This window comes from Bifidobacterium sp. LH_424, assembly GCF_056356895.1.
Genome location: NZ_JBKEVC010000001.1, coordinates 403700 through 519042, shown reverse-complemented (window position 1 = coordinate 519042; position 115343 = coordinate 403700). Strand labels below are relative to the sequence as shown.

97 protein-coding genes, 4 tRNA genes and 1 pseudogene (2 of these 102 running past the window's edge) are annotated in these 115343 nt (G+C 65.9%); 37 read left to right on the top strand and 65 right to left on the bottom strand.

Annotated elements, in window-relative coordinates:
- From AC1AYP_RS02055 to AC1AYP_RS02005, 11 genes are all read right to left on the bottom strand, one after another.
- Positions 1-973, bottom strand: partial view of a hypothetical protein gene (locus AC1AYP_RS02055; protein ID WP_476546621.1) — the 5' portion only. 527 nt of this gene lie to the left of the window's left edge; only the first 973 of its 1500 coding nucleotides appear in the window; the start codon lies at positions 971-973; its stop codon lies beyond the left edge, outside the window.
- Complete coding sequence (locus AC1AYP_RS02050; protein ID WP_476501786.1) at positions 966-2114, bottom strand: hypothetical protein; 1149 nt, start codon at positions 2112-2114, stop codon at positions 966-968. Before AC1AYP_RS02050 ends, AC1AYP_RS02055 begins: the two co-directional genes overlap by 8 nt.
- A 538-nt stretch (positions 2115-2652) precedes the next feature.
- Positions 2653-3222: a helix-turn-helix transcriptional regulator gene (locus AC1AYP_RS02045; protein WP_476546620.1), complete on the bottom strand. Its 570-nt coding sequence runs from the start codon at positions 3220-3222 to the stop codon at positions 2653-2655.
- Between the two features lie 137 nt (positions 3223-3359).
- Positions 3360-4403, bottom strand: a complete 1044-nt coding sequence (locus tag AC1AYP_RS02040) for a zinc-dependent alcohol dehydrogenase family protein (protein ID WP_476546619.1) — start codon at positions 4401-4403, stop codon at positions 3360-3362.
- Positions 4404-4546: 143 nt separating this feature from the next.
- Positions 4547-5230, bottom strand: coding sequence for an HAD family hydrolase (locus tag AC1AYP_RS02035; protein WP_476546618.1), 684 nt, complete (start codon positions 5228-5230; stop codon positions 4547-4549).
- A 15-nt stretch (positions 5231-5245) separates the two neighbouring features.
- Positions 5246-5548 carry a hypothetical protein gene (locus tag AC1AYP_RS02030; protein ID WP_476531994.1) on the bottom strand — a complete coding sequence of 101 codons (303 nt, stop codon included), beginning with the start codon at positions 5546-5548 and terminating at the stop codon, positions 5246-5248.
- Positions 5549-5610: 62 nt separating this feature from the next.
- Entirely contained in the window at positions 5611-6096 is a 486-nt protein-coding gene (gene dtd, locus AC1AYP_RS02025) for a D-aminoacyl-tRNA deacylase (protein WP_476546617.1), read from the bottom strand.
- A gap of 166 nt (positions 6097-6262) precedes the next feature.
- Positions 6263-7117 carry a transporter substrate-binding domain-containing protein gene (locus tag AC1AYP_RS02020; protein ID WP_476501792.1) on the bottom strand — a complete coding sequence of 285 codons (855 nt, stop codon included), beginning with the start codon at positions 7115-7117 and terminating at the stop codon, positions 6263-6265.
- 61 nt (positions 7118-7178) lie between these two features.
- Positions 7179-7964 carry an amino acid ABC transporter ATP-binding protein gene (locus AC1AYP_RS02015; RefSeq protein WP_476531990.1) on the bottom strand — a complete coding sequence of 262 codons (786 nt, stop codon included), beginning with the start codon at positions 7962-7964 and terminating at the stop codon, positions 7179-7181.
- Entirely contained in the window at positions 7957-8682 is a 726-nt protein-coding gene (locus AC1AYP_RS02010) for an amino acid ABC transporter permease (protein WP_476531988.1), read from the bottom strand. Before AC1AYP_RS02010 ends, AC1AYP_RS02015 begins: the two co-directional genes overlap by 8 nt.
- Positions 8669-9331 (bottom strand): amino acid ABC transporter permease, encoded by a 663-nt coding sequence (locus AC1AYP_RS02005; protein WP_476546616.1) that lies wholly within the window; start codon positions 9329-9331, stop codon positions 8669-8671. The genes AC1AYP_RS02010 and AC1AYP_RS02005 overlap by 14 nt, the downstream gene beginning before the upstream one ends.
- Positions 9332-9783: 452 nt before the next feature.
- On the opposite strand from AC1AYP_RS02005, the gene ychF reads away from it, so the two are divergent.
- Positions 9784-10884 carry a redox-regulated ATPase YchF gene (gene ychF, locus AC1AYP_RS02000; RefSeq protein ID WP_476546615.1) on the top strand — a complete coding sequence of 367 codons (1101 nt, stop codon included), beginning with the start codon at positions 9784-9786 and terminating at the stop codon, positions 10882-10884.
- 363 nt (positions 10885-11247) lie between these two features.
- Positions 11248-11994 carry an N-acyl homoserine lactonase family protein gene (locus tag AC1AYP_RS01995; RefSeq protein ID WP_240811886.1) on the top strand — a complete coding sequence of 249 codons (747 nt, stop codon included), beginning with the start codon at positions 11248-11250 and terminating at the stop codon, positions 11992-11994.
- Positions 11995-12005: 11 nt separating this feature from the next.
- Here AC1AYP_RS01995 and AC1AYP_RS01990 read toward each other — a convergent pair whose 3' ends face one another.
- On the bottom strand, positions 12006-12662 hold the full coding sequence (locus AC1AYP_RS01990; RefSeq protein WP_476546614.1) for a hypothetical protein: 657 nt from the start codon (positions 12660-12662) through the stop codon (positions 12006-12008).
- Between the two features lie 771 nt (positions 12663-13433).
- Between AC1AYP_RS01990 and AC1AYP_RS01985 the strand changes: the two genes are divergently transcribed.
- The 3 genes from AC1AYP_RS01985 to AC1AYP_RS01975 all read left to right on the top strand — a co-directional run bounded on the left by AC1AYP_RS01985 (position 13434) and on the right by AC1AYP_RS01975 (position 17457).
- On the top strand, positions 13434-15191 hold the full coding sequence (locus AC1AYP_RS01985; protein ID WP_476546613.1) for an AAA family ATPase: 1758 nt from the start codon (positions 13434-13436) through the stop codon (positions 15189-15191).
- Positions 15188-16840, top strand: coding sequence for an LlaJI family restriction endonuclease (locus AC1AYP_RS01980; protein WP_476546612.1), 1653 nt, complete (start codon positions 15188-15190; stop codon positions 16838-16840). Before AC1AYP_RS01985 ends, AC1AYP_RS01980 begins: the two co-directional genes overlap by 4 nt.
- A gap of 389 nt (positions 16841-17229) precedes the next feature.
- Positions 17230-17457 (top strand): hypothetical protein, encoded by a 228-nt coding sequence (locus AC1AYP_RS01975; protein WP_476546611.1) that lies wholly within the window; start codon positions 17230-17232, stop codon positions 17455-17457.
- Positions 17458-17606: 149 nt separating this feature from the next.
- Here AC1AYP_RS01975 and AC1AYP_RS01970 read toward each other — a convergent pair whose 3' ends face one another.
- Together AC1AYP_RS01970 and AC1AYP_RS01965 are read right to left on the bottom strand one after the other, a co-directional pair.
- A complete protein-coding gene (locus AC1AYP_RS01970; protein WP_476501798.1) occupies positions 17607-19421 on the bottom strand; it encodes a CocE/NonD family hydrolase in 1815 nt (604 codons plus the stop codon).
- Positions 19422-19513: 92 nt separating this feature from the next.
- Positions 19514-20908 carry a DHA2 family efflux MFS transporter permease subunit gene (locus AC1AYP_RS01965; RefSeq protein WP_476546610.1) on the bottom strand — a complete coding sequence of 465 codons (1395 nt, stop codon included), beginning with the start codon at positions 20906-20908 and terminating at the stop codon, positions 19514-19516.
- Positions 20909-21122: 214 nt separating this feature from the next.
- Here AC1AYP_RS01965 and AC1AYP_RS01960 point away from each other — a divergent pair, with 214 nt between their 5' ends.
- The gene (locus AC1AYP_RS01960) at positions 21123-21734 is read left to right on the top strand and encodes a TetR/AcrR family transcriptional regulator (RefSeq protein ID WP_476546609.1); all 612 of its coding nucleotides are present in this window, start codon (positions 21123-21125) and stop codon (positions 21732-21734) included.
- A gap of 184 nt (positions 21735-21918) precedes the next feature.
- Here AC1AYP_RS01960 and AC1AYP_RS01955 read toward each other — a convergent pair whose 3' ends face one another.
- Positions 21919-22932 carry an AraC family transcriptional regulator gene (locus AC1AYP_RS01955; RefSeq protein ID WP_476546608.1) on the bottom strand — a complete coding sequence of 338 codons (1014 nt, stop codon included), beginning with the start codon at positions 22930-22932 and terminating at the stop codon, positions 21919-21921.
- A 173-nt stretch (positions 22933-23105) separates the two neighbouring features.
- Between AC1AYP_RS01955 and AC1AYP_RS01950 the strand changes: the two genes are divergently transcribed.
- From AC1AYP_RS01950 to AC1AYP_RS01930, 5 genes are all read left to right on the top strand, one after another.
- Positions 23106-24320 carry an MFS transporter gene (locus AC1AYP_RS01950; RefSeq protein WP_476546607.1) on the top strand — a complete coding sequence of 405 codons (1215 nt, stop codon included), beginning with the start codon at positions 23106-23108 and terminating at the stop codon, positions 24318-24320.
- Positions 24321-24373: 53 nt separating this feature from the next.
- Complete coding sequence (locus AC1AYP_RS01945; RefSeq protein ID WP_476501803.1) at positions 24374-25462, top strand: glycerol dehydrogenase; 1089 nt, start codon at positions 24374-24376, stop codon at positions 25460-25462.
- Between the two features lie 478 nt (positions 25463-25940).
- Positions 25941-26207 (top strand): DUF4160 domain-containing protein, encoded by a 267-nt coding sequence (locus AC1AYP_RS01940; protein ID WP_476501804.1) that lies wholly within the window; start codon positions 25941-25943, stop codon positions 26205-26207.
- A gap of 15 nt (positions 26208-26222) precedes the next feature.
- Positions 26223-26534, top strand: coding sequence for a DUF2442 domain-containing protein (locus AC1AYP_RS01935; protein ID WP_476501805.1), 312 nt, complete (start codon positions 26223-26225; stop codon positions 26532-26534).
- A gap of 595 nt (positions 26535-27129) precedes the next feature.
- The gene (locus AC1AYP_RS01930; protein WP_476546606.1) at positions 27130-28293 is read left to right on the top strand and encodes a zinc-binding dehydrogenase; all 1164 of its coding nucleotides are present in this window, start codon (positions 27130-27132) and stop codon (positions 28291-28293) included.
- Here the strand turns inward: AC1AYP_RS01930 and AC1AYP_RS01925 are convergent.
- Positions 28212-28682: a hypothetical protein gene (locus AC1AYP_RS01925; protein ID WP_476501808.1), complete on the bottom strand. Its 471-nt coding sequence runs from the start codon at positions 28680-28682 to the stop codon at positions 28212-28214. The two genes, AC1AYP_RS01930 and AC1AYP_RS01925, sit on opposite strands and share 82 nt — an antisense overlap.
- A gap of 165 nt (positions 28683-28847) precedes the next feature.
- On the opposite strand from AC1AYP_RS01925, the gene AC1AYP_RS01920 reads away from it, so the two are divergent.
- A complete protein-coding gene (locus AC1AYP_RS01920) occupies positions 28848-29237 on the top strand; it encodes a hypothetical protein (protein ID WP_034529964.1) in 390 nt (129 codons plus the stop codon).
- A 28-nt stretch (positions 29238-29265) separates the two neighbouring features.
- Here the strand turns inward: AC1AYP_RS01920 and proC are convergent, their stop codons facing one another.
- Together proC and AC1AYP_RS01910 are read right to left on the bottom strand one after the other, a co-directional pair.
- Positions 29266-30090 (bottom strand): pyrroline-5-carboxylate reductase, encoded by an 825-nt coding sequence (proC, locus tag AC1AYP_RS01915; RefSeq protein WP_476546605.1) that lies wholly within the window; start codon positions 30088-30090, stop codon positions 29266-29268.
- A gap of 73 nt (positions 30091-30163) precedes the next feature.
- Positions 30164-31660, bottom strand: coding sequence for an alpha/beta fold hydrolase (locus AC1AYP_RS01910; RefSeq protein ID WP_476546604.1), 1497 nt, complete (start codon positions 31658-31660; stop codon positions 30164-30166).
- 638 nt (positions 31661-32298) lie between these two features.
- Between AC1AYP_RS01910 and AC1AYP_RS01905 the strand changes: the two genes are divergently transcribed.
- Positions 32299-34728 (top strand): sensor histidine kinase, encoded by a 2430-nt coding sequence (locus AC1AYP_RS01905; protein ID WP_476546603.1) that lies wholly within the window; start codon positions 32299-32301, stop codon positions 34726-34728.
- A 74-nt stretch (positions 34729-34802) separates the two neighbouring features.
- Positions 34803-35579 (top strand): response regulator, encoded by a 777-nt coding sequence (locus AC1AYP_RS01900; RefSeq protein WP_476546602.1) that lies wholly within the window; start codon positions 34803-34805, stop codon positions 35577-35579.
- A 92-nt stretch (positions 35580-35671) separates the two neighbouring features.
- Here the strand turns inward: AC1AYP_RS01900 and AC1AYP_RS01895 are convergent, their stop codons facing one another.
- From AC1AYP_RS01895 to AC1AYP_RS01885, 3 genes are all read right to left on the bottom strand, one after another.
- Positions 35672-38353, bottom strand: a complete 2682-nt coding sequence (locus AC1AYP_RS01895) for an ABC transporter permease (RefSeq protein ID WP_476546601.1) — start codon at positions 38351-38353, stop codon at positions 35672-35674.
- Between the two features lie 31 nt (positions 38354-38384).
- Positions 38385-39257: an ABC transporter ATP-binding protein gene (locus AC1AYP_RS01890; RefSeq protein WP_476546600.1), complete on the bottom strand. Its 873-nt coding sequence runs from the start codon at positions 39255-39257 to the stop codon at positions 38385-38387.
- Between the two features lie 287 nt (positions 39258-39544).
- Positions 39545-40858: an O-acetylhomoserine aminocarboxypropyltransferase/cysteine synthase family protein gene (locus AC1AYP_RS01885; protein ID WP_476531953.1), complete on the bottom strand. Its 1314-nt coding sequence runs from the start codon at positions 40856-40858 to the stop codon at positions 39545-39547.
- Between the two features lie 368 nt (positions 40859-41226).
- On the opposite strand from AC1AYP_RS01885, the gene AC1AYP_RS01880 reads away from it, so the two are divergent.
- Positions 41227-42099, top strand: a complete 873-nt coding sequence (locus tag AC1AYP_RS01880; RefSeq protein ID WP_476501816.1) for a pyridoxamine kinase — start codon at positions 41227-41229, stop codon at positions 42097-42099.
- A gap of 89 nt (positions 42100-42188) precedes the next feature.
- Here AC1AYP_RS01880 and AC1AYP_RS01875 read toward each other — a convergent pair whose 3' ends face one another.
- A complete protein-coding gene (locus AC1AYP_RS01875; RefSeq protein ID WP_476546599.1) occupies positions 42189-42914 on the bottom strand; it encodes a hypothetical protein in 726 nt (241 codons plus the stop codon).
- 251 nt (positions 42915-43165) lie between these two features.
- Here AC1AYP_RS01875 and AC1AYP_RS01870 point away from each other — a divergent pair, with 251 nt between their 5' ends.
- Positions 43166-43843, top strand: coding sequence for a hypothetical protein (locus tag AC1AYP_RS01870; RefSeq protein ID WP_476546598.1), 678 nt, complete (start codon positions 43166-43168; stop codon positions 43841-43843).
- A gap of 40 nt (positions 43844-43883) precedes the next feature.
- On the opposite strand, the gene AC1AYP_RS01865 is transcribed toward AC1AYP_RS01870, so the two are convergent.
- From AC1AYP_RS01865 to AC1AYP_RS01855, 3 genes are read right to left on the bottom strand one after another with little or no spacing between them, the layout of a single operon-like run.
- A complete protein-coding gene (locus tag AC1AYP_RS01865) occupies positions 43884-44468 on the bottom strand; it encodes a hypothetical protein (protein ID WP_476546597.1) in 585 nt (194 codons plus the stop codon).
- Positions 44465-45796 carry a hypothetical protein gene (locus tag AC1AYP_RS01860; RefSeq protein WP_476546596.1) on the bottom strand — a complete coding sequence of 444 codons (1332 nt, stop codon included), beginning with the start codon at positions 45794-45796 and terminating at the stop codon, positions 44465-44467. Before AC1AYP_RS01860 ends, AC1AYP_RS01865 begins: the two co-directional genes overlap by 4 nt.
- A 5-nt stretch (positions 45797-45801) precedes the next feature.
- Positions 45802-46509: a response regulator transcription factor gene (locus AC1AYP_RS01855; RefSeq protein ID WP_476501821.1), complete on the bottom strand. Its 708-nt coding sequence runs from the start codon at positions 46507-46509 to the stop codon at positions 45802-45804.
- A 204-nt stretch (positions 46510-46713) separates the two neighbouring features.
- Here AC1AYP_RS01855 and AC1AYP_RS01850 point away from each other — a divergent pair, with 204 nt between their 5' ends.
- Positions 46714-47055, top strand: coding sequence for an MGMT family protein (locus tag AC1AYP_RS01850; RefSeq protein WP_476531946.1), 342 nt, complete (start codon positions 46714-46716; stop codon positions 47053-47055).
- Positions 47056-47120: 65 nt separating this feature from the next.
- Here AC1AYP_RS01850 and AC1AYP_RS01845 read toward each other — a convergent pair whose 3' ends face one another.
- The 3 genes from AC1AYP_RS01845 to AC1AYP_RS01835 all read right to left on the bottom strand — a co-directional run bounded on the left by AC1AYP_RS01845 (position 47121) and on the right by AC1AYP_RS01835 (position 50692).
- The gene (locus AC1AYP_RS01845; protein ID WP_476546595.1) at positions 47121-48575 is read right to left on the bottom strand and encodes a DNA-processing protein DprA; all 1455 of its coding nucleotides are present in this window, start codon (positions 48573-48575) and stop codon (positions 47121-47123) included.
- Between the two features lie 123 nt (positions 48576-48698).
- Positions 48699-50249 (bottom strand): YifB family Mg chelatase-like AAA ATPase, encoded by a 1551-nt coding sequence (locus tag AC1AYP_RS01840; RefSeq protein ID WP_476546594.1) that lies wholly within the window; start codon positions 50247-50249, stop codon positions 48699-48701.
- Positions 50249-50692 (bottom strand): YraN family protein, encoded by a 444-nt coding sequence (locus AC1AYP_RS01835; protein ID WP_476546734.1) that lies wholly within the window; start codon positions 50690-50692, stop codon positions 50249-50251. The genes AC1AYP_RS01840 and AC1AYP_RS01835 overlap by 1 nt, the downstream gene beginning before the upstream one ends.
- A 200-nt stretch (positions 50693-50892) precedes the next feature.
- Between AC1AYP_RS01835 and AC1AYP_RS01830 the strand changes: the two genes are divergently transcribed.
- From AC1AYP_RS01830 to AC1AYP_RS01815, 4 genes are all read left to right on the top strand, one after another.
- Entirely contained in the window at positions 50893-52824 is a 1932-nt protein-coding gene (locus AC1AYP_RS01830) for an FAD-binding protein (RefSeq protein ID WP_476546593.1), read from the top strand.
- A gap of 72 nt (positions 52825-52896) precedes the next feature.
- Positions 52897-53847, top strand: coding sequence for a succinate dehydrogenase/fumarate reductase iron-sulfur subunit (locus AC1AYP_RS01825; RefSeq protein ID WP_476546592.1), 951 nt, complete (start codon positions 52897-52899; stop codon positions 53845-53847).
- Positions 53848-53961: 114 nt separating this feature from the next.
- On the top strand, positions 53962-54633 hold the full coding sequence (locus AC1AYP_RS01820) for an O-methyltransferase (RefSeq protein WP_476501827.1): 672 nt from the start codon (positions 53962-53964) through the stop codon (positions 54631-54633).
- Between the two features lie 13 nt (positions 54634-54646).
- Complete coding sequence (locus tag AC1AYP_RS01815) at positions 54647-55390, top strand: hypothetical protein (RefSeq protein ID WP_476546591.1); 744 nt, start codon at positions 54647-54649, stop codon at positions 55388-55390.
- Between the two features lie 13 nt (positions 55391-55403).
- Here the strand turns inward: AC1AYP_RS01815 and AC1AYP_RS01810 are convergent, their stop codons facing one another.
- The 18 genes and pseudogenes from AC1AYP_RS01810 to AC1AYP_RS01725 form a co-directional block, all read right to left on the bottom strand.
- Positions 55404-56159, bottom strand: a complete 756-nt coding sequence (locus AC1AYP_RS01810) for an LOG family protein (RefSeq protein ID WP_476546590.1) — start codon at positions 56157-56159, stop codon at positions 55404-55406.
- Between the two features lie 49 nt (positions 56160-56208).
- Positions 56209-57501 (bottom strand): annotated as a pseudogene (locus tag AC1AYP_RS01805) (Na+/H+ antiporter NhaA); the annotation flags it as partial.
- Positions 57502-57587: 86 nt separating this feature from the next.
- Positions 57588-57661 (bottom strand) — tRNA-Arg (locus AC1AYP_RS01800).
- Positions 57662-57693: 32 nt separating this feature from the next.
- Positions 57694-57770 (bottom strand) — tRNA-Arg (locus AC1AYP_RS01795).
- Positions 57771-57816: 46 nt separating this feature from the next.
- Positions 57817-57890: transfer RNA gene (locus AC1AYP_RS01790), tRNA-Arg, on the bottom strand.
- Positions 57891-57922: 32 nt separating this feature from the next.
- A tRNA-Arg gene (locus AC1AYP_RS01785) sits at positions 57923-57999 on the bottom strand.
- A 71-nt stretch (positions 58000-58070) separates the two neighbouring features.
- Positions 58071-59438, bottom strand: coding sequence for an ATP-dependent Clp protease ATP-binding subunit ClpX (gene clpX, locus AC1AYP_RS01780; protein WP_476501830.1), 1368 nt, complete (start codon positions 59436-59438; stop codon positions 58071-58073).
- 78 nt (positions 59439-59516) lie between these two features.
- Positions 59517-60218 carry an ATP-dependent Clp protease proteolytic subunit gene (locus AC1AYP_RS01775; RefSeq protein ID WP_476501831.1) on the bottom strand — a complete coding sequence of 234 codons (702 nt, stop codon included), beginning with the start codon at positions 60216-60218 and terminating at the stop codon, positions 59517-59519.
- Between the two features lie 5 nt (positions 60219-60223).
- Positions 60224-60838, bottom strand: a complete 615-nt coding sequence (locus tag AC1AYP_RS01770; RefSeq protein ID WP_101623121.1) for an ATP-dependent Clp protease proteolytic subunit — start codon at positions 60836-60838, stop codon at positions 60224-60226.
- 165 nt (positions 60839-61003) lie between these two features.
- Positions 61004-62305 carry a chloride channel protein gene (locus tag AC1AYP_RS01765; protein ID WP_476502024.1) on the bottom strand — a complete coding sequence of 434 codons (1302 nt, stop codon included), beginning with the start codon at positions 62303-62305 and terminating at the stop codon, positions 61004-61006.
- Between the two features lie 151 nt (positions 62306-62456).
- Positions 62457-63824, bottom strand: coding sequence for a trigger factor (gene tig / locus AC1AYP_RS01760; protein ID WP_476501832.1), 1368 nt, complete (start codon positions 63822-63824; stop codon positions 62457-62459).
- Positions 63825-63875: 51 nt separating this feature from the next.
- Positions 63876-65144: an HRDC domain-containing protein gene (locus tag AC1AYP_RS01755; RefSeq protein WP_476546589.1), complete on the bottom strand. Its 1269-nt coding sequence runs from the start codon at positions 65142-65144 to the stop codon at positions 63876-63878.
- Positions 65145-65187: 43 nt separating this feature from the next.
- The gene (locus AC1AYP_RS01750; protein WP_476501834.1) at positions 65188-65838 is read right to left on the bottom strand and encodes a DUF3000 family protein; all 651 of its coding nucleotides are present in this window, start codon (positions 65836-65838) and stop codon (positions 65188-65190) included.
- Between the two features lie 63 nt (positions 65839-65901).
- Positions 65902-66780, bottom strand: a complete 879-nt coding sequence (pflA, locus tag AC1AYP_RS01745) for a pyruvate formate-lyase-activating protein (protein WP_476501835.1) — start codon at positions 66778-66780, stop codon at positions 65902-65904.
- Between the two features lie 141 nt (positions 66781-66921).
- Positions 66922-69297, bottom strand: coding sequence for a formate C-acetyltransferase (gene pflB, locus AC1AYP_RS01740; protein ID WP_476501836.1), 2376 nt, complete (start codon positions 69295-69297; stop codon positions 66922-66924).
- Between the two features lie 208 nt (positions 69298-69505).
- A complete protein-coding gene (locus AC1AYP_RS01735; protein ID WP_476501837.1) occupies positions 69506-69712 on the bottom strand; it encodes a hypothetical protein in 207 nt (68 codons plus the stop codon).
- 41 nt (positions 69713-69753) lie between these two features.
- Entirely contained in the window at positions 69754-71451 is a 1698-nt protein-coding gene (locus AC1AYP_RS01730) for an NAD+ synthase (RefSeq protein WP_476501838.1), read from the bottom strand.
- A 75-nt stretch (positions 71452-71526) separates the two neighbouring features.
- Positions 71527-72771, bottom strand: a complete 1245-nt coding sequence (locus AC1AYP_RS01725) for a M20 metallopeptidase family protein (protein ID WP_476501839.1) — start codon at positions 72769-72771, stop codon at positions 71527-71529.
- 146 nt (positions 72772-72917) lie between these two features.
- Here AC1AYP_RS01725 and AC1AYP_RS01720 point away from each other — a divergent pair, with 146 nt between their 5' ends.
- A complete protein-coding gene (locus tag AC1AYP_RS01720) occupies positions 72918-73721 on the top strand; it encodes a Cof-type HAD-IIB family hydrolase (protein WP_476501840.1) in 804 nt (267 codons plus the stop codon).
- Between the two features lie 133 nt (positions 73722-73854).
- Here the strand turns inward: AC1AYP_RS01720 and AC1AYP_RS01715 are convergent, their stop codons facing one another.
- From AC1AYP_RS01715 to AC1AYP_RS01685, 7 genes are all read right to left on the bottom strand, one after another.
- A complete protein-coding gene (locus AC1AYP_RS01715) occupies positions 73855-74394 on the bottom strand; it encodes a peptidylprolyl isomerase (RefSeq protein WP_101622857.1) in 540 nt (179 codons plus the stop codon).
- Between the two features lie 124 nt (positions 74395-74518).
- Positions 74519-75199 (bottom strand): methionine ABC transporter permease, encoded by a 681-nt coding sequence (locus AC1AYP_RS01710; RefSeq protein ID WP_476501841.1) that lies wholly within the window; start codon positions 75197-75199, stop codon positions 74519-74521.
- Between the two features lie 2 nt (positions 75200-75201).
- Positions 75202-76020, bottom strand: a complete 819-nt coding sequence (locus tag AC1AYP_RS01705) for a methionine ABC transporter ATP-binding protein (protein WP_476501842.1) — start codon at positions 76018-76020, stop codon at positions 75202-75204.
- 119 nt (positions 76021-76139) lie between these two features.
- Positions 76140-76979, bottom strand: a complete 840-nt coding sequence (locus AC1AYP_RS01700; RefSeq protein WP_476501843.1) for a MetQ/NlpA family ABC transporter substrate-binding protein — start codon at positions 76977-76979, stop codon at positions 76140-76142.
- Between the two features lie 201 nt (positions 76980-77180).
- Positions 77181-79511 (bottom strand): RelA/SpoT family protein, encoded by a 2331-nt coding sequence (locus AC1AYP_RS01695; protein WP_476546588.1) that lies wholly within the window; start codon positions 79509-79511, stop codon positions 77181-77183.
- A 77-nt stretch (positions 79512-79588) separates the two neighbouring features.
- Positions 79589-80071 (bottom strand): dUTP diphosphatase, encoded by a 483-nt coding sequence (gene dut, locus AC1AYP_RS01690; RefSeq protein ID WP_476546587.1) that lies wholly within the window; start codon positions 80069-80071, stop codon positions 79589-79591.
- Entirely contained in the window at positions 80071-80364 is a 294-nt protein-coding gene (locus tag AC1AYP_RS01685; RefSeq protein ID WP_034530006.1) for a DUF4193 domain-containing protein, read from the bottom strand. The genes dut and AC1AYP_RS01685 overlap by 1 nt, the downstream gene beginning before the upstream one ends.
- 153 nt (positions 80365-80517) lie before the next feature.
- On the opposite strand from AC1AYP_RS01685, the gene sepH reads away from it, so the two are divergent.
- On the top strand, positions 80518-81636 hold the full coding sequence (gene sepH / locus AC1AYP_RS01680) for a septation protein SepH (protein ID WP_476546586.1): 1119 nt from the start codon (positions 80518-80520) through the stop codon (positions 81634-81636).
- Between the two features lie 62 nt (positions 81637-81698).
- On the opposite strand, the gene AC1AYP_RS01675 is transcribed toward sepH, so the two are convergent.
- On the bottom strand, positions 81699-83036 hold the full coding sequence (locus AC1AYP_RS01675) for an alkaline phosphatase family protein (protein WP_476546585.1): 1338 nt from the start codon (positions 83034-83036) through the stop codon (positions 81699-81701).
- Between the two features lie 118 nt (positions 83037-83154).
- Here AC1AYP_RS01675 and AC1AYP_RS01670 point away from each other — a divergent pair, with 118 nt between their 5' ends.
- The 6 genes from AC1AYP_RS01670 (at position 83155) to AC1AYP_RS01645 (ending at position 90113) form a co-directional block, all read left to right on the top strand.
- Positions 83155-85833 (top strand): DNA gyrase/topoisomerase IV subunit A, encoded by a 2679-nt coding sequence (locus tag AC1AYP_RS01670; RefSeq protein WP_476546584.1) that lies wholly within the window; start codon positions 83155-83157, stop codon positions 85831-85833.
- Positions 85834-86154: 321 nt separating this feature from the next.
- A complete protein-coding gene (locus AC1AYP_RS01665; RefSeq protein ID WP_476531921.1) occupies positions 86155-86817 on the top strand; it encodes a hypothetical protein in 663 nt (220 codons plus the stop codon).
- Positions 86814-87143 (top strand): transcriptional regulator, encoded by a 330-nt coding sequence (locus tag AC1AYP_RS01660; protein ID WP_476531920.1) that lies wholly within the window; start codon positions 86814-86816, stop codon positions 87141-87143. The genes AC1AYP_RS01665 and AC1AYP_RS01660 overlap by 4 nt, the downstream gene beginning before the upstream one ends.
- Positions 87144-87210: 67 nt before the next feature.
- Positions 87211-88563, top strand: a complete 1353-nt coding sequence (locus AC1AYP_RS01655; RefSeq protein ID WP_476546583.1) for an ATP-binding cassette domain-containing protein — start codon at positions 87211-87213, stop codon at positions 88561-88563.
- Positions 88560-89273: a hypothetical protein gene (locus tag AC1AYP_RS01650; RefSeq protein WP_476546582.1), complete on the top strand. Its 714-nt coding sequence runs from the start codon at positions 88560-88562 to the stop codon at positions 89271-89273. The genes AC1AYP_RS01655 and AC1AYP_RS01650 overlap by 4 nt, the downstream gene beginning before the upstream one ends.
- A gap of 189 nt (positions 89274-89462) precedes the next feature.
- Complete coding sequence (locus AC1AYP_RS01645) at positions 89463-90113, top strand: response regulator transcription factor (RefSeq protein WP_476546581.1); 651 nt, start codon at positions 89463-89465, stop codon at positions 90111-90113.
- A gap of 97 nt (positions 90114-90210) precedes the next feature.
- Here the strand turns inward: AC1AYP_RS01645 and AC1AYP_RS01640 are convergent, their stop codons facing one another.
- A complete protein-coding gene (locus AC1AYP_RS01640; protein ID WP_476546580.1) occupies positions 90211-91050 on the bottom strand; it encodes an inositol monophosphatase family protein in 840 nt (279 codons plus the stop codon).
- 81 nt (positions 91051-91131) lie between these two features.
- Positions 91132-93258, bottom strand: a complete 2127-nt coding sequence (locus tag AC1AYP_RS01635) for a DUF2075 domain-containing protein (protein WP_476546579.1) — start codon at positions 93256-93258, stop codon at positions 91132-91134.
- Positions 93259-93342: 84 nt separating this feature from the next.
- On the opposite strand from AC1AYP_RS01635, the gene AC1AYP_RS01630 reads away from it, so the two are divergent.
- Positions 93343-93711, top strand: a complete 369-nt coding sequence (locus tag AC1AYP_RS01630; protein WP_476546578.1) for a nucleotide pyrophosphohydrolase — start codon at positions 93343-93345, stop codon at positions 93709-93711.
- A gap of 15 nt (positions 93712-93726) precedes the next feature.
- On the opposite strand, the gene AC1AYP_RS01625 is transcribed toward AC1AYP_RS01630, so the two are convergent.
- The gene (locus AC1AYP_RS01625) at positions 93727-94530 is read right to left on the bottom strand and encodes an ADP-ribosylglycohydrolase family protein (protein WP_476546577.1); all 804 of its coding nucleotides are present in this window, start codon (positions 94528-94530) and stop codon (positions 93727-93729) included.
- 128 nt (positions 94531-94658) lie between these two features.
- On the opposite strand from AC1AYP_RS01625, the gene AC1AYP_RS01620 reads away from it, so the two are divergent.
- From AC1AYP_RS01620 to AC1AYP_RS01605, 4 genes are all read left to right on the top strand, one after another.
- Positions 94659-94856, top strand: a complete 198-nt coding sequence (locus tag AC1AYP_RS01620; RefSeq protein WP_476546576.1) for a hypothetical protein — start codon at positions 94659-94661, stop codon at positions 94854-94856.
- A 668-nt stretch (positions 94857-95524) separates the two neighbouring features.
- Entirely contained in the window at positions 95525-95653 is a 129-nt protein-coding gene (locus AC1AYP_RS01615) for a hypothetical protein (RefSeq protein ID WP_476501861.1), read from the top strand.
- A 186-nt stretch (positions 95654-95839) separates the two neighbouring features.
- Positions 95840-96985 (top strand): 4-hydroxybutyrate dehydrogenase, encoded by a 1146-nt coding sequence (locus tag AC1AYP_RS01610; RefSeq protein WP_476546575.1) that lies wholly within the window; start codon positions 95840-95842, stop codon positions 96983-96985.
- Between the two features lie 2 nt (positions 96986-96987).
- Positions 96988-97416, top strand: a complete 429-nt coding sequence (locus tag AC1AYP_RS01605) for a hypothetical protein (RefSeq protein ID WP_476546574.1) — start codon at positions 96988-96990, stop codon at positions 97414-97416.
- 16 nt (positions 97417-97432) lie between these two features.
- Here the strand turns inward: AC1AYP_RS01605 and AC1AYP_RS01600 are convergent, their stop codons facing one another.
- The 3 genes from AC1AYP_RS01600 to AC1AYP_RS01590 form a co-directional block, all read right to left on the bottom strand.
- On the bottom strand, positions 97433-102193 hold the full coding sequence (locus tag AC1AYP_RS01600) for a DEAD/DEAH box helicase (RefSeq protein ID WP_476546573.1): 4761 nt from the start codon (positions 102191-102193) through the stop codon (positions 97433-97435).
- 74 nt (positions 102194-102267) lie between these two features.
- Positions 102268-102474 (bottom strand): helix-turn-helix domain-containing protein, encoded by a 207-nt coding sequence (locus AC1AYP_RS01595; protein ID WP_476501865.1) that lies wholly within the window; start codon positions 102472-102474, stop codon positions 102268-102270.
- Positions 102475-103053 carry a DUF2975 domain-containing protein gene (locus tag AC1AYP_RS01590; RefSeq protein WP_476546572.1) on the bottom strand — a complete coding sequence of 193 codons (579 nt, stop codon included), beginning with the start codon at positions 103051-103053 and terminating at the stop codon, positions 102475-102477.
- A 222-nt stretch (positions 103054-103275) separates the two neighbouring features.
- Here AC1AYP_RS01590 and AC1AYP_RS01585 point away from each other — a divergent pair, with 222 nt between their 5' ends.
- Positions 103276-104673 carry a DUF4153 domain-containing protein gene (locus AC1AYP_RS01585; RefSeq protein WP_476546571.1) on the top strand — a complete coding sequence of 466 codons (1398 nt, stop codon included), beginning with the start codon at positions 103276-103278 and terminating at the stop codon, positions 104671-104673.
- A gap of 3 nt (positions 104674-104676) precedes the next feature.
- Here AC1AYP_RS01585 and AC1AYP_RS01580 read toward each other — a convergent pair whose 3' ends face one another.
- From AC1AYP_RS01580 to AC1AYP_RS01560, 5 genes are all read right to left on the bottom strand, one after another.
- On the bottom strand, positions 104677-105900 hold the full coding sequence (locus tag AC1AYP_RS01580) for an MFS transporter (RefSeq protein WP_476546570.1): 1224 nt from the start codon (positions 105898-105900) through the stop codon (positions 104677-104679).
- Positions 105901-106037: 137 nt separating this feature from the next.
- Positions 106038-107012, bottom strand: a complete 975-nt coding sequence (locus tag AC1AYP_RS01575; protein WP_476546733.1) for a ribokinase — start codon at positions 107010-107012, stop codon at positions 106038-106040.
- A gap of 635 nt (positions 107013-107647) precedes the next feature.
- Positions 107648-109936, bottom strand: coding sequence for a DNA gyrase/topoisomerase IV subunit B (locus AC1AYP_RS01570; protein WP_476546569.1), 2289 nt, complete (start codon positions 109934-109936; stop codon positions 107648-107650).
- Positions 109937-109977: 41 nt separating this feature from the next.
- Positions 109978-111396, bottom strand: coding sequence for an RNA polymerase sigma factor (locus AC1AYP_RS01565; RefSeq protein ID WP_476501870.1), 1419 nt, complete (start codon positions 111394-111396; stop codon positions 109978-109980).
- 154 nt (positions 111397-111550) lie between these two features.
- Positions 111551-112255: a DUF4192 domain-containing protein gene (locus AC1AYP_RS01560; RefSeq protein WP_476531892.1), complete on the bottom strand. Its 705-nt coding sequence runs from the start codon at positions 112253-112255 to the stop codon at positions 111551-111553.
- A 185-nt stretch (positions 112256-112440) separates the two neighbouring features.
- Between AC1AYP_RS01560 and AC1AYP_RS01555 the strand changes: the two genes are divergently transcribed.
- Positions 112441-113538 carry a polyprenyl synthetase family protein gene (locus AC1AYP_RS01555; RefSeq protein ID WP_476501872.1) on the top strand — a complete coding sequence of 366 codons (1098 nt, stop codon included), beginning with the start codon at positions 112441-112443 and terminating at the stop codon, positions 113536-113538.
- Positions 113539-113633: 95 nt separating this feature from the next.
- Positions 113634-115343: the 5' portion of a protein kinase domain-containing protein gene (locus AC1AYP_RS01550; RefSeq protein ID WP_476546568.1), read on the top strand. The gene runs 789 nt beyond the window's last position; 1710 of the gene's 2499 nt are visible here — the first part of the coding sequence; its start codon is at positions 113634-113636; the stop codon falls past the right edge of the window.

Here is a 115343-nt window from a genome sequence, read left to right as displayed (position 1 = left end):
TGGTCAGGCCGTACACCGCGTAGCCGGAGACGCCTCCCTTGAGCGCGCCTTCGGCGGTCGTGAGCCCGCACGCCTTCCAGTCGTCGGCGGTGAACTGCCAGATCTCCCTGCCTTCCCTGTGACGTTCGTAGATGAACATGCCGAGGTTCACGCCGCCCTGCATGGCGGCTGCCACGCCGGCGGCCTTATGGGCCTCGCCGAGGTTCGGGCGGGCCTTGTCTTGGGCGGTCGCGCGTCGTTCGTCGGCGTCCTCCCGGATCCGCTCCTTGCGTTCCGCGGCCCTTCGGTCGAGGTTCTCGGCCTCCTGCGCGAACGTCCGGTCGATCGCGCCTTTCTGCACCTGGCCGTAGTCGAGTTTCGACGGACGCATCCACTCGTCCCACGGCACGCCGCGACGTTCGCTCTCGTCTTCGATCAGTCTGCGGATGCTCTCGACCGTGCGGTCGCTCAGCCGCTGGCCGTCGAGGAGCACCTCCTTGTCTCCGTTCATGATGGACCGATACGCCGCCACATGGTCCTTGGAGAACATCATGTCCATCTGCGGGTAGCGTGCGGCGGCCTCGATCTCATGACGCAGGTTCGCATAGAACTTCATCTGCACGGCGCGACCGTCGACCAGCAGATCGGCCGGGCCGTTGTCGTTCAGCAGGACCGTCGACTCGGTCAATCCGTCGAGTGCCCGTCGGGCGTTGGCGATGCCGGTCTCGGCGAATTCGGCGATGAACCCGTGCAACCCTCTGTCGCCGCCGCGGTTCGCGTCGATGACCTGTTCCGCCACGTCCGCCTTGGCGGCATCGATATGGCGCAGCGCCTCGGCGAGCCGGCCGTCCATGACCTTGAGTGAATCGTTCTCCTGCGCCAGGATCTCCCCCAACGACGCCGCCAGCTCGGACAGGCGCATCCGGTTCAGCCAGTCGACGTATGCCGCGATGCCCTGTCCGACGTTGAGGTCGACGATCCTGCGGTCAGTCATCGAGCTTCAGCTCCTTGTTGATGAGCTGCGCGAGGGTCAGCGTCGCGTTGACGAGCAATCCGGCCCGCATCTTCTCGTCCTTGGTGAACCGGCTGTAGTCGGTGCCGGTCACCGCCTTGTTGGCCTGTTCCACCCCGTCGATCTGGGTCCGTGTCGTATCGGCCAGGGCCTTGACCTCGGCGTTCATCCCGTCGAACCGGCGGATCATCTTCTCCACGCCTTGACGCTCGCCGACCAGCTTGTCCGCCGCTTCCTTGTTCTTCTGGCTCGCGAAGATGCCCGAACCCACCGCCGCGGCGCCGGCCACGCCGGCGATGGTCCAGCCCACGGGACCTGCAAGAGCCAGGAGGGCCGTGCCGGCGGACATGCCGCCGCCTCCCGCGGCCAACGCGCCACCGCCGAGCCAGGCCAATGCGGCGCTGTTCGCCGCCGCGCCGGACAGCGCGGAGATCGCGGTCCCGGTCGAGGCGACGCCGAACGTGGTGGCCACGCCCATCGCGGCGGTCGGGCCCATCGTCGCCACCGCCAGTCCCAGGGCGCCGAGTGTGGCGCCGGCTCCCGCACCGCCCTCGGCGGCCTTGGCCTGGTGCTCGGCCTGTCTGATCTCCTGTTCCTTGTTTTCGAAGGTCTCCACTTCGACGGCGATCTTCTTCAGGTCGACGGCGAACTCCTTCGGCGTGTTCGCCAGCTGGTTGATGTGCTGCTCGACGTATTTGACGTGCACGATCGCGAGTCTGCGCAGGTCGTACAGGGCCTTGGTGTTGTCGGACAACTTCTCCGCGGTCTTCTCGTAGCGTTCCACTGTATGGTTGTAGTCGTCCACGGCCTGCTGCCTCAGACGCGAGTTGAACAAATCGACGCTGTCGATGCCGCCTTTGACGCCTTGGGCGAGTTTCTGCGTGTCCTGGGAGGCCTTTCCGGCGGTCTCGCCGATGGCCTTCCCCGCCGCGCCGGCTGCCTTGCCGACGCCATCGCCGAGATTCGCCGCGACCTTCATCGCATCGCCGGCCGCCTTGCCGACCCCGTCGCCGACGGACTTCGCCGCCTGACCTACCTGATTCCCCGCGTCCTGTGCGATCTTCCCCGCTTTGCCGGCAAGATCGCCGATTCCTTTGCCGAGATTGCCGAATAGATTGGCCATCGTCTGGTTTCCTTTCCTCGTCGTCGTTGCCGTGTCTTCCATCCTATCGGCCGGGTCGGCCGTCCGTAGGACCGCCACGACATGTCCCGGATCTTCTCGCCGCCGATTCAGTCGACGACTGAGGGATGCCGCCCATCCGGTCGTAATGATGGATGAGCGGCGTGATCTCGTCTTCCCGGCGGAATCCACACCTCCCATAAAAAGCCATTTTAATGACATAACGCTAATTTGATTACATTTCCACATTGGATTACATTGAAAAGGGCGCACAATGGCATGTCATGCGCACGGGAAGGAAAGGCAACCATGAGCGAACGTTGGAGAACCGCCATTACGGTCGGTTTGACAGTGACGGTCGCCGGGCTCACCGCATCCGTCATCACCATGCTGTTGCTGGAGCGGAATCACCGGGCCTGACGGCACGGCACGACCCGTCGGACCGGCTCATCGCCCATCTCCAAGCGATGACGCACCGGCAGGACGGCCAGTAATCGCGAACGTACCTCGGCTTATTGAGGAAATACGAGGAGACGGCGTTTCAGCGTTTGCCGAGACCGCCGTCGGGGAACATGAGGAACGTGAGCGCGCCCGCCGCGGCGCCGCTGGCGAGCGCGCCGGTCACGACGGTGAGGATGCGCATGGCGGCGCCGGGCGTCACGTGCACGTTCTTCGCCGTGGCACGTGACGTCGTCGCGTCGTCGGATGCGATGCGCGAACGCGCCGCGTCCGGCGACGGCGCGCGTCCGGCGTTGTCTGGAATGTCGTCGTCGGACGCATCGCCGACGGTATCCGTGACTGTCGCATTGCCGTCCGTCACGTCGCCGCCGTCCGTCTCGCTTCGCAGCGGCTCGTCGACGAGCGTGGTGATGACGCGGGCGAGGTCGCGGTTGTCGTGTTCGGCGATCTCCGCGTTGAACACGGTGCGCAGGGCGAGGTATTGGAGTTTGCTCATCGGCGTTTTGCCGGTCTCGAGGTTGGAGACAGTCTGTCTGGCCACGCCGAGTTCGTCGGCGAGCTCCTGCGTGGTCCATCCGGCGACCTTGCGTATGATCGACAGGTTCTCCTGGAACTTGCCGATCCATCGGCGTTCGATTTCGGGTACCGCCATGACGTGTTCTCCTTCCGCGCTGCCACCCATCATACGCAATGGCCGCGTGCCGCCCCGGTTCGGTGGGGCGGCACGCGGCCATTCGCGTTTCGGTCGGCTCCGGCCGTGGCGTTCGGATCGGCCGGGACTTTGGCGCGTCAGAAGCGGATGAGCGACTTGATGACCTCGCGCCGGTCCATCGCCTCGTACGCCTCCTGGATGTGGTCGAGGTCGTAGACGCCGGTGAACACGCGGCCGGGGTCGATCCCGTGGTTCACGACCGCGTCGAGCAGACCCGACTCGAGGTCGTAGTGGCGCACGGGCGCAGGGCCGCCCTTGATGCCGATGTTGCCGTAGAACGTGCCTTCGGCGCTGATCTCGACGTCGTGCGGGAGACCGACGCGGCCGATGACGGCGCCGCGGCGGGCGAGGCCGATGGCCGTGTCGAACGACTGCTTGGAGCCGACGCATTCGAGCACCGCGTCCGCGCCGTAGCCGCCGGTCATCGCAAGCACCTTGTCGACGGCGGCCTGGTCGCGTTCGGCGACGACGTCGGTCGCGCCGAATTCGCGGGCGAGGGCGGCGCGGTCCTCGTGGCGGCTCATCGCGATGATGCGCGTCGCGCCGAGCATCCTCGCGGAGAGGACGCCGCACAGGCCGACGGCGCCGTCGCCCATGACGACGGCCGCGTCGCCGGGCTTGACCTCGGCGGAGACGGCGGCGTGGTAGCCGGTGGACATCACGTCGGCGATGGTCAGGAGCGAGGCGAGCGTCTCGTCGTCATAGTCCTCCGGGGAGCCGGGGACCTTGACGCACGTGCCGTCCGCTTCGGGCACGCGCACGTATTCGGCCTGGCTGGCGCCGAAGTAGCCGCCGTGCGGGCACACGGACTCGAAGCCGGCCTCGCACACCGGGCATTTGCCGCAGCTGTACGGGAACGGCAGCACGACGAAGTCGCCGGGCGCGACGGTCGTGACGGACGCGCCCACCTGTTCGACCACGCCGATCGCCTCATGGCCGATCTGGCTGTTTTCGGGATGCGGGGAGAGCCCGCGAAAATACCACAGGTCGGAGCCGCACACGCAGGCGCGCACCACGCGCACCAGGGCGTCCGTGTCCTGTTCGACGCGCGCCTTCGCCACCTCGCGCACGGCCATCTCGCCGGGCTTCACGAAGATCGCGGCCTTCATCGTCTCGCTCATGATCGTCTCCTTCATCATCGTCGTCGTTCGATTCGCGACTTCACATCGTGTCGACGGCTCCCACCGTACGCACCTGAAGCGCTTGAAGGGCAAGCCGCGACACGCCGTCGCGGGCTCCTCGCCGGATCGGCCGGATCGGCCGATCATTTCACCCGCGTGATGGCGTCCCCCTTGACCATGAACCCCTTGCGCGCCATGTCGATCATCGGCTGGTCGAACGCGCTGTCCGTGTAGAACTCGTCGATGACGGCGTCCGCGCCCAGCACCTCGCGCAGACGCTTCGGCTTGTTCGTGTTGAAGTTGAGGTACGTGACCTCGAAGGTCGCGGGGTCGATGGTGGAGGCGATAAGACGCCTGACGCCGAGTCTGCGGCACGCCTCCCCCACGGTCACGTCGAACGAGGCGGTGAGGATCACGTCATCGGGCCGCGGCTCGTACCACGGCTTGATCTTGCGCATGTTGCGGTCCCAGAACGCGCTGACCAGCGACCTCAGTCCGCCGGTCAGGTCGTCGGCGCCGACCACCGAGGCGTCGGCGGCGAGGATGTCGTCTCCGAGCCCGGCCTCCGCCGCGTCGTTCAGGGCGCTCACGCGCAACGCGTCGACGCCCTTCGACGTGGACAGGTCGTGGAGGTATTTGCGCGCCACATCGCCCACGCCACGCTCCATCTGCTCGAGCGTGGCACGCCCCAGCTTGTATTTGGCGGCGTAGCGCAGCACGGGGGCGAGATGGCGGAACACCTTCACGTCGTAGCGTGCGCTGAACAGGTAGAGGTCGAACAGGCTCTCCCCGTCGTAGATGGTCCCATCGAAATCGAAGACCCGCATGCGCTTCCCCTCACCTCACCGGCCGAGACCGGTCGTCACCTGCTGCTCGACGCGGTCGTACGCCTGGGAGAGCAGCATGTTGCCGGGCACGGTAGTCAGCAGGAACGCGAGCACGGCGGCGATGACCGACGCGATGATGCCTTTGATGAGCCTGACGACGATCTTGAACACCACGTAGGCGATGGCCGCGCCGATGGCGACGGTCAGGCACGTCCGCACCTCGGCGGGCAGGCTCCCGTACCACACGGCGATGCGGTCGAAGACGGACAGGTCGAGACCGTTGAGGTCGACGTCGGTCAGATCGATGGCTGGGAACATGGGTTTCCTTTCGAATGTCTGATGGATGGCACGAACGGACCGGGCGGTCCGGACGCGGCCGGTCATGCCTTGTGCGGCATGTCCGTCTCGGTGTCGATGACGATGGTGACCGGCCCGTCGTTGACGAGGCCGACGCGCATGTGCGCGCCGAAACGCCCCTCGCGCACCGGAACGCCGCCGGAACGCAGCGCCTCGTCGAAGCGGATCCACATGAGGTCCGCGTGTTCGGGCCTGCCGGCCTTGACGAAGCTGGGACGGTTGCCCTTGTGCACGTCCGCGTACAACGTGAACTGGGAGATGGACAGAATCTCGCCGCCGACGTCCTGGATGGAGCGGTTCATCTTGCCATGCTCGTCCTCGAAGACGCGCAGATTCAATACCTTGTGGGCGAGCCAGGCGATCTCGGCGTCGCCGTCCGCGTCGGACACGCCGACGAGGATCATGTAGCCGTGGCCGATCTGCTGCGGCTCGAACGTGGGGTCGACGGTCCCGAGCTCGTTGACCACGTCGACGCTCGCCTGGGAGACTTTCTGGATGACGATTCGCATGCCCCCGATTATGCCACGTGTTTGTTCGCCGGAACCTTGCGACGGGCTGGGAGCCGGTCGCCGTGGATGGCCTCGCGGATATGCGAAAGGCGGAAGGGCCGGTCTCGGACCGGAACCTTCCGCCTTGCTCATGCGATCTTCGACGCCGATGCGTCATGCGACCGCGTCACTTGATGATGACGTCCTCGGGCTTGATGTCGGAGGTGAAGCTCGGGGCGAGCTCGCTCTCGTACGCCTTCTCGAAGAAGCCGTCGTCGGTGAGGGTCTTGATCTCCTTGTTGGTCCAGTCGAGCAGGCTCTTGTTGCCCTTCTTCACGGCCGGCGCGATCGTGGACTCGTCGCCCAGGGTCTTGATGCCGACGGTGTAGCCCGGGTTGTCCTTGGCCCACGCGTACAGGTACGTGTTGTCGTCGGCGAGGGCGGCGACGCGGCCGTCCTTGAACGCCTGGAACTGCTGGGTCTTGGAGTCGAACTTCTGCAGGTTCACGTCCGGGTAGTTCTGGGTGAAGTAGGTCTCGGCGGTCGTGCCCTTGGTCACGGCCAGGTCCTTGCCCTTGAGGTCGTCGGCGCTGGTGATCTTCGCGCTCGTCGGGGAGACGACGCCGATGGAGACCTTCATGTACGGGCTGGCGAAGTCGACGACCTGCTTGCGCTCGTCGGTGACGGTGAAGTTGGCGAGCACGAGGTCGACCTTGTCGGACTTCAGGGAGTCGACGCGGCCGTCCGCGTTGACCTGCACCCACTCGACCTTCACGCCCAGGTCCTTGGCGACCTGGTTGCCGAGCGCCACGTCGTAGCCGGCGCGGGTGCCGTCGTTCTTCACGTAGCCGTACGGCGGCAGGTCGCCGAACGTGGCGATGCGGATCTTGCCGGCCTTCTTGATCTGCTCGACGGTCTGGCCCTGCTGGCCGGACGCGGACGAACCGCCGGCCGCCGGGTCGGGGCCGTTGCCGCACGCGGCGACGGAGATCAGCGTGGCCGCGGCGAGCACGCCGGCGGCGATCTTCTTCAGGTTGAACATGGTGGTTTTCCTCTCTCTTGGATTGGCGACAGGTTGGAAGTATCGGGGGTGTCGGCGCTCGTCACTCGTCGCCGACGGGCGACATGCTGTCGAGGAAGTTCCTCGCGCGGTCGGTCTCCGGGTTGGTGAAGAAGTCGGCACCGGACTGGCGTTCGAGGATCACGCCGTTCTCGAGGAACATGACGGTGTCCGCCACGCGGCGGGCGAACTCCATCTCGTGCGTGACGACGATCATCGTCATGTGGCGCTTGGCGAGGCGAAGCATGAGCTCGAGCACCTCGCGCACCATCTCCGGGTCAAGCGAGGCGGTGACCTCGTCGAAGAGCATGAGCTCCGGGTTCATGGCGAGCGCGCGCACGATGGCGATGCGCTGCTTCTGGCCTCCGGACAGTTCGCGCGGGTACGCGTTCTTGTATTCGGACAGCTGCACGTCCGCGAGGAGCCTGTCCATCTGCTCGTCGACCTCGGCCTTGGGGCGCTTCTGCACCTTGGTGGGGCCGAGCTCGATGTTCTTCGCGACCGTGAGGTTCGGGAACAGGTCGTAGCTCTGGAACACCATGCCGATCTCGTTGCGCAGGCGACGCCACGCCTTCTCGTTGTTGTTCGGCACGACCTCGCCCTTGAAGCGGATCTCGCCGCCCTGGATGGTCTCCAGACCGTTGAGGCAGCGGATCAGCGTGGACTTGCCGGAACCGGACGGGCCGAGCAGGACGAGCACCTGGCCGCGCTTCACGTCGAAGCTCACGTCCTTGAGCACCTCATGGTCGCCGTAGGATTTGCGCAGATGGCGCACGGACAGCAGCGGCTCCTCGCCCGTGGCGGTGGTTTCGTTGTCGGCTTCAGCCATTGTTACGCTCCTTGGCTCGCTTCTCCAGGACCTTGGCGATCATCGCCAGCGGCCAGCAGATGATGAAATACAGGAAGAAGATGAATCCGTACACCCAGAAGGCGGCGTCCGGATGGGTCATGCGGTTCGCCTCCATGATCTGCTGGCCGACGGTGATCACGTCGATGACGCTGATGAGCAGCAGCAGCGACGTGGTCATGATGACGCGGGCGGCCAGGTTGATGGTGGCGGGCACCATGAGGTTGATGGACTGCGGGATGCGCACGTACCACAGGATCTGCAGCCCGTTCATGCCGAGCGCCTTGCCCGCGTCGACCTGGTGGCCGGACACGGAGATGAGGGCGCCGCGCACGATGTCGCTGATCTCCGCCGCCACCCACAGGCCGAAGGCGACCACGGCGACGGTCACGCCGTCCACCTGCACGCCGAGTTCGCGCGGCAGGATGTAGTAGGACAGGAACAGGATGACCAGCGTGGGCACGATGCGGAAGAACTCGAGGTAGAGGCGCAGGACGGCGCGCAGGACCGGGTTGTGCAGGATGCGCAGCGCGCCGAGCACGATGCCCAGCGGGATGCCTACGATCAGCGCGAGGCCGGCGACGGTCACGGACGTGCCGAGGCCGGACAGCAGTCGCGTGAGGTTGTCCCCCGCGAAGATGACGCTCGCACCGGAGGCCGCGGTGACGTATGCGGCGCCCGCGGCGTCAGTTATCGCCAAAGGTTCCACGGCGGACCCTCCTTTCGATGAGCGTGAGGATGACGGACAGCGGAATCAGGATGATCGCGTAGGCGACGACCAGCATGAACAGGTACTCGTCGCTGCGGTAGTACATGCCGATCAGGTCGCGAGCCGTGTTGGTGAGCTCCGGCACGGCGATCACCGTGAACACGGACGTCTCCTTGACCATGAAAATCACGTTCGCGGCGACGGCGGGCACGCTGCGCGTCAGTCCCTGCGGGAGGGTGACGTGGCGGATCATCTGCAGCGGCGACAGGCCGAGGGCGCGCGCCGATTCGTTCTGCACGCGCGGGATGCCGGTGAAGCCGCCTTCGAACGCGCCGCACATGTAGGCGGATCCCAGGATGGACATGCCGACGACCGCGCAGGTCTCGGCGCTCCACTTGACGCCGATGGACGGCAGTCCGTAGTACAGGAAGAACAGCTGGATGAGCAGCGGGGTGTTGCGGAACAGCTCCTGGAACACGGTGCTGATCTGGGCGAGGACGGGCACGCGGTATTCGCGCAGCAGGGCGAGCACGAGCCCGAGCAGCGTGGCGAGCACGACGCTGACGGCGGAGAGCCTGAGCGTCAGGACGAACGCCTTCTCGAACAATGGGAGCGCCTGTTGGATGACTTCCCAGCTCACTGCCGCCCTCCTTCCCTGGTCTTGGTTTGCATGGATGTCATGGTCATGTGTGGTTCGCTGGTGTGCGATTCTCTCTTGCGGTTCGTTTCTTCTCTTGTCTCGGTTCCGCAGGGCCGATTCATTCGTTACCCATAAGAATAATGGGGAACGAACGCGCCGATTCTACCAAATATGAAACATTTTCAATCATTATCTCACAATCAAAACTGTCCCACATACTGTCGGAACAATCACGACAAGCTAGCACGACCTCAGGAAAAGCAATGTTTCCAACGAAAACCGGACGACGAACCGGACATCGCGCCCGACGACGGACATGACGCCCCCGACCGTCGTTATGAAGTCTGCTTATACCCCGCTATCGGATAGTCCGAAGTGAATCATGGACACGACGGCGCGGACGGTGTTTCAGACCTCCCGGCGTTGTCGCTTTCGCCCTTAGACTGGAGGGCATGTCTCTAACTATCGGAATCGTCGGACTGCCGAACGTCGGCAAGTCCACCATGTTCAACGCACTGACCCGCAACAACGTGCTCGCCGAGAACTACCCGTTCGCCACCATCGAGCCGAACACGGGCGTCGTGCCGCTGCCGGACGATCGCCTGCCGGTGCTCGCCAAGCTGGTGCACACGGAGAAGATCGTGCCCGCCACCGTGACGTTCGTCGACATCGCCGGCATCGTCAAGGGCGCCTCCGAAGGCGAGGGCCTCGGCAACAAGTTCCTCGCGAACATCCGCGAGGCCGACGCGATCTGCGAGGTCGTGCGCGCCTTCGAGGACGACGACATCGTCCACGTCAACGGCAAGGTGGATCCGGCCGACGACATCGACACCATCAACACCGAGCTGATCCTCGCCGACCTGCAGACCATCGAGAACGCGCTACCCAAGCTGGAGAAGGACCTCAGGGGCAAGAAGATCGAGCCCGAATACATGGAGGCCGTCAAGCAGGCCAAGACCATCCTCGAAGGCGGCGAGACGCTCGACAAGGCGGCGCGCGAGGGCCGCTTCGACAAGGACTCCGTCTACGACCTGCACCTGATGACCGCCAAACCGTTCATCTATGTGTTCAACGTGGACGACAACGAGCTCGCCAACGACGAGCTCAAGGCGAAGCTCGCCGCGTCCGTCGCCCCCGCGCCCGCCGTGTTCCTCAACGCCCAGTTCGAGGCCGATCTGACCGAGCTCGACGAGGCGGACGCCCGCGAGATGCTCGAGGACGCTGGTCTCAAGGAGTCCGGCCTCGACCAGCTGGCCCGCGTCGGCTTCGACGTGCTCGGCCTGCAGACGTTCCTGACCGCGGGCGTCAAGGAGGTGCGCGCCTGGCAGATCCACAAGGGCTTCACCGCCCCGCAGGCCGCCGGCGTGATCCACACCGACTTCGAGAAGGGCTTCATCAAGGCCGACATCGTCTCCTACGACGACTTCGTCGCCGCCGACGGCTCGATGGCCGTCATCAAGGAGGAGGGCAAGCTCCGCCAGGAAGGCCGCGACTACGTCATGCAGGACGGCGACATCGTCGAGTTCAAGTTCTCCCCAACGTCTAAGAAGTGATTGTCGGATAGTATCGGGGGCCTTGGAATTCCAGTGATTCCAAGGCCCCCGTCAAATGGGGAGTGCTGGCCGTTGCGGCGTGGTCTGTGTTGGGAACGGTGCATCGCCGGGGTCTGCGCCCGGTGTGACGGACGATTGGATCGGAGAGAAAGCCACAGGTGCCAATCGTGGACATAATCGCGTTTTGTGTAGCGCGAAACGAAGCCTCTCCATCACACGGCGTTCTGTAATGGAGCCATGACCAACAACAGTGCCAACAACTCAGCAATCTCCATTCAGGTTATGGTGGCCGGCCGTGTTCGTGTCTCACCGGATCTGCCTTTCGGCAACGGGTGCGGACTGGTCCGCGGTTCGGGCTTTTTCGTGCCCGCGTCCAAGCGCATATGGCTGCCCGTGTGCGCGTTCCTCGTCACCACGCCGCACGGCTGTATCCTGTTCGACACCGGCTGGGGTCGGGACATGAGCCCGGACGGCGTCTACGACCGTGGGGCGCAGATCCGCTCTCTCGGCTCATGGTCCCTGTACCGGGTCAACCAGGGTGTAGTGGGTACGGGGATGACCGTGCCTGAGCAGCTGGCCGCGCAGGGCCTGTCCCCGGCTGATCTCGACGTGGTGGCGATCTCCCATCTCGATTGCGACCACGCGAATGGACTGCGCGGCGTGAGGAATGCCCGGCGCATCATGGTATCCAGGGACGAGATGCGGTGCGCCACGCGGTTCCCGAACAGCCTCGTGCGCTTCAATGCCTCGTGGTGGAGGGGAATCGACCTCGACCTGTACGACTGGAACGACCATGAGGGCCCCGCCGGACGATCCTACGACCTGTTCGGCGACCGCAGCGTGCAGCTCATCAACATCCCCGGCCACACCGACGGTCAGGTGGCCATGAAGATCACGGCGCCGTCGGGTCGGTACGTACTGCTGTTCGCCGACGGCGGCTACGCCACGCGATCATGGAGGGACATGGTTACGTCGGGCATCGTCTACGACCGTCACGCGCAGCGCTCCTCGCTCGAATGGATCCGCGAGCAGAGCCTGTCGCCGCTATGCGTGCGGTCGATCGCCTGCCACGACACGGCGAATCGTCCCGAGACGATCCTGCTGAGCTGAAACGGCGCACGTCACGGCACGATCAGTGCGTCCAGTGCGCCGAACACCGTGTTGACGATTCCGTCCACTCCCTGCTCGTGTACCTTGGATGGGTCGTGCAGCCAAAACGTGGTGGCCGACACCATCGATGAGGCGACGATCTCCAGAATCAACTCGCGGTTGACGGTGGGACGGCGCGGACCTTCCGCCCGTGGCGCCTCACCGCCGTCGGTCATCCGCAGTCTGCATTGCCGCTTGATGGCGTCCTTCCATCGTTCAATGAACCGAACGTCGGGCGCCGAGACGAGCAGCGCGTGGAGCGCATCCTCGTTGGCCCGGATGTAGTCCAGCGTGGGCATGAGCGTGACGCGCGCTGCTCCGTGCGCATCCCCGCCATCGGCATCCCTGACGGTCAGTGGCTCGTTCAGCTCCTCGAGGTCCCTCACCAGTCGACGTTCCAACGTCTCGAGCACCTCGCCAACGTGGTGGTAGTGCGCATAGAACGTGCTGCGCGCCACGAACGCTTTCGCGCATAGCGTCTTGACCGATGGCAGCTCGACGCGTCCCGCCGGGCCGGATGGATCGGCGCCTTCGTTGAGCAGATCGATGAGCGCGCGCTCGATGGCAGACTCGACGTCGTCCCGCGGCTTAGACGCAACGGGCGGCGGATCGGCATGTGAGGTCTCCATGTCTCAACTCATATCCGCCATTCCGGACAGGCGACCCCATCGCCGAGGGCGCCAACACCAAGGGTGATAAGGCGTTGTTCATCCGGCGCGCATCCCGACTCGTGGGGTTTCGCGTGGTCTTACTCAGGAATACCGGTACATTGCCATCAGACTCGCTGTCACGGCGGATGACTGAGATCAATGCGTGGAAACGAGCGACTGTTGCAGAAGGGCAAGCCGGTCGAGTTCAAGTTCTCCCCAACGTCTAAGAAGTGATTGTCGGGTAGTGTCGAGGACCTTGGAATTCCCGTGATTCCAAGGTCCTCGTCCATACTGTAGGCAGTTAATTTTATGCGCGAATCGTGCCGTTGCAGCCTCGGCGCGTGTCTGATAATTCTTATGCTACACGAAGGAAGATGACACATAGTTTGAACTGAAGACTCAGGGTCTTAGAAATTCTCAAACCTGATGAAATTGCTGGTGTGACGAGGTTCTCTGGCTGTGTCGCAGAAGTACTGATTCATTCGCGGCATTGAAACGAATGGATAGATGCGCGGTGTGAGCGGACCGCCTAACAACAGCCCCGCTCGTGCGTAAAATCGGACTTACTGTGTTAACAAGAACCGGCACCTTCCCAACTGGTTCCAATATACTGTTCCGCCGTGTTTGATATACGAGCCCTGGTCTCACCGCAATCCAATGGGGACACGTCAATACGCCCTCTCAGCGGAAAACGCGATATGGTTTTCGTATTGGCCGAAGATCGGAATGGTGAGGCAAAGGGGCTGCATAATGGACGCAAAAGAGGCTATCGAACTGAGTATTCGCATATCCAAGAACGGAATCACCGCGGAGAATCAGGCGGCAAAGCGCGTGGAAAGTGTTTTGAGGAATTCGGAAACAGTGGAGAGTGAATCTTCCGGCGCTTCTGGTGACGTCGAATCGACCGCTAGGGCATGGGCCAAGGCCATCAACTTTTTCCGGGTTCCCAAGGGCAAAGTCGTTAGCAGCTGGACGTTGCGCGATGCGGCGGGGGAGCCCAACTCGGCGCGCAGCTCAAGGGCCGGTCAGCGTACGTGGTCTTATCTGAATCGACAGCTGATGGCGTTTTACATGCCGCAAATCCGGAAGCTTAGTCCGGAGGAGCTGCCGATGCTGTATACCGAGCAGATCACGGTATTCGATGATCAGAACGGATACGATGAGAAATATCCAGATAGATGGACCAATCTCGATTGCGCGGACCCTCAGACGGGCAAAGTGTACCACGTGCATCAGTTTGGCGCGGCCGAGGCCTTCTATAACGCCTATGCGCTCATGCGCGACCTCGATACCGTGGGGAGTTACCTAGACTTGTCCTTTCCTTGCGATGCGCAGGCGTACAACAAGTATCTGAACGACGATGAGATCGACAATGGCCAATCAGCCACAGTGGAAGAGGACGATGAGGTCGATGACATCAATGAGGATGACGATCGTCCTGCCAATCCGCTTGACGCGAGTCTGAATCTGATCTTCTTCGGAGCTCCCGGTACGGGCAAGAGCTACGAGATGAACAGGATGGTCACATCTGATTTTCCGAGACGAAGCGAACGCGTAACGTTCTATGCTGACTATCAGCACGCGCAATTCGTGGGAGCGTACAAACCGGTGATGTTCGGCGGACAGATTGAATACCGATTCCGCCCGGGCCCATTCACGCGCGTGTTGGTAAAAGCATTGAATAATCCCCAGAACAATTACGCGCTCGTCATCGAGGAGCTGAACCGTGCCGAAGCGGCATCGGTGTTCGGTGATCTGTTCCAGCTTCTGGATCGTTCCGATGCAGGCATGAGCGAATATCCCGTCTCCACGAGTGAGGACCTTCGCGAGTTTCTCAACGATCCCGACAACGGGAACAATGGTGGACTGTCCAGTACGGGCAAGGACAACCTCGTCTCGCAAATCGCCGAGGTAACCGGCTCGGATGTTTCCCCTGACGATATCTGCGCGCAGATCGTCATTCCCCGCAACATGTACATCTGGGCGACCATGAACTCGGCCGATCAAGGCGTGTACCCTCTGGACACGGCGTTCAAACGGCGTTGGGATTTCCGGTACGTGGGCATCGACGAGGGCGAGACGGAGATTCAGGATCCGGTGTGGAAGGAAAACCGTCGAGCCATCAACCAGCTGCTGCTGAAGGAGGGAGTGAACGAGGACAAGCAGCTCGGCCCCTTCTTCATCAAACGGTCGTTGGATTTCACCAAGAATCGGCAGGCGTTCGACGAAGCCTTTAGAAACAAGGTGCTCATGTACCTGTTCGAGGACGCAGCCAAATACCATCGCGGAATCTTCGACATCGACGCTATCAGGAAGGCACTGCCCATACAGGAACGCGACGGAGTGGATGCTCACACTCTGTCCCTCCACATGCTGTTCGCGGCATGGGATGCCATCGACTTCGGGCTGTTCCATGGTATGCAGTCGACGAACCAACCCGATGACACTGCTGCTGTGACCGGTCAGAATGAACCCGTTTCCGTCCCCGAGGAGATCTTCACGGCATGATGGGGCGTTTCTTCATTGAGGGATTGCCGTATTCGGAACGCGATCTAGCCGAAGCCTGCATCGACGGGCCGGACTGGGGATCGGAAATATCAGGGGCCGAATCCGATTCGTGGCGGCAGGACATCGGCGAGGTAACGAAGCGGCTGTTGACGATGCGTCTCGGCACACGGTCGCCATTGCTGTCGAAAGTCAAAGGCGGTCTGGCATTCAACTATGTGGGTGTGATTGCCGTGTTTCGACACGTGTTCATCGTGCTGCCCAAATACTACGTTCCATGCGGTCGACAGATTGCAGACATGTCATGGCTCATCGGAACGGTGCAGGACATCCTTGCCGCCGTGAGCAGATACCATGATTTGCGCGCCGCGGCGAAGAGTCTGGACGACATTACCTTCGCGCCGTCTTCGCCGTACACCACCGTAGTACAGAATCAGATGGGATTGTACCGATTCCTGCTACAGGACTACGCCGAGCACGGCCCCTACCATGAGGCGCGTCGCATTCGCGAACGAGACGGGGAAGGTCTCATCGACTGGCCGAGCACCATAAACCAGATTAGTCCCGTGGTCACCGGAAGCCGACCCGTCTACATGGAGCTCATCACGACGCGACGCAGATTCGATGATTCCAATTTCATCGCCCGCGTACAGGAATCCGTCGTCATGGAGATCTGCATGCTTATGGAGTCCAGCGGACTGGGTGACCTGTTTCATCTTCCATCGTTCACCATCGCCACGCAGACGTTGGCCAGTCTCGGAGGCGTCGAATATCTCGTGATGAGGCTGGAGCGTGAGCTGGCCGTACGATTCGACACCAGGTCCAAGCGACTTCTCAACGCGCTTATCGATTACCTGAGGGGACGCTCTCGAACCGTGGACGACACCGTCGTCGCGGAAGGCACGACCTCATTCAATCTGGTCTGGGAAAGCATATGCCAACAGCTATTCCACGACCGCAGCGACGAGCTACGCATGCCGAAACCCCATTGGACGTACCGGATGGATCACGACATGATCTGGGACATGACAGCATCGGACGATACGTTCGGGGTCATCGGGCAGGGGACGGTCGGCTCCGCCGAACAGAGCGACGATGAATCCGGCACCGACACGGCGGAAGGATACGGCAACGCCGACCCGCGCACCCTGATTCCCGATGTGATCAATAAGGACGATCCGACGGGATGGTACATTCTCGACGCGAAATACTACGTGCCATCGTATGGGAAGGATTTCATCGCCGGAGCGCCCGGCATCGGTGACATCATCAAGCAGTACTTCTACATGATGGCAATCGTCGGCCGCAGCTCCACGATCAAGGTGCTTGGCAATGCATTCATCGTTCCGGGGCGGCCGCACGCCGGGTCTGAAACCGATACGACACTGCCGAAGCGCCAACGGTATCTGCTGCTGCAACGCGGCGTCGTGACGCTTGACTTTGTCAACGCATTCCTGGGAAGCGGGACGTCCATGCAGAACGACACCGAGATTAAACTGTTCGAGATGGATCCTGAACAAGCGATCAGCCGCTATATCGACCCCTCCGAGGACGGCACCCACGCCGGCGTCTACCTCAAGGCCATGTTCCAGCCGATGCAGGCGGGTCAGCAGGAGTTCGTATGCGGAGGCATACCGGCTGGCATCGTATGATCATGCGACGCCCGAAGAGGCCGATTGGATTCGAAGAGCCCACTATGGTCATCGTCGTCTTGCTCAACGCGGCATGATAAGATTACACATCCGGATTAGACCGCAACGCAGATGTTGCGACCTCCACTGGAATCCTCCCAAGATGAAGTCGTCGCTGGACTTGAGCAGCCCCTCGAAGTTCTGAACTGCGCGTGATGCCGGCCATCGCCAGTCCCCATTTCCTCGTGCGTCTGAACATATCGAGGAATTGTCCGGCCGTCCGTTTGGCCGTATCAAGTCGCTTTCGTGAGGAAAGGAGCCCGTCATGTTTGAAGTGAAGTATCATATATGCCGATGAGCCCGTTCAGGAGTTGAAAATCCGGTTGGCCCATGTCACTGGCGGCCACATCATGCTGGTGACGTTCTCCACCGATGAGATGCGTCTGTGCGATTTCACCGAGATGTGCGACGATGTTCCCGCTTTCGCGCCGTTGCATGATGAGAGTACGTTCGAGGACTTCCGCATCGACTATGGGATTTTGACCTGGTGCGACAGTGGCATCGAAATCTCACCCACGTACCTGTGTGTGAGCACTCATACGAATATGCTGCCCACGGCGGAGCTGGTTTCAGCATAAATGCCAGCGATACCGTCTGGCGACGCAGTCGAATTTAATGTGAGCAAGTAGTTGTCGAATAGGGCGTAGCGTCGGGGGCCTTGGAATTCCAGTGATTCCAAGGCCCCGGCTATTTCGTCATGCGGAGCTCTTCGGATGTTGATCCGATGTCACGGTTTCACGATCGGCATGAGCAGGACGCTGTCGTAGACGCCGCCCGTATGCACGGTGTGCCTGCCCTGATTGACGGTGGGCAGCTGTGCGTCCGGCGCCTCGTCGCTGGCGCGGGCCTCGGCCACCGGACCGCAGGCATGCCCGCCGATTTCCAGCACCAGGGTCTCTCCTTCATGCAGGAGCATATCGGTCGGCCACAATCCCAGATCGACCTGCACCGGTACGAACGGGGTGACCGGCTGCGGGTTCGTGTAGGTCATGTACGGCTCGGTCGGCGTCGATCGTTTCGTGTCGAGTTCGCGGTGCGATGCGCGCAGTCGGCCGTTGGGGCCAACGTAGATCGGTCCGCCGGGCAGCTGCTTGCCCTTCGGCGTGAGGGCTATCATCATGCGCAGTTTCTTCTCCAAGCCGGGGAAGACCACGTGGTACAGCACTTTGCCCTTCGCATCCTTCTTGTACAGCTGGGCGAACAGATCCATGTCGTCGCCGGCGTCGGTGCTCATCCATAGGCGGGCATTGAGCGGCCCGTGGATTTCCATGTCCCGGGGAATCCGGTATTCGAAACGCGCGACGGCGTTCATGTCACGGCTGACGGCATCGTATTCGGCGCTGGATTCCAGTGCGGCCTGCTGCTCGTTCATGGTGCCGTCCGAGGCGTCCAGGTGCAGTTCCATCGTTTCGGTCCGTACGCAGGGGTAGTCGTCGGCCGTGGAGAACAGGTTGTGTTTGGCTCCCACGTCAAGCCGTGAATAGCGTACGCGCGGCGTCTGCTCCCAGCCGTTGTCGATGCCCTTGAGATAGTGATCGAAGAAGCGACGCAGGTCGTCGCAGTTCTCCCGGGTGTCGAGGTCGCCCCATTCGTGGGTGTCGTGGATGCGCAGCCATTTGTCCTTCGATCCGAGTCGTTTGAATCCGGAGAGTGTGCTGCGGGTGTGGATCGGATGCGTCCAGCTGGCCACCACATAGGCGGGGACGGTGACGTGTTCGAGATCGGGGATCTTGTCGGTCCAGTAGTCGTCCACGAGCGGGTGCTGTTCGAGCATGCCGGTCACATCCTCGAATCGGCTCTGCCCGTACAGGAATCCGACGATGTCGATGTCGTGGAACGTGCCGTTGGGGATGCCGCCACGGCACACCACGTCGCGGTATTCGTCGGTGAGGCCCTCCCACGGGGCGATCGCGGCCAGATGGGCCGGTTTGGCGGCTGCGGCGGCCCATTGGATCATGGCGAGCTGTGAATTGCCCATCATGCATACCTTGCCGGTGCACCAGTCCTGGCTCGCGATGTATTCGATGGTGTCATGCACGTCCCGTCCGGCCTGGGTGCCCATGAAGTACATGTCGCCGCCGGAGTGACCGATGCCCCGCTCGTCCACCACGCAGATCGCATATCCATACCTGCACCAGTATGCCGGATCTGGCGATTCGAAGCGTTGCAGACCGGATACCTGATCCTTGGGGAACCCGGTGCTGGTCACATCGTAGTTGGCGTTGAACGGGCCTCCGCGCTTGCTGTAGGGCGAATAGACGAGAATGACCGGGGTGCGGGTGTCGCCCTGCCTGCGCCATAGGTCACCGTAGATGACCGTGCCGTCGCGCAGCTCGATCGGGATGTCCTCCAGACATTCGATGTCGATCGGCAGCTTCATGGCTCCCTTGGCGTTGACGCTCCCCTCCCGGTAGAGGACGGTTCGCGTCTCCAATGGAGGAATCGGAGGTTTGGCCTGATTCAGTGGGTTCGCCGGTTTGAACAGGATGTCGCTTCCGTTGATGTCAAGTAACGGTGCGTTGCTGTTGGTGGTATCGGTCATGATGTTCCTTTCTGTGATGGGACTTGTAATGTGAGGACAGATGATGTGATTCGGTTGGCGTGTGTCCTTTTGGACAACGGGCCGGATGTTTCCTATTCGACGATGGTGTCGGTTTCGCGGTCTCGGATGAAGATCGCGATGAATGCCGCCAGCGCCAGCAGAATCGCCGCGGCGGCGATGAACGCGATTTTGTCGCCGTAGTATGCCGCTTCGAGTTCCGTGGCCGTGGGCGCGATCACGGAGGATAGCGCGGAGAACGATATGATCAGCGCGACCATGAAGGAATTGCTGATCTGGTTTGAGGTCTGGGCGGCGGCATTCGCATGACGCACGAGAGCATTGCTCAACGAATTGATGCCCCATGTGTTGCAGGGCGTGATGATCAACTGCACGCCTACCGAGCACAGGGCGTAGGCGATGGCGACGACCGGCATGCTGGTGTCCATCGGCATCGTGGCAAGCAGTGCGATGCCGGCGAGGGTGCACATACTGCCTGCCCGAGCCGGGACATGCACGCCGAACCGGTCGTACAGTTTGCCGGATACCAGTGCCATCGCCGCGCTGAGCAGAGCGCCGGGCAACACGACGAGTCCGCTCATCACGGCGGATTCGCCTCTGACGATCTGAACGAACAGGGGCAGCACGGTGCCGATGCCGAGATACACGCCCTGCGTGAGTGCGATGACGGCGACGGAACTGGAAAACCTGCGGGAACGGAATACGCGCATGTCAAGCATGGGTTGGTCAAGCCTGAACTGGCGAACGACGAACAACGCGATGAGAACGGCACCGATCACGATGAGGAAGATGATGACGGCGGTATTGTCGGCCGATGCGAACGTCGACAAGCCGTACAGTATGCACAGCAGTCCGATTGACGACAATGCCACGGACAAGGCGTCGAACGGCGTCCGAGTGGCCGTCTCCTTGGTCTCAAGCACCACCATTGCGACGCAGAGAATGATGATGCCGAGTACGCCGACGATAAGGAACAGCGCATGCCAGCCGACGGAATCGATCAACAGACCGGACACCGTCGGACCGATCGCCGGCGCGAATCCCACCAATAAGCCGATCAGACCCATGGCCGTCCCGCGTCGTTCGCGAGGGAAGATGAGTACGATCTCGGTCATCACCATGGGCAGCAGAATTCCGGTACATGCCGCCTGGCAGACGCGGCCGACGAGCAGGACTGCGAAATTCGGCCCCCACGCGGCCAGCAGGCTTCCTGCGGAGAATATGCCCATCGCGGCGACGAACAGGCGCTTGGTCGAAAAACGTCCGAGCAGGTATGCCGACAGTGGGATGATCAACGCTTCGACCAGCGAATACGCGCTCGACAGCCACTGAGCCGTGGTCGCGTCGATGCTGAAGTCCTCCATGATGGACGGCAACGCCGGAGACAGAAACGACAGGTCGAGAATGGCGAGCACCGTGCCCGTCAACAGTACGATGACCGTAATGCGTTGTTTTCGGGTCAATCCCATAGGAACAGGTTCCTTTCCGTCGAAGGTCCGGCGCTGATTTCGGCCGTACCGCTGCAATTTGACCGTGGTTGGTTATTGGTCTAATGTCTATTTAGCGACCAAAGTTGTATATCTTCAACCGACGGAAATCGTCGCAGGGAGCATATGCGACCGATGGACGAAAATGTCGCTTATCGACACCGCCCACATGGATACGAAAACGAAGGGACCGCGCATGGCGGAGGATCTACGTATTGTCAAAACCCGAAAGGCGATCCGTGAGGCCTTCCTGGCATTGCGACGCACCCAACCGCTGGAGCGGGTCAGGGTGCGCGACATCTGCGCGGAGGCCCTGATCAACAAGTCGACGTTCTATCATCACTACACCGACGTGTTCGACCTGTCGGACCAACTTGAGGACATGGTCCTTGATGAATGCTTCGAGGCGTTTCCGTACAAGGACAAGCTGCTCACCGACCCTTTGATCTTCCTTGGAAACGTGCCGGCGGCCATGAACACGAGAAAAGACGCCATAGACATACTGTTTCGCGGCAGACAGGACGTGCTGTACGACAAGATAGAACGACATCTGCGGCAGTTCTATCTGACGGAAGACACCACCGAGGAAGAGGACATCCTCCTCACCTTCGTCATCGGAGGGGCGATGTACGCCATGCGTGCGCTCGCGGCTGAAGGGCCGTACAGCAGGGAATCCGTCACCGAGGTCTCGGCCCGCATCATCGGCAGGCTCGTGCAAACGGGAGTGAGGCCCGTCTGTCGGCGGCCGACGCAAGTCTCTCCGTTCCGAACTGCAGTACCGAATATGATTGGTTTTCTGCCACAGTGAGGCGAAAAGGTCGAGTTCAAGTTCAATGTGAGCAAGTAATCGCGACAGCGATTGCCGCGTAGCGTCGAGGGCCTTGGAATTCCCGTGATTCCAAGGCCCTTATTTGTGTATTTGTATGTTGAGGTTGGCTTTGCTGCCGTTCGCTGCGAATGGCGGAGCAGTTGCCGGCCACTGCTCTGCGTCCTCATGTTGCCAGCTCTCGATCTCGCCACTGGCGTGGGGTGGCGTCCATGTGCCGTCGGAACACATAACTGAAATAGGCGGGTGACGAGAAGCCGCATGCCTGTGAAATCTCCTTGATGGACATGGTTCCCTCGGACAGCAACTCGCGGGCCTTGCCAAGGCGATAGTCGGTCAGGTAGTCGATCGGCGTCTGTCCGGCATATGTGCGGAACAGTTCGCAGCAAACGCGACGGCCGACCATACCGGCTCGCGCGATGTCGTCAAGGGTGATCTTTTGTGATGCGTTGGCGCGGATGAAGGCCATCATAAGCAGGAAAGATCTGAACTCAGGCCCCGGATTGTTTGCCGCGGCATGTGCCGATGAAGGAGTTGGATATTCCGAGGTCCTTTGGTCCACCGTCTTGGGTTCGGCGGTAATGGTTCCTTCGTTGATTCTTTCCAACGCCAGAAAGCACAAGTGCGCAGACTGGGCGACTGCCGGCAGCACCGTCAGCGCATCGCCTGTCTCCTGTTGCCTTTCGCACCGGGACAACAGTCGCTCGAGCTCGTCGATGCCGAACAGCAATGTGCGGTCCCGTTCGCAGGTTGAGTCGAGTACGACGTAATCAGGATTGTCGTCGCCCATGCGCTTCAGCATGGCGGCCGCCATCGGCGCGTACATCGCGCCTAGCAGTGAAGCATCGATTACCGCCGAGACGAATCCGGCATCGTCGCCGTCGTCGCATACCAGATAGTGCATGCGACGCGAGTTGATGAAGATGCCTTCGCCTGCATGCAACGGAATGAGCGCGCCGTTGACGAATACGCGTGGATGGCCGTTGAGAACATGGATGAATTCCAGGTCGCGATGCCAATGGCACGCCATGCGGAAGCCATAGCGACGCATGTCGTCACGTCTCGCGTACATCGGCAATCCCGGCAGATTGTAGTGCGGAGTTTCCGAAAGATCGGAGAAAATGGTCAGAGGATTGGAACTCTTCGGAAAGGTCTGATCAATCGTTCGCTTGGCAGTCATTGTTGTCACGATTTCCATAGTAATGGAAACTATAGTGATGGTTCGTCTCGTATCTCATCAAGTTTGTATCGCTATCATAACAGTAGTTTCTAGGTGAGTGATGTGAACATATCGATCATCGTGTTCACCTTATTTCGATAGTTAATCGTGTTGTCCAGGAAAGGATGCTCATAGTGGATGCCACGAGGACGCGAAGTGGATCCCGGTTCTTCACCGTGCCGGTCATCACGCTCATCGCGTTGACGTTTTTGCTGGGACTGAGCGAGTTCATCGTAGTTGGCGTCATGCAACCGATTGCCTCGGACATGCGCGTTTCGTTGGCAGCCATCGGTTCATTGGTCTCCGCCTTCGCGCTCGTATACGCGCCGATGACTCCAATCGGAGCGGCCGTATCCGCCAAATTCAATCGATTCCATGCCTTGATGGCGATGACGGGCATCTTCTTGGCCGGCAATGTCCTGTGCGCCTTTGCCCTGAATTATCCAATGCTGCTGGTGGGGCGCATCGTCATCGCCACAGTGAGCGGACCACTCGTGGCCGTGCCCATGACGTTCGCACCGGATCTGGTCGGCGCATCTGATCGGCCCCGGTTCATGTCCTGGATCTTCTCCGGCATCTCCATCGCCGCGGTCTTCGGCGTGCCGATCGGTACGTTCATCGCACAACAGTTCGGCTGGCGATGGTCATTCCATCTGATCAATCTGCTGACCGTGATGGTCATCATATCGATGCTGCGCTGCCTGCCACGCGCCTCATATACGACCGGAGCCACGCGTTTCCTACCACAATTCCGTCTCTTTACCGACGTGCGGGTCTGGTACGGCATGCTTGCGGTCGTTTTTGGGGCGGCGGCGACGTATTCCTTTTACACATATCTTTCCCCCATCTTCACCGAAGAAATCGGCGTCCCCGAGCGGTACCTGAGTCTTGCGTTGACCGCGATCGGTCTTGCGGCATTGTGGTCCAATTTGTACAGCGGCAAGTTGGCGGCTCGTGGCACCGGCTCGCAGCCGATCATCGGTCTGATCCCGCTGTACCTGTTGCAGGCTGTCTGCCTGGCCGTGCTGCCGTTCGCAAGTATGGTTCCGGCGCTCGGGGCCGTGGATCTGCTCGCACTGGCCTGTCTCATGTACCTGCAGAATTCGCCGTCGCAGGTACTGCATACCGCCATCGCTGTCGAGCGGTTCCCCTCGTCCATGACATTGGCCTCTTCGATGAACGCTATGGCATTCAACATCGGCATAACCTTGGGGTCCACCATCAGCGGACTGGCCATGACGCATCTGGGACTGCGTTGGCTCGGCCTCTTCGGCGCGGTGCTGGCACTGGGTTCGGTCGGCGTGCTGATGCTGCTCAAGCGCGCGGAATCACGCGGCGTCGCATGCTAACTTCGACTGCTGTTTCAACAACACTCAACCCAACAATGAAGTAAGGAGTAACCATGAGAACAGTGCTGTGCTCGCCCGGCAGCTACATCCAACAGGAGGGTGCTCTGGGCTCGCTCGCCTCGGAATACGTGGAACTCGGTTCAGCAGGCGCGTATCTGATCGTCGACCCGTTCATCGACCGGATGTACCACGATCGAATCACTTCGAGTTTCGATGCCTCGAACACTCCATATCATTACGAGGCGTTCGACGGTGAATGCTCGATGACCGAGGTCCACCGTCATCAGAAACTGCTGGACAAATGCGATGTGGTGCTCGGTATCGGCGGCGGCAAGTCGCTCGACACGGCCAAGGCCGTGGCGCATTTCGCCGAGCTGCCGGTCATCATCGTGCCGACGGCCGCGTCTTCGGACGCGCCATGCTCGCGGCTTTCGGTGTTGTACACCGACGAGGGACAATTCGACCGGTACCTGCCATTGCCCAAGAATCCGGACAAGGTGATCATGGACACGGACGTCATCGCCAAGGCGCCTGCCAGACTCCTGACGGCCGGTTTCGGTGACGCCTACGCCACCTATTTCGAAGCTCTTGCCTGCATCAAATCGAACGCGGTCACCATGGCCGGTGGCCATGCCACCAACGCCGCCGAAGCGATGGCGCGCCTGTGCCACGATCTGCTCATCGCCGACGGCGTGAAGGCCTTGGCGTCAGCGCGTAAGGGTCTGCGCACGCGCGCCTTGGAACAGGTGGTCGAGGCGAACACGCTGCTCAGCGGCATTGGTTTCGAGTCGAGCGGACTGGCGGCGGCGCACGCCGTGCATAACGGCCTGACCGCGCTGGAAGGCACGCATACATATCTGCACGGAGAAAAAGTAGCATACGGCACTCTCGCGCAGTTCGTACTGGAGGATCGGCCGATGACAGACTTCGAGGAGGCGTTCGGCTTCTTCCGAGCGGTCGGTTTACCAACCACCTTGGCCGACATCGGCATCGCAGATGCTACGGACGCCGACCTTCTGCGCGTGGGCAAACTGGCCTGCTCACCAGACGACACGATGGGCAACATGCCGTTCGAGGTCACTCCGTCCGACGTGGCCACCGCCCTGCGTGCAGTGGACTCGCTCGACGCCGTAGTCGGATAGTGGGACTTGTCCGTATGAACGGCCTGTTGCTGGAGAAACAGCCTGATGTCGTATAGCGACATCGTCGAGTTCAAGTTCTCCCCAGCGGCTAAGAAGTGAGTGTTCCATAGTGTCGATGGCCTTGGAATCCCAGTGATTCCAAGGCCCTCGACTGTACTGCAGATAGCTATTGTCGTATGGGGGGGGATCGCGTCGTGATGGACTCGGTGCATTGCATACCTGATTGGGGGCGGATATGACAGGTTACGTATTATGTCTGTATAGGGCTCCACTGCTCTAAGGCTTTCGCAGACTTCATCGGCGCCTCCGAAAATGGAAGAGCCTTCCGGATTGCGCGCTGTAAGGAGGCGTGGAAGGCTGCTGTTAACAATGAGTCAACCATCTGGTCCTGACCGGGGATGATGACAATGGCCTTATTGTGGGAATATACTCGAGCCAGACCCTTTCTTCATGTGAGATGTTGGATTGGAGGTGCGGTATGCCGGAGTTGAGTCGGTTCTTCGGGATCATCGTTCGCATGATGTATCAGGATGAGAGCGAGCATCACAAGCCGCACGTCCATGTGTACTACGGCGACTTTAAGGCGTCCATCGCCATCGATGGCGAACTGTTGGCTGGTTCTCTTCCCGCCAAGCAATACAAACTAGTGGTGGCATGGCTCGTGTTACATGAGGATGAGCTGTACAAGGCTTGGAACGAGGCTGTGTCCGGACGTCCGTTCGACCGTATCAAGCCGCTTTCGTGAGGAGAGGAGCCCGTCATGTTTGAAGTGAACGGCATTCTGTATGCGGATGAACCCGCTCGGGAACTGGAGGTCCGGTCGGCACGCGTCACGGATGACCATGTCATGTTGGTGACGTTCTCCACGGGTGAGACGCGTCTATGCGATTTTACTGAGATGTATGAAGATGTTCCCGTTTTCGCCCCGCTGCGGGATGAAAAGACGTTCGAGGACTTCCGAATCGATCGTGGCATCCTGACGTGGTGTGATGGAGACATCGACATCTCTCCCACATATTTGTACGAGCACTCATATGAATACGCCATTCACGGCGAACTGGTTTCGGCCTGATGCCGTATAGCGACTTCGTCGAGTTCAAGTTCTCCCCAACGTCTAAGAAGTGATTGCCGGGTAGCGCTGAGGGCCTTGGAATTCCAGCGATTCCAAGGCCCTCGTCTCATATATTGCGACCAACCGCCATCGTGTGGGGTCGCGTCGCAGGAAATTCGACGTGAGCTGGCAGACGATGGCGTGCTATGCCGCCGTCACGGCGCGTAGCTCATCCAGGAACGCGGTGGCCGCCGGGGTGAGGGGCTGCTTGTTTCTCCATGCACCGGCCGGTCTCGTATGCACCGGCGGGTCGAGTAGGCGGAATGTCAGCCCCGATTCCCATGACGTGTCGACCGGTTTGGCGTAGCCGATTACGCAGGCATAGCTTTCCTGCATGACCGTGATGAAATGACGCAACGTTTTGAGTTCTATGCGAGTCCCATGCGAGCTTCCCGGTTTTGAAAACGAAAATATATGCATTAATTCTATCTATTGAGATAGAAAAATCATATTTGTAATGCATTGCGCATGGGCATATCGTGGCGTCAGCGTCCAACGGAGACGATGAACTTGTTCGTCAACTCATTGCATCGGTTCCAATCCAAAGGAGAACATCATGACAAACAGCATGAAGGCCGCGGTATTCGCCGAACCCGGACGGATGGAGGTGCGGGAAGTCACCAGGCCGACGATCGAGAAGCCGGACGACGCGATTATCCGCGTGGTCAAGGCCTGCGTATGCGGCTCTGACCTGTGGTGGTTCCGTGGCATTTCGCAGCGCCGGCACGGTTCCCTCACTGGGCATGAGGCCATCGGCATCGTCGACGAGATCGGCGGCGACGTACGCACGCTCAGGCCCGGCGCCCTCGTGGTCGTGCCGTTCACGCATGGCTGCGGGCATTGCGCCGCCTGCCGCGCCGGGTTCGAGGCGAACTGCATGAACGCCGAACCGGGTGGCAATGCCGGCTATCAGGCCGAATACCTGCGTGCCGCCAAGGCCGACACCGCACTGGTGAAGGTTCCCGGCAACCCGAAATCGTACGATGATGCGACGCTCAATTCGCTGCTCATCCTGGCCGACGTGATGGCCACCGGCTATCATGCGGCGGTCTCGGCCGAGGTCAGGCCCGGAGATACGGCCGTGGTGTTCGGAGACGGCGCCGTGGGCCTGTCCGGCGTGCTGTCCGCCCGCATGCGTGGGGCCTCGCGCATCATCGCGATGAGCCGGCACGAGGACCGCGCGGCCATTGCCCGCCAGTTCGGCGCGACCGACATCGTGCCCGAACGGGGCGACGCCGCCGTGGCGCGCGTGATGGAGCTGACCGACAGCGACGGTGCGGACGCGGTGCTCGAATGCGTCGGCTCGGCCCAGTCCGTCGAAACCGCCGTGCGCGTGGGGCGCCCCGGCTCCACGGTCGGACGCGTGGGTGTGCCACATGACGCGCACATCGACATGGACGCCCTGTTCTGGCGCAACATCGGGCTGAAGGGCGGTCCCGCATCGGTAGCCACATATGATCGCGAGGTGCTGATGCCCGCCGTGCTGTCCGGCATAATCGAACCCGGTCGCATGTTCACCGGCGCGTTCGACCTTGATCACGTCCAAGACGCCTACGAGGCATCACGAACAACTCGCCACCACCACTATTCCCCTGTTATGAGAGCGTGGCGGCTCCTACGACACGGAGGGGCCGTCGGTCACTGCTTCTGCATTCTGATGGTGGCGGTCACGCCCTGCATCGTCATCGGGAAACTCAGTTCCTTCGACGAATCCGTGTAGGTGAACGTCTTCGTCTCGTCGCCCGATGCAAGCAACGCGGTCTGCGTCTGGTCGTGGTCGTTCGCGGAATCCCACTTCCAGTCCCCCGACTCGGTAGGCGCGGCATAGCTGCCGGCCCAGAACAGGGCGGTCGTGTCCGGCATGATGTATTCGACCTTGATCGCATCGGATGTGACCGTGGCCTGCATGTACGTGTCGTCGCTGTTCGAGTTCGTCTGTTTCCAGGTGCCGGTCAGATCGGCCGGCTTCGGTTTCGGCGCTTCCCGGGTCTTCGTCTTCGATGACGAATCCGCCTTCGCCGGCGCGTTCGCGGCCGCATCCGAGTCGCCGCATGCGGCAAGTCCGGTGAGCAGCGCGATGGCGGCGACGGCCGCGATAATCCTCTTCATGGTTCTCTCCTTTGAACATCCTCGTATCCTCGTCGACGAGGAGGCATCCCGTCATCATACGGCAACGGCGATCGGGAACATGCCGAAACATCGCCGGATCAATCGTCTTCCGATTCCCGAAGGGCGGCAGGCATCCGGCACATCACGCGACTACAGTGGCACGGTATGGCGGATACGGTACGTGTGATCTTCGAATTTCCCGATGAGGAGGCGGCACATGCGTGGCTCGACGCGCTCGCGCTGCTCGGATCGGGGACGCCGACTCCCCTGATCGACGGCGCCACCGTGACGGGCACGAAACGCAACGGCCCGCAGCTGGCCAAGTGGCTGACCGCGAATCCGGGGTGGCATCGCGTCGCCACGCCGGCGAACCGCGCGGCGGCGTTGAAGGCCGCGTACAAGATCAACCGGGGCGACCGCCGCGGTTTCGAATCGGGCGAGTTCGAGGCGCGCGCCCGGCTGGTCGACGGGGCGTGGATCGTCGAGGCGCGCCTCATCCCGAAACGGCGCAGGGCGGCGACGCCCGAAGGCATGTCGCCGCTGTTCGGGGAATAGCCGATCGACGAACGATTCGGCCGCTCCCCTACGCCATGATCGCGTCGACGCCGTCGATGACGGCGCCGCGGAACCCGTCCTTCTCCAGCTTTGCGACGCCGCGGATCGTGGTGCCGCCGGGCGAGCAGACCGCGTCCTTCATCACGCCCGGATGGTCGCCGGCGGCCATGTAAAGCGCTCCCACACCTTCGACCATCTTCGCGGCGAGCCGGTAGGCGGTGGCGCGTTGCAGACCGTAGGTGACGCCAGCGTCGCCGAGCGCCTCGATGTACATGTCGGTGAACGCGGGGGCGCAGCCGGCGACGACCATCGCGATGGTCATGTGCGCGGTGTCGACGCGTTCGATGAGGCTGATCGGCGAGAACAGCGCCTCGAACGTCGCCGTCTCATCCTCGGTCAGCGTGTTCGCGGTTTCGGTGACGAGCACGCCCTTGCCGACGGCCATCGGCGTGTTCGGAATCGTGCACTGGACGTGCACGTCCGCACCGGTCTCGCCATCGGCACCGCCGGAGAACAGGTTCCGGTACTTCTCCAAATCCCAGCCGGCGGCGATGGACACGACGATCCTGCCGGGCTTGGCGAGCTCCTTGGCGAGCGGCCCCACGACCTCCTCGATCTGGTACGGCTTGACGGCGACGACGACCACGTCAGCCGCGACGGCGACCTCGAGCGCGTTGTGCAGCGGGCGTGCGCCCAGTTCGGCCGTGGTCCGCTCCAGCTTGTCCCAGTGGGCGGCGCAGGCGACGATCTGGCCGCCGCGCACGACGCCAGCGTCGACGAGTCCCCGTGCGATGGCCTGCGCCATGTTGCCGTAGCCGATGAATCCGATGGTGATGCCGTTCAGATCGGTCATGTCTGTTCGTAGCCTTTCCCTGGGTGTCGTGCTATCCGCACGCCATCATAACGCCGCCGATGTTTCGGGGAAATCAGAACAGCTCCGCGAGGTCTCCCCTGTTCAGCGCCTCGTCCCACAGGCGGCGGAACACGACCGGACCATGCAGACCGTCATGTTCGAACTCGTTCGTCGTCCAATAGTGGCTGTTGCCGACGCGCGACAGCGTGTCGAGCTGGAGACCGGAATCGACGTACATGTCATCGAAGTAGACGGCGGTCTGGAGCGGCACCTCATTGCGGGCGAGCTGCGCCTCGTCGTAGATACGGCCGAAGCGCGTGTCCTCCATGAGCACGTCCATCGCCGCCTTGAACGGGCGCAGCGACGCCTCCTGCTCGAACATCCACGGGAACATCGCCTCGCCGGTGAACGTGAGCGGCCGCTCCCCCGCGCCGAATTCCAGTTTGGAGTCGCGTACGCGCTGCGCCGCCCAGCGGATCGGCCGCTCCAATTCGCCGTTCGCGTAGATGAACTCCTGCAACGGCCAGTAGAGCGGGCGCGACGAGGTGGCGTTCATCACCTTGGTGAGGAACTCGTCGGACAACGTCGCGCCGCCGTCTGCCGGCGTGGAGCCGTCGCCATCGGCGAACGCGTCGTCGAGAATCCAGTGGACGCGTTCGGAGCTCGGCTTCATGCCGAAATCGGAGCCGAGGCATTGCAGCCGTTCGACGGTGAGCGGGTCGCCGTTGGGCAGCAGCGGGAATCCATGCGCGGCCATGCCGGCGATCACGCCGAGTCGGCACCCGAGCCCGTCGGCCGCCAGCGTCTCCGGCACGCTGTCGGCGAGATGCGCGGTGAAGTCCCGCACGTCGTCGACGGTGGGCAGCATGTCGGCGAGCGCGGCGACGCGTTCGCGGTCCTGCGGGTAGCGTTCGTAGAATTGCCGGGTCTTACGCGCCATGCGCGGGAACGTGTGTTCGTAGACTTCGGTGGCGTCGGCGGGCACGTGCGGGATGCCGCCGGTGGTGAAGCTTGCGGTCACGCCCTGCGGGTACAGGGACAGGTACGTGAGGGTGAGGAATCCGCCGTAGCTTTGTCCCAACGTCACCCACTTGCGGCCGCCGAATTCGGTGCGGCGCAGGTGTTCGAAGTCGCGCACGATGGAGTCGGCTAGGAACTTCTTGAGGTAGTCGGCCTGTTCGCGTGCGGCGGCGGCCGCGGATCCGGCGCCGTCGCCGTCATGCGCGGCGGCGATGCGTGCCATCGTGTGCGTGTCGACGCGGTTGGAGCGGCCGGTGCCGCGCTGGTCGGGCAGGATGACGCGGAAATGCTTCGTGGCCTCTTCGATCCAGCCGTCGCTGGTCGGGTTCAGCAGGCGCGGGCCGGCGCCGCCGGGACCGCCTTGCAGGAAGACGAGCAACGGCAGGTCGTCGTGGATGTGCTCGGGCGTGGTGACGACGCGGTAGAAGAGTCTGATGCTCTCCCCGTCGAAGCCTTTGCCGGGTTCGTGGCCGGTCCAGTCGAGCGGCACGTCGATGGCATGGTCTTCGATGTGCAGTCCGGGCACGTAGTATTCGTTGAGCAGCGTCATGCGCGAGCGTCCTTTCCGATGTCCACCATGGCCGGAACGGCCCGGCGGAATTCCTCCACCCATTCCACGTGTGTGGGCGGACAATATTCTGACGTCATTCAGACGGCATTCCGGCGGCGCGCTTCCCGCTTGCGGCATCATGCGACGTCTGGCGTCCTCTGCACTGCCGGTATCGTTCGTGTATGGTTCGACACCGTTCCTGCATGGTTTCCGGTCGCTTGTGCATGGTTCGGAGCGCAACCTGCATGGTTTGCCGCCATTACTGTAGAGCCGGAGCCCCTACCTGCGCGCCTCCCTCGGGTAGACGGCCGGATTCTCCGATGCCGCTCGATGCCATATCGGCCACTTTCCGCGGCTCCGCATGATCGTCGCCCCCGTTGCAACCTATCTTTTCGGCACCACACCATGCAGGTTCGGCCGAAAAACCTACAGGTTCGTCCTCGAACCGTACACAACCATTGCCACACCATACAGGTAGTCTCCCGGACCGTGCAGGTTCGCCCCTGAACCATGCAGATCACGCCTCGACGACCATGCATCCTATGTATCCCCATCGTGCACCTCCCGCCCCGGCTCATCCTCAGGCATGATGGCAGGGGAACCATCCCCGCGATAGCCTTGGGCGTATGGGTGTTGTGATGGGACGGATCGTGGCATGGGGCCGCTCGCATGTGCTGGTCGTGGATGTGTTGCTCATGTTGGCGATGGCGGCATTCTGCCTGCTGCTGGCGAGCGACACCGATCCGGGCACCGTCCCGGCGCTGTTGTTCCCCACGACCATGCGCGCCATGCGTCTGTGGTCGATCATCATCCTCATGCCGGCGGCGATGCGGCGGTGGCGGCCCGAGATGGCCTCTTGGCTGTTCGTCGCGCTGTGCGTGGCCCATCTCGTGTTCGGCCCCGCGGTCACGTACGCCGATCTCGTTTCCCTGCTGATGCTGTATTCGGCGCTGCTGTACGGCGATCCGCGCCATACGCTGCGTTTCGTCGTCGCCGCGTTCTCGATGGGCGCGCTCGTCTCCGGCGTCTGGGCGTTTGCGTTCAATCTGGGGCCGATGTTCGATGGGGCCGATGGGCCGCCGACGAGGATGGCCATACCGGCCATGCCGACGTGCCGTTCGTCGACCAGTGGCGTATTCGGCGCACAATCGGCGAGCTGCGCCGGAAGGATCGCGATTGACGCGGGGCTCCTGTTCCTGCTCGTTTCGATATGTCTGGTCAGCGTGATCGTCATGGCGTTCTGGCAACGCGCGCGGGCGGCCACGCTCAGGGCCATTCGCGAGCGCAACGAGTCGATCGCCGCGCGCGAGGTCGATGAGACGCGCATCGCGCGGTTGGCGGAACGTGCGCGCATCGCCCGCGACATGCACGACGTGGTGGCGCATACCCTGTCGACAATCATCGTCCAGTCGGATGGGGGACGGTACGCCGGCGCGCACGATCTCGCCGTGGCGAAACGTACGATGACGACGATTCGCCGCGAGGCGGCGCACGCCCAGCGCGACATGCACCGGCTGTTCGACGTGTTCGGCGGATCGGCCGGCACCGGCTACGCGGACATCCCCGACCTGTTCGACGGCCATCCGCCGGTCGCGCGTCATGTGGACGGCGACGCGCGCCCCGATCGTCTCTCCCCCGATGCGGATACCGCCGTGTTCCGTCTCGTACAGGAATCGCTGTCCAACGTGCGCAAGCATGCGGGTGACGGCGCCCGTGTGACGATGGACGAGACCTGGGGTTCGGACGCGTTGGAAATCGTCATCCATGATGACGGTATGGGAGCGTCCTCCGCCGTCGACGGGCATGCGCCCGGATATGGTCTGGTCGGCATGCGCGAGCGCATCGTCGCGACGGGAGGCGACGTCGAAGCAGGACCGTCGCCCGTAGGCGGGTTCACGGTCGCCGCGACGGTTCCGCTGCAGCCTGACCGTCGGCCCACCCGCGTGAATTCCGACGACTCCGCGAGGCCCGACGACGCCGTGCCGGCGGCCCTGTCGAAGCTGCATGCCGATCTGGCGTCGTTGCGCTCCCGTCTGTCCGGCATCGACGTGGACGCCGATGGCGTCGTATCCGGCGGCGCGGCGGGCATGACGCGCATCGGACGGGTGGCGTGGTGGACCGAACGGCACTACCTGTTCATGGACACGCTGACCGCGGCGCTGCTGACGCTCATGTTCCATACCGCGACGTTCAACGATTCGGGGCTGTCCTCCGCCACGTTCGCCTCGCTGCCGGCGAGGCGTGCGATCGCCGTGGCGGTGACGGCGTTCCTGCTCGCGCCGTACGCGTTCCGTCGCCGGTTCCCGGAGTCGGCCGCTCTGGCGATGGCCGTCATGTCCGCCGTGGAATTGCTGTTCGCCCCCTCGACGCTCGCCGTGAACGTGTTCGCGTTGGCGTCGGTGTATTCGGCGGTGTTGTATGGGCGCGACAAGGCCTGGCGCTGGGTGTTGTGTTGCGCGGCGTTCGATTCGTGGCTGTTCGGGGCGCGGGTCGTGGCGGGACGGGACGGCTATGATTCGCTTGTTCATACGCTGCTGCGGGGCGACGGCGGCGAACCGGCGTGGGAGGTGGCGTTCGGCGGGCTGCTGGTCGGCGGCATGATGATGCTGTTGTGCCTGGCATGCATGGCGATGGCCGAGTGGCGTCGTTCGAGCGGATCCGACGTGTTGGTGCTGCGTCAGCGCGAGGAGGCGTTGCGCGCCGAGGAGGATCGGCGGAAGGTGCTTGCGGCGAATATGGAACGCGAGCGCATCGGCGCCGCCATGCGTTCCGAGGTCGCGGCGACGCTCGGCACGGTCATCGGCCGCGCCGACGAAGGATTGGCGATGCTCGATGGGACGTCCGCGCCTTCGCCGGAACGCATCGCCGCATCGTTCTCCGGCATCGGCGCGCAGGGGCGTGAGGCGTTGGCGCACATGCGCGGGCTGCTCGCCGTGCTGCGCGAGACCGGGTTCAGCGATGCGACGCACGAGCATGCCGAAACGGGTATGCTGCTCACCCCGATGGCGCCGTTGGACGACCAATTGGGCAAGCGGGCTGACGATCGCGTCCGGAATCGGCCCGATTGATTCCACTGATTCAGGGAAGAATCAGGGACCGAAACCGCCCGCCGGATTCCGGACACCGGGTAGGGTGGTTCGGTATGAGTGGGAACGACAGGATTCGAGTGGTCATCGCCGACGATCAGGAGCTGGTGAGGGCCGGGTTCGCCATGGTCATCGGCTCACAGCCGGACATGGACGTGGTCGGGCAGGCCGGCGACGGCGGCCGGGCCGTGGCATTGGCCGAACGGCTGCACCCCGATGTGGTGCTGATGGACGTGCGCATGCCCGGCATGGACGGCATCGAGGCCACACGCCGCATCATCGGCGCCGATGCCGGTACGTCGGGCGCCGACGACGCGGCCCCACGGGAACATGCGACGCACGTGGTCATCCTCACGACGTTCGACCTGGACGAATACGTGATGGCGGCGATCGACGCCGGCGCCTCCGGCTTCCTGCTGAAGGACGCGGAGCCGGAGATGCTGCTCAATTCGATCCGCACCGTGTACCGCGGCGATGCGGTCATCGCGCCGTCCGCGACGAAGCGGCTCATCGAGAGGATGTTCGCGGACGGGCATGCGTCCCGACTGGCGGACGGCTCCGCGGCGACCGGCTCCCCGACGCCCGACACCTCCGACTGCTGCGACGCCGATGCACGCCCCGTCTACACCGATCCGGAGCTGGAACTGCTCACCGACCGTGAACGCGAGGTCCTCGTCGAGGTCGCGCACGGTCTGAGCAATCAGGAAATCGCCGACAAGCTGTTCATCAGCCTGCCGACCGTGAAGACGCACGTGGCGCACATCCTCGCCAAGATCAACGCGCGCGACCGCGTGCAGGCGGTGGTGTTCGCCTATGACAACCGGCTGGTGTGAGCGGATCGGCGACGGAACAGAAAGAACGACGGACCGCCGGACGGCATGGTCCATGGCCATGGACCATGCCGTCCGGCGGTTCCGGTTTTCCGTCAGGCTTCGGCGAGCGCCTCGACGGGCGGGGTGCTCGCGGCGCGGCGCGCGGGCAGGAGACTGGCCAGGAGGGCGGCGAGCGCGGAGACGGCGAGGACGGCGCCGTTGGTCTTCCATTCGAAGGGCATGGCGACGGTGCCGTAGAGACTGAACACCATGGTTGAGCCGAGCCAGCCGAACAGGGTGCCGAGCGCCACGCCGGCCACGCCGGAGACGAGCGACAGCAGGAGCGCTTCGACGGCGAGGGACCGGCGCAGTTGGCCGCGGGTCATGCCGATGGCGCGCAAAGTGGCGGATTCGCGGGTGCGTTCGATGACGGACAGGCTGAGCGTGTTGGCCACGCCGATGAGGGCGATGAGCACGGCGACGGCGATGAGACCGACGAGCAGGGCCATCATGGCGTCGATGCTGGTGTCCCACATATCGCGTTCGGCGATGGGGCCGGCGACGTTGGCGTCGGGGATGGCTCCCAGGGCTTCGCGCACGCCGTCGATGACGCCGGCGACGCCATTGTGGTTGGCGTCGGGATTGACGGTCATGAGGAGGATGCGTCCCTGTTCGGTCAGGTCGCCGTCGGCGAAGTGGCTGGCGGTGACGAAGGCGACGGCGTCGTGGTCGGAGGAGACGCGCCGATAATCGGCCTGGACGACGGTGAGATCGAGTCCGGACGCGCCCGCGGCGCCTGCAGCGCCCGCGGCGCCGGCGGAACCGGCATCGGCGGCGAAATCGGCCGTGTGGGTTCGGCCGAAGTCGATGTCGGCGCCGCTCAAGGCGTGACGCGGCATGAGGACGTCATGGTCGTTCAGGGTGACGCCGGTCAGGTCGGCGTGCATGACCTTCGCGAGGCCGTCGAGGTCGGGGATGCCGACGATGAGGACGTCGATGCCGTGTCCCTGGTCGTCGGTGACGTGACGCAGGGCGGTCGGCGCGTCGAGGACTCGTCCGACGCCCTCGACGCGGCGCACCTGTCGGCTCTGCTCCTCGGTCATGCCGGTGCCCGTGGCGATCATGTCGACGCTGTAGCGGGTGGCGAGCGCGTCGGCCATGGTGGTCTTGGCGCTGGCGGCACCGGTGGCGATGGCGGAGACGAGGGTGACGCCGATGAGGAGGGCGGCGCCGGTGGAGGCGACCCTGCGCGGGTTCTTCTGGATGTTGGCGTGGGCGATGGCGGCGCTGGGGCCGGTCGTGGCGGCGAGGGCGCCGGCGCCGCGCATGAGGGCGGGCATCCAGCGGACGGCGGAGACGACGAGCGCGATGAACGTGAGCGCGCATCCTCCCATGGCGGCGAGCAGGACGGCGGGATAATGGTCGGTGGCGAGGGATTCGCGTCCGACGGCGGACAGGTGCGTCTGCCAGACGCCGAACGCGCATGATGCTATGCCGACGGCGAGCATGAGGATGGAGAGGACGGTGCGCGCGTGCCCGCGATGTGCGGTTTCGGTCAGTTCGATGGGACGCAGCGCCTCGAGCGGCGTGACGGCGGTGGCGGCGCGTGCGGGGCCGAGGGACGCGATGACGGTCATGACCATGCCGAAGGCGATGGGGACCGCGATGACGGGCCAGGTGACGATGAGGCGCATGGGCGCGCCGGTGGTCTTCATGACGCCGGTGGCGCACAGCAGTGCCATGAGTCCGATGCCGAGCGCGACGCCGAGCAGCGAGGCGATGAGGCCGAGGATTCCGGCTTCGCAGAGGACGGAGGCGTACAGTTGGCGGCGGTCGGCGCCGATGGTGCGCAGCAGGGCGAGGATGCGCCGGCGCTGGGCGACGAGCACCTGGAACGTGTTGGCGATGACGAGCGCGGCGACGAGCAGGGCGAGTACGCCGAAGCTCATGAGGAACGTGGTGACGACGCTGGTGCCGTTGGCGCTGAGGGATTCCACGGCGAGCCGGTCGGCTTCGTCGCGGTCCACGAGCCGGCTGTATCGGGGCAGGAGACGCCTGATGGCGGCCGTGTCCGCTTGGGAGTCGAGGTCGAGGTAGACGGATGTGGCGGCGACCTGATCGAAGTCGGTGACGCCGTTGGCATAGGCCATGAGGTCGTCGGAGAGGATGGAGGCGCCGCCGTCGTACGCGTAGGCGCCGTTGGGGTCGTCGGTCAGCCCCGTCACGCGCGCTTCGACGCCATTGGCGAGGTCCCGGCTTTCGTCGGTGTTTCCGACGTTGTTTCCGGCGGCGTTCGTACGGGGGACGACCCGCACCGTGTCGCCCACGTGCAGACCGAGTTGTCCGGCGACGCGTTCCGGCAGGGCGATCCCGTGGCCGCCGACGGGCCGCTCGCCGCGTGTGACGGTCACGGGCAGCAGGCTCGTCTCGCCCGTGTTGATGGCATGGCTGGTGGCATGGCGGGCGCCGTTGGACAGCCCGATGTCGGCGGCGGTGACGGCGCGCGCGCCTTCGACGCCTGCGACGGCGCGCATGTGGTCGAGATGGTAGTCGGCCACGGTGCGCGAATACGCCTCGTCGGTCTGCTTGTCGGTGGGATGTTCGGGCAGGTCGGTCAGGACCATCGCGTCCGCTCCGGCGTAGATGGCGGTCTGCTGGCGGATGAGGGAGTCGTTCATGGCGTTGCCGAACAGGAACGTGGAGGCGATGAACGCGGTGCCGATGAGCACGGCGACGCCTGCGGGGATGAGCATGCGGGCGGTTTTGCGCATGAGGTTCACGGTGATGCGGAACATGGGTCGTCCTTGCTTGCGTGGATCGGTTCGGTCAGTGGGCGTGACGGTAGGAGCCGGCACGGTGCGCGCCGGCGTGGGCGGCGGCATGGGTGTCCCGGGCCGCGTGGGACCGCCGCGGCGGTGCCGGCGGTTCGGTGGATGCCGACCGTTCTTCGGCGGCGAGCGCGGCCCGCCGTTCCGTCATGAGCAGCTGGTTCATGCGGTCGGCGGTGGGATGGGTTTCGTCGGCGACGATGCGACCGTCGGCGAACACGATGGCGCGGTCGGCGTATGAGGCGGCGACGGCGTCGTGCGTGACCATGACGATGGTCTGTCCGAGCTCGTCGACGGATCGCCTGAGGAATGCGAGCGTTTCGGCGCTCGACACGGAGTCGAGGTTGCCGGTGGGTTCGTCGGCGAACACGAGGGATGGTTTGGTGATGAGCGCGCGGGCGATGGCGACGCGCTGCCGCTGGCCTCCGGACAGTTCATTCGGCCGATGGTCCAGGCGTCGTCCGAGCCCCAGCGTCCCGACGAGCAGATCGAACCATGCGCGGTCCGGTTTGGCGCCGGCGAGCGTCAACGGCATGAGGATGTTCTGTTCGGCGGTGAACATCGGCAGCAGGTTGAAGCTTTGGAAGATGAATCCGATGCGGTCGCGGCGCAGCAGGGTGAGCTGCCGGTCGTTCATGCGGGTCAGATCGCGGCCTTCGAAGATGACGTGGCCGGAGGTCGCCGAGTCGAGTCCGGCGAGCGTGTGCATGAGCGTGGATTTGCCGGAGCCGGACGGCCCCATGATCGCGGTGAACCGCCCCTTCCCGAAGCTCACGTCCACGCCGCGCAGCGCGTGCACGACGTTGTCGCCTTCGCCGTAGTCCTTGGTCAGTCGAATCGCCTGGATGGCGGGGGTCGTGGTCTCGTCCATGTCGTTGCTCCCATAGTCGGGCCGGACCCGTCGTCCGGCGTATGGTCCCCACGATATGGGCGTTCCCCCGCGCGCCCCATCGTGCGCGGGAGTGATTCGCGATGGCCGGCATCATCCTCGAGGATGATGCCGAAAACGAACGGGGCGGCGGACGACGTGGAACCGTCGTCCGCCGCCCCTTGTCGGGCCGATCGCCCGGGAGCCTTCCCCTATTCCGGGATCCCGCCGTCACGCCGCCGCGTCATGACCCACGGCGACGCCCCTTCGACGTGGGGATCCCACCGGGTTCACTTGGCGAGACCGGAGGCGCGCAGCGCCTCGAAGCCGCCCTTGAGGTCGTCGAGGATGTCCTCGATGTTCTCCAGGCCGACGGACAGGCGGATGGTGCCCTGGTGGATGCCCTGGTCCTCGAGCTCCTCCACGGTCTCCTGGGAGTGCGTGGTGGAGGCCGGGTGGATGACGAGGGACTTGGAGTCGCCGACGTTGGCCAGCAGGCTGAACAGGTGCAGGTTGTCGATGAAGACGCGCGCCGCGTCCTTGCCGCCCTTGATGTCGAAGGTGAAGATGGAGCCGGCGCCGTTCGGGAAGTACTTCTTGTACAGCTCGTGGTCGCGACGGCCCTCGATGGACGGATGCGAGACGGACTCGACCTCGGGCACGGTCTGCAGGTACTCGACGACCTTGAGCGCGTTCTCGACGTGGCGTTCGACGCGCAGCGACAGGGATTCGGTGCCCTGCAGCAGCAGGAACGCGGCGAACGGGGACAGCAGCGCACCGGTGTCGCGCAGCAGGATGGCGCGGATGCGGGTGGTGAACGCGGCCGGTCCGAGGGCCTCGAAGAAGTTCAGGCCGTGGTAGGACGGGTCCGGCTCGGTGAGGGTCGGGAACTTGCCCGGGACCTCGGCCCAGTCGAACTTGCCGCCCTCGACGACGGTGCCGCCCAGTGCGGTGCCGTGGCCGTTGATGAACTTGGTCGCGGACTCGATGACCACGTCGGCGCCGTGCTCGAGCGGTCGGAACAGGAACGGGGTGGCGAAGGTGTTGTCGACGAACACCGGCAGATGGTGCTTGTGGGCGATCTCCGAGATGGCCTCGAAGTTCGGCAGGTCGGCGTTCGGGTTGCCGAAGGTCTCGAAGTAGACGAGCTTCGTGTTCTCCTGGATGGCGTCCTCGAAGTTCTGCGGGTCCTCCGGGTCGACGAAGGTGGTGGTGATGCCGTCGCGCGGCAGCGTGTGCTTGAGCAGGTTGAAGGTGCCGCCGTAGATGTTCTTGGAGGAGACGATGTGGTCGCCGGTCTGCGTGATGTTGCGCACCGCGTATTCGACGGCCGCGGCGCCGGAGGCGACGGCGATGCCGGAGGTGCCGCCCTCGAGGGCGGTGATGCGCTCGGTGAACACGGCCTCGGTGGTGTTGGTCAGTCGGGCGTAGATGTTGCCCGGGTCGGCGAGGCCGAAGCGCGCCTCGGCGTGGTCGAAGTTGTGGAAGACGTAGGAGGCGGTCGCGTAGATCGGCACGGCGCGGGCGTCGGTGGCCGGATCGGCGTTCTCCTGACCCGCGTGCAGCTGCAGCGTCTCGAAGTGGTAGTTCTTGTTCTCGGCCATGATGTGTGCTCCTTGTCGGTTGGTCTCGAGGTGTTGGTTATGACGGTACGACCCCTGCCCCGCGCGCCGCAAGCCCGACGTTATCGGGGTTGCCTATAGGGGCTTATCATCCGTTGGCATCATTGGCGTCGCCGGGGATGGGCCGGGGCGGATCCGCCGTCGGAAACCCCCGCGACACGCCGGATGGCCGCCGCGCGCCGCGTCCTCGCGCCGGAGCCGCGCACCCCGGCACGTCTCGCTATGCGGCCGTGCGCGGCGCGGGGACGTGAACCGGTTCGTGAATCGGACTACGCTCGGCGGTGATGATTGTCGCGGCGCCGCGCGCATGCGTCGGCGCCGCACGTTCCGATGATTGGAGTGAAAGACCCATGACCGACGTCACCCTCTACGACCGCGACCCCCTGTACATCCCGCGCGTGGCCGCCGTGCACGACATGTGCGGTTACGGCAAGTGCTCGCTGACCGCCGCCATCCCGATCCTGTCCGCCGCCGGATGCGACGTGTGCCCGGTGCCGACCGCGTTGTTCTCCGCGCACACGCGCTACGAGGTGTTCACCTTCCATGACACGACGGAGATCCTGCCCGGCTACCTTGACGCGTGGCGCAAGGAGAACGTGGACCTGGACGGCGTGTACTCCGGTTTCCTCGGCTCCGCCGAGCAGGTGGCGCTGATCCAGCGCCTGTACCGCGAGTACCCGAAGGCGCTGCGCCTGGTCGATCCGGTGATGGGCGACGCGGGCCAGATGTACCCGACGTACACGCCGGAGCTGTGCGAGGCGATGGGCGCGCTGGCGGACGGTGCCGACGTGCTCATGCCGAACCTGACGGAGGCGTCGATTCTCACGAAGCGCGACTATCCGGGCCAGGATCTGGATGACGCGGCCGTCACCGACCTGCTGGACGCGCTGCTGAAGCTCGGCGCGAAGAACGTGGTGCTGAAGGGCATCGACCATGGCGACGGCAGAATCGTCAACTACGTGGCGAGCGCGGAGACCGGCGCGGAGAACAAGATCGAGCTCGCGCACGAGAAGCTGCCGTACATGATCCACGGCACGGGCGACGCGTTCGCCTCCGCACTGTGCGGCGCGGTGCTGGCCGGCCGCGGTCTCGCCGAGTCGGCGAGGATCGCCGGCGAGTTCGTGCGCCATGCGATGGAGAGCACGCGCCACCAGCCGAACTTCGAGGAGCGCGGCGTGAGCTTCGAGCTGAACCTCGGCGAGCTCACCGGTCTGGTGAAGTGACGTTCCGTCCGTGACGGCGGGAGGGGCGTGGGGCGTCGCGGCTCCACGCCCCTCCTCCGTTTCATGCGCGTCCCGCGCATATCGCATCGTCACTGGTGCAATGGGTCGGTCTCGCACAGGTAGAACTGGTGCCCTTTCTGCGTGTTCTGACCGTATTTGAAATCCGGGTTCGGCTTGTCGTCGATCTGTTCGAAGTATTCGCCGAAGAACTCCTGGTACCGTCGGTTGGCCTCCATGGTCTGCTCGTCGCTGGGTTGCGCGACGGCGCTCACGGTCATCGTATCGATGTACTCGTCCTCGCCCAACGGCCCCGGCAGCAGATCGTGCTTGACGTAGCACCGGTAGCTGGCCCGGGCCAGGGCCTCGGCGTCGAGGTTGTCGGGATTGTCGCGCATCTGCTGGTAGATGGATTGCACATTCCAGAAGTCGGTCTTCTTCGCGCAGTCCTCCTGCACGTCCAGAATCTCCGGATCGGAGAGGCTGCCGCGCATCTGCCGCACCTCGGTTTCGGTGGCGACCAGACCATAAGGCGCAAGACACTGCTGTTGAGCGGTGAGGATCTCGTTCCATTCGGCGTCGGTGACCTGGCAGTCCTCCAGAATGCGTTTGGCGAGTTCCGTCTTCGCGTTCCTGTATTCCCGTTTGAACTCGTCGGCGTATGGACCGGAGAAATCCGGAGCCTTGCAGGCGACGGCGGTGGATTGTGCGGCGTCGCCGTTCGACGCGGTGCCCGACTGCGAACCGCAAGCCGCGCAGGACGCAAGCAGGGATACGGATACCAGCAGTGCAAGCGCATGACGGACATCGTGTTGCATATGCCCTTTGTCTATTCCCCGACCGACCATGATGACCTCCTCGTTCGTTTCCAGCATAGGCATGGGCGCCCGGAAACCATCGCATTGCCGTAGTCGCAGGGATTACAGCCAACAATGCGGAATCGAAGCGGCGGACGTACCGTGGAACCATCGGCAGGCGATGATGCTCTGCTTATGCGATGGCCAGGCCGGTAATGGCGCCGAGGCCATACATGACGGAGGCATCCGCTCGAACGATAAGGAGCATCACCATGAAGCGCGTACTGGCACATCGTATAACCGTATTGGCATTGACCGCCGCCATGCTATGCTTCTCCGCCGCATGCGACGGACCGTCTTCGGACACCATCGCCCAGCCGGAAGGCGAGCCCACGTTTTCGGGCCCTTGGGCCGAGGATTTCAGCCGGAGCTACGATCAGGCCCGCGAATCCGGCAATACGTTCGCGCAGGACGTGCTGCGCGACGAGCGGATCACCGAGGCGGAGGCCACGGAGACGGCGAACCGATTCCGATCATGCATGGCGGATGCCGGATTCGTATACGACTATGTGAACCCGGATGGCTCCACCCAAATGCAGGTCGGCGACATGGGCGACGACGATCAGCGGCGGCTCCATGAGCGCAGCGTCGTCTGCGGCAGACAGTCGGGCCAGGATTTCATCACACCCCTGTATAACGCGTTGGTCCAGGATCCGGACGGCGAACTGCGCAACCGTACACCGGAGGAGATACGACGTGATCTGGCGGCGTGCCTCGTGCGCAAGGGCGCGGTCGGCCCGGAGTTCACCGCGGACGACGTCCCGATCGTCGACGAGGACGGCGAGGAGTACCGTCTGCTGGGCGAACAGTTCACCAATCCCGGCGGCAGATACTACAGCGAGCGGAACTCCGAGATCTGGATCCAATGCAACGACGATCCACGCAGGTAGGCCGGCGCGATTGCGGCTGGAACGCCGACATCGCGCTCGTTCATCGCGGTTCCTTCGCCGGCTGTCCGGAGGCTTGGATGCCGGCCAACGGTTCCAGCCATCGGTAGTCGGATTCGGTGCGGCATTGGTCGATGACGGCCGATCGCCGCAGGCCGTCCATCGAACCCCGGACCGGTACGACGCTCTCGCCGATGGGTTCGCCGTCGTCGTCCGTGATCGTCTTGGCCTGCATCCCATAGACGGACAGGCACGCGTTGTAGGCCTTGCGCACTTCGGCGAGTTCGTCCGGCGTCACCACGCCGTCTTCGAGTATGCTTCGCCCGAGTTCGGTGTGCAGGTTGTTCCATGCGTCCAGCGTCTCGTACTTGTGTGGACCGGTGAATTCGGGGTGGTCGCTGCCCGTGGCCAACGTGCGGCTGGTTCCGTCGCGCGCGTCGGCCGCCACGCCGCTCCACGGCTGCGGAAGCGATGCGGCCAGCGGCACGGCTATGGCGATGCATGCGACGAGGAACGTGACGGCCGTCAGCATGCGACGATGCGGACGATCGAGGCCGGCGACGAGGCTGTGAAGCCGTGTCCGATGGGCGCGCCTGCGTGGTCGGTCGTCGCCGTGGGGCCCGGTCATGATGCACGCTCCCGGTGGCGTGCCGGACCTGGGCGCATGGGGATGCGGGCGTACAGTATCCAGTCGCCGTCTTCGGCCGTGGTGTTGAGTTCGCCTCCCATCCCCCGGATGATGCGCCGGTGCAGGGCAAGTCCGCTGCCATGCGGTCTGGGCGCGGCCGGCATGCCGTCACCGGCGCGTCGCGCGGCATCGCCGTGCGAGGCGATCGGATTGGTCTCCATGATCTCGACGGCGTTTCCGCCGAAGGTGATGACGCAGCGGTATTCGCCCGCATCCGGACTCATGTGCCGGGTGATGTTCGCCGCGATCTCGCCGATGAGGTCGGCCGCGGCCGTCAGCGACTCCGCGGAGCAATCGTCGTCCGTTTCGCCGCGCAGGTCGAACCGGCCATGGAAGCCGAGATGCGCGAGTCTGGCTTCGGCCGCCTGCGCGGCGGTCGATACGTCCTCCCGCCGGCGGGAGGCGGCGCGAGGCGTCGGAGGGAGGTCGGCGTCCGGCGAAGCGTGACGTTCCGGTGCCTCCGATGCCGCCGGAACCTGCCGCCCATCGCCATCGGAGGATGACGGCCGCTCGAGCAGATTGATCACATGGTGAATCTCGTCGAGCACGGACAGCGCCTGGTCGTTGACGAACCGCCAGTCGGCGCGTTCGCCCGCATGCGCCCCGTCATCGCCAATGCGCCGCAGCTCGCGTTGCGCGGTCAACGCGATGTAGGAGAGCCCGCCGGACGCCGAATCGTGGATGCGCGAGGCGAGCCGCGTGTTGCGCTGCAACGTGTCGAGCTCCCATTGCCGGCGTTCCAGGGCCACGGCCCGTTCGCGCATCTCGTCGCGCTGCCGGCGCCATCGGAACGACATGCCGCCCATCGCGGCGAGCGTGAACATGCCGATGTAGTTGACCATGCCGATCCATGTGGCGGACAGCGCGTTGAACGTGTTCAAGGCGACCGGCACGCATTCGGCGATGGTCACCGTGAGCAGCGCGCCGACGGCCACGGGGATGGCGCTGTCGTATCCGATGACCGCGAGCGCCAGATACGCGGCCCACAGCGGGTTCGGCCCGGACAGGTCGAGGACGAACAGCCGCGCCACCACGGTCGCGATGATGAGCCAACCCGAGATCCGCGGGAGGAACGGCGAGAGCACGATGGCGACGACGGAGATCCCGGAGAACAGGAAGTTCAACGGGTAGACCGGCGGGATCGCCGCCCATTCGATCAGCGTGGCGGCGAGGGTGAACGCGGCGATGGCGATGCGGAACCAATGCGCGCGCAGCCAATGGAACGGACGGGACGGCACGCCGCCGGGGTCCGCGTCCCTCTCCGGCACGGCGTTCATCGTTCGTCTTCCGCCGAGCCGGTCCACAGGGCGACGGCCTGGCCGCGTGTGGAGACGCCGAGCTTGTGGATGGCGCGCGTCAGGTAGGTTTTGGCGGTGGAGACGCCCACCTGCATGTCGGCGGCGATCCGGATCGTGTCGAGGCCGCGCGAGCACAGGTTCATGGCTTCGGCCTCCCGGTCCGACAGGAGGAAGCGGCGTGGCATGCGGCTTCCGGCGAGGCGAGCGTGCGCGGCGGCGGCCGTCTCGAACGTGGCGTCCGTCGCGCCGGACGGCCATGTGCCGCCGGCGGCGAGCGTGCGGATCGCCTCGACGATCGGCGTTTCGACGGCTTTGGGCACGATGCCCTGCGCGCCGGCTTCGGCGGCTTTGGACGCGTAGACGGCGAGCGAGAACGAGGTGACGGCGAGGATGGCGACGCGCGCGGTCTTCACGCGGATGGCGCGGCAGACGGCGGGACCGGACAGTTCGTCCATGCTCATGTCCGTCAGGAGCACGTTCGGCGCGGTGTCCGGGGCGAGGCATCGGGCGAGCGCGTCGCGTCCGGATGTGGTCTTCCAGATGACGCGCGCCTCGCCCATGAGTTCGGTGATCGTGCGTTCGAGGAAGGCGAGCGCGAACGGGTCGTTGTCGAGCAGTCCGATGGTGACGATGGGACGCGCGTCGTGCGCGGGTGCGGCTGTCGCCCGGTCGTCGGCGTTCATGGTGCTTCCCTCCCCGGGCTTCTTCCGGTCGCGCGTCGGTGCGCGACGTTCCGGCCCTTGTTTTCACGGTAGCACCGGACGCGCCGCGGCGACGGCATTGTCGTCGTCCGTCGGATGACGGCTGGTCGTGTTTCGTCCTGTCGCGGCCCGACCTCTGCGATGCTTCACCGGCGGCGATGCCTCACCGGCCGTAGACTGGAGGGCATGGGTTCCGTTTCGTTCAATGAGCGCGTGTACGCGGTGGTGCGCCGCATCCCGCGCGGCATGGTCGCCACGTACGGACAGGTGGCGGCGTTGGCGGGCGCGCCTCGCAACGCGCGCATGGTCGGCTATGCGCTGCATGTCAATCCGGAGCCGGGCGTGATTCCCTGCCATCGCGTCGTGTTCCGCGACGGTTCGCTCGCGCCCGGCTTCGCGTTCGGCGGCCCGGACGAGCAGCGCGCCCTGCTCGAGGAGGAGGGCGTCGTGTTCGTCCCGCCGGCGGCGAAGCCGGCGGGCGACCCGGGCTGGCGGGTCGACCTCGACCGATGCCAGTGGCGGGAGTAGACGCCGGGACAGGTCGTCCGGCACTGCCTGTGGTCTTTCAACACCTCACGCCGAGGTCATGCCCGTCACGTTCCCGCCGTTCCTCGGACCAGTCGCACCTCCCCCTGTTCGCGGCGGATGAGGCCGAGCGCCTCCAGTTCGCCCAGGTCGGCGAGCAGCCGCGGCATGCCGGCGTCCGGATCATCCTCACGAAGCCGTTCCAGCAGTGCGTCCGGTGTGACGGGCACGTGCCGTCGCCTGCATGAGCGGATGGCCGTCAGTACGGCCTGTTGCGATGCGACGAGCGCATCCTCCCGTTCCGCGGCCGTGTCGCCGTCGGCTGCGGTTTCCTCTCCCGCATCGCCCGCGGGTCCGGGCGCCCTGTCGTCGTTCCCGTCTCCGTCCGCGCCGTCGTCCCCTGCCGCTCCCGGTATCCGCCACGGTTCCTCTCCCAGCTCGGGCTTGTGCGCCGGGTGGACGAGCTCGTCGATCTCCTCGACAGAGGCGAGCAGCATGGCCTGATGGTCGGCGATGATCCGGTTGCATCCGGCGTTGTGCGGCATGGTGATAGGGCCGGGCACGGCAATCACCTCCCGGTTGAGGTCGTTCGCCCAGTTGGCGGTGCTGAGCGCACCGGAGCGCAGTCTCGCCTGCGCGACGACGACGGTGGAGGCGAGCGCCGCGATGATCCGGTTGCGCAGCAGGAACCGTCGCGCCTCGGGGATGGTGCCCGGGCAGAGTTCGCTGATGAGCGCACCGCCCTGTCCGACCATCCGTTCGAACAGCGGCAGGTTCGTGGAGGGGCCGATGTGGTTGAGCCCGCCCGCGAACACGGCGACGGTGCGCCCGACGTCGCTCGCGTCGCCGACGCCGTCCATGGCGGCGAGCGCGCCCCAATGGGCGGCCGCGTCGGTGCCGAGCGCCCCGCCGGAGACGATGAGATGGCCGGCCGCCGCGACGCGTGTCGCGGTCTCGCGCGCCACGGTGCGCCCGTAGTTGGTGGCGCCGCGCGAACCGACCACGGCGACCGGTTTCGCGCAGCTGGTGAGCGCGCGCACGTCGCCGACGCCCCACAGGCAGAGGGGCGACGCCCAGTCGCGGCGTGTGGACAGATCCTGCAGCTGGTGCGGCCAGTACGGGCTGGCCGGGCCGATGATCCATTGCGCGCCGTCCATCGTGAACCAACCGGCGAGATGCTCCCAGTCGAGGGTGGGCAGGGTGTCGAGGCGCGCATGCCATCCGGCGAGCGCCTTGTGGAACGCGCGCATGCCCTGCGGCGTGACCCTACCGCCCCATCTGGCCAGGCCGACGGCGAACACGTGGTCGAGTCCGCTCCTCGCCACCCCCGCCGCCGCGCCGGCGTTGCCGGGTCTCGACCCGATGATGAGCCTCAGCGCCTCCGTCCCGCTGCCCGCCCCTTTGATGGTGGCGTACATGATCGCGTCCGCCCCGTCGAGGCAGTAGGTGAGCGTGGCACGTGCCAGCGTCTCCCGGTCGGGCGGCGGGTAGCGCCGCGTCGTCAAGGAATATGGTGTCTCCATGGCCGTGTCCTTCCATTGATCCCATGGTTTCCATGGAATCCGTGTAATACGTGTGATTCGTCGGTTGTGTTGCGATGCCGTCCATTGCCGGCTCCTTTCCGTAGGCGCCCCGCGCGGGGACGCTCATATCAGCCGCGTGCGCAGCGCGATGCCCTGCAGGGTCTCCTCGCGGCCGGGGGACGTCCGTCCGGCCAGGTCGGCGAGCGTCCAGGCGAGGCGCAGCGCCCGGTCCGCGCCCCTCAGGCTCAGCCGTTGCGTCTCCAGCGCGCGGTTGACCGGTTCGAGCGCCTGCGGGGAGACGTGCTCGCGCATCCACGTGCCGGACGCCTGCGCGTTGCAGGTCCACCCGTGAGCCCGGTAGCGTTCGGCGGCGACGCGACGCGCCTGGACGACGCGACGCCGTATCCGCGCGCTGGTCGGCCCGGTCTCGTAGCGTTCCCCGCCGATGATGCGCGGCACGGGCGGCACCTCCACCTGGATGTCGATGCGGTCGAGGATCGGCCCGGAGAGCCTGCCGAAGTAGCGTTGCCGTTCCTTGTGCGTGCACACGCAGCGCTCCCCCGTGCCGTAGCTCATGCCGCACGGGCAGCCGTTCGCCGCCATGACGAGCTGGAACGCGGCGGGATAGTAGGCGGTGCCTTTGGAACGGGACAACGCCACGTACCCGGATTCCAACGGCTCCCTCAACGTCTGCAACGCGCGCGCCGAGAATTCGGGCGCCTCGTCCATGAACAGGACGCCGCGGTGGGCGCGCGTGATCGCCCCGGGTTCGGCCAATCCGCTGCCGCCGCCCACCAGCGCCGCCGTGGAGGACGTATGGTGCGGAGCCTCGAACGGCGGCACGTCGCTGATGCCATAGGCGTTGAGCGTGCCGCACAGGGAGCGGATGGACGCCACCTCCAACTGTTCGGCGTCGGTCAGCGGGCACATGATGCCGGGCATGCGCGAGGCGAGCATCGTCTTGCCCGAGCCGGGAGGCCCGACCATGATCATGTGGTGTCCGCCGGCTGCCGCCACCTCCAACGCCCATTTCGTCTGCTCCTGCCCGACCACGTCGGCCATGTCGCCGATCCTCGCCCACGCCGGCTCGCCGTCCTGCGACGAGCCCGTCTCCCCGGCTCCGCCGCCGACCGCGGTCTCGTCCGGCAGCCGGTAGCGCGCGGTGCCGCCCATGAGTTCGATGAGCTCGCCCACGTGACGCACGCCGAGCACGTCCACCCCGTCGATCAGATGAGCCTCCTCGAGGTTGCCGACGGGCAGGATCACCTGCCTGACGCCGCGCTCGCGCGCGTGCAGGAGGATCGGCAGCACGCCGTTGATCGGCAGCACCGTGCCGTCGAGGTTCACCTCGCCCATGACGACCGAGTCGATGAGGCATTCGTGCGGGATCGCGCCGGCGGCGCCGAGCACGGCGGCCGCGATGGCCAGATCGTGCGACGAGCCGCGTTTCGGCATGCTCGCCGGGCTCAGGTTCACGGTCACGCGCGTCTCCGGCCAATGGAATCCGGTCGCCTGGCAGGCGGATTTGACGCGTTCCCGCGCTTCGGACAGCGAGGCGTCCGGCAGTCCGATGATTGAGAAGTACGGCAGGCCCGGGCTGATGAACGCCTGCATGGTGATGATGAACGCCTTCAATCCGATCAGCCCGACCGACAGCGCGTTGCCGATCGCCATCAGAACGCCCCCGGGATATGGTGGACGAGCGGACGGCCGCCGCGCACGACCACGGTGACCACGTCGAAGCGCACGCCCGTGTGGCCGATCCGATGCCCCGGCTCGAGCAGCCACTGCACGCCCGCGCGGCGCAGGTTCGCCTGCTTCGTGTACGTGACCGCCTCCTGCGGCAGCCCATGCTTCATGTTGCGCCGCGTCTTCACCTCGACGAACACGATCCGCCGTTCCGGCGACAGGGCGACGACGTCGAGCTCGCCATAGCGGCATCGCCAGTTGCGGTCGACGACCGTCCATCCGCGTTCCGCGAGCCATGCCGCGGCGTAGTCCTCGCCGAGCGCGCCCAACGCGCGTGTGGCGAGCGTGCCGTCCTTGAGCCGTTCGGCGATCCGGCCAAGCGGCTCAGGGGCGGGAATACCGGACGTCAGGGCCTCCGGCGGCGCCATCTGCAATGCTGTGGTATCCATGCGTCCACTGTGCCCGTCCACGCGGTTCCGCGGCCGTCCCGCCGGGAATTGTGGAAAGAGCCCCCACCGCCGGGCGTGTTGTGGACGGCGTGTGGATGGCGGACGGGTTATCCACCATTCGGCAGGAGCCTTGACAAAAAAGGCCGTCTAAGTCCGCCCTTATGGAACAATGGTGTGATATGAGTCCGAAGCAGTTGGAAGAAATGTACGATGCGGTGATCGTCGGCGCGGGCGCGGCCGGCCTGTCCGCCGCGTTGGGAGCGCTCCGCTCCCCCGAGATCGCGCGGATGAGGGAGGACGGCGTCGACCCGAAGATCCTGGTGATCTCGAAGCTTCAGCCGTTGCGCTCGCACACCGGATCCGCCGAAGGCGGCATCGCCGCCTCGCTCGGCAACATCGAGGCCGACGACTGGCATTGGCACTACTACGACACCATCAAGGGCGGCGACTGGCTGGTCGACCAGGACGCGGCGCGTCTGCTCGCCGAATACGCGCCCGAGACGGTCATCAACCTGGAACGCGGCGGCGTCGCCTTCTCCCGCACCGAAGACGGCCACATCGCGCAGCGCCGCTTCGGCGGGCACACGCGCGAATTCGGCGGCGCCCCGGTCAAGCGCGCCGCCTACGCGGCCGACCGCATCGGCCACCAGATCCTGCACGCCCTGTGGCAGCAGTGCGTGGCCGCCGGCGTCACGTTCGCCGAGGAATGGTACGTGACCGACCTCGTGCTGGCCGATGACGGCGCGAAGGCGGCCGGCGTCGTCGCCCTCGACACGCATACAGGCAAGATCCACGCGGTCAAGGCGCACAACGTGCTGTTCGCGACCGGCGGCGCGGGACGCCTGTTCCACACCACGTCGAACTCATGGGACCTGACCGGCGACGGCATGGCGCTGGCGCTCGCCGCCGGCCTGCAGCTGGAGGACGTCGAGTTCGTGCAGTTCCACCCGACCGGCCTCGCGCATACGGGCATCCTCCTGTCCGAGGCGGCGCGCGCCGAAGGCGGCGTGCTTCGCAACGCGGACGGCGAGGCGTTCATGGAACGCTATGCGCCCGGCCACGCCGATCTGGCCGCGCGCGACGTGGTCTCCCGCTCCATCATGGCGGAGATCGACGCGGGCCGCGGCGTCGCCGACCCGAAGGATCCGGACGGTCCGAAGGACTGCGTCTGGCTGGACATGACGGGCATCGACCCGGAGCATATGCGCGCCGTGCTGCCGCAGGTGGTCGAGACCATCGAGAAGTACGCGGACATCGACCCGTCGAAGTCGTTCGTGCCGATCAAGCCTACCGCCCACTACACGATGGGCGGCATCCCGATCACCGTGGACGGCGAAGTGTATCGCTGGAACGCGGGCGACGCCGACGGCACGGCCGGCACGGCCGGCGCGCGCGCCGTGGTCGACGGCCTGTTCGCGGCCGGCGAATGCTCGTGCGTGTCCGTGCACGGCGCGAACCGTCTCGGCGGCAACTCGCTGCTCGACGCCTGCCTGTTCGGCACGCGCGCCGGCCGCACGCTGGCGGCGCGCATCGCCGAACATCCGGTCGACGATCCGATGGCCGCGGACGACCCGGACGTGCAGGAGACGGACGACGCGATCGCCGCCGCCGTGGACGCCGCCTCGGCCGCGCGCGAAGGCGAGCTGAAGGACCTGCTCACGCCGCGCACGGACGAAGCCGGCACCGGAGACGGCACGGACGCCGCGGGCGACGCCGACGACAACCCGTACCGGCTCATGGCCGACCTCGGCCAGGCGATGGAACGCGCCGCCGCCGTGCGCTGCGACGCCGCGGGTCTCGAAGCCGCGCTGCGCACAATCGACGGCGAGCTCGCCCCGCGCGCCGGGGCGCTCGCCGCGCACGACAAGACGGCCGCGTTCAACCAGGAAGTCACCGCCATCTGGGAGGTGCGTCATCTCATCGGACTGGCGCGCGTCGTGCTCGCCGCATCCGACGCCCGCCACGAGTCGCGTGGCTCGCTCAAGCGCAATGATTTCCCCGAACGCGACGACGAACGCTTCCTCGCCCACTCGATGACCGACGTCTCGGGCCGTGTCTCATGGCAGCCGGTGCACATCGTCGACGTGCCGCCGAAGAAACGTGAATACTGAGTCACGGCCTGTCCGGCCACGGCTTATGTCACAATGGAGAGTTGTTTTGAGACCGATTGAGGAGGCGCGCGCATGACGAATTCGAACGTGACGACGGTGACGTTGAAGGTGAACCGTTTCACGCCGCGCCCCGAACGCGAACGCGACCGTGCGCGCGGCGGCAGCCCGTTCGCGCGCACGCGCAAGAGCTCGCCGTTCGGCGGCGGGTCGGCGGCCCCGGCACGGCGTCGCCCCCGCGGCCGCCAGTGGGTGCAGGAATACACGATCCCCGCCCGCCCCGAGGACACGGTGCTCGACTGCCTGCTGGCCATCAAACGCACCGTCGACCCGACGCTCGCCTTCCGCTACTCGTGCGGCCACGGCATGTGCGGTTCGGACGCGGTGGCGATCAACGGCACGCCGAACCTGCTGTGCACGGCCACGCTCAAGGATTGGGTGAGGCCGGCGAACGGCCTGCCCGTGACGGACGACGACGGATTCCGCCGCACCGGCGACGACGCGATGGATACGGCCGTGGCGGACGGAACGGCTCTTCCCGAATCCGGCAACCTCGGCGTCATCGAACTCGGCCCGCTGCCCGGTTTCCCCGTCGAACGCGACCTCATCGCCGACATCGATCCGATGCTCGACCAGATCAGGAAGCTCAAGCCGTATCTCGAGGCGGACGGCGTGCTCGCCACCACGCATGAGGGCAAGGTGGACGTGTTCGAATACCTGCAGCACCCGGACGAGCTCGCGAAATACGAGCAGCTGAGCAACTGCATCGCCTGCGGCGTGTGCGAAGGCTCCTGCCCCGTGTTCGCCGGCGGCGACGCGTTCATCGGCCCGGCGGCGCTCATCTGGGCGAGCCGCTTCGTCAACGATTCGCGCGACACGATCACGATGGACCGTCTCGACGCAATCGACACGGCGGACGGCGTGGCCGCGTGCCAGTCGGTGCGCGCCTGCACGCGCCAATGCCCGCGCGGCATCGACGTCGGCGAGGAGATGTGGCAGATCGTCGCCAAGGTGCGCGAGCGCTGACCCCGAGCGGTACGGCCCCGTGGAAGGCGGCCGCCGGCCGGCCCGTCATGGTCCATGATGGTTCATGACGGCGATTCCACACGATGACTTCAGAGGACGATAAAGGACAGGTTCATGGATAGGACGCAGTACACGAATCTCGCGCAGGCGTGGGGGTTCGTGGAGGATCACGCGCTTTCCCGACAGACGCCGGCGATGGCCCAGATCCGGGCCGCCACCGAGAAGGCGGGCATGCCGCAGGGCTCGGCCGCCCAGTCGGAGGCCCTGTCCATGCTGGCCCATCTGACCGGCGCGAAATCCGTGATCGTGGTGGGCACCGGTTCGGTGATGGAGACGTTGGAGCTGGTGCGCGGCCTCGACGGCACGGGTCAGCTCACCGCCGTGGATTCCTCGGCGAAGGGAATCGGCGTGATCCGCAAGGCGTTCGACGTGGTGCAGGATTCCACGGCGACGAAGCTGCGCGCGGTGAACGCGCAGGCGGGCGTGTTCCTGCCGCGTCTCAACGCGGGCGACTACGACATGATCGTCGTGGCCGGCGACGCCGTCAACTACGCGGCGTCGTTCGAACAGGCGCCGCGACTGCTGCGCGCCCACGGCGTCATCGTGTTCACCGACATGCTCGCCTTCTACGACGGCATGAACTCGGGCGGCGTGCTCGACCCTGCCGATCGCAGCGAGAAGGCGACGGCGATGCGCGCCATGCTCGACACGGTCGAATCCGACGAACGCTTCCGCACCGTCCTCACCCCCACCGGCACCGGCCTGCTCATCGCCTCGAAGCTGTGACGCGGCACATCCCATGACAGACGGATACGATCATTGGCCCGTGGACTCGGCCGAACGGCTCGACGTCCGCTGGTACAGGATCCGCATGCATGGCAGGGACTGGCTGATGGATTATTCGGATCCGCGTGATCCGCGCCTGTATATGCCGGACCTGTTCCCCAATGCGGCCAACCGGCATCGCATCTGGGATTGGGAGAACCTGCCGGAGAGCATCCGGACGAGGCATGGCGAGCCGGTCGGATCGTCGCCCGCATCGATCGGTCTGTCGGCCGGTGTCGTCAGATGGCTGACGATATTGCTGCTCTTGTACCTATGGTCGGCACCGGCACGCTTCAACCTCGCGTATCTGACCGCGCTCCCGTGGATCGGCGAACACTGGTACATCGTCATCCCCGTGACCATATCGTGTTTCGTGGCCGGCATCCTGATCTTCTCGGCCTGCTGCCGAAGCGGCATCGACCCCGGCCGGCCCGCCGACATCGTCATGACGAGAATCGACGAATCGACCGGGGCGTCATCCGCGCGTCTCGCCTGTGGCCGGCTGATACGGCTTCTCGTCTTCCCCGCCGTGATGGTCCTCGTCGGCGTGTTCGGCGTTCTGGTGCATGGTCCGAACCTGTTGTCGTTCGTCCTGTTCCTCGTCCTGCCGTTGCTGACGCTCGTATCGGACCGTTTCATCGTGTTCTCGCCGCTCCTGCTCGGCTGGACGTATCGGATCGGAAGCGACCCGCGCGACGACGTCCGATTCCGCGGATAGCCGGTCGACGGCCTTATCCTCGGATTGCACCGGTGGCCACGCGCACGGCCTCGTCCGGATCGTCGGTGATCGTCACGAGCCGCGGATCGACGCCGGAGATCATGCCGTGCTCCTTGACGGGCCCCTCCAGCCAGTCGAACAGGCCCTGCCAGTAGGCCTTGCCGACCAGGACGACCGGCATGCCGTCCACCTTGTGCGTCTGCACGAGGGTCAGCACCTCGAACATCTCGTCGAGCGTGCCGAAGCCGCCCGGGCAGACGATGATGCCGGACGAGTACTTCACGAACATGAGCTTGCGCACGAAGAAGTAGCGGAAGCTCATGCCGAGGTTCACGTAGTCGTTGATGCCCTGCTCGTGCGGCAGTTCGATGCCGAGGCCCACGGATTTGCCGCCGGCCAGCGCGACGCCCTTGTTCGCCGCCTCCATGATGCCGGGGCCTCCCCCGGTGATCACGGCCACGCCGCCCTGCGCGAGCCGTTCGCCCATGTGGCGGGCCGCCTCGTAGGCGGGGTCGTCGGGACGCGTGCGAGCGGAGCCGAATATGGCGACCGCGGGCCCCAGTTCGGCCAGCGCGCCGAAGCCGTCGACGAATTCGGATTGGATGCGCAGCACGCGCCACGGGTCCATGTGCAGCCAGCCGGTGCCGTCGTCGGGCCTCAGCAGGTTGGCGGTGGTGTTGTCGTCGGGGATCATGTCCCCGCGCATGATGATCGGTCCGCGATGGTAGGTCTGTCCCAGGGGCGCGTCCGCGTCGTTGTCATTGCTCATACCGCACGATTCTAACGCGCCGGCCGCAAGGTCAGACGCGCGACGCAGCCTTGCGCGCATCGTGTTGTTCGTAGCGCTTCGACTGGTGGCTCAGCAGCACGCCTGAGATGGCGGCGGCTATGAGCGAGCCGACGAGCACGCCGAAACGCGCCTCGGCGGACAACTCCGGATTGTCGTAGGCGAGGGAGGCGATGAGGAACGCGACGGTGAAGCCGATGCCGCACGCGCAGGCGGCGGGGAACATGTCGCGCACGCGCAGCCCCTTCGCCATCTTCAGGCCGAACAGGTGGGTGGACAGCCATGCGGTGGTCATGATGCCGAGCGGCTTGCCGACGACGAGCGCGACGATCAGCGCGATGACGATCGGCGAGAGCATGAGCGCGGGCGTGAGCGATTCGAAGTGCACGCCGGTGGCGAACAGGGCGAACACGGGCAGGGCGAGCAGCGCGGAGAACGGTTGGAGCTTGCCTGCGTACCGGTCGGCGCGCGGCGTGGTCTCGCCGTGCACCTCGCGCGCGGGGGTGAGCAGGCCGACGAGCACGCCGGCGAGCGTCGGATGCACGCCCGCCTCGAACATCATCACCCAGGCGAGGACGCCGACGACGGCGACAAGCGGCCACGGCACGCGCCGCATGCGCACGAGCGCCGCCCAGACGGCCGCGCAGGCGGCGATGCCGATGAACCAGTACCACGCGTTGAGCGCGGAGAAGAACACGGCGATGAGGATGATGGCGAGCAGGTCGTCGACGGTGGCGAGCGTCATGAGGAACGCGCGGATCGCGCCGGGCAGCGCTTTGGCGAAGATGGCGAGCACGGCGAGCGAGAACGCGATGTCGGTGGCGGTGGGCACGGCCCAGCCGCGCGCCATCTCCGCGAACGGGATCTCGCTGCCCGTGGTGGTGAGCACGAGGGAACCCGCGGGGCCCGGCCCGTATTGCGCGAGCAGCGCGGTGACGGCGGTGAACAGGATGGGCGGCGTGACCATGCCGCCCACCGCGCACAGCATCGGCACGGCGGCGGCCTTCGGGTTGGCGAGCGAACCGGTGGTGAGCTCCTGTTTCAGGTCGAGGCCGACGGTGAGGAAGAAGATGGTGAGCAGCCCGTCCTGCGCCCAGTGGCCGATCGGCAGGTCGAGGTTGGTGCGCGGCACGGCGATATGCGTTTCGGCGATGATCTCGAACGCGTGGGCGGTGGCCGGCAGGTTCGCGAGGATGAGGCCGAGGAACGCGAAGGACAGCATGATGAGTCCGGAGAGGCGGTCGGATGCGGCGATGTGGCGGATGGTGCCCCACACTCCCCTGCGACCGACTCCCCTGCCGCGGGTGCTGCTGCCGTTCGTCATGCGTCCTCCCCGGATCATGGCCGTTCATGATTCGTCCGGCCGATATTGGAAAAGCCCCTGTCACATGCATGAGAGGGGCTTTATCGTGCGCCGGACAGGATTCGAACCTGCGACCTGCTGATCCGTAGTCAGCTGCTCTAATCCGCTGGGCTACCGGCGCATACCGCTTGGTTTACCTCGTGCGGTCCGAGGTGGTGCGCCGGACAGGATTCGAACCTGCGACCTGCTGATCCGTAGTCAGCTGCTCTAATCCGCTGGGCTACCGGCGCATACCGAATATTCGGTTATCAATGCCACGGAATCATCCGTGACGAGTGCGCGAGACAGGATTCGAACCTGCGACCTGCTGATCCGTAGTCAGCTGCTCTAATCCGCTGGGCTACTCGCGCATACCGCTTGGTTTACCTCGTGCGGTCCGAGGTGGTGCGCCGGACAGGATTCGAACCTGCGACCTGCTGATCCGTAGTCAGCTGCTCTAATCCGCTGGGCTACCGGCGCATGTTGTCTTGCTCAGGCAACTCGACATATATTACCCATCGTCCGCGGATTCGCAAGGTCGGCGTGTCGCGTCACGCCGCGCGCCGCCTCCGTCCTTGGGAGCGCGCCGTGACGGGGCGCAGCTCCTGCGTGTCCACGCTTTCGCTGGAACGCACCATCTTCGGCACGCCGGCACCGGTGACGGAAGCCTTGTCGACGATCACCTGCGTCACGTCGGGCATGCTCGGCAGCTGGAACATCGTGTCCTGCAGCGTGCGTTCGATGATGGACCTGAGCCCGCGCGCGCCGGTCCCCTGCCGTATCGCCGTAGCGGCGATGGCGCGCACCGCCTCGCGTGTGAACGCGAGGTCCACGCCGTCGGCGGCGAACAGCTTCATGTACTGCTTGACGAGCGCGTTGCCCGGTTTGGTGAGCACGGCGGCCAGATCGTCCTCATCGAGCTCGTCGAGCACGCTGACGACGGGGAGGCGCCCGATGAATTCGGGCAGCAGTCCGAACTCGGCGAGATCGTCGGCACCCACCTGCCTCAGCAGCTCCTCGTCCGGCACCTGATGGTCGTGCCATGCGGCGCCGAAGCCGCTTTCGCGCGCGCCGAGACGCGTCTTGATGATGTCGGCGAGGCCGACGAACGCGCCGCCGCAGATGAACAGGATGCCGCGCGTGTCGATCTGCACGGTCTCCATGTCGCGGTGTTTGCGCGTGCCTTCCGTGGGGACGGAGGCGACAGTGCCTTCGAGGATCTTCAGCAGCGCCTGCTGCACGCCCTCACCGGACACGTCGCGCGTGATGGACGTGTTCTCACCACTTTTGCGCGCGATCTTGTCGATCTCGTCGATGTAGACGATGCCGTGCTCCGCCTTGGACACATCGCCGTCCGCCGCCTGGATGAGCCGCTGCAGCACGGTCTCGACGTCGTCGCCCACGTAGCCGGCTTCGGTGAGCGTGGTCGCGTCGGTGATGACGAACGGCACGTTCATCACGTGGGCGAGCGTCTGCGCGAGATACGTCTTGCCGACGCCCGTGGGACCCAGCAGGAGGATGTTCGATTTGGCGACCTCGACGTCGGCGAGCGGGTCGCGGCGGCGACGGCCGCGCGTCCGCCCGTGCGCCTCGTCGAGTTCGCCGGCGCGTTCCGCCAGCTCCATGTTGACGCGCTTGTAGTGGTTGTACACGGCGACGGACAGGGCGCGCTTGGCGGCCTGCTGGCCGACCACGTACTTGTCGAGGTACGCGTTGATCTGCACGGGCTTGGGCAGCTGCAGCGCGTTGACCTCGGCGTCCTTGTGCCGCTCCTCGGAGATGATGCCAACGCACAGTTCGATGCACTCGTCGCAGATCGCGGCCCCCTGGCCGGTGACGAGCTTGCGCACCTGATGTTCGGTCTTGCCGCAGAACGTGCACTTCGGCACGCCGTCGTCGTAGCTCACCACACGCCCCATCGCATCTCCTTCACCCTCGTACGTCGCATAGGGGCCGCCCGGCCGAATAGACGGCAGGGCGGCCCCGGTTCGTCCGCCTCACTGGCGGTGTTCGAGCACCTCGTCGACGATGCCGTATTCCTTGGCCTCGCCGGCCGTGAGGAACGTGTCGACCTCGATGTCCTTGGCGATCTTCTCCTGGGACTGGCCGGTGTGCTTGGCGAGCGTCTTCTCCAGCCATTCGCGCATGCGCAGCATCTCACGCGCCTGGATCTCGATCTCCGTGGCCTTGCCGAAGCCCTGGTCGATGGCCGGCTGGTGGATGAGCACGCGCGCGTTCGGCAGCATGAGGCGCTTGCCCTTGGCACCGGCGGCGAGCAGGATCGCGGCGGCGGAGGCGGCCTGGCCGAGGCACACGGTCTGCACGTCCGGCTTGATGTACTGCATCGTGTCGTAGATGGCGGTCATGGCCGTCATCGAGCCACCGGGCGAGTTGATGTACATCATCACGTCGCGGTTCGGATCCTGCGATTCGAGCACGAGCAGCTGCGCCATGATGTCGTCGGCGGAGGTGTCGTCCACCTGGACGCCCATGAAGATGATGCGGTCCTCGAACAGGCGCGTGTACGGGTCCTGCCTCTTGAAGCCGTACGGGGTCTTCTCCTCGAACTGCGGCAGGATGTATCGGTTCTGCGGCGCGAACGCGGCTTCGCGGCGCGCGGCCGGCATGAAGCCGACGACGCCGGCGGGACCGGCCAGACGGTCGGCGCGTGCGGCGAACTTCGCTTCCTCGGATGCCATGCTGTTCACTCTCCCTTCGTCATCGAATCGTGCGTGGTGATGATCTTGTCCACGAAACCGTACTCCAGCGCCTCGGTGGCGGTGAACCAGTGGTCGTACTCGTTGTCGCGGTAGATCTCCTCGACCGTGTGGCCGGTCTGTTCGGCGGTCAGCTCGCTCATGGTCTTCTTCATGTCCATGATGAGCTCGGCGTTGATGCGCACGTCGGTGGTGGTGCCGCCGATGCCGCCGGACGGCTGGTGCATGAGCACGCGGGCGTGCGAGGTCAGGAAGCGCTTGCCCTTGGTGCCGGAGCTCAGCAGGAACTGGCCCATCGAGGCGCACATGCCGAGGCCGACGGTCGCCACGTCCGGCTCGATGAGCTGCATCGTGTCGTAGATGGCCATGCCGGCGGTGATGGAGCCGCCCGGCGAGTTGATGTACAGCCAGATGTCCTTCTTCGGATCCTCGGCGGCCAGCATGAGCATCTGCGCGCAGATGCGATTGGCCATGTCGTCCTTGACCTCTTCACCCATCCAGATGATGCGGTCCTTGAGGAGCCTGTTGAAGATCGGGTCGGCGAATCCGGCGGCCGGTGCGTCGTCGGCCATGACCGGGAGGGTTGCAAGAGTGTTGCTCACCTTATTCTCCATTTCGAATACTGTCATAAACAGTATTCAAGCCTACCGCCTTCAAGCGACGGCGCGGCGCATTTGCGCCCGCTTTCGGCTCGACGCGTACAGGTTCGCGGCGGCGTGCGCGGCCGGGCGGACGGTGGCGGGCAGGGACGGGCGGAGCGGCCCCGCTCACCGTTTCCACGCGTCGAGCATCCGCTTCGACGTGAGCGCGGAGGCGGCGACGGCCAATCCGACCGGCACGAAGAGCGCGATGGGCGCCTCGGCGAGCTCCATGACGAGGCACATGGCCATGAGCGGCGCCTGCTGGGAGGCGGAGAGCAACGCGGCGGCCCCGATGAGCGCGCACACGCCGACCGGGTCGCCGGGGAACGCGAACGACCAGAGGAGTCCGAGCGTCGCGCCCAACGTGGCGCCGAGCGCGATGCCGGGCTGGAGCACGCCGCCGGACGCGCCGGACCGGATCGTGGTGAGCGTCGTCACGGCCTTCGCGAGGAACGTGGCAGCCAGCAGGCCGATGAGCGGCCAGACCTGCGCCGAACCGGCCCCGGAGCCGGCGGCGAGACCGTCGAAGCCGAGCTGGGCGGCGGCGCGGCCGTTGCCCATCACCTGCGGCGCGAACACGGCGACGAGACCGGTGGCGAGGCCCGCGAGCGGCATCTGCCACAGCAGCGCCCTGCCGTTCGGCTGGTGCGCGGTCGCCCACGAGGAACCCCGCCGGAACAGCGCGCCCGCCGCGCCGCAGGCCACGCCGCACAGGAGCGCGAACAGCATGAGGCTCGGCGTGTAGTCGGCGGTCATGCCCGCCACGGCGTAGAACGTGTGGCGGCCCTTGACGAGCGAGGCGACGTAGGCGGCCGTCGCGGACATGCCCAACGCGAATCCGACCTTCTCGATCGTCACATCGGCGAGCAGGATCTCGACGGCGAAGAACATGCCGGCGAGCGGCGCGTCGTAGACGCCGCCGAGACCGGCTCCGGCGGCCACGGCGACGATCATGCGCCGGTCGGCGAGCCCCGCCTCGCCGCTTCCCTCCCCGCCGATGCGGAACAGGTCACAGAAGCGTTGGGCGAGCATCGCGCCGAGTTCGCGCGGCGCCACCTCGCGGCCGATGGACGCGCCGGATCCGACGATGAAGATCTGGAGCACGACGTGCACGACGGTCTGCCACCAGGGCATCCGCTCCCCCGCGACCGCCTTCTTGACGGACGGCACCTTCGTGGTCTTCGTACGCAGCAGCCACCAGGCCAGCGCGGCGACGGACAGGCCCACGGTCACGGACACGGCGCGGCGCACGGCCGGCACGTGGAACGGGCCGGGCATGGCACCGCTCTCCACGTAGCCGAGCATCACGTGCTCGACGCCGTACAGCAGCAGCGTGAGCAGTCCGGCCCCCGCGCCGATCAACGCGCCCAGAACGAGCGTCGCGGCGACGAGCCATACCATGCGATCCATGCGGATCCGTTCGTGCATCGTCATCCTCTCTCCCTCACCCGGCCGCGCCGGGATCCCTCGTCGGAAGGAGCCGATCGTCGGCATGACGACCGGCATAACGAAATGGAGGCTTGGAACCCGGATGGTTCCAAGCCTCCATACGTCATATCACGCTAACGCGCGGCTATGCTCACTCGCCGTCCTTGGAGGACAGCTCGTCGGCGACCGCGGCGGCGGCGGAAGCGGCCTCGACGGACTCGGCCTCCTCCTCTTCGGCGGCGTCACCGAGGAACGCGGAGAGGTCGACCTCTTCGCCGTTCGCGGTGAACTTGACGGCGCGCATGCCGGCGAGCAGGCCCTTGGAGCGGCCGACTTCCTGCACGGCGGAGCCGAGCTGGCCGTTCTTGATGATCGCCTGGATGAAGGCGTTCGGGTCCATGCCGTACTGCTGGGCGATGGAGGCGAGGAAGTTGAACACGTCGGCCTGGGAGACCTCGACGTTCATCTTCTCGGCGAGGGTGTCGAGCAGGATCTGGTCCTTGATCTCCTTCTCGGCGCCTTCCTCGGCCTGCTTCTTCTGCTCGTCGGTGGCCTTCTCCGGATCCGGGGTGAGGCCCTTGAGGTGCTCCTCGACCGCGGCGGCCTTGACGCCCTTCGGCACCGGGATCTCGAGGCCTTCGGCCAGCTTCGCGAGGAACGCGTCGCGGGCCTCGGTGGCCTGACGGCCCTTGGCGTCCTCGCCGGCGGCCTTGCGGATGTCGGCCTTGAGCTCCTCGAGCGTGTCGAACTCGGAGGCCTCCTGGGCGAAGTCGTCGTCCAGCTCCGGCAGCTCCTCGGCCTTCACGGAGTTGACCTTGACCTTGACGGTGGCCTTCTCGCCCTCGTGCTCGCCGGCTTCCAGCGTGCCCTCGAAGGTGGTCTCCTCGCCGGCGGACAGGCCGTCGAGCGCCTCGTCGAGGCCGTCGAGCATGGTGTTGGAGCCGAGCTCGTAGCTCACGCCCTCCTGGGAGTCGACGGTCTCGCCGTCGATCTCGGCGGACAGGTCGATGTTGGCGAAGTCGCCCTTGGCGGCCGGGCGATCCACGCCGACCAGGGTGCCGAAGCGCTGGCGCAGGGCCTCGAGGCGCTTGTCGACGTCCTCATCCTTGACCTCCGGGGCGGCGATGGCGATCTCCATGCCGTCGATCTGAGGCAGCTCGATCTCCGGGCGGCGCTCGACGGTGGCGGTGAACTTGAGCTTGGTCTCGTCCTTGGCGGACTGCGGGACCTCGACGACGTCGAACTCCGGCTGGGCCATCGGGTGGATCTTCTTCTCCTCGAGGGCCTTGGAGTAGAGCTCCGGCACGCCATCGTTGACGGCCTCACCGGCGACGGCGCCGAAGCCGAAACGCTGGTCGATGATCTTGCCCGGAACGTGGCCCTTGCGGAAGCCCGGCACGTTCACCTGCTTGGCGATGTCCTTGCGAGCGGCATCGAGGTACGGGTCGAACTCCTCCGGTTCGACGGTGATGGTGAGCTTCACCTTGGTGGGTTCGAGGTTACGAACGCTGATCTTCACGCTAAACGCTCCTGAAAAGTTGTTTTTCCTATATCTGCCCGAAGGCAACCGTCACATTATAACGCGCGACACGGACGCTGCGACGAGTTTCACCTGCCAGTCGCGCGCGCCCTGCGCCGCGAGGAAGGCCGCCACGTCACGCGACGCCGGGTCGTCGGTCCAGCACAGGTTGCGGATGATCTGCGGGCGGATGATCACGTCGGCGGGCGTGCGCGTGTCCTCCGCGATCTGGTTGACGACCTTCCGCACGCGCTTGAGCCGGGCGAGACGTTCCGGACGGCGCTCCCACATGCGCATGCCGCGCGGCGCGTTCGTCTCCTCGCCGTCGTCCCTGCCGCCGCGGGCGTCGCCGTGGCCCGACGGCATGACCGGAAGCTCGTCGTCGGGCAGGTCGAGCGCCTCCTGGATGGCGGCCTTCCATACGGAGGGCTTCACGGCGCGCTGGATCGGCGCGTACCGCTCGAACATCTTGTCCTGTTCGCCTCCCGTGTGCATGCGCACGCGCTCGTTGAGGCAGCGCACGGCACGGAACTCGCGCGCGTTGTGCGGTTTGCGCTTCGCCGCCTCGATGATCGACGAGTCGGCGAGCAGCAGCGTCGGCGCGATGTCGTGGAGCCGGGCGAGCTCGTCCCGCTTCGTCCACAGGGCGCGCGCGACGGCGAGGGCGCGCGGGTCGCGGTTGATCTCGGTGATGTGGGAGATGCGCAGCCACGGCACGGGATGCTCGTGGCGGGGCCTGCCGGACGTGCCTTCGGCGAGGATGTGCGCGAACTCCTCCTCGGCCCACTCCTCCTTGCCGGCGCGTTTCAGGTCGGCGCGCATGAGCGACTCGAGCTCGGTGAGGAGCTCGACGTCGAGGGCCGCGTAGTTGCGCCAGTCGTACGGCAGCGGACGGTACGACCAGTCGGCGGCGGAATGCTCCTTGGCGAGCGTGATGCCGAGATACTGCTCGGTGACGGAGGCGAGGCCGAAGCGGTGCAGTCCGAGGAGCCTCGCCGCGACCTCCGTGTCGAAGAGCCCGCGGGGCGTCAGCCCGATGTCGGCGAATCCCGGCAGGTCCATCATCGCGTCGTGGATGATCCACACGGCGTCGCCGACCGCGTCGTTGAACCGGTTCCAGTCGACGCCGGCGCGGGTGAGCGCGACCGGGTCGAGCAGGACGATGCCCGCCCCCTCGCGTTTGAACTGGATGAGCCAGTCCTCGTGCCCGTAGCGGAATCCGGACGCGCGCTCCGCGTCGGCGGCGAGAGGTCCGGACGCCCCGGCCAACGCCTCGCAGGCACGTCGGTAGCCTTCCGGCGTGTCGGTCAGTGGGGGCACGCCCCCACGCGGCTTGGATTGCAGTCTTGGTTCCGCTTTCGGTTCAGTCAACGTCCGTTTCCCCGTCGAAGAGAATGGTGGATTTGAGGAAGCGGGCCCATACGGACACGCTCGCTCCGGCATCATACGGCATGCCGTCGAACGTCGTGGGGGTGAAGGAGACGCGGATCTCGCATCCGGAGGAATCGTCGCGTCCGAGCGAGCCGAACGCGGTGTTGCGCGTGACGGTGACGGTGCCGCCCACGCTGTCCGGATCGACGCCGTCGAGATGGTCGCACATGAGGTCCCAGTAGAGGTCGGGGGCGAGCGCGTCGTCCTCGTCGTTGTCGAGCGGGAGCCGCGCGAACGCGACGCAACGCCAGCGTGATCCCCAGTCGTCGCGCGGCGTCGCGCTGTAGAGGATCATGATCCATCCGGTGGCGACGCCTCCCGGCGTGATGCCGTCGAAGGGGAAGCCCGCGTCGTCGTCGCGCGTGCCCGCCTCGAGTTCGACGCCGATGCCGTAGTCGGCGAGCGTCGAGGGGACGGGGATCTCGCGATAGCGTACGTCCCCGATGCGTCGCATGCCGCGGACCGATTCGACCGCATGCCATACGTCGTCGGGCACGCCGGCCGGCCGGCCCGGCAGTCCCGGACCGGCGTCACGCCCGGTGCGCGATTTCACGCCCGTGGGAAATGCGTAGATGTCGGCCATATCTCCAGCGTAGGTGCCCCCGCGCGCTTTCGGGGCATCGGCACGCGGGGATTTGGGGCGAATCTAGTACACGGTGAAGCCGTGCGCCTCGAACTGCTTGACGACGCGCTCGCGCAGCGCGGCGCTCGGGCCCTTCTGGTTCTCCAGCGGGTACGGGATGCGCAGCTCGTGCCACTTCGGGCGTCCGAGCTGGTGGAAGCCGAGCACGTCGATGTGCTCCACGGCCCCGTCGAAGCTCTCGCAGATGCGCGCCACGTTCTCGACGTTCTCCTCGGAGTCGGTGAGTCCGGGCACGAGCACGAAGCGCACCCAGATCTTCTTGCCGGCCTTGGCGAGACGCTGGCCGAAGTCGATGGTGGGCTGGAGCACGCCGCCGGTCACCTTGTGGTAGGTCTCCTCGTCGCCGGATTTGACGTCGAGCAGGCACAGGTCGATGTCCTCGAGCATCGCGTCGGTGTAGCTCGTGTTGAGGAAGCCGGACGTGTCGAGGCAGGTGTGCACGCCCATCTCCTTGGCGGCGTGGAACACGCGGGAGACGAAGGCGGGCTGCATCATCGACTCGCCGCCGGAGAACGTGATGCCCCCGTGCGTGGCCTTGAACAGGTCCTTGTAGCGGTCGACCTTCTTGATCATCGCCTCGAGCGTGACGGGCTTGCCGTCGCGCATCTTCCAGGTGTCCGGGTTCTGGCAGTACTGGCAGCGCAGCGGGCAGCCGGACATGAACACGGTCATGCGCGTGCCCGGGCCGTCGACGGACGTGTTGATGTCCCACGAGTGGACGAAGCCGATGTCGCCGGACCTGAGCGCGGCGATGCGGTCGCGGCGGTCGAGGCCGATCGGCGATTCGAAGCCGGACAGGCCTCCCATGAGGGTCTGCTTGGCGTAGGTCTTGGATTCGCGCAGCATATGGCGCGTGGTGGTGCGGAACTGGGTTTCGGGCATCGTCGTCCTCCTGTTCCGAGTGATGCACGGAATAATCGTAATCGTATTGGTTGTTGCAGTTGTCGCATAAGGAAGGGGTGGGACGAATCCCACCCCTTCATCGTTCTACCGCTTCACGCGGCCGCTGGTCTCCGACGGGAATCAGTCGGTGACGGCGCCCTGGTGGAAGGTACGGGAGATGACGTCGAGCTGCTGCTCCTTGGTGAGCTTGACGAAGTTCACCGCGTAGCCGGAGACGCGCACGGTCAGGTGCGGGTACTTCTCCGGGTGCTCGACGGCGTCCTCCATGGTCTCCTTGCGCAGGACGTTGATGTTCGCGTGGTAGAGGCCGTGGCCGTTGCCGGCGTCGAGGATGCCGACCAGGTTGCCGATGCGCTCCTCCTCGTCGCGACCGAGGCCATCGGGGGTGATGGTGTTGGTCAGCGAGATGCCGTCAAGCGCGTCGTTGTAGTCGATCTTGCCGACGGAGAACATGGACGGCAGCATGCCGTGGGAGTCCATGCCGTTCTCCGGGTTCGCGCCCGGGGCGTACGGGGTGCCCTTCTTGTGGCCGGACGGGAAGGAACCGGTGTTCTTGCCGTACTCGACGTTGGAGGTGATCGTCAGGATGGACTGGGTCGGGACGGCGCCGCGGTAGACCGGCAGGCGCTTGACCTGGCCCATGACCGTGGAGACGACCCACTTGGCGATGTCGTCGGCGCGGTCGTCGTCGTTGCCGTAGATCGGGAACTCGCCCTCGGTGCGGTAGCCGACGACCAGGTCGTCATCGGCGCCCTCGACGTACTCGTACTCGTGGCCTTCGAGGTTCTTGGCCTCGGCGTTGGTGATCGGGTACACCTTGGCGTACTTGATCGCGGCGAGGGAGTCGGCGGCGATGGACAGACCGGACATGCCGCAACCGAGGGTGCGGTACACCTCCTTGTCGTGCAGGGCCATCTCGATGGACTCGTACGCGTACTTATCGTGCATGTAGTGGATGATGTTCAGCGCCATCACGTAGGTCTCGGACAGCCATTCGAGGGCCTTCTCGTAGTTGTTCTTGACCTTCTCGTAGTCGAGGGTGCCGTCGGCCTCCGGGAGGATCGGGTCGATCACGCCCTTGTCGATGACCTGCATGCCGGTCATCTCGTCGCGGCCTCCGTTGATGGCGTACAGCAGGGCCTTGGCGGAGTTCACGCGGGCGGCGAAGAACTGCATCTGCTTGCCGACGCGCATCGGGGAGACGCAGCACGCGATGGCCGCGTCGTCGCCCCAGTGGCCGCGGATCTCACGGTCGGACTCGTACTGGATGGCCGAGGTGTCGATGGAGATCTTGGCGCAGAAGCGCTTGTAGCCTTCCGGCAGCTTCGGATCCCAGAAGATGGTGATGTTCGGCTCCGGGCCGGGTCCGAGGTGCTCGAGGGTCAGCGTGTTGAGCAGACGGAACGAGGTCTTGGTGACCAGCGGACGACCGTCGTCGCCGAAGCCGGCGTCGGACCAGGTCGCCCAGTACGGATCGCCGGAGAAGATGGCGTCGTAGTCCTTGGTGCGCAGGAAGCGCACGATGCGCAGCTTCATGACGATGTTGTCGATGAGCTCCTGGGCGTCGGTCTCGGTGATCTTGCCGGCCTGGAGGTCGCGCTCGATGTAGCAGTCGAGGAACGCGGAGTTGCGGCCGAAGGACATGGCGGCGCCGTCCTGGGACTTGATGGAGGCGAGGTAGCCCATGTAGGTCCACTGCACGGCCTCCTGCGCGGTCTGCGCCGGGCGGGTCAGGTCGAGGCCGTACTCGTTGCCGAGGTTGATGAGCTGCTTGAGGGCCTTGATCTGCTCGTCGTGCTCCTCGCGGAAGCGGATCCAGTGCTCGATCTCCGGCTCGGTGAAGTCGTTGCGGTACGGCACGGAGTCCTTGTCGCGCTTCTTGAAGGCGATCAGCTTGTTCACGCCGTACAGGGCGACGCGGCGGTAGTCGCCGATGATGCGGCCGCGGCCGTAGGCGTCCGGCAGACCGGTGAGGATCTTGTTGTGGCGGGCGACCTTGATCTGCTTGGTGTACACGCCGAAGACGCCGTCGTTGTGCGTCTTGCGGTACTTGGTGAAGATCTTCTTGATCTCCGGATCCGGCTCCTTGCCGGCCTCCTTGATGGCCTGCTCGACCATGCGCCAGCCGCCGTTCGGCATCATCGCGCGCTTGCAGGGGACGTCGGTCTGCAGGCCGACGATCACGTTGTCGACCTCCGGGGAGTCGATGTAGCCGGCCGGGAAGGCGTCGATGCCCGCCGGGGTGTGGGTGTCCACGTCGTAGACGCGCTGCTTGCGCTCGACGGCCAGGTAGTTGTCGTCGAGGTACTTCCACAGGTGCTTGGTCTTCTCGGTGGCGGGGGCGAGGAAGCTCTCGTCGCCGGTGTACGGGGTGTAGTTCTTCTGGATGAAGTCACGAACGTCGATGTCCTTCTGCCAGTTGCCGCCCTCAAAGCCGTCCCACGCCTTCGCGTCGAGCTCTTCCGCGGTCAGTGCAGCAGATTCAACAGCTGTCATTTCCACTCCTTGGTGTTGTATCTTCCGACGCACCTTCGTCGTCGTTGTCTCCCAGTGTAACCGCCAGAAAATGGGAAAAGGCGCAAAACGGGCGTGACATATCTCACATTGCGTTATCGTTCACACGCCCGTTCCGCGCCGGTTTCCATCGGTTGCCGCAATCGGCGGCGGCCAGGGGGCTCACGCCCCGGAGCCGTCGCCATGGCCGCTACGCCTTATGCGGCCGGTCCCAGTCGAGGTTCCACTGCCGGTCCTGCTCCTTCCAGAGGGTCTCGCGATCCTGGAAGATCTTCCACGCGTCGAGCGCGTCCTCGCGGGACTTGTACGGCCCCATGCGCTGCTCGATCGGGGATTTCGGCCCCTGTTCGGGTTCCCCGGTGACCATGTTGAAATACCATCGCGTGTCCTTCGCCATGATGATCTCCCTTCTGCAATGGCACGACTGGTTATTCGCGGTTACTCGCGGAACGCGTTGGTGATCGGCAGGCGGCGGTCGCGGCCGAACGCGAGCGCGGTGACCTTCGGCCCCAGCGGGTATTGGCGGCGCTTCCATTCGGCGCGGTCGACGAGACGCATCACCGTGTCGACGGTCTTCTCGTCGAAGCCGTCGGCGAGCAGGTCGGCGCGGCCGTGCGCGTGCTCGATGTACGCGGCGAGCACCTGGTCGAGCAGCTCGTATTCGGGCAGCGAATCGGAGTCCTTCTGCCCGGGGCGCAGCTCGGCGGACGGCGCCTTCTCGATGGAGGCGACCGGGATCATCACGCCGTTCTCGAGCGGCGTGCCCGGCTCCCCCGCCTCGTTGCCCACGATCTTCAGGCCGCCTATGCCGACGCCGGCCGCGGCCGCCTTGTTGCGCCAGCGGGACAGCTCCCACACGCGCGTCTTGAGCAGGTCCTTGATCGGCGCGTAGCCACCGACCGCGTCGCCGTAGATCGTGGAGTAGCCGCAGGCGAGCTCCGACTTGTTGCCGGTGGCGACGGCGAGCAGCCCCTTCGAGTTCGAGTAGGCCATGACGATGACGCCGCGGATGCGCGCCTGCAGGTTCTCGGCGGCCACGCCGTCGAGGTCGAGCTGGCCCTGGAACGCCTTGAACAGCGGCTCGATGGGCTGCACGTCGTAGTGGGCGCCGATGTTCGCGGCGAGGTCGGCCGCGTCGTCCTTGGAACCGTCGGAGGAGTACATGGAGGGCATGGAGATGCCGTGCACGTTGTCGCCGCCGACCGCGTCGGCCGCCATGGCGGCGACGAGCGCGGAGTCGATGCCGCCGGACAGGCCGAGAGTGACTCCGTGGAAGCCGTTCTTGGCCATGTAGTCCTTGAGGCCGAGCACGCAGGCGGTGTACACCTCCTCGTCCGGGTCGAGCTTCGGCGCGACCGTGGACTTGGCCTGGTGCACCTTCGCCGTGTCGAGCGTCCAGAAGGCGAGGTCCTCCATGAACATGGGGGCGCGTTCGAGCAGCGTGCCGTCGGCATCGACGACGAAGCTGCCGCCGTCGAAGACGAGGTCGTCCTGGCCGCCGACCTGGTTCACGTAGATGAGCGGCGCCTCCACTTCGGCGGCGCGGCGCTTCGCCAGTTCGAGGCGCACGTCGGTCTTGCCCTCCTCGTACGGGGAGCCGTTGATGGTGACGAGCGCGTCGATGTCGCGGCCGGCGAGTTCGGCGACGGGGCCGCCGTCCTGCCAGATGTCCTCGCAGATGGCGACGCCGAGGCGGGCGCCGTCCACGTCGAGCACGACGGAGCGTTCGCCGGCCTTGAAGATGCGGAACTCGTCGAACACGCCGTAGTTGGGCAGGAAGTGCTTGTCATAGCCGGCCCACACGACGCCGTCGTGCAGCACGACGAGACGGTTGTAGGGCTTGGAGGTCTCATGGTCGGTGCCGACGGTGCCGACCACCACGTACAGGTCGCGCAGTCCCTCCTTCCTGAGGGATTCGGCGAGCCCGTTGGCCTTGTCCCATGCGGCCTGGCGGAACGTGCGGCGCAGGGCGAGGTCCTCGATCGGGTATCCGGTGAGCGTCATCTCCGGGAAGACGACGACCTTGGCGCCGTCGGCGGCGGCGCGGCGGCTGTAGTCGAGCACCTTGTCCGCGTTGGCGTCGAGCGCGCCGACGCAGGTGTCGATCTGGGCGAGTGCGAAGCGAATCTGTGTCATGTCTCCCTATCCTAATCCGTGGTCGTCGTCCGTCCCGTCAACGCCGTCCCGCGGCGTCATCCCGTCCCCGTCGCGTCAGCGCGCGGCGGCGCCGTCGCCGGTACCGGAGGCGCCGAGTTCGGCAAGCACGCGCAGCGCGGCGTTCACGTAGAAGTCGACGAACGTGGGGATCGACGCGTCGAGGCCGACGAACCGGGGGCTGTGCCAGTCGGCGCATCCCTCCGCACCGTTCGAGCCGATGAACGCGAACACGGAGCGGGTCGTGCGCGCGAACTCGCAGAAGTCCTCCCCCGCCATGGACGGGCGGATCGGCTCCAACGCCGCGTAGCCGCGCACGTCGGCGGCGACGGCGCGCGCGAGCGGCGCGTCGGAGACGACCGGATCCTGGAAGTCGTCCCACGTGACGTCCGCCGTGATGCCGAACGCCTCCGCCGTATGCCCGACGACCGCCTTGAAGCGGCGTTCGGCGAGCAGGCTGTCCTCCTTGTGGAAGTAGCGCACGGTGCCCTGGAAGCCGGCTTCGGCGGGCACGACGTTCCACACGCGGCCGCCGTGCACCTCGGTGATGGACAGGACCAGCGGGTGCAGGGCGTTGACGTTGCGGCTGACGATGGTCTGCAGTTCGAGCACCATCGACGCGAGCGCCTCGATCGGACCGGTGCCCTTGTGCGGGTATCCGGCGTGCGTGCCGTCCGCGTGGAGCGTCACCTGGAAGCGCACGCAGCCGGCCATCATCGGCTCGACGCCGACCGCGACCTCGCCGGGCGCGTAGTTCGGGTTGTTGTGCGTGCCGATGATCGCGTCCACGTCGTCGAGAAGCCCCGCGTCGAGCATCGCGAACGCGCCCTGGCCGGTCTCCTCGCTTGGCTGGAAGAGGATCTTCACGCTGCCGGCGAACCGGTCGCGGTGCTCGGCGAGCCAGAACGCGGCGCCGAGCAGTCCGGTCATGTGCAGGTCGTGGCCGCAGCCGTGCATGACGCCCTCGTTGACGGAGGCGAACGGCAGGCCCGTGTCCTCGACGATGGGCAGGCCGTCGATGTCGGCGCGCAGGGCGACGCGCGGCCCGGGTCCGCCCTCGCCGCGGATGAGCCCGACGACACCGGTCTCCAACGGGTTGTCGAGCACCTCCACGCCGTGCGTCTTCAACTGGTCGGCGAGGTAGATGCTGGTGTCGTATTCCTTGAAGCTGCGTTCCGGATGCGCGTGCAGGTAGTGCCGGATCGCGACGAGGTCCGGGTCGGACTCGACGTGCCCGACGACGGCGGAGGCGGTGATGTCGGTTGCGTGGTCTGTGCGGTCTGTTGCGTTGCGTTCGCTCATACGCCCGATTGTAGGTCGTGCCCGCGTGGACGGGACGGATACGTCCGTCGACGGTTCCGACACCCGTTCCGCCCGTCGTCTCCCCTCACCTCCCTAGACTGGGATGCGGAACGATCCGATTCCTGCGATTCCCGCGAGGAGGCACCATGACCACGCCCGACATCCGCGCCGCGTTCTTCGACATCGACGGCACACTCACCAGCTTCGTGACGCACACGATCCCGCAGTCCACGATCGACGCGCTGCACCGGCTGCAGGCGAAGGGCGTGAAGGTGTTCATCTGTTCGGGCCGCGCGCCCAGCCACATGACCGTCGTGCTCGACATGATCCCGGTCACGTTCGACGGCATCGTCGGCCTGAACGGCCAGTACTGCGTCGACCATGACGGCTTCCTGGAGAAGGAGGCGCTCGACCCGCAGGACGTGCGCACGATCGTCGCCTGGCTGGACCGCCACCCGGACGTGGTGGCGAACTTCTGCGAATCCGACTACGTGTACTTCAACCAGGTGACCGAGCCGATGCGCGCCACGTGGAAGCAGCTCGGCAAGACCGCGCCGAAGGTGTTCGTCGACGACCCGCATACGCGCCCCGCGACGCATGAGACGTTCCAGGTGAGCCCGTACATCGGCGACGAACAGGAGAAGGAGATCGTCGGATTGTGCCGCAACGTGGCGGGCGTGCGTTGGCATCCGGACTTCGTCGACCTGATTCCGGCCGACGGCGGCAAGCCGAAGGGCATGGAACGCTTCATGCGCCACTACGGCTGGACGCGCGAACAGGTGATGGCGTTCGGCGACGGCGGCAACGACGTGACGATGCTGGAATTCGCCGGCATCGGCGTGGCGATGGGCAACGCGACCGAAGGCCCGAAGGCCGCCGCCGACTACGTGACCGACGACGTCGACCACGACGGCGTGATGAACGCCCTCAAGCACTTCCACGTGCTGTAAGAGAGGACCCCCTCAGTCGGCCTGCGGCCGACAGCTCCCCCTGAAGGGGGCGCAGAACGGATTGCGCCCCCTTCAGGGGGAGCTGTCCCGCGGAGCGGGACTGAGGGGGTCTCGTGATGCGGTTATCGAATCGTCACTCCGCGACGTCGACGGAAAGGATCACGGCCGGTTCGGTCGGACGGTCCATCGGGTCGGTGGGCAGCGCCTCGAGCTTGTCGACCACGGCCTTGGACTGGTCGTCGGCGACCTCGCCGAAGATCGTGTGGTGGCCGTCGAGCCACGGGGTCGGCACGGTGGTGATGAAGAACTGGGAGCCGTTGGTGCCGTGGATCTTCCCGTCGCGGCCGCGGCGCAGGCCGGCGTTCGCCATGGCGAGCAGGTATGGGCGGTCGAACTTGAGCGTCGGGTCGATCTCGTCGTCGAAGTCGTAGCCGGGGCCGCCGGTGCCGTTGCCGAGCGGGCAGCCGCCCTGGATCATGAAGTCCTTGATGATGCGGTGGAAGCTCAGGCCGTTGTAGAACTTGCCGTGGGAGGGCTGGCCGGTGTACGGGTCCGCCCACTCCTTCTCGCCGGTGGCGAGGCCGAGGAAGTTCTTCACCGTCTCCGGGGCCTTGTCGTCGAACAGGTTGATGGTGATGTCACCTTCGGAGGTGCGCATGATGATCGTAGTCATGGCGTCAAGTCTGTCATAGTCGCACGACGACGGGGACGGACCCGTGGAACGACATCGGCCCGCGTCCCGTCCCGGTATGGGGAAGGATGCGGGCCGACGGCATCGCGGGCGATCGCCTTCGCGGTCAGCGGACGTGGTGGTCGATGCGCTTGGCGAACCAGTCGCCGAACGACTGGATGACCTGCACGAGGATGACGCTCAGGATCACGGCGACGAGCATCACGTCGTACTCGTAGCGCTGGTAGCCGTAGCGGATGGCGATGTCGCCGAGGCCGCCGGCGCCCACGGTGCCGGCCATCGCCGAGTAGCCGAACAGGTTGATGAACGTGATGGCGGCGCCGCGCACGAGCGACGGCAGGCTTTCGAACAGGAGCACCTTGGTGACGATCTGCCAGTTGTTCGCGCCGAAGCTCTGCGCGGCCTCGATGAGGCCGCCGTCCACGTCGGCGAGCGACTGTTCGACGACGCGGGCCACGAACGGCGCGGCGGAGATGACGAGCGGCACCATCGCGCCCTCGACGCCGAGCGACGTGCCGACGATGAGGCGCGTGAACGGGATGATGGCGACGAGCAGGATGATGAACGGGATGGAACGGCCGATGTTCACGATCCAGCCGAGCACGGTGTTGAGCGGGCGGTTCGGCCAGATGGACTTGGCACCGGTGATGGTGAGGAGCACGCCGAGTGGCACGCCGATCACGTAGGCGAGCAGCGTGGAGCCCGCGGTCATGATGAGCGTGTCGCGGGTGCCTTCGAGCATGAGCTCGCCGTAGTTCGCGATGAATTCGGTGATGGTCTGTCCCATGGTCAGCGTGCCTCCTCATGCTTCGCGGCGGCCTTGGCCGGCTCGACCGGCTTGCCGTCCTCGTCCTCGTCGCGTCCGTTCTGCTCCTCGGCGCTGGCGATGAGCGCCTTGAGGATGTCGCTCTGCGGGTTCGCGAACAGTTCGGCGGTCTCACCGGTCTCGACGATGTAGCCGCCGTCGATCATGGCGACGCGGTCGCAGATGTTGCGGGCGACGGACAGCGAGTGCGTGATGATGACGAGCGTGACGCCGAGCTCGCGGTTGATGCGGCGCAGCAGGTCGAGGATCTGCACGGTGGTGGTGGAGTCGAGGGCGCTGGTCGCCTCGTCGCACAGCATGATCTTCGGCTCGTTGGCGAGGGCGCGCGCGATGGCGACGCGTTGCTGCTGACCGCCGGACAGCTGACTCGGGTAGCGGTCCTCGAACCCTTCGAGGCCGACGAGGCGCAGGAGGCGCTTGCCGCGTTCGATGCGCTGCGCCTTCGGACGGTGCGCGAGTTCGAGCGGGAACGTGACGTTGCGCAGCACGGTGCGCTGCTGGAACAGGTTGAAGTCCTGGAAGATCATGCCGATCTTCGTGCGCAGCTCGGCGAGGTCGCGGCCGGTGACGTGCGAGACGTCCTTGCCGTCGATGACGACCTTGCCTTCGGTGGGGCGCTCGAGCAGGTTGATGGTGCGCACGAGCGTCGATTTGCCGGCGCCGGAGGAGCCGAGGAAGCCGAACACCTCGCCGTCGTTGATGGTCAGGTTGATGTCGTGGAGCACCTCGTGCGCGTCCGCGCCGGTGCCATAGCTCTTCTTGAGATGGTCGAATTGGATCATGGATCGTTCCTGTCGTATGTGGTCGTGATATGCACGATGCCGCACGATATGGCGGTGATTCGCGTCGGACGCGTCACCCGTATACCGTGCGGCATGCTAGCGGAAGGGCTGGAGACCGATCAGAAGACCGGGACGACCGCGCCCTTGTAGTTCTTGTTGATGTAGTCGCGGACCTCGCTGGAGTTGAGGGCCTTCTTGAGCTCCTTGGTCTTCGCGGTGTTCTCGTTGCCCTTCTTGACGACCAGGATGTTCGCGTAGGTCTTGGCGGCCAGGCCTCCGGCCTTCTCGATCTGCAGGGCGTCCTTGGTGACGTCGAAGCCGGCCTGGATGGCGTAGTTGCCGTTCAGCGCGGCGATGTCCACGTCGTTGATGACGGTCGGCACGACGGCCGCCTCGAGCTCCTTGAACTGGAGGTTCTTCGGGTTGGAGGTGATGTCCTTCGGCGTGGCGTTGATGTCCTCCGGATCCTTGAGCTTGATCAGGCCGGCGTCCTGCAGGAGCAGGAGGGCGCGCGCCTCGTTGGTGGCGTCGTTCGGGACGGCCACGACGGCGCCGTCCTTGAGGTCGGCGATCTTCTTGGTCTTGCCCGGGTACAGGCCGAACGGCTCGAAGTGCACGGTCTCGACGGAGACGAGGTGGGTGCCCTTCTCCTTGTTGAAGTTGTCGAGATACGGCTTGTGCTGGAAGTAGTTGGCGTCGACCTCGCCGTCCTCGGTGGCGGTGTTCGGCTGCACGTAGTCGGTGAACTCCTTGACCTCGAGTTTGTAGCCGTCCTTCTCGACGATCGGCTTGACGGCCTTGTTGAGGATCTCCGCGTGCGGGGTCGGGCTGGCGGCCACGGTGATGGTCTTGTCGTCCTCCTTGCTGGTGGCGGTGGACGAGCTGCCGCAGCCGGACAGGCCGAGCGCGGCGACGGCGACGACGGCCAGGGCGGCCGCGGCGGACTTGGTGAAGCGCATGATGTCTTCCTCTCTCAATTCATCATCCATATCGGCGGTGAACGGCCTTCGCCGTTCCCAACGCTTCGCCACTATACAAACGTTTGCCGCGCGCAACGCGGTACCGTAATCGACGTTGCTTATAGCGCGCGCCTCACGCGACACGCGAACCGACACGCGCCGCGAGTCACGGCTTCGACGCCGGGACGCGCCGCCGCATGCTCACTGCATGCGGCGCAGGCGCGGCTCGGCGGAGTCCTTCGCGCCGGTGATGCGGTACACGTCGAACACGCCTTCGATCTTGCGCACGGCGGCGAGCAGGGTGTTGAGGTGCTGCGGGTCGGCCATCTCGAAGCTGAACTGGCTGGTGGCCACGCGGTCGGAGCCGGTGGAGATCGAGCCGGAGATGATGTTCACGCCGTGGTCGGAGAGCACGCGCGTCACGTCGGAGAGCAGGTTGCGCCGGTCGAGCGCCTCCACCTGGATCTTGACCATGAACACGCCCTTGGTGCTCGTCCATTCGACCTCGACGACGCGTTCGGGCTGGCGGCGCTGCAGGTCGATCATGTTCTGGCAGTCGGTGCGGTGCACGGACACGCCCTGGTTGCGCGTGATGAAGCCGATGATCTTGTCGCCGGGCACGGGCATGCAGCAGCGGGCGAGCTTGACCCACACGTCGCCGACGCCCTTGACGGACACGCCGGAGCTGCTGTTCGTCTTCTGACGCGTCTCGACGGGCTTGAGCGGCAGGACCTCCTGTTCGATCTCCTCGTCGACCTCGTCGGCGCCCGCGTCCTTGACGAGATACGAGATGACGTTCTGCGTGGAGATCTGGCCGTCGCCGATGGCGGCGAACAGGCCGTCCGCGTTCGGGAAGTTCAGTTCGTCGGCCACGCCGATCAGCGCCTCGGGCGTGAGCAGCGTGTTGATGGGCAGGCTGCGCTTGCGCATGGCGCGGGTCAGTTCGTCGCGGCCCTCCTCGATCGCCTCGGAGCGACGCTCCTTGGAGAACCACTGGCGGATCTTGTTGCGCGCCTTCGGGCTCTTCGCGAAGCTCAGCCAGTCGCGCGACGGGCCGGCCGTGTCCGACTTGGAGGTGAGGATCTCGACGGTGTCGCCGTTCTCGAGCTTCGTGTCGAGAGGGACGAGACGCCCGTTGACGCGCGCGCCCATCGTGCGGTGGCCGACCTCGGTGTGCACCGCGTAGGCGAAGTCGATAGGGGTGGCGGCCGCCGGCAGGGAGATGATCTTGCCCTTCGGCGTGAACACGTACACCTCGGCCGAGCCGAGGTCCTCCTTGAGCGAGCCGAGGAACTCGTTGGAGTCGGGGGTCTCGCTGGTCCAGTCGGCGAGCTGCTGGATCCACTTGAGGTTGTCGGCCTCGCTCAGCTCCTGGTTCTCGGAGCCCTCGCGCTTGCGGTCGGACTTGTCAGGCGAGCTCAGCGCGCGGCCGGCCTGGCCGTTCTCCTTGTACTTCCAGTGCGCGGCGATGCCGAATTCGGCGCGCCGGTGCATGTCCCACGTGCGAATCTGGATCTCGACGGGCTTGCCACCGGGGCCGACCACCGTGGTGTGCAGCGACTGGTACATGTTGAGCTTCGGCATCGCGATGTAGTCCTTGAACCGGCCGGGCACCGGGTTCCACCGCGCGTGCACGGCGCCGAGCGCCGCATAGCAGTCCTGAATCGAGTCGACGATGATGCGCACGCCCACCAAGTCGTAGATGTTGGCGAAATCGTGGCCGCGCACGATCATCTTCTGGTAGATGGAGAAGTAGTCCTTCGGGCGTCCGGTCACGTACGCCTTGATGTGCTGCTCGTCGAGGTCCTCGTTGATCTCGGCGAGAATCTGCTTGAGGTACACGTCGCGCTGCCCGGCGCGGCGGGCGACGAGCACGACGATCTCGTTGTAGATCTTCGGATAGATGACCTTGAAGCTCAGCTCCTCGAGCTCGGTCTTGATGGCGTTCATGCCGAGGCGGTTGGCGAGCGGCGCGTACACGTCGAGCGTCTCGTGCGCCTTCTTGACGGCGCTGGAGGTCTTCACGTAGCGCCAGGTGCGCGCGTTGTGCACGCGGTCGGCGAGCTTGACGACGAGCACGCGCACGTCGCGGCTCATCGCGACGACCATCTTGCGGATGGTCTCGGCCTGCGCCGAGTCGCCGTATTCCATCTTCGAGAGCTTGGTGACGCCGTCCACGAGGCCGGTGACGGTGTCGCCGAACTCGGCGCGGCACTGGTCGAGCGTGTAGTCGGTGTCCTCCACCGTGTCGTGCAGCAGGCCGGCGGCCACGACGAGCGGCCCCATGCCGAGGTCGGCGAGGATCTGCGCGACGGCGAGCGGGTGGATGATGTATGGTTCGCCCGACTTGCGCCGCTGCGCGGAATGTTGGATCACGGCGCGGCGGTACGCGCGTTCGAGGATGGTCAGGTCCTCGCCGGGATGGTGCACGCGGCACGCCTGCATGATCGGCAGCAACGGATTGATCGGATCGGTGCTGACCTCGCATCCCAGTTTGCGTGCGGAATCGAATTCCATATCGTCGCCCGCCATGGCGCACCTCCCTCGCTCGTATGGATTTCCATCCTAACGCGTCTTCCACGCGTCCGACGCGTTTATCCTACCGCGTATCAGGCGACTCCCGTGGAGCCAAAGCCCCGTTCCGCGCGGTCGGATCCCGGCAGCGTCTCGGCGGGGACGAACCTCGCCTCGACGTAGCGCTGGATGACGAGCTGCGCGATGCGGTCGCCGACCTCGAAGCGCGCCGTGCGCTCCGGATCCAGGTTGATGAGCGGCACCTTGATCTCGCCGCGGTAGCCGGCGTCGATGGTACCGGGTGCGTTGAGCACGGTCACGCCCTGCTTGGCGGCGAGACCGGAGCGCGGATGCACGAGCCCCACATAGCCGGCGGGCAGCGCGATGGCCACGCCGGTCGGCACGAGGGCCCGCTGGAACGGCTTCAGCTCGAACGCCTCGGCGGCGCGCAGGTCGGCGCCCGCGTCGCCCGCGTGGGCGTAGAACAGTCGGGCGAGTTCGGCCGGTTGGTCCGGATCGACGGCCTTGACGAGAACCTCGGTGTTCTCGGGTTCGTTGTACGCGGAATCGAAGGTCATCAGGCGGCGCACTCCTGGCACACGGGCTGGCCGTCGTCGGTCATGTAGGCGAGCTGGCTGCGGTGCTTGACGAGGAAGCACTCGGAGCAGATGAACTCGTCACCCTGCATCGGGATGACCGTCACGGAGGAGTCCTCGTTGCTCAGGTCGGCGCCCGGCAGCTCGTAGTCCTCGGCAATGGCGTTCTCGTCGTCGTCGATGTCGCTCGATGAGTTCTGCGAGCCCTTTCCGAGAGCCTGCAGCGATTCCTCGTCCTCATCCTTGTTGCGGGGGGAATCATAATCCTGAGCCATCGCGATCCTTTCGTAGCACGGGGCCCGCCGTGCCGGCGGGGCCCGAAGACTGGTTTACTCGCCCATAGAATACACGATTTCAAATACTCGTAAAGTTCGACACGTGGGGCATACTGTATTGTGATACAAGTTTTTGAGGAAAGTGGTGCGCGCATGCCTGACAATTCGCCTCGGGGGGCCCGTCTCGACCATGTCTCCGACGCCGGCGACCTGGTGTTCGAGGCGGGTGGTGAGCGTTTCGTCGTCACCGTGGACGACGCGTTGGAGCGGGCCCTGCTCGAGGCCAAGCAGATCCGTTCGGAGTCGATGAAGCGCCGCCAGCCGCACACGATGGACACGTTGCCGATCTCGCAGATCCAGCAGCTGATCCGCGCCGGCGCCGACCCGGCGAAGGTGGCCGCCCACTACGGTCTGGCCGAGGCGCTGGTGCGCCGTTTCTCCGCCTCGGTGCAGACGGAGAAGCAGTACGCGATCGAGCAGTTCAAGCGCGTGCCCGCGCCGAAGGGCTCCCGTCTGCGCACGATTGAGGAGATCATCGACATGACGCTGCTGGCGGCGCGCGTCGACCGGGACACGCTCACGTGGTCGGCGACCCGCCGCCATCATGAGCCGTGGCACATCGTCGCGCGGTTCATGTCCGCCGGGCGCAAGGTGCATGCCGAATGGACGTGGGACATGCATGACAATTCCATCGTCTGCCTGAACGCCGCGGCGCGCAAGCTGATCGGCGAGCAGAGTCTCGGCGTCGGTCCGGAACCGGCCGCCTCCGCCGCGGCGAGCGGCGTCGCGGGCGCGCCGGCGGTCACGCGGCAGCCCAGTCCGCAGCCGGCGGCCGTGCACGGGCGGTTCCCCGTCGGCCCGGAGCCGGCCGCGCCGGAAGCGGGCCACGGGGCCGCCGCGCAGCCGGCCGCGGCTCCGGTTCCGGCGACGTCTCCCGACGGTCTTTCCGTCGCACCGCCGTCGCCTTCGCTGCCGGCGGTGCGCCCGGAAGCGGAGGAGTCCCCCGATCCCGCCGCGCAGCAGTCCGATTCCCCGATGGCCACGACCACGGACGACATCCCCGTGTTCCGCACGAACGCGGAACCGGCTCCGGCCCCCGACGCCGGCGCGGCGGCCGGCCAGACGTCGCCGGCGGGGGCGTCCGACGATGCGGCGCGTTCCGGCAATGCCGCCGGCGAGGAGCGCCCGCGCACGGAACGCGCGGAGGCGGCGCGACGCCGTTCGGGCCGTTCCGCCGTGCCCAGCTGGGACGAGATCCTCTTCGGCGAGTGACGGCCGGCGGTCTTCGCCGCCGTCCGTCCGCGCGATGCATCCCCCTGTCTTGTCGACGGCCGTCAGGCCATGTCGATGAGGCAGGGGATGTCCATTTCCAGCATGGTCTGGGAGCCGTGCACGCTGGGCAGTCTGGTCGCCTTGTCCGACTGGGTGCGGCTGTCGACGAGCGTGACCTGGCCGGCGGCCTGCACGATCACGTCGCCGAGCATCGGTGCGACGCGCGCGTCGACCGGACCGAACAAGCCGTCGGCGACGGCCTCGCGCTTCGTACGGACCAGCGCCTTCTCCCCCAGCCGGTCGCGCCACCTCGCGGCGATGTCTTCCGGATTCTCGTCCTGCTCGGCGTAGAGCATGAGGGCGCGCGGCTCGCCGCCCACCAGACGCACGCCCCGTGCGAGCGTCGGTTCGGCGGCGATGTCGATGCGTTCGCGCCCGTCCGACATGACCATGCCGTGATCGGCGACGATGACGATGAGCGTGCCTTTCGGCGCCTCGCGGGCGAGCAGGGCGAGCTGCGCGTCGATGCGCTCGAACGCGCCAATCCACTGCTCGGAGTCCCAGCCGTGGTTGTGGCCGACCTTGTCGGCGTCGCGGATGTACAGATAGGACAATCCGGGTTCGCGGGCGGCCCGCGCGGCGGCGCGCACGCGGTCGCGCGGCGTCACGCCCGACACGTAGGTCCCGCCGCGCAGCGCCGCCTCGGTGAGCGGCGACCCCTTGAACTTGGCGAGGCCTGAACTGGTGACGGGCACGCCTTCGGCGGCGAGGCGCTCGAACACGGTGGGCTCACGCTGCAGGTCGTGCGGGTCGACGATCGGGTCGGCCGGCTGCGCCGCGAACCGGCCGCCGGGGCCGGCGGGCTTGGGCGCGAGCGCGTCCTTGAACTGGATGAGCTGCATGAGACGCCCCGACGACGGTTCCAGCTGCGTGTAGCCGGCCATGCCGGTCATCCCCGGGCAGGTGCCGGTGCCGAACGTGGCCATCGCGGCGACGGTGGTGCTCGGCGCGCACGTGGAGATGGGCCGCTGGTTGGCGGTGTCGCGCATGAGCGCGCGCAGGTAAGGGGCGTGGCCGAGGCGCATGGCGAGGTTCCAATAGCCGAGGCCGTCCACGAGCACGACGATTGCGGAATGCGCGTCGGGCAGGCCGATCGCGGTCTGGAGCGTCTTCGGATCCTGGTGCACGCGGGTGGGCGTCGGATGCCCGATCGCCGCGGAGACGGCCGGCAGCACGGAGGACAGGTGCAGCGCGCCGCCGCGGCGTCCGGGCGCGACGGAGGCTCCGTCCTCCGGGTCGCCGGTCGCGCGACCGGTCGTCCGGCCGGACGACCAGTCCCCGTACCGGGCGGTGTCCGTCAACCGCAGCAGCTCTTCCATCTCAGGCGTCTCCACACTCATGCCTCTCCATAGTAGTAGTCCGATGCGGTCGGCTGGCGTCGGTCCGGCGGCCGGGGCGGCATGATGTCGGCATGATAGTATGTTGCGGGTTTTCAATCGTCTTCAGGGAGTCCGTCACATGGCATCACACCGCAGGTCCGCAGCCGCCGCGTACGATCCGCGCACGGTGAAGGAGCACATCGTCGAAACGCCGTTGAACGAGGAGATGAGCAAGTCGTTCCTCGAATACGCGTATTCGGTGATCTACGCGCGTGCGCTGCCGGACGCGCGCGACGGCCTGAAGCCCGTGCAGCGGCGCATCATCTACCAGATGGGCCAGATGAACCTCACGCCGGACCGTCCGTACATGAAGTCGGCGCGCGTGGTCGGCGAGGTGATGGGCAAGCTGCACCCGCACGGCGACTCCGCGATCTACGAGGCGATGGTGCGCCTCGCCCAGCCGTTCGCGATGAGGCTCCCGCTCGTGGACGGCCACGGCAACTTCGGTTCGCTCGACGACGGCCCGGCCGCCTCGCGTTACACGGAGGCGCGTCTCGGTCCGGCGGCGCTGGCGATGAACGCCGACATCGACGAGGACACGGTCGACTTCACGCCGAACTACGACAACAAGCTCAAGGAGCCGACGGTGCTGCCGTCGGCCATCCCGAACCTGCTGGTCAACGGCGGCTCGGGCATCGCCGTGGGCATGGCGACGAACATGGCCACGCACAATCTCGGCGAGGTGGTCGCCGCGGCGAAGCATCTGATGGCGCATCCGGACGCGACGCTCGAGGAGCTCATGCACTACGTGCCCGGACCGGACTGGCCGGGCGGCGGCATCGTGATCGGCCGCGGCGGCATCCGCGAGGCGTACGAGACGGGCCGCGGCACGCTCACCACCCGTTCGAAGACGCACATCGAGAACGTGACCGCCCGCAAGAAGGCGATCGTCGTGACCGAACTGCCGTTCATGGTGGGCCCGGAGCGCGTGCTCGAGCGCATCTCGGAGGGCGTGAAGAGCCGCAAGCTGGAGGGCATCACCAGCGCCATCGACCTGACCGACCGTCACAACGGCACGCGCATCGTCATCGAGATCAAGACCGGCTACGAGCCGAACGCGGTGCTCGCCCAGCTGTTCAAGCACACGCCGCTGCAGGACAACTTCACCATCAACAACGTGGCGCTGGTCGACGGCCGCCCGCACACGATGGGATTGAGGGAGCTGCTTCAGGTGTGGGTTGAGCATCGCCGCGTGGTGGTGCGCCGCCGCAGCGAGTTCCGCCGCAGGAAGGCGTTGGAGCGCCTGCACCTGGTGGAGGGCCTGCTGCTCGCCATGGTGGACATCGACGAGGTGATCCAGGTGATCCGCACCTCCGACGACGCGGACACGGCGAAGAACCGGCTGATGGCCGTGTTCGACCTGGACGAGGTGCAGGCGCAGTACATCCTCGACCTGCGTCTGCGCAGGCTCACGCGCATGAGCCGCATCGAACTGGAGGCGGAGCGCGACGACCTGAAGAAGCGCATCGAGGAGCTGGAGCGCATCCTCGCCTCGGCCGCCGAACTGGACCGCGTCGTCGTGCGCGAGATGGACGAGACCGTCGCGAAGTACGGGACGTCGCGCCGCACCGTGCTGCTCGACGAGGGGCCGGACGGCTCGCTCGCGCCGGTCGTCGCGAAGGGCGACGATTCCTCTGTCTCGCGCGAGGCGCTGCAGGCGGCGCGCGACGCGGCCACCGTCTCGTCGGTCGCCGCCGACGTGGCCGCCGCCACGGCCGCCGCGAAGAAGGCGGGCGAGGAGGCCCCGGTCGCCTCGGCGTTGCAGATCGACGACGAGCCGTGCGTGGTGATGATGAGCGCGACCGGCCTAATCGCGCGCACCACGCCGAGCGCGATGGACGTGTACGCCGCCCGGTCCGCTTCGGACAAGCGCGTGAAGGACGACCAGATCCACGCGATCTTCCCGACGACCACGCGCTCCACGTTCGGACTGGTCACGTCCGCGGGCCGTCTCGTGCTCGCGCACGCGGTGGATCTGCCCTCGCTGCCCGCCTCGGAGACGCTGGGCGTGGCCGGCGGCGTGAAGGCGGACGAGCTGATCGGCATGACCGAAAGTACCGACCCGGTGGACGGCGAGCATGTGGTCGCCGCGTTCGCGATGGAACCGGCCGAGGAGGGCGGCACGCTGCCGCCGCTCGCGATCGGCACGCGCGGCGGTGTCGTGAAGCGTTGGAACCGCGAGGCGCCGACCACGATGGACTCGTGGCAGGTCATCGACCTGAAGGACGGCGACGAAGTGCTGGCCGCCGCGCCCGCCGCGGACGAGGACCGCATCGTGTTCGTCGCGTCCGACGCGTCGCTGCTCACGTTCGAGGCGAAGAACGTGCGTCCGCAGGGTCGCACGGCCGGCGGCATGGCCGGCATCCGTCTGGCCGCGGGGGCGCGCGTGCTCGCATTCGCCGTGGTGCCCGCCGGCAAGGTCGCGTGGACGTATGAGGAGGGCGAGAACGGGCTGGCGTCCGCGTCCGGCGCGGTGGTGCTCACCGTGGCCGGCGACGAGGAGGCGCTGCCCGGCACGGAGAACGGTTCGGCGAAGGTGACGCCGCTGGAGATGTACCCGACGAAGGGCCGTGCGACGGGCGGCGTGCGCTCGCAGCGGTTCCTCAAGGGTCAGAACACGCTGATCGCCGCCTACGTGGGCGCGTATCCGCTCAACGCCTCCACCGATTCGGGCGCTCCGGTCGACCTGCCGAAGCCGGACATGCGCCGCGATGGCTCCGGCACCGACCTCGCCGCCGCCATCGCCTTCGTCGGCTGATTCGGGACGGCATCGCCTCCCTCTGACGAGGGAGGTGGCCGCCAACGGCGGACGGAGGGGAGAGAAGACGGCGGCCGTAAGCCATCTCTCCCCCAGTCGGCTACGCCGACAGCCCCCTCGTCAGAGGGGGCCACGTCACGGCGCGCCCCGGGGTTTGCCAAACGTTCATCCGACACACCTCGCCCAAACTTGTTTCCGCATTGGAAAGTGATATTGTTTTCCATAACGGAAAGAGGTTTGGGCGTTCGTCATACCCGCTCGGATACGGCGCGCCGCTTCGACCTCCCGTCCCGCATCGCCGTTTACACGAAGGGGGTCATCATGACGGAACCGAATGGCGAGAAGAACGACCGCATCGACGAAACGGCCATGTCCGGCATGACGCGGCCGGAACACATCGCGGCCACCGGCACGCCGCCGGACGTCATGGATGCGATGGCATCGCTCGACGCATTGGATCTGGACCGCAACAACGTCGCGAATCGATTGGATGCAGGCACAAGGATTCCGAACACGCTGATCGGAGGCATCCTCGGACTGGCGAACGCCGGACTGTACTGGTTCATCGGATGGGCGCTGCTCGCCGGGCACGGCGAGTTCACCATCATCGACGTGTGGATCTACGTCATCGTCGCCATACTGATCGTAGGCGGCTATGCGGCGCTGATGGCCCGCGCGCAACGCGTCACCGGCATCGGCATGTGGAACCGCCGGCAGCTCTCCCCAGCCCCGCATGCGCTGCGGGATGGCGGGTACCGCACGGCGTTCATCGTCTTCGTCACCTGCAGTTGGGCGGTCGTCCCTGGCGGCATGCTGCTGCTCGGCCTGTTCTGCGCATCCTGGTGGCCGGCCCTGATCGGCATCCCCTTGTGCGCGCTGCTGTCCGCCGTGACCTACTTGCGGTATTTCGACGAATACATACGGCTGATGCGTGGGGCCACGCCCCGCCGGAACGGGTTCACACGAATCGGAGAAGCGTCATGACCGTGTCTGAAGCGCATGACGCGAACGCCCCGGAACCGGTGTTCAACGAGGTCATCCATGCGCCGGTGCGCCTGCGCATCTGCGGGCTGCTCGACACCTACGGCACGGTCCGGTTCGACACGTTGCGCGACACGATCGGCGTGAGCGACGCCACCTGTTCGAAGCATCTGAAGACGCTCGCCGACCACGGTTACGTCACGCTCGATAAGCGCGCCGGAGACGGCGGCAAGGCGTACAAGGTCACGTGGGTGAAGCTCACCACGAAGGGCGAAGCCGCGTTCCATTCCCATGTCGCCGCCCTCCGCGCCATCGTCGCAGGACGATAGCGGCCATTAATCGGCCTCCCTCTGACGAGGGGGCCGATTCCCACGTCCTTCATCATCGGACCCTTGCGTGAGCCTGCCCGAAATCCACTCTCACTTCATCATCGAGGCGCATATGCACGCGGTTCTCTATAAGAATCTCATCCAGTTGCGGCACGATCCGGCGAAACTGCTCGTCATCGGCCTCACCGTCATCGGTTCGGCGACGATCATCGCGCTCATCGCCGGAACGGATCTGACGACGAGACTCGCATCGCCGTTGTACCGGTGCGCGTTCGCCATCATCGGCGTGGGACTCGCGCCGTTGACCGTGGATGCGTTCCGTGACGACGCGGCGGAAGGCGTCATCGCGGCGTTGCGCGCGGGCGGCCAGTCGACGTGGCGGTACCCCGTGGCGCAACTCGTCACCGCGCTGCTGCCGCCCGCCGTACTGTCGCTGCTGCTCGCGACCGTCCCGACGTCGCTTGTCCCGTCGCTGCGCCCGCTCGCCGAAGGCGGGCAGGGCGTGGCGGCGGCGCTCACGCCGCTGCCGATCGTCGCCGCGACATACCTGTACCAACTCGTCTCCCACGGAAAGGCGATATTCATGACCACGAACACACTCGACCACGGCATCGCGGACGACGCATCGGACGCCGCCGTTCCCACCGCTCCCCTCGCCATCCGCGTGCGGGACCTGACGTTCGGATACAAACGCAACAAGCCGGTGCTCGAACACGTCGATCTGGACGTGCCGGAGGGCCAGTCGCTCGGCATCCTCGGCTACAACGGCGCGGGCAAGACCACGCTGTTCTCGCTCGTCACCGGACTGTTGCGCCCATGGCGGGGTTCCGCCGCAATCAACGCGGACGTGTTCCATTCGATGCGCGATGTGTTCCAACTGACCGAATCCGGCAATCTCGCGATGAACATGACGATACGCGAGAATCTCAGGTTCCGCGCGATGCTCTACGCCACGCGCGACGACCCGCATCCGATCGACCTCGGACATCTCGACACGCTGCCGATGGTGCGCGCATTCGAACTGCAGGACCATCTCGACAAGAAGGCGAAGGAGCTGTCCACCGGACTGCGCAAACGCGCGGGGCTCATGGCGGGACTGCTGCTCGACCCGAAGCTCATCCTGCTCGACGAGCCGACGAACGCGGTGGACCCGATCACCCGCCAGCTGCTCATCGACCTGATGCGGCAGCTCAAGGCGGACGGCCGCACGATTCTCACCATCACGCACGACCTCGACTACTGCCGGCAGGTGGCCGACCGCGTCGTCGTCCTCGACGACAAGCGGATCGTCAGGGATTGCATGGTCGCCGGTTTCGCCGACGATGACGCGTTCCGGAATGCGGTGACGCTCGGGCGCGAACGCGACCACGTCGACTTCGGACTGCACGCGAACCCGGCGGAGGGAAAGGAAACACGATGAAGGCGATACTGTGGCGTGATTGGCGGATCTTCCGCACGTCCCCGTTCTGCTGGGGCACGTTCGCCCTGTTCCTCACGACGATGCTGCTGATGGTCGCGTTCCTGACGTCGACGCCGGGCGGCGGCAACGACGCCGGCATCTCCGACGGGCTGATGTTCGCGATCATATGCGCGCCGATGACCGGCTGGTCCGCCACGTACAGCACGCTGCACACGCTGGACGCCAACCGGTCGATGTTCTCCGAATCGGCCAACGCCGCCGGCGGCGAGCACGCGGGCGACGGCACCATGGAGCTGTTCCGCTGCTCCGGCAGGCCGATGTTCACGTATTGCCTCGCGAAGAGCCTGCTGCCGATGGCGGTCGCCGAGACGATGACGCTGCTGCTCATGGCGTACCTCGCATGGTGCGGACTGATGACGGCGCATGGGACCATGCCGATCCCCGATGTGCTGTTCACGCTCGTCGCACCGTTGGCGACCGCGTTCGCACTCGAGGAGATGCTGCTCGTCATCGGCGGCGGCGCATTGGGCATGACCGCCGGCCTGCTGGTGTCGCCGGTGCTGGTGACCGGGTTCGTCGGCCTGTGCCTGCGTCTGCCGCTTGGCGGCGCGCCGGTGCTGGCCGTGGGGTTCGGTTTGGCGATGGCCGCGCTCACCGTGGCACTGGCGCGCAGGCGCTACCCGGACACGCTGCGCCCGGTGCGGGAGTGACGCATCCGATTGCGCCCGCTGGCGGGAGCTGCGTGACGTTCCGCCATGACGTTCGTGGTATCTCCCGATTGCGCCCCCTTCAGGGGGAGCTGGCCCGCGAAGCGGGACTGAGGGGGACGCCGGGCAGCCGCTCAGCCGCACCGGCACCGCTGCGGTGCTACTACACTTGTGGCGCAGGAGGCGACAATCATGAAACTGCTTGTGGCGGTGGAAGGCGTGGCCCTGTCCCGCGCGATCACGGATACGCTCGAACGCGCCGGTCACGTCGTGACCACGGTGGAGCCGGCGTTGGCCGGCACGTTCGGTTCGGCGGTGACGGACGCGATGCGCGACGACGAGAACGCGCCGTTCGACGCGGTCATCGTCGACACGCCGCAGGCGCTCGCCACGGCGTCCTCCGTGACGCCGCACGTCAGGTCGCTGCTGCTGGCGACGACCTCATCGCCCGCGCCCGAGCACTCCCCCGACGCGACGTTGCGCATGCCGTTCTCCGACACGGAACTGCTCGCCTACGTGGAGATGCTGTCGCGCGAGTCGAACGGGCTCGGCGCACAATCGATGATTATCCGCGGCGATCTGACGCTGGACCTTGCGAACCGCAAAGCCTATTTCGCGAGCACGCACCGGCCGATGCCGCTCTCCCGTCTCGAATACGACGTGCTGGAGGCGTTGGTGAAGGCGAACGGGCGGTTCGTGGACTTGGACGATCTGCAACGCGGCCTCGGCCGGTACTTCGCCGGGGAGGACCTGATCCGCAATGCGCTGTACACGCTGGATAAGAAGCTGCGGCACGCGGGGCTCAACCTGAACCAGCATGGGGATTCGTTCCGCGTGATGTGATGCGGGTGTGAGGTGGGCGTGACGTGACGCGATGTGCGCGTGACGCGGGGCGGTCCCGTCGCGCCCGTCTCACGTCACGTGAGGCGTCGATCACGCATCATGCGAGATAACGGTCACGCAGAGCGGCGAAGATGGCGGGCGTGCCTGCGAGCACGCCGGTCTCGAGCCGATGGCCGAGGTCATGGCCCTCCCAGTCGCCGACCATGCCGCCCGCCTCGGTGACGAGCAGTCGGCCGGCCGCGTAATCCCACAGCTTGATGTCCATCTCGAAGTAGGCGTCGGCGCGACCGCACGCCACATAGGCGAGGTCGAGCGCGGCGGAGCCGGTGCGGCGAATGTCGGCCAAGTCGACGAACACGCGGCGCATGATGTCGAAATTGCGTTCCGCGAGCTCGTGATGGTAAGGCGACGTGCCCACGTTGACGAGCGCCTTGCCCATGTCGGTCTCGCAGGACACGTGGATGGGCCGGCCGTCGAGATAGGCGCCGTGGCCCGCTTCGGCGGTGAACGTCTCGCCGCTGAACGGCTGGTATACCACGGCCTTGATGGTTGCGTCGCCGTCGAGCAGGGCGAGCGAGATGGCGCTGTGACGGAAGTCGTGGATGAGGTTCGTGGTGCCGTCGATCGGGTCGAGCACCCAGGTGAGGCCGGTGAAATCCGCATGCTGCTCGCCGTTCTCCTCGCCGAGGAACGCGACGTGCGGCCACCGATCGGCGAGCGCGGCCTTGAGGAACGACTGCACGCCCGTGTCGACCTCGGTGACGAAGTCGGCCACGCCCTTGACCGTGATGCGTTCGCGCGCGTTGGCCGCGGAATCCGCGAGCACGTAGCGGCGCGCGGCCTCGTGTACCAGTTCGGTCATGCCGGCGATGGTGATGGGGGTCGTGGCGGTGGGCGATGTGGTGTCTGCCGTAACCGTGGAATTTGCCGTAATCATGGTGTCATCTTTCCTTCTCGTGATGTTTCTTTGCATTCGTTTTCAGAATCCCGATCTTGCCGAGTAGGAGCAATCATCAAGTCAGCCTCCGGTTCCGCCGCAGCATTCCTTAAGATGCTGCTGCAGTTGTGCATCGACCGCGAACAGGTACAGTCCATGCACGCCACGTTTCAGTAGTACGTTCAGTTCGTTGCGGAGGTTCTCTTCAGAGGAGTCGCCCAGATCCCTGCGCTTGTTCGTGGCGAGATAGTTCTTACTGGCCGATTTGTCGAAGACGATGCGTCCGTTACGGTATTGCACCGACGGTCCGATAATCACTCCCGCATAGTTGAGGTCGAAACCCTGAATGGTGAAGGTGGATCCTACTTCATCAATGGTGTATGGTTTTTCGGCCCATGCCAGATCCTTATCGAGTCCCTTGGAGACAGGATTCGGAAGCTGGTAGTTCCACGGCTTACGGAACATCTCTGCCGATGAGGTGCCTCCCGATGTCGGCGCCTCATCACCCGCCGGGCCCATGGCCCATTCCCCACCGGGTTCCCGATGGAGTTCCACATTCCAGAGCCCCTCCGCGTCGTCCTTGTTCTTCGATGCGGAGGAGTATGGCCAGTCATAGGTCGCCAGCAGACGAGACAGTCCCACCCCGTTCCATCCATCGGGCCGCTTTGCGGCCTTTCGCCTGATGGCGTCGTATAACGCGTTGGGGGAATCGAATACCTTCACTTCATAAGGTGCACGCAGGCATTCGTTCCGCTCGTCGTATTCCCCTGGATCGACCGGGAGAGGATCGATTCGTCTGCCGGCCGCGAAATCGTCGATCCACCGTATCACCGATTCGCTGGCGGCCATACGGAACTGCTTCTTCAGCTTGATATGCTCGACGCCGACGCCGACGGAAGGAAGTCCGTACTCCGCACCAAATTCGACTTCGCGAGATTTTCCCGCCTCCTTATCGCAGGTGGATGTATCGTCGGCGGACGACAATCCCAACCGTCCCATCGTTTCGGGATGCCACTGCTGCCGTGCCTGAAGTATCTGACGCGGGTCAAACACCGCAACCACTATTCGGGCACGTCTGATGATGTCATACAGCTGGTTTTTCCCTGAATACCCCTGATTGCCCTGGGTAGCGAGGAGATGGGCCTCATCGATGAGCACGATGTCGGCCTTGCCGCGTGGCCTGTCGGGTATGCCTCTTCCATGTTCGTTGGTCTCACTGAATCTGTTGATGAATTGGCTCGGGAGCATCACCACGTCGCCGGACTTCTTCTGCAGCCCCAGCTTCGTGGCGATCTGGTTATAAACGTGCACCTGTTCCTTATGATTGACCACGATGTAGGACTTCGGATGGCTCACGACCAGGGATTCGTAAGATTCATCATCCACCTCCAATTCGGTGGCGATCCGATAGAACAGGTGGCTGAGCAGCACCGTCTTGCCGGTGCCCGCCGCTCCTTGGACGAAGATAAGACGAGACGCCAAAACCGGGTCATTGCCCCGTTCCCGTTTCCCATCTTCGTCGAGAAAAGCCATGAGACGGGCGAGAACGGCTTCTTCCGCTTCAACTTGTTCGGAACTCAGGCGATGGAATGGCGATGCCTTGAACAAGGCGGAATCACGAATAATCTCCTCGGCAGGGAAAAGTTCCGGATCGCTGCGATGCAGATCCAGCCAGATTTGAGAGAAAATCGAATCGAACCGATCGGATGTGTAGTAATCCCCTTGGGCGTTCGTACGGCGGTTGTTCAGTTTGGTGACGGAATCGACACTCGACAAATAATGCATCAGACGGTTTTCGACGTCCAAGGTCAGGGACTTGTTGAAGTACGGGTGCGAAATGACGTACTGATGATACGCATCGGGATTATGCCTGACTGCTTCGGCTATGGCCTCCCAGTCTTTCCGTTTCCTGGGATCGTCCTTGAGATGTTGGAGTGTGCGATGCCTGATGTCATTGGTTTCGCCGACATATGCGACGTACTTACATCTATGCGAGTACTTATCCATCTTGCCTGAATACACCACGTAGACCGTTGGATATGCGACGACGTATCTCAACATCATCGCGACCGGTTCCAGCGGCGATTCCTTACCCGATTGCAAAATGTGTGCAGGATATCTGCGTACTAGCGCCTTCCTGAACGCGGCTTCGTCGTTTTCTCCATATGGAAGATCAACGATGATCGGTTTGGTGACTGTCTTGCCCATGAAACTCATTATGGCATTCTCCCGGAAGGCCCGCTATTAGCGGATAACGCACGATGGATTCTCATCATCGATACAATGATTGCCATGATCAGCGAACACACTGTCCAGGTCATTCGGGACTTCTCACGCGAACGGGATTGGGACCGATTCCATACACCGGAGAATCTGGCGAAATCCATTTCCATCGAATCGGCGGAACTGCTGGAATGCTACCAATGGGAATCTCCGGTCACGGACGAGGAACGGATCCACGCGGCGGAGGAGCTCGCCGACGTGCTCACTTATTGCGTCATGATGGCCGACGCCCTCAACGTGGACATGGATGAGATAGTCATGAGGAAACTCGCCAAGACACGGCTCAAATATCCCGCGCCACTGGTAAAGGGCGATCTGGAGACCACGCAACGACTCCACCGTGAAGCCCGTCTGCATGGTTCCCAGCCATCCGACTGATTCGCATGCACTTAGTCAGAACAGGCACCGTTCGATGACCTGCTTGCCGCGCAATGCCGCCATCCAGTCGGCGGGGATTCCGTCCACGCCGTAGACGATGCCGGCAAGACCTCCGGCCACGGCGGCCGTGGTGTCGGTATCCGAACCGAGGTTCACGGCCTTCAGCACGCATGCCGCATACGAGTCCGTGGTGAGCAGGCACCAGATCGCGGCGAGCAGCGTATCCAGCACGTACCCGCCGGAACGGATCTCCGTCTCCGGCAGCGACGCCACGTCGGCGCGCACCGGCTGCACCTCCGCCAACGCCTGGACCGGCTTACGGCCGGTGATCAGCAACCGCGCGAACGCGACCAAACGCACGCAGGCGTCCATGCTCGTCGGATGGGCGTGCGTGATCGCGCTTACCGCACGGATCTCATCGTCGGTCGCGTCGGTGAACGCGAGCGGAATCGTGCGCATCAGCGAACCGTTGCCGTTGTCCCACCCGCCGTCGCAGCCGCGGCCCGTCACCAGCGCCTCGACCGTGGTGTTGCCGATGTCAAACAGGCCGTCGACCGTGTACGCGTCATGCCGATACCAGTCCTCGAACCGAGCGCGCATGTCGCCCACGTCGATGCGCCCGTCGTCCGCACGGATCGAATCGCAGACAGCGAGCGCCATGCTCGTGTCGTCGCTCCATGTGCCGGCCGGCTGATCGTGCGTGCCGTAACCGGTCATATCTTCCGCGTGGAAGCTGCCGCGCCTCCTGAACTCGTAGGGCACGCCGAGCGCGTCCCCCACCGCCTGCCCGTACACGGCATCCCGCAACATCGCTGTCATGGCTATCTCCTTGTTCTTGTGAGCATTCAGCTCACGTCGTCAGCGGATTCCACGGTCACGAACAATCCCTGAAACGAGAATAAACCCCGTTCCCGAAATACCGGCACCGTACCATTACACTGGCAAACATGAGCATCCTTAACAACACATCCGGATGGCCGAAGCCGCCGCGGCATGACGGACAGCCCTGGAACGAGCCGAAGCACGCCGACGGCAAAGCCCGGCAGTCCTCCGTCAATGCGAACGCCCGCGGCGTGGCGAAATCCGGCAGGCGCGCGATGCCGTTCAAGGCGACCGGACACAAGGGCGGCATCAGCTTCCGCTGACGCCGCCGCAGGTTTTCCAGCCATGGACTGGACGCACGCAAATAGGCGGCCCAGGCGACCGTTCCGGAGTCTCAAGGCGAATGTGCATGGTTCGGATGGCAACGTGCATGGCTCAACCGGCAACGTGTATGGTCCGAGTGGCAACGTGCATGGTTCCGGCGGCAACGTGCACGATCAGAGGCCGAACGTGCACGGCCGTGCCGTGAAGAACGCGATATCCATGACATTGCCGCGATATTAGTTCGGCGGAATTCCAAGGTTTTCGCAAAACCAAGGATTCACCCTGCAAATCGCTTTCAAAGGGACACCATGCAGGTTGGTCGTTTCCAACTACAGGTTGCCTCCGAAACCATGCACTTCCACGCTTCGACCATGCATATTGCCCTCTGAACCATGCACATAGCCTGCCGAATCATACACATTCGCGTATCCCCGCAGCGGGTCCCCGTAGCGTGCTGCCCGCCACGGCACATCGCGATAATGGGACAGCAGCTCAGAAAACCACGGAGAGAACCGGGGTAGCTTGCTTCGGAACCGGACGACGGATCCGCGAGCGCCGTTCCTTCACAGGATTGCCGGGAGTCCTTCATCTTCCTCGGAGCATGCGCCAATCCCCCGCCGGCATACTGGGCCCCACCAAGGCAACCACCTTCGGAAAGGAGCCGACCATGTTGGATCTCACCATGCTGGATTTCGCGGAACCGTGGCTCATCGGCGCGACCGGGCCGACGACCGACGCCTACGATCCGAGCGTCGACGCCTATACCGCCTATGGCGACGCCGACGCCGGCAACTAGCACCGGCACCGGCGTCGACTGGAACCGCGGGGCGTCGTGCCGGAACCGCAATCCGGTTCCGGCACGACGCCCCACCGCAACATGGCCGATACGTCACGGCATTACCATCACGCGCCAGCGGGGCGATTCGCGCATCCCACGACGCACCGGACACATACGGCACGCAAAGGAAAGGCAGGCACATCCATGAAGATGCTCACCGTAGGCCCGAAGGACATCCACCAGTTCGACACGGTCGAGGAGTTCGCCAGGGAATTCGGGCTCGGCCCGCGCGACCTGGTCGTCACCATCGGCATGATCCACGACGCGTTCCTCAAGCCCCATCTCAACGGCGCGAACGTGCTGCTCGTCGACAAGTACGGCAACCAGGAGCCGACCGACGTGATGATCGACGCGATCATCGAGGACGCGAAGGCGTTCGATTATGACCGGATCGTCGCGATCGGCGGCGGCGCCGTCATGGACATGTCGAAGATCGTGGCCGTGGCGGGCGGCGCGTCGATCGATGAGGTCATCGATCATCTGCCCGACTTCAAGCGCACGGTGGGTCTCGTGCTCGTGCCCACGACGTGCGGCACGGGCAGCGAGGTCACGGAGATCGCGGCCATCAACCGCACGCGTCTCGGCTGCAAGGCGGGCATCGCCGGCCCGGAGATGTTCGCCGACCATGCGGTGCTCATCCCCGAACTCCTGTACGGTCTGCCCGACCACGTGTTCATGACCAGCTCGCTCGACGCGCTCGTGCATTCGGTCGAATCCACGCTCTCCCCGAACGCGACCCCGTACACGCGCCTGTTCGGATATGAGGCGATGCGCATGATCGTGGGCGGCTACCAGGCGATCGTCGAGGCCGGCGGCCCGGAGGGCGACGTCGACAAGCGCCGTGTGAAGCGCAACGAGCTGATGACCGACTTCCTCATCGCCTCCGACTACGCGGGCATCAGCTTCGACACGGGCGGCTGCGCGGCCGTGCACGCGCTGAGCTACCAGCTGGGCGGCAAGTACCATGTGCCGCACGGCGAATCGAACTACGCGATGTTCACCGGCGTGCTGCGCAACTACATGGAGATCAAGCCGGACGGCGAGATCGCGAAGCTCAACGGCGTGCTCGCCGGACTGCTCGGCTGCGACGTGGCCGACGTGTACGACGAGCTGGAGAGGCTCATCGACCAGCTGCTGCCGAAGAAGGCGCTGCACGAGTACGGCGTGACCCGCGAGGATCTGCCCGAGTTCACGGACCGCGTGATGACCACGCAGGCCCGCCTCATGCGCAACAACTACGTGCCGCTCGACGCGGCCCGCGTGCGCAAGATCTTCGAGGAGCTGTACTGACGATGACGCCCATCGAACTGGCGACGCGCAGGCGGGTCACAGGATTGACTTCGGGCGAGTTCGCCCGCCTGTTCGTGACCATCGAACGCAAGGTTGGCGGCGAGTCCGCGCACTGGGACGCCTCCGACGTGGAGTCGTGGGAGCTGGTCGGCCCGCCCGCGACCGCCGACCAGCATCTCAACGACACGTTCGCCGCCGCGAACGAGTTCGTCGCGACGCTCGCGAAACGCCTGTACCGGATGATCACCCCGGCCGAGGAGGATACGGTCGTCACCGTGTTCGACGACGACGTGACCTTCTGGGCGGAGCAACCCGATCTGGGCGGCATCCCGCACGCCCTGTGGAATATCGCCGCGTTGCAGGCCATCGAATGGGTGCGCCGGGAGACGGGCGTCGTCTGCACGCTCGACGTGCGTCCCGCGATCGGCTGAGTCGGCCGCACGCCGTTCAGTACAATCGCATGCCCTGCGGCACGGGGGTGAAACCGGCCTGGTGGAGGACGTGCGTATATGGGTTGCGTGCGTTCAATGGCACGCCGTTCACGTCGGCGAACGTGATGGTGCGTGCGGCCACGCCTTCCGCGCCGCCGCGGCGCAGCGCGTAGGCGAGTTCGGTCAGACCGAGACGCAGCCTCGCGTCGGCCCCGGCGTCCGGCACGCCGCCGGTGAACACCGTCAGGTGCTTCGATTTCGGTGTCGCATAGGCGACCGGCCCGCCGGCGGCCAGCACGACGATGCCGCCTTCGCGCCGCACCGGCTTGGATGCTCCCGCCGGCGCGGACGGCCAAGGCAATGCCGAGCCGTACAGGTTCGCCGGGTCGAGCACGGATAACGCCGCCGGCGAGCGCATATGTCCGGGCGCCACGCCCGGCGTCCCCGCCTTGGCCCGTCCGTCGTCTCCGGTCCGCCGCAGTTCGTCGACCGTCTCCCGTTCGGCGAATTGGGCGGCACCGAATCCTTCGACGAACATGCCGCGTGCGAGACGCCCGTGCTCCTCCATGCGTTTGAGCAACGGGTACAGTGCGGGGAATCCGCCGGACAGGTTCTCCTTGTCGACCAGCGGCTGGGCGATGACGCCGTACCGGTCGAGCAGGATCTCCACCAGTTCGAGCGCGCGCCGCTCGTCGCCGGCCGTCGGCGAAGGCTCCACGGTTCCCGTATCGTTCACGTCATCCTCGCCCGCCGCGGCGACCACGGACCACAGTCCGCTCATCGTCATCGGCGTCGCGGGCCGTATGCGGATGCGCCGACGCGACGAGCGCGACGGTGTGCGCACCTTGCGCGCGCCCGCGCCCAATGCGCGCACGGGTGCGAACGAGCTGTTGGTCACCTTCCCCTGCCAGACGAGCGACCACAGCACTTCCTCGAAGCGTGTCATATCCCACTCGGGCAGGAGGATCTCGCCAGTCGCGGCGTCGATGTCCGGCTCGGCGATCGTGGTCCAGACGCGTTTTGCGGCGTCGGCGAGCTGGGTCGCATGGTAGGCGCCGCCGGAGGATAGTGCGGTGAGGATGGCCGCGGCATAAGGATTCTTTCCGGTGGTCTCTCCCCCGGACTGCTGTTCCAGCAGGGGGGAGTCGGCGGGGTGGAAGGCGATGAGGCCGGGATCGGTGGGTTTCGTGCCGCTGGTCTTGGAACCGACCCATACCGCTTCGCCGCCGGCGAGCAGTTCGTCGAGCATGGCCGGCGTGTATCCGGCGACGCGTGCCGGGAACACCGATGATTCCCAGACCGCGGCGGGCAGAGCCACGCCTTCGAGTTGTTCGATGACGCGCATCAGTCCGTCCGCGCCCTCGTATGTCTCGCCGCCGACCGGCCCGACGCCCTGCCGTTGCAGCAGGAACGACTGGAACGCCGTGGCCGGCACGGGCCGTATCGCCTCGCGCGCCTTGGCGAGCGACCGTGCGCGGATGCGGCGGAACACGTCGCGGTGCAGCCATTGCGTCGGCTTGCTCCCCGCACGCTCCGGAGTGTCCGCGCCACCGTCGACGTCCCCGGCATCCCCGGCGTCATCCATGAACCGCCCGTGCAGCAGTTCGCCGCGCTGTTCGAGTTCGTCCAGCGCGTGCACGGCTTCGGTCGCGTCGATGCCGAGGTCGGCGATCATCCGGTCCGCGGTGAACGACCCGTGGGTCTTCGCGTAGCGGGTGACGCGTCCGGTCACGTCGTCGGCGGCGAGTTCGTTCCAGAACGTGCGTCCGGCGAGTTCCCGCGAGACGTCGGCGATCACGTCCGGGTCGAGCACGGCGCTCATGTCGGCGTTGCCGAGCAGCCGTTCGAGCACATCGGGGTCCATGGACAGCATGCGCACGCTGCGTTCGGCCTGCGGCACGTCGTACTGGTACATGACGGATCCGACGAAGCCGAACAGCAGGTTCTCGGCGAACGGGGACGGCGTTTCGGTGGCCGTGTCCTTCATGACGATGGTTCCGGCGTCGAGTCCGGTCATCAGGTCGCGCAGCGCCTTGAGGTCGTAGACGTCCTGGAGACATTCGCGCGCGGTTTCGAGCAGCAGCGGGAAGTTGCGTCGCGTGCGTGCGGCGGCGAGCAGTTGGGCGGCGCGGAGCCTCTGCTGCCACAGCGGCACGCGCCGGCCGGGTTCGGTGCGCGGCAGGTAGAGGGAGCGTGCGGCGCATTCACGGAACCGTGCCGCGTAGAGCACGCTCTCCCCCACCTCGCGTTCGACGATACGCGTGAGCTCGTCGGGGTCGAACAGGAGCAGGTCGCGTGCGGGGATGTCGCCGACGCCGTCGGGGATGCGGATGACGATGCCGTCGTCGGCCGCGTAGGCCTGCCCGTCGAATCCGTAGCGTTGCTTCAGACGCGTGGTGATGGCCATCGACCATGGTTCGTGGACGCGTCGGCCATATGGCGAGTGGATGATGACGCGTTGGTCGCCTTCCTCGTCCGGGCATCGTTCGATGACGATCGTGCGGTCGGAGGGGATGACGCCGGTGGCCGCCTGCTGTTCGGCGAGCAGCCGGGCGAGGTTGTCGACGGCGTTGCGGTCGAGGCCGGCGGCATCGAGGCGCGCGAGGACGGAGGGGGCGAAGGATGGGGACGATGGTGATACCCCCTCAGTCCGCTTTGCGGACAGCTCCCCCTCACAGGGGGAGCAAGGGGAAGAGGTGGTGAGGCCGGCGACGAGGTCGCGGATGAGGCGGCCTTTGGCTTGACCGAAGCCGGCGTCGCGTCCGGATTCCTCGCCGTGCCAGAACGGCAGGCGCGCGGTGCGGCCGGGGGCGGGCGTGACGACGACCCGATCGCGCGTGATCTCCTGGATCTGCCAGGTGGAGGTGCCGAGCGTGATGACGTCGCCGACACGTGATTCGTACACCATCTCCTCGTCGAGTTCGCCGACCCTCCGTCTCCCTTGGTTGCCGTCCGCTTCGGGCAGGACGACCGTGTAGAGGCCGCGGTCCGGGATGGTGCCGCCGGAGGTGACGGCGAGCCGTTGCGCGCCGGGCCGCGCCGAGATGCGGTTCGCCTCGTGGTTCCACATGAGCGGCGGGCGGAACGCGGAGAACTCCTCGGTGTCGTAGGCACCGGTGAGCATGCCCATGACCGCGTCGAACATGCTCCGGTCGAGTTCGGCGAACGGCGCGGCACGGCGTACGGCCGCATACCAGGCGTCCGGATCGAGGTCGTCCATCGCGGCGGCGGCCACGGTCTGCTGGGCGAGGACATCAAGCGGGTTGCGCGGTATGGCCAATGGTTCGAGGCCGCCGGCGCGCATGCGTTCGATGGCGGCGGTGACGCCGATGATCTGTTCGCGCGTCAGCGGGTAGAACAGGGCGTGCGAGACGCCGCCGACGTGGTGGTCGGCGCGACCGACGCGCTGCAGTCCGGATGCGACGGACAGGGGCGGCGCGATCTGGATGACGAGGTCGACCGACCCCATGTCGATGCCGAGTTCGAGGCTGCTCGTCGCGACCACACATTTGAGTTCGCCGCGCTTCAGCCGTTCCTCGATCTGTTTGCGCCGGTCCTTCGACACGGAGCCGTGGTGCGCCATCGCGATTACGTCGTCCGGCTTGTGCGAGCCGACGAGCTGCGTGGTGCCGCCGACGACCGCGTCGTAGTGCGCGGCGAACCGTTCGCGCCCTTCGGGCGATCCCATGTCTGCCGCCGTGGGAGAGGTGACGGAGCCCCCGCTCCCCCGCCGTTCGGCGTACAGGTCGTTCAACCGCGCGGTGAGTTTCTCGGCGAGTCCGCGCGAGTTGACGAACACGAGCGTGGTCCGGTGGGCGAGGATCTCGTCGAGCACGCTCGCCTCGACGACCGGCCAGATCGACCCGCTTGTGCGGTCGCCTGCCGCGCCGATGATCGCCGTGGAGGAATCACGGTCGGCGAGGCCTTTGCGTTCGGCGAGCCGTTGCATGGCGGGCGTCACGCCGGAGATGTGCGGCGCGTCGGCACGCGGCGCATCGACACCGCCGACGCGGTTCGGCACGTTCGCGGAGGAGAGGTCTCGCATGTCCGCCAACGGTTCGATGACCTTCAGATCCATGTCGGGACGCGAACCGGGGTTCACGATCGTGACGGGCCGGCTTCCGCCGAGGAACCGCGCCGCTTCGGCGGGCGGGTTCACGGTGGCGGACAGGCCGATGCGCTGCACGGGCGCGTCCGCGGCGACGAGGCCGTCGAGCCGTTCGAGGCTCAGGGCGAGATGCGCGCCTCGCTTGGTGCCGGCGAGCGCGTGCACTTCGTCGACGATGACCGTGTCCACAGTCCTGAGGATGCGTCGCGCCTTGGAGGTGAGCAGCAGGTAGAGCGATTCGGGCGTGGTGACGAGGATGTCCGGCGGGTGGGCGGCGATGGCGCGGCGTTCCTTGGGCGTGGTGTCGCCGCTACGCGTGGCGACGCGGATGCGCGGCGCGGGCAGGCCGAGCGTTTCGCATTCGCGGGCGATGCCGTCGAGCGGCGCTTCAAGGTTCCTGGCCACGTCGACGGCGAGCGCCTTCAGCGGGGAGATGTAGAGGATGCGCACGCCGTGGGCGGCACGCTTCTCGGAGGCCCCCATCAGGCGGTCGATGGCGGAGAGGAAGGCGGCGAGGGTCTTGCCGGAACCGGTGGGGGCGACGACAAGCACGTGCTTGCCGGAACGGATGGCCGGCCACGCCCCGCGCTGGGCTTCGGTCGGCTCGCCGAAGGCGCGCTGGAACCAGACCCTCGTGGGCTCCGAGAACGATTCCAATCCTTCGCACATATGTTCGATTATCGGCTCGGCCGCGGACACGCGACACACGCCCGCCCGGACCTCGGCCCGATGGCTCCGGCCGGTCAGTCCTCCACGTATTCGAGGATGTCGCCGGGCTGGCAGTCGAGGGCCGCGCAGAGCCGGTCGAGCGTGGTGAAGCGTATCGCCTTGGCGCGGCCGTTCTTGAGCACGGATACGTTGACGGGCGTGATGCCGATGCGCTCGGCGAGCTCGCCGACGCTCATCTTGCGTTTGGCGAGCATGACGTCGATGTTCACGCGGATGGCCATTCAGATCACCGCCTCGAGTTCGTCGCGTTGCGCGATGGCGGCTTTGAGCAGGGACCTCATGACGAGCATGAGGAGAACGAACGCGGCGATGAGCAGCAATGCGACGACGCACGCCGCGCTCATGGCGGCGGCGCCCATCGCGACGTCCGCGGCGACGCCTTGGGTCGGATCGTAATATTCGGCGTGCGCGAGCGATCCGTAGAGCAGCACGAACAGGACGAGCGCGCCTTCGGCGGCGGCGCATGCGATGATGGCGTCGGTCCACGTGACGGCCTTGCCGGAGAACACGTCGCGCCGTTTGGCGAGCGTGAGCAGCCGCCACAGGGGGATCAGCGCGACCTCGAAGCACAGGATGCCGAGCACGCCGGCGATGGCGTACGGCCATCGGGCGGAGGCGAGCTCCGGGTACGTGGCGACGATGTCGCCGGAGAGTACAGCCACGGCGTACTGCCCCCACAGGCAGATCAGTTCGAAGAGGACGATCATCGCCTTGAGCACGGCGATCGCCGTGGGGTGATACTCCTTCCAGAGCCGCACGTCGGGCACATCACTCCCGTCCGATCGATCGACGCCAGCCATATGCCCACCGCCTTCCTTATCGCATGCACCTGAACCCATCCATATGGGCACGGCACATCATTGCAATCGCACGACGATAATAACCTATCGAAATTCGATATGCAAATTCGGTGAAGAATCGTATCTTGATAATCATCTATCGTTTTTCGATAGCTTACGGTGAGGGCGAAGCACGACGAAGCGACGGACGGCCCGCCGCCCGCATCATCGAAGGAGCACGACATGAATCCGCAACCATCGACCACCACGCAACCACCCGTTACGCAACCACCCGCCACGCGGCCAACGACCGCACGGCCGTCACCCGCCGCCGCGAAACCCTCGACGCGGACCATCCTCACGCTCGCCGTCTCACTGCTCGTCGTCGTGGCGTTCGACCGTCTCGTCATCGCGGCGCCGTTCCGATACGCATCCCCGTTCATGCCGATCGCCGTCTTCTGGGCCGTCTGCGTGGCGGCGACGACCCTGCTGCACTGGCGGACGGCCTCCCGCCGCCCGCTGACGTGGTTCGTCGCCGCGGCCGTCGTCGCCTGCGCCGCCTGGACGGCGACGGACATGGCCGGCGCGCTCACGGCGTACGACGTCACCTATCCGCTCACGATGTTCCTGGCCGTGCCCGCGCTGCTCATGCTGCATCTACAGCTCGTGAACGGCCGGTTCGACGCATGGCGTCCCGCCGGCGTCGCGCTGCGCTGGCTGACCGGCTGGGCGGTGCAGCCGTTCTCCGGATTGGGAGCGTTCGGCAGGGCCGTCGCCGGAATCGCCCGCACCACCACCCACACCGCCCCGAACGGCGACCGTCGTCCGACGATGCGACGCATCGGACTGGCGATGGCCATCGCCGTACCGATGCTCGTCGTCCTGGGCACGCTGCTGGCGAGCGCCGACATGGTCTTCGCCTACGCCCTCTCCCGCCTCGCCGCGGACGTCGACGTGACGGCATTCGCCTGGCATGCGGGGTTCGTGCTGACCGCGCTCCCGTTCATGTTCTCGCTGCTCGCGAACCAGGACACGCGCGATGGCGCGGTCGCCGGACTGTACGGCAGGCGGATCTCGTTGTCGTTGGATCCGATGGTGACGGCGATCGTGCTGGGCGCGGTGCTCGCCCTGTACGCCGTGTTCTGCGCGGTGCAGTTCGCGTTCCTGTTCGCCGGCGCGGGCCTGCCGGACGGCATGACGTACGCCGAGTATGCGCGTGGAGGGTTCTTCCAGCTGTTGCTGGTCGCCGCGATCGATCTGGGCGTGTTCGGCGTCGTGCTTTCCTACGCGCCGCGCACGCGCACGGTGACGGCGATGCTCGTCGCGCTCGTCGCGGCGACGGGCGTGATGCTGGTCTCGGCGGGCATGCGGCTCGGCCTGTATGTGGGCGCGTACGGGCTCACGTGGCTGAGGTTCGCGTCGTTGACGTTCATCGGCCTGCTGGCCGTGGTGCTTGTGCTGTGTCTCGTGAAGACGGCGACGGTGCGCATGCGCGTGGACCGGCTGCCGTTGGTCGCGACGTGCTTCGTCCTGTTCGTCGTCTGGTACGTCGCGCTCGGATGGTGCGATCCGATGGCGTTGGTCGACGCGTACAACGCGGCCCACGGGTTCGACGCGGCGGGCGCGATGGCGGCGATGTGACCGTCACGCGCGCTTGCGGCGCAACACCTCGTGCATGACGACCATGAGCAGGAGGAACGCGAACAGGTAGAACGGGAACAGGCCGATGCTCACGTACTGGGCGATGAGTCCGAACAGCGGCGGCATGAGCATGGAGCCGACGTAGGCGAACGCCATCTGCACGCCGATGATGGCCTGCGAGTTCTCCTCGCCGAAGTATCCGGGCGTGGAGTGGATGACGCACGGGTAGACGGGCGCGCAGCCGAGGCCGACGATCATGAGGCCGGCGAGCACGCCGATGTGGTTCGGCAGCGGGATGAGCATGGTGACGGCGCCGAGCGCGATGAGCGCCTGTCCGAGGCGGATCATCGCCGGGTCGGACAGCTTCATCGTGATGAAGCCGCTCAGGCCGCGCCCCACGGTGATGCCGATGCAGAACAGGCTGGCCCAGCGGGCGGCGGTGGTCTTGTCGATGCCTTGGCCGAGCACCATGTAGCTGGAGCCCCACAGCATGGCGGTCTGCTCGATGGCGCAATAGCACAGGAACATGATGAGGATCTCGCGCGCGCCGCGGATGGCGAGCACTCCTTTGAGGCCGAGCGACTTGCGGGGCTCGGCGGACGGAGCGCCCTGCGCGCCGTCGCCGGAGCCGGCGTCGGAATCGGCGTCGGGCCCGGAGGGAGCCGGAGCCGCGGCCGCCTTGCGCGACTTCCACAGCGGCAGGCTGAGGATGAGGATCGCGGTCAGGCCGATCTGCAGGAATCCGATGTACCGGTAGCCCCACGGCCACCCCTGACCTCCGGCGAGCGCATGGCCCATCACGTAGGGGCCGATCAGCGCGCCGACGCCCCACATGCAGTGCAGCCAGCTCATGTGGCGGCTCTCGTAGTGGATGGCCACGTAGTTGTTGAGCGCCGCGTCGACGCCGCCGGCACCCAGCCCGTAGGGGATGGCGATGAGCACCAGCACCCAGTAGTTGGGGGCGACGGAGAAGCCGATCAGGGCGGCGGCGGTGATGGTGACGGATGCGGCGGTGACGCGGCCCGTGCCGAACCGCAGGGTGAGACGGTCGGACAGGAGCGCGGAGCAGATGGTCGCCGCGGAGATGGTCATCGAGATGCCGCCCTCCCACGAGACGGGGGCGCCAAGATCCTGGCTCATCGTCGGCCATGCGGCGCCGAGCAGGGCGTCGGGCAGGCCGAGCGATATGAAGGCGACGTAGATGACGGCGAGCAGCAGGCTTGCCATGGTTTCCCTCCACTGAGACGGTCAATCGTTATGTACGTTCGTACATACTAGCGGGCGGCACATGACAGAACGGCCCCGGGACACGCCGAAGGCGTCCCGGGGCCGTATGCGGCGGGAGACGGATCACGCCGCGACCGTCACGCGGAGAAGTAGGCGAGCACGTCGGCGGCCGAGCCGAACGACGCCTGCGCGCCGAGGCGCGTGGCGGCGTAGCCGGCCACGTAGGAGGCCATCTGCGCGGATTCGAGCAGCGAGTAGCCGGCGGCGAGACCGGAGAGCACGGTGCCCATGAACGCGTCGCCGCAGCCGGTCGTGTCCTTGGCGGGCACCTTCGCCACGTCGACGCGGTACCAGCGGTAGTTCTCGATGACGATGGAACCCTGGTCGCCGAGCGTGACGATCGCGCGCTCGAACCCGTAGTCGGCGATGCGCGAAACCACGTCGTCCCAGTCGCAGCCCGACCAGTCGCCGCCGTCCGGCTCGTCCAGTTCGAGCAGCTGGGCGGCCTCATGCTCGTTGACGAGCAGGATGTCGGTGGACGTGACGAGCTCGTGCGGCAGTTCGGGCAGGAACGGGGATTCGTTGAGCAGCACGGTGACGCCGTCCGCGTGCGCGGCCTCGGCGGCGGCGATCACGGTGGTCATCGGGCTTTCCAGGCACAGGCCGAGCACGCTCGCGGCGGCGAGCGCCTCGCGGTGCGACTGCACGTAGCCGGCGCTCACCTTGCCGTTCGCGCCCGGCGAGTAGACGATCGTGTTCTCGCCGTCGGCGTCCACGGTGATGACCGTGGTGCCGCTGGCGCCTTCGGCGCGCAGGATCTCGCTCGTGTCGACGCCGGCCGCGTCGAGTTCGCCGAGCAGGAAGTCGGCGTTCACGTCGTCGCCGACCGCGCCGTACATGCACACGTTGGCGCCGAGACGCGCGGCGGCGGACGCCTGGTTCGCGCCCTTGCCGCCGGGCAGGATCTTCAACGCCCCTCCCCTGACGGTCTCGCCCGGTTCGGGCAGCCGTCGGGTGGTCACCGTGTAGTCGGCGTTCATCGAGCCGACGACGGCGACCGACCCCTCGGCGCGTTCGAGGCTGATCAGCCGGTCGCGCACCTCCTGCGGCATGACCGGGCGCGCGCCGCCCTCGAGGATGACGGCGGGGATGACGCCGGTCATCATCACCGGCTTCAGGCCGGAGCCGGCGCCGTTGGTGACGACGGCCGGCATGGATTGGGTGACGGACTCCACCACGGCCTTCGCCAGCGACGGTTTGGCGGCCGCCGTCCTGGCGACGACCGGCGGCGTCGTCTGCCGCGCGACCGACGGCACCTTCACGACCGGCTGGGTCTGGGTGGGGGCCTGCACGACGAGCGGCTGCGATTGGGATTGGGTGAGCGGCGACGGCAGACCGGCGGCCGCCGTCTCCTGCTCCACGGTGTGCACGAGGGAGGCGAGCCGCTCCTGCGACTGGATCTTCGACCGTTCGCTCATCGGCGTGACGGGGGGAATCGCCGCGGGCATCGCCGCCGCGTCGGGATGGATCACGGGGATGCGTTCGGTGTCCGCCGGAGGTTCGGATACGAACCCCTCCGTCGGTTCCGCGTCCATGCCGTCGCTTTCTTCTGCGCTCATCTCGGTATTCACATCGGACAAGCATAGTAGCGGTTGCGCACAAATCGCACACATATGGGAACGCCCGGCCGTGACATCACGCGACCGGGCGTCCCGCGCCTCCCGCATCCCCACGATGGGGAGAACCGTCAGGTGTCGATCTTGGAACGGTCGAAGTCGTCCGCGTTCTCGACGATGAACGCCTTGCGCGGCGGCACGTCGTCGCCCATGAGCAGGCTGAAGATCTCGGCCGCCTGCGCGGCGTCCTCCATGCGGATGCGGCGCAGCATGCGCGTGCGCGGATCCATCGTCGTGTCGGCCAGCTGGTCGGCGTCCATCTCGCCCAGACCCTTGTAGCGTTGGATGTCCGGGTTGTAGGAGATGTGGCGGCGGTCCAGGTCGGCGAGCTTGCCGGCGAGCTCGTCGTCCGAATACGTGTAGATGTACTCGCCCTTGTGCGAGCCGGCGAGCGCGATGCGGTGCAGCGGCGGCACGGCCGCGTACACGTGCCCGTGCTCGATGAGCGGGCGCATGTAGCGGTAGAACAGGGTGAGCAGCAGGATGCGGATGTGCGCGCCGTCCACGTCGGCATCGGTCATCATGATGACCTTGTTGTAGCGTGCCTGTTCGATGTCGAAGCTCTGGCCGCTTCCGGCGCCCACCACCTGGATGATGGCCGCGCACTCCTTGTTCGACAGCATCTGCGTGATCGACGCCTTCTGCACGTTGAGGATCTTGCCTCGGATCGGCAGGAGTGCCTGGAACCCGGAGTTGCGGGCCGCCTTCGCGGTGCCGAGCGCGGAGTCGCCCTCGACGATGAACAGTTCGGCCACGTCGTCGTTGCCCGGCTGGCAGTCGGACAGCTTCGACGGCATCGACGCGGATTCGAGCGCGTTCTTGCGGCGCGTGACCTCCTTGGCCTTGCGCGACTGGACGCGGGCGTGCATCTCGCCGACGATCTTCTCGAGTACGCGCGCCGACTGCTCCTTGTAGCCACGCTTGGCGCCGGTGATCATCTCGCCGAACTGCTTGTCGGTCATGCGGGTGACGATCGGCTTGACCTGCGCGGTGCCGAGCACGTCCTTGGTCTGGCCCTGGAACTGGGGTTCGGCGATGCGCACGGTGACGACGGCCACGAGTCCGGCCATGATGTCGTCGCGTTCGACACGCATGTGCTGGTCCTTGAGGTTCACCTTGAGCTTGCGCGCGTTCGCCTCGACGGCCTTGCGCACCTGCCGGGTGATCGAGTTCATCAGTCCGTCGACGTGCATGCCGCCGCCCGGCGTCTCGATGATGTTGACGAAGCTGCGCATCACCGTGTCGTAGCCGTTCACCCATCTGAGGGCGATGTCGACGCCGCAGGTGCGCGTCACGTTCTGGGCGTGCAGTTCGCCGTTCTCGCCGACGGCCTGCGTCTCCTCCTCGTAGGTGCCTTCGCCCTGGATGCGCCAGATGTCGGAGATGGGCTCGCCGTGGGAGAGGAAGTCGACGAAGTCCCTGACGCCGCCGGTGTGGAGGAACTCCTCGACGCGGGCGTGCGTGTGCGCGGCGGCGTCGGCCTGCGCCACGGCGACCGCCTCGGACGGGGCAGAATCCCCCGACGTGACGGCGACGGATGCGGCGGCATCGGTCGCCGCCTCGGATCCGGTTTCGGCCGCGGCGTCGACCTCGGCTGGCGCGGCCACGTCGACCTCGCGCATCTCGTCGAGCGACGCGTCGCCCGTTTCGGGCACGTTCTCGTCGATGACGGTGATCTTGAGGCCCGGCACGAGGAAGCTGGTCTGGCGCACGCGGTCGATGAGCTGCTCGTAGGAGAACTCGGCGGTGCTGTTGAAGATCTCCTTGTCCGCCCAGTAACGGATGCGCGTGCCGGTGCGCTTGGCGGGCACCTTGCCGACGATCTCGAGCTCGGTGGGCCGGTTCTTGCGCGTGCGCTTGAACGGCGAGTCCGGCGAGGGGTTCGCCGGGTCGGCGTCCGCGTACACGCCCGGATGGCCCTGGTGGAACGACATGTGGTGCGTGAGCCCGTCGCGGTCCACCCACACGTCGAGACGGGAGCTCAACGCGTTGACGACCGACGAGCCGACGCCGTGCAGGCCGCCGACCGCGTTGTACGAGGAGTTGCCGAACTTCGCGCCGGCGTGCAGCTTGGTGAGCACGACCTCCACGCCGGTGAGCTTGGTCTTCGGCTCCTTGTCGACCGGGATGCCGCGGCCGTCGTCCGCCACCTCGATCGACCCGTCGGTGTGCAGCGTCACGACGATGTTCGTGCAGAACCCGGCCAACGCCTCGTCGACGGAATTGTCGATGATCTCCCACAGGCAGTGCATGAGGCCCTGCGAGTCGGTGGTGCCGATGTACATGCCCGGACGCTTGCGCACCGCATCCAGGCCCTCAAGGACGGCCAGGTCCTTGGCGCCGTATTCCTCTTTCGCCATAATCCCCTAGTGTTGAACGATGGTTGGTCGGCGGCCGCCGATCACTGATCCAGGAAGTCGCGCAGCGTCTGCGAACGGGACGGGTGGCGCAGCTTCGACATGGTCTTCGACTCGATCTGGCGGATGCGTTCGCGGGTCACGCCGTACACGCGGCCGATGTCGTCGAGGGTCTTCGGCTGGCCGTCCTCGAGGCCGTAGCGCATCTTGATGACGCCGGACTCGCGCGGCGAAAGGGTCTCGAGCACGCTCTTGAACTGCTCCTGGAGCAGCGAGAACGCGACCGCGTCGGACGGGGCGATGGCGTCGGTGTCCTCGATGAGGTCGCCGAACTCGGAGTCGCCATCCTCGCCGAGCGGGGTATGCAGCGAGATCGGCTCACGGCCGTACTTCTGCACCTCCTGCACCTTCTCGACCGGCATGTCGAGCTCGCGCGCCAGCTCGTCCGGCGTGGGCTCGCGGCCAAGATCCTGCAGCATCTGGCGCTGCACGCGGGAGAGCTTGTTGATGACCTCCACCATGTGCACGGGCACGCGGATGGTGCGCGCCTGGTCGGCCATGGCGCGGGTGATGGCCTGGCGGATCCACCAGGTCGCGTACGTGGAGAACTTGAAGCCCTTCTTCCAGTCGAACTTCTCGACGGCGCGGATCAGGCCCAGGTTGCCCTCCTGGATGAGGTCGAGGAAGAGCATGCCGCGGCCGGTGTAGCGCTTGGCGAGGGAGACGACGAGTCGCAGGTTGGCCTCAAGCAGGTGGTCCTTGGCCTTCTTGCCGTCGTTCGCCGCCCACTTGAGCTCGCGCTTGCGCTTGAAGTCCATCGTGTCGCCCTCGGTGTCCAGCAGGTGCTGGGCGTACAGGCCGGCCTCGATGCGCTCGGACAGGTCGACCTCCTGCTCGGCGTTCAGCAGGTTGACGCGGCCGATCTGCTTGAGGTAGTCCTTGACCGGGTCGGCGGTGGCGCCGGCGGTGATCACGCGGCGCTTCGGGTTGCCGATCTTGCCGCCGCGGCGGCGCGGACGCGGCTCGTAGTCGTCGTCATCGTCGCGCACGACGAAGGCGCCCTTCTGCTTGGGCTCCTCCACCTCGGCGGGCTTGTCGTCCTCGTCGTCGTCCTCGGAGTCGTCGTCATCGTCGAGGTCGTCGTCGGAATCCTCGTCCTCCGCGTCGTCCGACTCGTCGTCGACGTCGTCGCCGTCCAGGTCCTCGTCGAGATCGTCGAGGTCGTCGACGTCGAGATCGTCCTTCTCGTCGTCCAGCTCGTCGACCTCGTCCGCCTCGACCGGCTTCGCCGGCTCGTCCTTCTTCCTGCGCGGACGCTTCGCGGCGGGCTTGCGTGCCGTGGTCTTCGCGGCCGTCTTCTTCGCGGCCGTCCTGCGCGCGGTGCTGGCTTTCTTGGCGGCGGCGGGCTTCGTGTCCTTGGTGTCCTCGGTCTTGTCGCCGGCCGTCGTGCTCTTGGTAGCCAAACTTATCCTCCTCGCGGTTCCTCGCCCCGCCTCATATACCACATGGGCACACTTCTGGCAAGGGCAAATCGTCAACTATGTGAGTAAACCACCCCATAGGGACGATTATTCCCGTCGCGAAGGAATCCGCGCGCCGCGGGGACGGGCCGCATGCTCACACGCAGCTGCACGCCGGACCGAGCCCGCGTTCGGCCGCGCCCAGCACGATCGCCGCCAGCGTGCACCCCTCGTCGGCCGCGAGCGAGCGCAGCGCGTAGACGGGCGCGCGGCAGTCGCCCAACCACCACAGCACGTAGGCGATGGCGGCGAACGGCTGCGCCGTCATCGACAGCGGCATCAGGCAGGCCATGGCGGAGAACATCGTCACCCCCGCCTGACAGCGGTCCATGTCCGGCCCGTCGTCGCCCTCGAACGCCGCGGTCATCAGATCGCGCACCAGGGCGGAGACGGGAGGCGTGCGCGGCCGCGACAGTATGGCCATCAGCGTGTCCCTGTCGCAGGCGGCGCGGTCGACGATCAGCGACAGGATCAGCGCGTCGCGCATCGCCAGCACCTCGTGCATGCCGACGGCGATCGCGGCCATGGTCTCCTCGTCGAGGTCGACGCGGCCGTGGTCGATGTTGTCGAGCCACTCGTCGAGCGGCCCGTCCATCCATTCGTTGTTGCCGGCCTCGGGGCCGCGCTCGCGCCGCTCCTCGCGCAGCTGGCCGACGAGCCCGTCGATCACGTCCCCGTCGAGCTCGTCGAGCCCGTCGAGGAACTCCCGGCACTCGTCGGGGCTGTCGGCGTGCACGGGGCGATGGGCCCGTCCACCCGCGCCCGGCGAGGCGTCCTTCCTTCTGCGTCGGTGTCGTGTCATGGCATCCTCCTTGATGTTCGATTGGTCGGCGGCCGCGGGGTCCCGCGGCCGTGATGCCAGTATGACGGCCGGGACATGGCCGGCGCACGCCCCGCGGGCAATGTGGATAACACCCCGTCGGGCCTTTGCCGGAGCCGATTCCGCATCCGGTTGTTTTCGGCGGTCATTGTGGATAACTTAGAGGCATGGATTTGAGAGCTCTTGACAGGTCCCTGATCGAACCGCGCATCGCCGCCCTGGTGGCCGAACGGGCCGGCGTGCCCGCCGAGGACGCCGCCGGCGCGGACTCCCCCATCCCCGCCGCCTGCCGGTCGATGATGGACGCGGTCGTGGGCCAGGGCGTGACGTCCAGCGAGGGCGGCAAACGCCTGCGCGCGCTGCTCGCCCTCGCCGCGTACGACGCGTTCGGAGGCGATCCGGCGGCCCGGGACGCGATGGTGGACATGGCGTGCGCGATCGAGGTGTTCCAGACGGCCGCGCTCGTGCACGACGACATCATCGACGACTCCGACCTGCGCCGCGGCAAGCCGAGCGCGCACCGGGCGCTGGAGGACCGGACGGGGGACGCGGCGATCGGCCGCGGCCTGGGGCTCATGCTCGGCGACCTCCTGGCCACCGCATGCGTCGACATCGCCAACAGCGCGGCCGGGCGGCTCGCCGACCCGTCCGCGCTGGTCGCCGCGTTCCTCACCATGCAGCGCGAGGTGGAGATCGGCCAGATCCTCGACCTGGCGGTCGAACAGGCGTCGCTGGACGACCCGCGCGCCCTGGCCGAGGCGTCGCTCGGCGTGTTCCGGTGGAAGACGGCGAGCTACACGACGATCGCGCCGCTCGAACTCGCCCTGCTCGCGGCCGGCGCGGAACGCGGCGAGGCGCGCGCCCGGGCGCTTTCCGTGGGCGTGCCGCTGGGACTCGCCTTCCAATTGGAGGACGATCTGATCGACGTGGTCGGGTCGAGCCGGACGAGCGGCAAGCCGGTGGGCGGCGACATCCGCGAGGGCAAGCGCACAGTGCTCCTCGCCGACGCGCTCGAGGCCGGCTCGGACGCGGAGCACGACGAGCTCGCCGCGATGTTCCGCGCGCCGGAACGCGACGAGGCGGACGTGCGCCGCGCCATCGGACTGTTCTCCTCGACCGGCGCCGTGATGCGTTCACGCGAACGCATCACGCGCCTGTGGGAGCGTTCGCTCGCCGCGATCGACGCGCTTGGGCTCGACGGGGACTCCCGCAGGCGCCTCGTGGACGCGTGCGCGCGTTTCGTGCCGGACGTGGCCGAACGCTAGAGTGGGACGGCAGGGGATGGGCCGCGGCGACATGTCGCCCACGGGCGCATCCCGGTGATTTTTCGTGAGTGACGTAAGGACACGGACGCAATCCTATGAGTGAAGCCGCAAACACCCCCGTAGGCCAGGTGATCGAAGGCCGCTACCGCGTCGTGCGCCAGATCGCGCAGGGCGGCATGGCGACGGTGTACGAGGCGCAGGACGAACGGCTCGGACGCACGGTGGCCATCAAGATGATGCACACGCAGCTCGCGCAGGGACCGCACCGCGACCAGTTCCTCGAACGCTTCCGCCGCGAGGCGAGATCCGCCGCGCGCATCGCCAACCCGCACGTCGTGCAGGTGTATGACGCCGGCGAATCCGATGGGCGCGCCTATCTGGTCATGGAGTACGTGCACGGCGTGAACCTGCGCCATGAGATGAACGGCCAGGGCGTGTTCAGCGTGCGCCAGACGCTGCGCATCGTCGCCGAGACGCTCGACGGCCTGTCGAGCGCGCATCAGGTGAACGTGGTGCACCGCGACATCAAGCCGGAGAACATCATGCTCAACGACCGCGGCCGCGTGCAGATCACCGACTTCGGTCTGGCGAAGGCCACCTCGCAGGCGACGCTCTCCTCCACCGGCATGCTGCTCGGCACCGCCGCCTATCTGCCGCCGGAGACGATCGAACGCAACGAGGCAACGCCGCAGGGGGACCTGTACGCGGTGGGCATCATGGCGTGGGAGATGCTCGTCGGCCAGGTGCCGTTCATCTCCGACAATCCCGTCACCCTCGTCTTCAAGCACGTCCACGAGGACGTACCGTCCCTCACCGTGCCGTGCCCGGGCATCGATCCGTCCGTGGCGCGGTTCGTCGCGCATCTGACCGCGCGCTCGATCGACGCGCGTCCCGCCGACGCGACGGCCGCGGCGGCGGAACTGCGCGACGTGATGCGCGGTCTCACGGTGGAGGCATGGCAGTACCGTCGCCCCGACGCGGAACCGGCCGGCGACGCGACGTCCAGTGAAACGACGGTTCCCGTCGCGGGTCGCGCGGCCGCCGGCGCCGCCGCGGTCGGCGCGCGGCTCGCCGGCGCGGGACTGCCGCCCGCTCCCCCGGTCGCGCCGCCGCAACCGCCGATGCCTCCCGAACATGACGCGACGGATGGGACGCCGCACGACGCCGCACGCGGCGAGGCGGAACCGCAGCCGACGCGCGCCCTGCCGCAGACCCCGCAACCGGCGGCGGAGGCCACCGTGACGCTGCCGCCCGCGACCACCATGGAGCCGGCGGCGACGCAGGTACTCGCCCCCGTGGCCGAACCGAAGGAGACGCAGGCGCTCAGTCTGTTCGACTTCGAGGACAAACCCGCAGCGCCGCGCACGACGGCCGCCGACGCGCAGGCGACGGCGAACGCCGAGACCGTCGCGTTGCAGCCGGTGGCGGACGGCGTACCGGGCACAACGCCGATGCCGCGTGCCGTCACGCCGCTCGCCGGCATGGATGGCACGCTCGCGACCGTCGCGGACCGGCCGACGGTCCAGCACGCCGCCGCGACCGTGTCGGCCGCGACACCGCCGGCCGCTCCCGCCGACGCGGCGCCGGCCGGCAAGAGGAAAGGCCACGGCAAGGCCATCGTCATCACGCTCGTCACGCTGCTCGTCGTGGCGCTCGCGGCCGGCGGGGGCGGCGCATGGTGGTACTACCGCGGACCGGGAAGCTACTGGGAGCTGCCGAAACCGGACGACGTGACCTGCGAGGAGAACCGGGCGTGCACGCTGGAAGGTGCCGCATGGAAGACGTACGAGGGCACGCTCAAGGTG

Bases quoted from the DNA above. Each gene is read 5' to 3' on its own strand.
- AC1AYP_RS02050 (WP_476501786.1), bottom strand. From the start codon at position 2,114: ATGGCCAATCTATTCGGCAATCTCGGCAAAGGAATCGGCGATCTTGCC.
- AC1AYP_RS02045 (WP_476546620.1), bottom strand. From the start codon at position 3,222: ATGGCGGTACCCGAAATCGAACGCCGATGGATCGGCAAGTTCCAGGAG.
- AC1AYP_RS02040 (WP_476546619.1), bottom strand. From the start codon at position 4,403: ATGAGCGAGACGATGAAGGCCGCGATCTTCGTGAAGCCCGGCGAGATG.
- AC1AYP_RS02035 (WP_476546618.1), bottom strand. From the start codon at position 5,230: ATGCGGGTCTTCGATTTCGATGGGACCATCTACGACGGGGAGAGCCTG.
- AC1AYP_RS02030 (WP_476531994.1), bottom strand. From the start codon at position 5,548: ATGTTCCCAGCCATCGATCTGACCGACGTCGACCTCAACGGTCTCGAC.
- dtd (WP_476546617.1), bottom strand. From the start codon at position 6,096: ATGCGAATCGTCATCCAGAAAGTCTCCCAGGCGAGCGTCGACGTGGTC.
- AC1AYP_RS02020 (WP_476501792.1), bottom strand. From the start codon at position 7,117: ATGTTCAACCTGAAGAAGATCGCCGCCGGCGTGCTCGCCGCGGCCACG.
- AC1AYP_RS02015 (WP_476531990.1), bottom strand. From the start codon at position 7,964: ATGGCTGAAGCCGACAACGAAACCACCGCCACGGGCGAGGAGCCGCTG.
- ychF (WP_476546615.1), top strand. From the start codon at position 9,784: ATGTCTCTAACTATCGGAATCGTCGGACTGCCGAACGTCGGCAAGTCC.
- AC1AYP_RS01990 (WP_476546614.1), bottom strand. From the start codon at position 12,662: ATGGAGACCTCACATGCCGATCCGCCGCCCGTTGCGTCTAAGCCGCGG.
- AC1AYP_RS01985 (WP_476546613.1), top strand. From the start codon at position 13,434: ATGGACGCAAAAGAGGCTATCGAACTGAGTATTCGCATATCCAAGAAC.
- AC1AYP_RS01980 (WP_476546612.1), top strand. From the start codon at position 15,188: ATGATGGGGCGTTTCTTCATTGAGGGATTGCCGTATTCGGAACGCGAT.
- AC1AYP_RS01975 (WP_476546611.1), top strand. From the start codon at position 17,230: ATGCTGGTGACGTTCTCCACCGATGAGATGCGTCTGTGCGATTTCACC.
- AC1AYP_RS01970 (WP_476501798.1), bottom strand. From the start codon at position 19,421: ATGACCGATACCACCAACAGCAACGCACCGTTACTTGACATCAACGGA.
- AC1AYP_RS01965 (WP_476546610.1), bottom strand. From the start codon at position 20,908: ATGGGATTGACCCGAAAACAACGCATTACGGTCATCGTACTGTTGACG.
- AC1AYP_RS01960 (WP_476546609.1), top strand. From the start codon at position 21,123: ATGGCGGAGGATCTACGTATTGTCAAAACCCGAAAGGCGATCCGTGAG.
- AC1AYP_RS01955 (WP_476546608.1), bottom strand. From the start codon at position 22,932: ATGACTGCCAAGCGAACGATTGATCAGACCTTTCCGAAGAGTTCCAAT.
- AC1AYP_RS01945 (WP_476501803.1), top strand. From the start codon at position 24,374: ATGAGAACAGTGCTGTGCTCGCCCGGCAGCTACATCCAACAGGAGGGT.
- AC1AYP_RS01940 (WP_476501804.1), top strand. From the start codon at position 25,941: ATGCCGGAGTTGAGTCGGTTCTTCGGGATCATCGTTCGCATGATGTAT.
- AC1AYP_RS01935 (WP_476501805.1), top strand. From the start codon at position 26,223: ATGTTTGAAGTGAACGGCATTCTGTATGCGGATGAACCCGCTCGGGAA.
- AC1AYP_RS01930 (WP_476546606.1), top strand. From the start codon at position 27,130: ATGACAAACAGCATGAAGGCCGCGGTATTCGCCGAACCCGGACGGATG.
- AC1AYP_RS01925 (WP_476501808.1), bottom strand. From the start codon at position 28,682: ATGAAGAGGATTATCGCGGCCGTCGCCGCCATCGCGCTGCTCACCGGA.
- AC1AYP_RS01920 (WP_034529964.1), top strand. From the start codon at position 28,848: ATGGCGGATACGGTACGTGTGATCTTCGAATTTCCCGATGAGGAGGCG.
- proC (WP_476546605.1), bottom strand. From the start codon at position 30,090: ATGACCGATCTGAACGGCATCACCATCGGATTCATCGGCTACGGCAAC.
- AC1AYP_RS01910 (WP_476546604.1), bottom strand. From the start codon at position 31,660: ATGACGCTGCTCAACGAATACTACGTGCCCGGACTGCACATCGAAGAC.
- AC1AYP_RS01905 (WP_476546603.1), top strand. From the start codon at position 32,299: ATGGGACGGATCGTGGCATGGGGCCGCTCGCATGTGCTGGTCGTGGAT.
- AC1AYP_RS01900 (WP_476546602.1), top strand. From the start codon at position 34,803: ATGAGTGGGAACGACAGGATTCGAGTGGTCATCGCCGACGATCAGGAG.
- AC1AYP_RS01895 (WP_476546601.1), bottom strand. From the start codon at position 38,353: ATGTTCCGCATCACCGTGAACCTCATGCGCAAAACCGCCCGCATGCTC.
- AC1AYP_RS01890 (WP_476546600.1), bottom strand. From the start codon at position 39,257: ATGGACGAGACCACGACCCCCGCCATCCAGGCGATTCGACTGACCAAG.
- AC1AYP_RS01885 (WP_476531953.1), bottom strand. From the start codon at position 40,858: ATGGCCGAGAACAAGAACTACCACTTCGAGACGCTGCAGCTGCACGCG.
- AC1AYP_RS01880 (WP_476501816.1), top strand. From the start codon at position 41,227: ATGACCGACGTCACCCTCTACGACCGCGACCCCCTGTACATCCCGCGC.
- AC1AYP_RS01875 (WP_476546599.1), bottom strand. From the start codon at position 42,914: ATGCAACACGATGTCCGTCATGCGCTTGCACTGCTGGTATCCGTATCC.
- AC1AYP_RS01870 (WP_476546598.1), top strand. From the start codon at position 43,166: ATGAAGCGCGTACTGGCACATCGTATAACCGTATTGGCATTGACCGCC.
- AC1AYP_RS01865 (WP_476546597.1), bottom strand. From the start codon at position 44,468: ATGACCGGGCCCCACGGCGACGACCGACCACGCAGGCGCGCCCATCGG.
- AC1AYP_RS01855 (WP_476501821.1), bottom strand. From the start codon at position 46,509: ATGAACGCCGACGACCGGGCGACAGCCGCACCCGCGCACGACGCGCGT.
- AC1AYP_RS01850 (WP_476531946.1), top strand. From the start codon at position 46,714: ATGGGTTCCGTTTCGTTCAATGAGCGCGTGTACGCGGTGGTGCGCCGC.
- AC1AYP_RS01845 (WP_476546595.1), bottom strand. From the start codon at position 48,575: ATGGAGACACCATATTCCTTGACGACGCGGCGCTACCCGCCGCCCGAC.
- AC1AYP_RS01840 (WP_476546594.1), bottom strand. From the start codon at position 50,249: ATGGCGATCGGCAACGCGCTGTCGGTCGGGCTGATCGGATTGAAGGCG.
- AC1AYP_RS01835 (WP_476546734.1), bottom strand. From the start codon at position 50,692: ATGGCGCCGCCGGAGGCCCTGACGTCCGGTATTCCCGCCCCTGAGCCG.
- AC1AYP_RS01830 (WP_476546593.1), top strand. From the start codon at position 50,893: ATGAGTCCGAAGCAGTTGGAAGAAATGTACGATGCGGTGATCGTCGGC.
- AC1AYP_RS01825 (WP_476546592.1), top strand. From the start codon at position 52,897: ATGACGAATTCGAACGTGACGACGGTGACGTTGAAGGTGAACCGTTTC.
- AC1AYP_RS01820 (WP_476501827.1), top strand. From the start codon at position 53,962: ATGGATAGGACGCAGTACACGAATCTCGCGCAGGCGTGGGGGTTCGTG.
- AC1AYP_RS01815 (WP_476546591.1), top strand. From the start codon at position 54,647: ATGACAGACGGATACGATCATTGGCCCGTGGACTCGGCCGAACGGCTC.
- AC1AYP_RS01810 (WP_476546590.1), bottom strand. From the start codon at position 56,159: ATGAGCAATGACAACGACGCGGACGCGCCCCTGGGACAGACCTACCAT.
- clpX (WP_476501830.1), bottom strand. From the start codon at position 59,438: ATGGGGCGTGTGGTGAGCTACGACGACGGCGTGCCGAAGTGCACGTTC.
- AC1AYP_RS01775 (WP_476501831.1), bottom strand. From the start codon at position 60,218: ATGGCATCCGAGGAAGCGAAGTTCGCCGCACGCGCCGACCGTCTGGCC.
- AC1AYP_RS01765 (WP_476502024.1), bottom strand. From the start codon at position 62,305: ATGCACGAACGGATCCGCATGGATCGCATGGTATGGCTCGTCGCCGCG.
- AC1AYP_RS01750 (WP_476501834.1), bottom strand. From the start codon at position 65,838: ATGGCCGACATCTACGCATTTCCCACGGGCGTGAAATCGCGCACCGGG.
- pflA (WP_476501835.1), bottom strand. From the start codon at position 66,780: ATGCCCGAAACCCAGTTCCGCACCACCACGCGCCATATGCTGCGCGAA.
- pflB (WP_476501836.1), bottom strand. From the start codon at position 69,297: ATGACAGCTGTTGAATCTGCTGCACTGACCGCGGAAGAGCTCGACGCG.
- AC1AYP_RS01735 (WP_476501837.1), bottom strand. From the start codon at position 69,712: ATGGCGAAGGACACGCGATGGTATTTCAACATGGTCACCGGGGAACCC.
- AC1AYP_RS01730 (WP_476501838.1), bottom strand. From the start codon at position 71,451: ATGACACAGATTCGCTTCGCACTCGCCCAGATCGACACCTGCGTCGGC.
- AC1AYP_RS01725 (WP_476501839.1), bottom strand. From the start codon at position 72,771: ATGAGCGAACGCAACGCAACAGACCGCACAGACCACGCAACCGACATC.
- AC1AYP_RS01720 (WP_476501840.1), top strand. From the start codon at position 72,918: ATGACCACGCCCGACATCCGCGCCGCGTTCTTCGACATCGACGGCACA.
- AC1AYP_RS01715 (WP_101622857.1), bottom strand. From the start codon at position 74,394: ATGACTACGATCATCATGCGCACCTCCGAAGGTGACATCACCATCAAC.
- AC1AYP_RS01710 (WP_476501841.1), bottom strand. From the start codon at position 75,199: ATGGGACAGACCATCACCGAATTCATCGCGAACTACGGCGAGCTCATG.
- AC1AYP_RS01705 (WP_476501842.1), bottom strand. From the start codon at position 76,020: ATGATCCAATTCGACCATCTCAAGAAGAGCTATGGCACCGGCGCGGAC.
- AC1AYP_RS01700 (WP_476501843.1), bottom strand. From the start codon at position 76,979: ATGCGCTTCACCAAGTCCGCCGCGGCCGCCCTGGCCGTCGTCGCCGTC.
- AC1AYP_RS01695 (WP_476546588.1), bottom strand. From the start codon at position 79,511: ATGGCGGGCGACGATATGGAATTCGATTCCGCACGCAAACTGGGATGC.
- dut (WP_476546587.1), bottom strand. From the start codon at position 80,071: ATGACCTTCGATTCCGCGTACAACGAACCCGAGAACACCGAGGTTCTC.
- AC1AYP_RS01685 (WP_034530006.1), bottom strand. From the start codon at position 80,364: ATGGCTCAGGATTATGATTCCCCCCGCAACAAGGATGAGGACGAGGAA.
- sepH (WP_476546586.1), top strand. From the start codon at position 80,518: ATGCCTGACAATTCGCCTCGGGGGGCCCGTCTCGACCATGTCTCCGAC.
- AC1AYP_RS01675 (WP_476546585.1), bottom strand. From the start codon at position 83,036: ATGAGTGTGGAGACGCCTGAGATGGAAGAGCTGCTGCGGTTGACGGAC.
- AC1AYP_RS01670 (WP_476546584.1), top strand. From the start codon at position 83,155: ATGGCATCACACCGCAGGTCCGCAGCCGCCGCGTACGATCCGCGCACG.
- AC1AYP_RS01665 (WP_476531921.1), top strand. From the start codon at position 86,155: ATGACGGAACCGAATGGCGAGAAGAACGACCGCATCGACGAAACGGCC.
- AC1AYP_RS01660 (WP_476531920.1), top strand. From the start codon at position 86,814: ATGACCGTGTCTGAAGCGCATGACGCGAACGCCCCGGAACCGGTGTTC.
- AC1AYP_RS01650 (WP_476546582.1), top strand. From the start codon at position 88,560: ATGAAGGCGATACTGTGGCGTGATTGGCGGATCTTCCGCACGTCCCCG.
- AC1AYP_RS01645 (WP_476546581.1), top strand. From the start codon at position 89,463: ATGAAACTGCTTGTGGCGGTGGAAGGCGTGGCCCTGTCCCGCGCGATC.
- AC1AYP_RS01640 (WP_476546580.1), bottom strand. From the start codon at position 91,050: ATGATTACGGCAAATTCCACGGTTACGGCAGACACCACATCGCCCACC.
- AC1AYP_RS01635 (WP_476546579.1), bottom strand. From the start codon at position 93,258: ATGGGCAAGACAGTCACCAAACCGATCATCGTTGATCTTCCATATGGA.
- AC1AYP_RS01630 (WP_476546578.1), top strand. From the start codon at position 93,343: ATGATCAGCGAACACACTGTCCAGGTCATTCGGGACTTCTCACGCGAA.
- AC1AYP_RS01625 (WP_476546577.1), bottom strand. From the start codon at position 94,530: ATGACAGCGATGTTGCGGGATGCCGTGTACGGGCAGGCGGTGGGGGAC.
- AC1AYP_RS01620 (WP_476546576.1), top strand. From the start codon at position 94,659: ATGAGCATCCTTAACAACACATCCGGATGGCCGAAGCCGCCGCGGCAT.
- AC1AYP_RS01615 (WP_476501861.1), top strand. From the start codon at position 95,525: ATGTTGGATCTCACCATGCTGGATTTCGCGGAACCGTGGCTCATCGGC.
- AC1AYP_RS01610 (WP_476546575.1), top strand. From the start codon at position 95,840: ATGAAGATGCTCACCGTAGGCCCGAAGGACATCCACCAGTTCGACACG.
- AC1AYP_RS01605 (WP_476546574.1), top strand. From the start codon at position 96,988: ATGACGCCCATCGAACTGGCGACGCGCAGGCGGGTCACAGGATTGACT.
- AC1AYP_RS01600 (WP_476546573.1), bottom strand. From the start codon at position 102,193: ATGTGCGAAGGATTGGAATCGTTCTCGGAGCCCACGAGGGTCTGGTTC.
- AC1AYP_RS01595 (WP_476501865.1), bottom strand. From the start codon at position 102,474: ATGGCCATCCGCGTGAACATCGACGTCATGCTCGCCAAACGCAAGATG.
- AC1AYP_RS01590 (WP_476546572.1), bottom strand. From the start codon at position 103,053: ATGGCTGGCGTCGATCGATCGGACGGGAGTGATGTGCCCGACGTGCGG.
- AC1AYP_RS01585 (WP_476546571.1), top strand. From the start codon at position 103,276: ATGAATCCGCAACCATCGACCACCACGCAACCACCCGTTACGCAACCA.
- AC1AYP_RS01580 (WP_476546570.1), bottom strand. From the start codon at position 105,900: ATGGCAAGCCTGCTGCTCGCCGTCATCTACGTCGCCTTCATATCGCTC.
- AC1AYP_RS01575 (WP_476546733.1), bottom strand. From the start codon at position 107,012: ATGCCGCAGGAGGTGCGCGACCGGCTGATCAGCCTCGAACGCGCCGAG.
- AC1AYP_RS01570 (WP_476546569.1), bottom strand. From the start codon at position 109,936: ATGGCGAAAGAGGAATACGGCGCCAAGGACCTGGCCGTCCTTGAGGGC.
- AC1AYP_RS01560 (WP_476531892.1), bottom strand. From the start codon at position 112,255: ATGACACGACACCGACGCAGAAGGAAGGACGCCTCGCCGGGCGCGGGT.
- AC1AYP_RS01555 (WP_476501872.1), top strand. From the start codon at position 112,441: ATGGATTTGAGAGCTCTTGACAGGTCCCTGATCGAACCGCGCATCGCC.